Consider the following 114,996-nt stretch of genomic DNA (forward strand, 5'->3'; position numbering starts at 1 on the left):
GTCCCTTTGTTTTCCTTAATATTGAAGAAAAGGAATAACTTGTTTAACAAATGGAGTATAAAAAATTTTTAAAAGTGTTAAAACGATCTTTAACCCTTGGTGTATCAACATTTCCGGAGGGAGTCTCACCCTTCCCCCACGCCCCTTGCCATATAAGGTACTCGAAATCGTGTTTGGAAAGTCCAGTCCTATTTTGTTATGAGAACCCTATTACAATGGCAAGTTGACCGTATCTTCTGCTCCAAAAGCACTCTAATTCTGATCGAAGTTTCGAGAAACTAACGAACGTATGGTGGCTGGGAAAACAGTGAGACTCCTCGAAAATGCTACGCATTTCCTTCGTGCGGTGTCTTTTCGAAGAAGTATTTCAAAGTCCAGTGGGATGAACATGAGCGGTGAGATCCCGCAAGGCGAAGCCTGAGGAAGCTCACCACATGCCCACGGAAAGCGATCCGTTTTCCAAGCCACCATAATCGCAATCAAGAGTCTCGAAACTCCTTCACAATTAGGAGCTTTGGTGTGAAAATAGTTAAACAACTTTCCTTAGTCTGAAAAAGGAGTACAAATTTTTAATGGTAACTTTAACAACAGCATATAGAGGAATAGCGATTAGCATCCCTATAAATCCATATAATGACGCCGCAGTTATCAAAAGGAAAATAATGGTCAAAGGATGAACATCCAAACGATTTCCGAGCACCACCGGGGCAACCAGACTGCTTTCCATTTGCTGGACAATTGCCATGGTAATCAGTACATATACGACCATGGAAGGTTCTTGTGTCAGTGCAACGATAAGAGATGGCAGTATACCGATGATTGGACCAAAAAATGGAACTACAGCGGTAAGTGTTACAAATATGGACAGTACCAGAGCATAATCAAGACCGATGATTAAATAACCGATATACATCAATACTCCATCGACTACTGCCACTGTGATTTGACCAATAATATAGGCGGACAATGTCTGGCTGATATTTTTTAATATCTTTTGACCTTCCTGATCATGCTTTTCAGGGATGAGTCTTAACATAAATGGAATAAAGCGATGATCATCTTTCAAAAAATAAAACAATACGAAGGGAACTACGATAAGCACAGTGGCTGCACTGGTAATAGCGCTTAAGACTTCCGGCAAATTTTCACCTACAGTCTGAACCATGTCTCCCGAAAAGCTGGTAGCTTTTTGTCTGAGGCTGCTTATAGAAATCATCCCCATATCGTTTTCTTCAATCGCCTGTTCTGTTTTTTCTGCAGATTTCTTCAGATCTTCCGGTAACTTATTCGTGATATTGGAAATTTGTTGTTGCAGTGTCTCAGCCATAATTAAATAGGCAGTATAAATAAGACCAGCTATCCCTGCAAAAACAATTACCACCGCTAAGCTATTCGGCACATATTTATACTTGGAAAAGAATCTTACGAACGGCCGCAAAATGAAATAGAGAAATCCAGCGATCAATATCGGATAAAACACGCTCTCTATTACTACTTTGACTGGTTCAAAGAATCCAAGAACCTTCAAAAAGAAAATACTGATTAGAATTAATATTAAACCGGTTATATATTTGAAAAAGGGGTGTTTCGTCCACATTCATTTTCTCTCCTTACTGCTGGCACAATTTTTCATTTACCATCACTCATACCACTGATCGGTTGGTTTCTAACCTCAGTTAACTTTGTAGAAACAGGAATTACCGTTTATTATTCTTCAATATTACCCTTATTAATTAAAGTTTTTACGAAAAGGAAAACGAGCCGTGATGCATACAATTTTTGTTAACGGGGTATGGGGTAATATGTACAAATTCAAAGGAGGATGATGCTGATTATGGATAAAAAGCTCATTGGAGGCGTATTCACTCACGTGGGAGACGCAGAACGAGCAATCAGAGATTTACAGAATCATGGTTATAGCGGTAATGACATTTCTGTCTTTGCCCAGGATAAAAACAAGGTTAATGTGCTGGAAGATGAAACAGATACCACCGTTACATCCAATAAAGGCGGCAGGGGTAAAAACGCTGGTAAAGGTGCCGGAATCGGAGCAGCTTCGGGCGGTGTCCTGGGGGGCATTGCCGGTTTAATAACAGGTCTTGGTCTTCTGGCTATCCCAGGAATCGGTCAAATTGCAGCGGCTGGTCCGATTGCAGCAGCACTATCTGGCGCAGGCATCGGTGCCGGCGGCGGAGGAATCGTCGGAGCCATGGTAGGAGCTGGTATGCCGGAAGCAGAAGCAAAACAGTATGAACAATATTTAAAAGATGGAAAGACGATTGTACTGGTTGAAGCGGACGAAAAGAATGAAGAAAAAGTCTACCGTACCTTCCTGACAAACAAGACAGAAAATAAATCCATGTATCCTAACAATATAGTTAATAATGAAACAAGCCATAACAGAGACCCACTTGAAAATGTGGATTTGACACAAAGTGAAGACTCAGGTCCAGAAAGGAAAACCAGCTGGATTAATGAGAACTCGAATCAGACGACTGGAACCAGGAGCCGAAGCAGACGATAGACAATTTAAGTTGCATTAAAAGCAAATAGTCCAACCATATGGATGATCACACAATAGTAGAACACAAAAAGCCCAGAGGTAAACTCTGGGCTATCTTTATACTAGAATTACTTTCTTTTCTTTACTACTTTGAAAGGCAGCCTCAATAATTTTAATAACGGATAACCCTTCATATGCTGTAACAGGAAGACATTTTCCCTCCAAAACATTTTCAGCAAATTTTTCATAATAAGTTGTATAGGAGCCATTTAATGTTTCAATCAACTCTTGCTTTACTTCTTCCCCATCTACTGTATGAAGTTCTCCATAAAATTGTGGATCATCTGCTCCCCACGTATAATCGGTCGGCTTTTTGCCAGCTATAAGTGCAGATTCCTGTCCATCAAGGCCATATTTAATAAAGCTTCCTTTTGTTCCATGCACCTGAAAACGCGGTCCACTCTCTGGAACAATTGAGCCAGAATGTAAAATAACTCGTAGCTTATCGTATCCTAAAGTAATATGGAAATAATCATCCGTTTCCGCTTTTTCTCTTTGTGCAAATACATCGGCTGATACGAATTGTGGCCAGCCAAAAAGATGTAAGGCTTGATCTATAAGATGAGAGCCTAAATCATATAGTATGCCCGAGCCAGGGCCTGAGGCAATTTTAATTAGTTCCTCTGCCTCCCAAGTTTTAACAACCATCGGTTTCTCCAATATTACATGCTTTCCGGCCATTAAGCTTTGTTTTGCCATTTCAAAGTGCATACCGCTTGGTGTTGTAATAATGACTAAATCAGTCGTTTGATCTTCAAGAACCTCTTCTAAGCTACCTACTACAACTACATTTCCTAAATCCTTTTGAACCTCTTTCTTTTTAGAACTAACAACTTTCGTCAACTCATATTCCTTTAATACACTAAGAAATGGCGCATGGAATGTAGCACCTGAAAAGCCATATCCAACTAAGCCAACTTTGATTTTTCTCATTTGATTACCCCTCCACTTTCTTCTGTCACAATTCAGACACACCGAGACGCCCCGGACGGTTCTGGTGCTTCTTCAGAAATCATTAACCAAGGATGAACATATAAAAGAAATCACTTTAATACGTAACTTTATATTTTCAGAATTCTAAAAACATTTTAAGCACCATTCAGTATTTTCATATTTTTTCCTAACTATATTAATCTATCTCTTATTGAATCTTTTATCCGCTTATGTAACATGGATAACTCATAATTGATTGATCTTTTTTAAAAAAGCATCAATACGTTTTCTTCTTGTTCCTTCCGTAATTTTCCAGTATCCAAAAGTTATTGTCCTGTCTGCTAAAAGTGAGATGATCTCCATTACTTTTTTCATGAGTACATTTTTTTCGTGTAAGTAATATCAATCACTATCCTTATTCAATTCTCCAATCAAAGTTGAATCCCTTCCCATGTTAAAAAGCAGGAGCTCTTAGGTGAGCTTCCTGCTTAATCAACATAAAGTATTTCGACTTAATTATAGTTGAAGAAATACATCGCTCTTTTTCTCCAACCAGCTCACACACTCCACATGTGTCGTCTAAGTGCTACAAAGTCACATTAATTCCATTTAATATCTCAGGTTATCTAAGATGACATTAATCAAACAAATAACGGAGATATCCATACCCTTCTTCTTCCATCTTCTCCTTAGGTACGAATTTAAGTGCTGCTGAATTGATGCAGTACCGAAGACCGCCTTTATCTCTCGGACCATCTTCAAAAACATGCCCGAGATGGGAGTCCCCTTCCTGACTTCGCACCTCGGTCCTGATCATCCCGTGGGAAGTATCAGTGTTTTCTGCCACTTGCTGTTTTTCGATCGGTTTGGTAAAGCTTGGCCATCCGCAGCCGGCATCGTATTTATCCGTAGAACTAAATAATGGTTCCCCGGATACGATATCTACATAAATGCCCTCTTCCTCGTTATCGTTGTATTCATTACGGAACGGCGGTTCTGTGCCATTTTCCTGGGTGACAAAATACTGCATATCCGTCAGCTGATGCTTCAGTTCATCCTTGTCCTTTTTATAACCCCAGTTCTCTTTGATGAAATCAGCTCGGCCGGAACCTTTTTTATACAGGTTATAATGAAACGACTGTTTTTTATAGTAGTCCTGATGGGCTTCTTCAGCAGGGTAGAAAGGTTTAGCTGGCAGTATTTTGGTTACAATCGGATCTTTAAATTTGCCACTTTCCTCAAGAGTTCGCTTACTGCTTTCAGCTATTAGCTTCTGTTCTTCGTCATGGTAAAATATGGCAGTTGTGTAATGTTCCCCCCGGTCGTTGAACTGTCCTCCTGGATCGGTAGGGTCGATCTGCTGCCAAAATATTTCGACCAACCGCTCGTAAGAAAAAATTTCAGGATTGTATGTGATCTCTACCGCTTCCACGTGCCCTGTATCTTTCGTAAAAACATCTTCATAGGAAGGGTTCTCTGTATGGCCGCCCGTATATCCGGAAACCACCTTCTCTATACCCGGTCGTTCATCAAATGGCTCGACCATGCACCAGAAACAGCCGCCAGCAAAGGTAGCTTTTTTCAAATTCTGTTCAGACATATTTAAAACCTCCAAGAAGAAAGTGTGAATATAACACGTATTTCCCTTATTCTTTCGGTTTTAGGAAAAAAAATCAAGTCACATGCACAGCTCAAATATATAATTTGGGCTGTGATGTGCCTTGATTAGAACGAGATCCTTTATTAGAACGTAACGCACCGGATGATTCCTCGTGTCTCCTAGTGCTTTCCCGATTGCTGCTCACTCTTGACTCCATTCTATCCGGAGATCTTAGAGAACTTTCTGCCTGTGTTTCTGTTTCTCCATCAGGCTCGCGCATGATTTTCCATAGATTGATCAATGTTGGTATGTTTTTTACCATCGGTCCATATTGCTGGATCATCGGTGCAGCACTCTGTGCCACTTTCAGTACTTGCTGTGCGTTCCCAAGCATAGAAGCAAAATCAGTACCGCCCCCCTGAACGGCTCCAAAGCCTCCACGCGCTGCAGCACCTGCTCCTCTTTTAGCTAAAAGTTTGGATAGGAATCCTTGCTTTTGCGGCATTCCCCTAAACTGATTGCCCATTCCGAACTGATTACCATACGGCCCGATTTGAAAAGGCGATTGCCCGCCAAACCCTGGTGGTCTTCCTCCCATCGGAGGTCTTGCAGGTGGAAACATATCTATCCCTCCGTACTCATTGTCTCGTCATAGGATAGTATATGTGCACCTGCTGAGTTTGCATGGGCTTAAGCCCTTGTTACGTGATGTGGCAGCTCCCAATCGATCGGCGACTCGCCTATTTCCTCCAGGAAACGATTAGCTTTTGAAAATGGGCGACTGCCGAAAAATCCTCGATACGCCGATAATGGACTGGGATGTGGGGATTGAATCACATAGTGACGGCCGCGATCGACAAACGAAGCCTTCTTCTGCGCATGTTTTCCCCACAGCATGAATACTACTGGCTTTTCTCTTTCATTCAACGCCTCAATGACTTCATCGGTGAATGTTTCCCAGCCTGCTCCCTGATGGGAGTGTGCCTGATGTGCCCTGACAGTCAGCACATTATTCAATAATAATACCCCTTGCTCGGCCCACGGCTTTAAATAGCCATGATTAGGAATTTCAAACCCTACATCAGCTTCCAGTTCTTTATATATATTTTTTAAAGACGGCGGTATATCAATCCCCGGCTTAACTGAAAAACTGAAACCATGTGCTTGATCTGGCCCATGATATGGATCTTGTCCTAAAATGACTACTTTTGTATTTTGATAGGATGTTGTATGCAGAGCCTGATAAATCTCATGCATGTCCGGGTAAACGGTATGATGGTGGTATTCCTTTTTCAGAAACTCCCGTAGCTTCTGGTAGTATTTTTTTTCAAACTCCTGCTCCAGCAGTGGCGCCCAATCGTTATGTAATATCTTCATATCCCTCACCCTTCCTTTCACAACTCTATAAAAATAATAACAAAACCTATCAATTTAACAAAAAAATTCTCCAGGTAAATGCAACCTGGAGAATGGATAGGATTTCCCGCTTCATTCACTTTTATTCTGATACCAAATCTGCTGTAATGATCAAGCCTATAAAACCACTTAGAATTAAACCAAACAAAACACTGCTGAGCATGTTATCTTCCCCCTATTGAAAATATTCATGTAGCTACTTAAAGTATAAGGTGAATATCTTCATAACAAACGTAGGGAATGTGGCAATTCTTTGAATCTTGTTGGGACAAAGGGAAATAATTCAGCAAAGTATTTCCCGGGCAAGCGCAAAAACAGACGCCTTTCGCTATACGGAGATCCGTTAATTGACACTATATAGCGAAATTAGTTGATATTTGCAAGTAGTCTGTTGATTTTTGAAAATCAATTCGACAACTTTCCCGCTTCCGATCAAATCCGCATCCGGATGGCGCTTGATTTCGATTATTTCCTCCATGGGAAATATTTTATAACCCTCGAAAGTGATCTCAAATATATTATCCTCTGCATTGATCCGTTTTTCCTGGCCTTCCGTAATCATTTTCCATTCCATTGAAAATGGTGTAGACATGGCTAAACCTCCGCTCTTCTTTACTTTTATCCTATTTAATTACAAAGAGAATTACAAGCATCTTAGTGGTAGCGGCGATAATTTTTTTCAGGAAGTTCGAATAACCGTGCTTCAAAAGGAAAGGAAACTCCGTGTTTGGTGAGTATCTTTTTATTAGATTCAAACAGATAGCCGTATTTTTCCTGCTTATTTGAGGAAGCATCCAGCAGATGGATAATCGTCTGAAGCGCAATCGTCATTTCAATGATGTCAGCCTGATCCTTGACATCCAAATCTGGCAAGTGAAAAATATCAGTGTTTCCTAATTGTCTTAAATAAGATGTAGAAAGATAACATGGTAATATTTCGTCTTGAAATTGTCCCCATAGCCCATGTAACTCTTCCACCTGAGCTGTCGTTGGTGCATTAATAACTTTCATGTGAAACGCCCTCTCTGCTTCTAACATGTGCATTTAATAATATAACATGAGAGAAACATAGTTTTAAAAAGTAATTAATGGAATACAAACTGTACCGTTGAGCCTTCCGGACTTGGTGAAATATGGAGCTTCGCTTTAATTTCCTCTTTCAATTGGGGAACATGGGAAATGATCCCAAGCATACGGTTGCCGTCCTGCAAATCTTTCAGACAGCCGATCGCTTGCTCTAACGATAAATCATCAAGGGTGCCGAAGCCTTCATCGATGAACAGAGTATCCAGCTGCACGCCTCCTGCATGAGCCTGGACGACATCAGCCATTCCTAAGGCAAGGCTCAATGCTGCCTTGAATCCCTCACCACCTGAAAGTGTTCGGACCGAACGCTGCAGCCCTGTGTGATGATCCATAACTTCCAAATCAAGACCACTCTGGGCTCCACGTTTTGCGACCTGGTCACTTCTGATCAGCTGGTAGCGATGATCAGTCATTTGATCGAAGCGGATGTTTGCCTGCATAAGAATCTCATCTAAGAATGCAGAAAGAACGTACCGTTCAAAGGATAGACGCAAGTGATTTTCTCCTCTGGCTAAATCGGCAAGTTCACCAATATCATAATAATCGTTCAGCAATTGCTCCTGTTCCTTATATAACGACTCCACCGCTGTTTGAACGTCCTGAATCATTTTAAGATGCAGTTCGGCTTCGTTTTTACGCGAAGCGAGTACTTCTTTCACTTTCTCTTCCTGCTCGAGCTTTGCTTGTAATGATTCTATTTCAGGTTCTTCCTTGTCTTTCAAGTGTGCTTCCAGTTCCGCGGTCTGCTCTCCATTCGTGACCAGCTTCTGCTTGTACTGTTCCAGTTTATATTTTAATTTTTCCCAGTCTTCCTTAGGAAGCTTAACCGCCTGGTAGGCTTCTAAACTGGCAAAATCGTACTTGGTTAGCTGTTCCTCTAACTTCTCCTGCCATTTTGCGACCATCTGTCTGCTTTCTTCTGTATAATTGGTAAGCTCAGAAACTTCCACTTCCAGCTTTTGCAGTTGTTCTTTCTTCTTTTCAAACCGTTCTTTTACTTCTTCCCATTCTGCTACAGCCTGGTGATAATCCCGTTCCATACGGGCAATCGTTTCTTTCATTTGCCCTAAACCGTCCAGGGTGGTGTTCATTCCTTCACTCAACTTTTCGATCCATGTTTCTGTTTTCACGAAACTGTTCTCAAGCTGATTGTATTGTTCCCGCTCAGCTTCCAGTTCGCTTTGATAGGCTTCCAGCTGATTATCCAACCGCTTCGCTTTTTCATTTGCATCAGCTATTTCTTTCAGTTTGGCCTCTATTTCCGTTATTTTCTGTTGATACATAGCCATCGCTTCTGCCTGTTTTTGCTGTACTTTCTTAATCGTTTCCTCCTGAAGGTCAGGAACATGTTCAGCGACTTCTTCATGAACCGCTACGAGTAACTGTTTTTGTGATTGTCCTTCCGCCTTCAGTTGTATATTTTGCTCTTCCTCTTTCTTGACAGCTTCTTCAGCCTGCCGGTACTTTTCCTGTAACTGCTCGACAACCTCCAGGGATGAAGTTCCCTGGCTGGATGCCCCAGCCGGAGAAGGATGGTGTTCAGAACCGCACACCGGGCAGGGTTCTCCTGCTTCAAGGGAACTCGCTAACAGGAAAGCGTGCTGCTGATTCAATTCTTTTTGCTTTTCATCCAGCTGGTTCTTCATATGCTCGGCTTCCGAAACCTTTTTATCGTATTGCCGTCTGAAATCCCGGTACCTGTTTCGCATCTTCAAGATGTCTTCATTAACTTTGACTAATTTTTCGATTCTATTTTGAATGGTTTTTTGTTCCTGAAAATCCTGCTTCCACTGATAATAAGCTTTATTCCATTCACTTTCCCGCTTAAGCATCCCCTGGAGCTCTGTCCTTTCCCGTTTGTTCGCTTCAACTGCATGCTTCAGCTTTTGAATAGCTTGAGATTTTCCTTCCAGCTGCTTTCTGGCCTTTTCTTTCTCTTCGTGAAGGACTTTCAGTTTGTTAAGTTTCTCCAGCTCCTCTTTGTTTCGTTTGATATCTTCCTTTAACCGCTCCCGCTCTGGTTCTTTTTCTGATTCTTGTTCATATGTTTTCTGAAGTTTGACGAACTGTTCGCGGTTTTCAGCAAGATAAGTCTGTTTTTGTTCTAACTGTGCTTTCAAGCGTTCATAATCCTGCTGCCGGCTCTTCCATTGCTCCTCGACCGGTATCACTTCCATCGCATTTTCAGCTTGCGACAGTTTTTCTTTCACTTTTTCCATTTCCGGCTGTTGCTGCATCAATGCTTGTTTTTCTTCCTGGTATTTTTTCAACCTCGAAAAATCTTCCTGCAACTGCTTGGCCTGGTAAAAGGACTCCTGCGTCTTTTTTAACTTGACGTTTTGTTTTGTCAGCTGCTCCTCCACGTGCTGTAGGGAACTCTGCCCCTGTTTTTCTTTTTGTTCCAGCATTGTCAAGATCTCTTTCGGATCTTCTAACGTATCAACATCTTCATCTTCGTCCCAGGTAACTTTAGTTGTCTCTTGTTTGATCTTCCATTGATACTGGCTTATCTCTTCTTTTAATTGCCTGGAGTGCTGTTTAAGCTCCTCCGTGACTCTTTCATAAAAATGGGTATGGAAAATGCGTTGGAGTATTTCTTCCCGTTCTTTACTGTTCTCTGAAATAAGTTTTCGAAATTCTCCCTGTGGAATCATGATCATTTTACGAAATTGCTCATAATCGAGGCTGATCATCTCTTCCAGCGTTTCATTCACTTCTTTAATACGAGAAGCTGCTAATATTTCTTTTTCTCCATCAAGCAGATACAATTCTGCTTTTGCAGGATCCTCGGTAAACCCCTCACCTCTCGCTTTTTTCTTCGGCTGTTTCGGTGTTCGGATAACACGATAGGTTTTCCCTCTCAGTTCAAACACAAATTCAACACTTGTCTGTTCATCCGGTTCAGCAAAGTGACTGCGCAAGGTATCCTGATCCCGATCGCTGCCACTTGCTTTTCCGTATAATGCAAAGCACATAGCATCAAATATCGTCGTTTTTCCCGCTCCAGTCGGACCAGTTACTAAAAATATCGATTCTTCCCCGAGTCTGCTGAAATCGATATGCTGTCTCCCACGATAAGGTCCGAATGCGGTAACAGTTAATGTAATAGCTTTCATGTCATTTCACCCGCTCTTCAGTCATTAATTTATTGATGACTTGTTCAATATGCCGGCTCCTCTTTTCAGGGATAGCGTCCCCTTTCATTTCTTCATAAAAGGAAGCAAATAAATCCGTATGAGACATTTCCTGACGTTCTTTGATTTTTGTGAGATCCTGTAGCTTTTTTTGTGAGGAGAGCATATTCCGTTCGAGTCGTAATATATTTGGGTATTTCCTCCGTAACTTCCCCATCGGATCCACTAACTGACCGTCATCCAGCAATTTCACATGAAGATAATTTTCCGGATGAGCAGGCAAATCCTGATTCAAAAAGTCATCCAGGTAGCCTTCTACAACTTCAAGGTCCCGTCGTGGTTTTAGGGGCACTTGTCTGAAGGTGGTATCTTCACCGGTCAGGTCTACAATTGTGACACCCTTTCGGTGGTTCGCTTCAGAAAAAGAATACTTTAAGATGGACCCACTGTAACGAATATGTTCGGACCTTACCCGTTGTGGCTGATGCAAATGCCCTAATGCCACGTAGGAAAAATCCTCAAACAGTTCTGCATCGATATATGGACTCCCGCCTATCATCGATAACCTTTCTTCCGATTCTGTTTCCATTCCACCGGCTAAAAAGGAATGACCGACCCACACATGGCGCTCTGACATATCATGATTCGATTTTATATGTTCAATCATCCGTTCCGCAGCCTGGTGATGAGATTGGACGCGATCATCGTCAAAAAACTGTCTTACTTCCGCCGGTTCCAAATAAGGGACCAGATGAAAATGGACCGGCCCATGTTCGTCGTGCAACGTGACAGGTTGAAATTCACCTTTTAATTTTGTATCTAAATATAATTGCTGAGACCGGAATAACTGACTGCCGAACTCCAGTCTATCCGGACTATCATGGTTTCCTGAAATCGCTAATACCGGGATTTTTTTATCGATTACCAATCCCGTCAAAACATCATTCAACAATTCAACCGCTTCTCTTGGAGGGATCGAACGATCATATAAATCGCCTGCGATAATGATTGCATCCGGCTGCTCGTCATCTACTATCTTCATAAATTCTTGTAAAATATAGCGCTGGTCCTCCGTCATATGTACACTGTTGACAATTTTACCAAGATGCCAGTCTGCGGTATGTAATAGTTTCATAGAATACCCTCACTTTCATACTTGAATACACTGTTCATAGTATAAGCTTATTATACACGAACGTGGGTTCCGTTACGAACAACAGGGAAATGTTACCTGTTGGTAAAATGAAAAACCGCACAACCAGCCAGCTGCACGATTCCATTTTAACTATTCTTTTTCATCCACTTGATAAGACTCCCATAACCGATCAAAAACGCTAAGTGCTTCTGGGAATGGAGCATTCCATTCCAGATAGTCACTAACTTCATGATAAGATGTAGATTGCTTAGGAAAACTATGATCCTCAAACATCCAGTCTGCCAATTCTTTTTCGTGATCTTGCTGCTTGTTCCCTCTGAATCGCATCATATAATGGTAAAATGAACGCACCCAAAGCTCCCCCTTACTTCATACGAACTATTGTATAAGTTTTATCATGGTTTTTCGTTAAAATCAATGAATTAGTGATAAACCTCACTTCCAGACCTAAAGTATGCTGGTATTATATAGATGTGCAAGTGATGATCCTTTGTTTGTGCTTTGGCCTTGACTGTAAAAACAGTTGAGGTCTTTTTTTTTGAAAAATTACAGCCCTTTAGCTCCTGCATGCTTAGACTATATCGCTACATAAAAACCCGCTGTCACAGAGGACAGCGGGTTTATTGTCAGCTTCCATACTCATCATCTTCGAAATCCTGCTCCATAAATTCGCGGTGATGCTTTAATTTTTTGCGATACACGACACGAGAGAGAATGATACTCACTTCGTATAAGATAATCAGTGGAACGGCTGTCACCAGCTGTAAAATAAAATCAGGTGGTGAAATCATGGTACCTATGATGATCAATACAAAATACGCATACTTTCTGATTTTCACTAACATAACAGGGTTGATCACGCCCAGGCTTGTCAAGAACATTGTGATGATAGGTATTTCAAATAAAATAGCAAACGGGATGGTCACCCGGAACAAAAACTTGAAATAACGATCGACCGTGAAAATTTCATTGAACATTCCATCATTCAAGGATAACAAGAACGGAAGTATCAATTGGATAAAAATGACATAACCGAAAGTCAATCCAGCTAAAAATAACAAAAATATAGCCGGGATATAAGAAAGAGAAACCTTTGTCTCTTTCGGTGTCAAAGCCGGTTTTACAAATAGCCAGATTTGCAGGCTGAGAATTGGCAGTGTACCGATCAAAGCAACGATACTTGCCATGGAGAAATAAATCCAGATGATCTCCCCAGGGCTCGTTACATGTAAGTCGAATGCGAGATCACTGACAAAGAACTCATAAATATCTTTAATAAAAATGAATCCAGTAATAAAAAAGGCCACAAAGGAGACAAGGGTCCAAATGATCCGCTTTCTCAGTTCTGTTAAATGGTCTGTCAAATTCATTTCGACGTCTTCTATTTGTTTCTGTTTTTTCAACCTCAACACCTCCCGCTGCACCATTCCAGTTTAAAGCTCAAGCGTTATGTACTCATGCTCGTTTGACGTGCCGGCATAACCTGCATCTTGCAGGGGGCCGTCAAGCATATGCAAATGTAAAACTTCCTATCCCACAAGTAAAGAAGATGCAAGGTCGCCCCTTACACCTTCCTGGTATTCATTGTTATTTGTTATCATTTTTATCGTCCGACTTTTTATCATCATCCGACATCATATCATTGGTGGCTTTCTTGAACTCTTTTAAGGAACTGCCTACAGCTTTACCTATTTCAGGAAGCTTGGACGGGCCGAAGATGACTAAAGCAATGACTAGTATCAAAATCAAACCAGGAACGCCGATGTTACTGAACATAACTATCACCTCTAAGAGAGATTATTTATTCGATGATTGCTGATCATCCGTGAACGCTTGTTTTACTTCTTTGACATCACCGGCTACATCGCCTGTCATGTCTTTCGCTGACTTTTTAAATTCACTTAAAGTCTGGCCAGCAGCTTTACCTATTTCAGGAAGTTTTGATGGGCCGAAAATAACCAATGCAATGACTAAAATCAAAATCAACCCAGGTACACCGATACTTGTTAACATTCCTTTCACCATCCTTCCCAAAATAGATTACAAGATAGAAACGATTTATCATGGTCCCATTATAACGGTTCCGCACTTGAAATACTGTAGTTTTTTCACTGTTGTCATAAAATGTTCGATTGTTTAAGCGAATCTTGTCTCAAGCAACTACATTCTACCACGGATTACGGTCCATGTCCTTTAACTCTTAATTATTTTTACAATTTCTTGAGCTTTCTCATAGTCCTTTGGATCGTTCATATTAAAAAAGTGCCTCTCCAGTTCAACCGTATCGATGGATGGAAACTGGTCGACGAACACCGTATCCGTTTCGTTGAATAACGCCTTCATGCTTCTCTTGCCTTGATTTAAAAGCTCCCCGGCTTTCTTATAAACTTCGACTGAGTAAACGCCTGACATCGGGTGGAACTTTCCATTGAAAACGGGGATGGCAATATCATGGCCCACCACCTGTTGTTTTAAAACTTCATAGACAGCCGGAGAAAGGAAAGGAGTATCGCAGGCGGATAACAGATAATAATCAGAAGGAAGATAGTGGATCGCAGCATGCAGTCCCGCCATCGGCCCTTCTCCCTTAAATACATCAGGATAAGAAGGAATATCCACAAAAGCAAAGCGTTCCTTCTGATTAGTGATGATTGCCCTCTGATCTGTTACCATGCTAAGTTTCTCGTCCACCCATTGGATTGTCTTGAAGCCTCCTAGCTCAAGCAGCGCTTTATCGGTTCCCATCCTGCTTGACTGCCCGCCGGCTAATAAGACCCCACAATAGTCTGTCATTTGTTCACCCGATCATACGTACGGAAATAATAATTATACGGATTTTTCTCATCCTTGACACCTTTTTCTTCATGCGTCAATTCCCACTCATCTTCTTTATACTCTGGGAAGTAGGTATCTCCTTGAAAAGTTTCATCAATATAGGTCATATACATACGATCCGCTTGATCAAGAATCTGTTCAAACAATACACTACCGCCAATAACGAACCACTCAGTTTCAGGGTTTTCTTCATTCCACCTCAGTATTTCGCTCATATCATGAATGATTTTACACCCTGGCTGCTGATAGGACTCATCTTTTGTCAGTATGACATTCTCTCTTTTCGGTAATGGGCGATTGAAGGATTCATAGGTTTTTCTTCCCATTATAATGGTATGGCCGATTGTTTTTTCTTTAAAGAATTTCAAATCATTAGGTAAATGCCACGGGAGGTCATTGTCCTTCCCCATAACCCGATTCCTATCCATTGCAAATAGTAGTGATATCATTTCAGTGCTCCCTTCTAAACAGCAACAGGTGCTTTAATGCCTGGATGTGGGTCATAGCCCTCTATTTTCATGTCTTCCATTTCAATATCAAATATGGAGGACTTTTCTTGATTCAGTTTCAGTGCCGGGAAAGCTCTCGGCTCACGAGCCAATTGGGTCTTTACTTGTTCGGTATGGTTGGTGTAAATATGAGCGTCTCCCAGGGTATGGATGAATTCTCCAGGTTCAAGACCGCATTCATGAGCAATAAGATGGGTAAGAAGTGCATAACTGGCAATATTGAACGGAACACCGAGGAAGATATCACCGCTGCGCTGATACAACTGGCAGGAAAGTCTGCCCTCAGCTACGTAAAATTGAAACATGGTATGACACGGCGGCAGAGCCATGTTTGAAGGAACGTCTTCCGGATTCCATGCGGTTACGATATGCCTTCTTGAATCGGGATTAGTTCTAATGTTGTCTATTACTTCTTTGAGCTGGTCAATCGTTTCTCCCTGGGAAGTCTTCCATGCCCGCCATTGCTTTCCGTATACGGAGCCTAGATCTCCATATGCTTCTGCAAAATGATCATCCTCAAGAATTAATTGTTTGAAGCGGTCCATCTGCTCTTGATAAATAGCATGAAAGGCTTCATCCTGCTGACTGCGGATGCCAAAATCCGTCATATCCGGTCCATCATACTCATCGCTTTCCACCCATTTTTTGAACGCCCATTCGTTCCAAATATTATTATTGTGCTGTAAAAGGTAACGAATGTTGGTGTCCCCTTTGATGAACCAGAGCAATTCACTCGCAATCAAGCGGAAAGGCACACGCTTCGTCGTCAGTAACGGAAATCCCTCTGCCAAATCAAATCGAAGCTGCTTTCCAAAAGTGGAATATGTACCTGTGCCAGTCCGATCCCCTTTTTTCGTCCCATTCTCTAACACTTCCTGACACATTTCCAGATAAGCCTGTTCTCCCGTTGTCATATCCCGTCACTCCTCGTCGTTTTCTTTTCTCTATTCTAGCATGTGTGCCACTCCTGATAAAATTGATTTAAATAAGACTCCATTAATGCATGCCGTTCTAAAGCCTCCAGCTTTGCAGACTCGGTATTCATTTTATCCTTAAGTGTCAATAACTTATCATAAAAATGCTGAATAGAGGTTCTTCCTTGTTCTTCATCATAAATTAATTGACCTTTTGCACCACCAAATGCGAAAGTCCTCGCAATTCCTAAGGCACCAATCGCATCAAGACGATCCGCATCCTGCACAATTCTGCCCTCCAATGTCTCAGGAACTTTTCCTTTAGAAAAAGATACATCCTCTATGGCAATTTCGATTTCTGTAATCATTTCAACAGGCACCTTTAGTTCCTTAAGAAAATCGATCATCCTCTTTCTTGCCTGATTAGAGTCAGCGAATAACTTGGCATCTCCTATATCATGCAGCCAGCCTGCAGCTTCAGTCAGAAATAGGCGTGCCCCTTCCTTTTCAGCTATTTGCCTCGCTGTTTTAGCCACACGTTTCATATGAAAGTAATCATGGCCTGTTACATCATTTTCAAACCGTTCTTTTACATAGCTTTCGATTTTCTTTAATAATAAATTCTCATCCATAATTGCTGCTCCTCAAAAGTTGAATAAATCCATTTGTCTTGGATTAAGGTCTTCATATGTGATCCCAAGCATATCAATCAGCTGCTTAGCATTAGCAGCTGCATCGCCGCCGGAATTATTATTAAAAAAGATAGTAATATCCTTTGTTTGCTGCTCCAGTTTCTTAAGGTTTTCTACCCATTCTTCTAATTCTTTCTCGTTATAGCGATAAAGAAAGCGAACAGCACGCCAGTCTTTCCCTTCCCGGCCATTGCGGTTCCATCCATGCACATTCCTTCCATGAAAACGGATTAAGGTCTTATCAGGATGTGTCGGCTCCAGTATGGTAGGCACGGAATTCTCGCCAGCCTGAGGCTCATCGACGATTGTATGAATCCACTTTTCCTCTTTCATGAAGTCAAGCGTCTGCCTTTTATAGTGAGGATCGAACCAGGATTGGTTACGAAACTCTAAAGCCAAGGGCAGGTCCGGCAGCCAGTCTCGTATCGTTTTCAGTTTTTGGATATGTGCTTTTCGAACATCAAACCAAGGAGGAAACTGAAACAGAATAGCATTCAATTTCCCTGCATCTATGACAGGCTGAATGGATTCTCTGTATTCCTCCATCAACGCCTTCGCTTCCTGTAGCGTCAACTTCGAGCGGTCATGTCCTGTAAGCTTTTGATAGGCTTTTATGACAAACGAAAAGTTTTCAGGAGTCTGACTCAGCCATTTGCGATAATTTTTTTCCGGTTGAATGGCATAGAAAGCTGTATCTACTTCGACTACTGGGAAATGGGAGGCGTAAGCGGAAAGCTTGTCTCCTGCAGCTATACGATCATCATATAACAGATCGTGGTCCCCCCAGCCAGTGACTCCAATTTTTATAGTCATTATCTTTCACCTCGCACTATCCATGATTCCTTTGATTGTAGCAAAAATCTCCCCGCTTATCAGCTGGGAGATTCTTTTGTTACATAGTTATATTGAACGTTGTTGTTAATTTACCAAAAGAGGCTTATTCAACAAAAGGGCCGAAAAGTCGAAGACTTGATTTCAAGATATCAAGGGTTCTTTATCATAATCGAGTCAGGGGTGGCTGGGAAACTACTCGCTTTCCTGCGGGGGAACTGGCAAGCCTCCTCGGTCGTTCCTCTCCCTGTGGGGTCTTGCCTAGCCCCTTCTCCCGCGGGAGTCTCGCAGTTTCCCAACCACCCCATCCGAAAGATGAGAAAACGAACCCCTGTCAAATTGTAGTGCCCTTCTAAGTTGCTGAATTATATTTGAAGAAAGGCGAGGGCTTTTAGATTGCATTTCATGCTTAACTCACTCTATATTCGAAGGTTTGAGTACGGATGTTTCCGTTCTCTTATAAATGCAAGGAGGTCCGGAAAATTGCGAGACTCCAATGGGAGAACAGTACATGGTGAGATCCCGCAGGGCTTTAGCCCGAGGAAGCTCACCGTACGCCCATGGAAAGCGAGTGATTTCCCGGACCTCCACACCGTTACTACCGTAACGGAAACAATATATCTTGAAACTGAGCCTTCCATTTAAGGGAGCTTAAATGTAATCCATTTTAGAACAAACCTGTGATGGTCCCGTCCTCTTTCACATCCATATTAAGAGCAGCCGGTTTTTTCGGTAGTCCTGGCATTGTCATAATATCGCCAGTGAGAACAACGATAAAGCCAGCACCTGCTGATGCACGCAACTCTCTGATGTTGACTGTAAAATCCTTTGGCCTGCCAAGCAGACTCGGGTCATCTGATAACGAATATTGGGTTTTAGCCATACAAACAGGCAAGTTACCGAATCCGAGCTTTTCGTATTGGATCAGCTGTTTCTTGGCCTTTGGAGATAATTCTATATCTGCTGCTCCATACACCTTTTGAGCAATCTTGCGAATTTTAAGCTCTAAGTTGTCATCAAGTTCATAAACATACTGGAGGTTCGTTTGTTCTCTTTCACATACTTGAACGACTTTGTCAGCCAGATCCACACCGCCTTCTCCACCTTGAGCGAAAACATCAGCGATTGATACAAGTGCATTCCTGGACTCACACCAATGGTGGACAAAATTCACTTCTTCCTCAGTATCTGTCGGGAACTTGTTGATGGCAATGACATATGGCAGCCCGAAGCCTTCGACAGTTTCCATATGTTTTTTCAGATTTTCCATCCCTTTTTTCAAAGCATCCAAGTCTTCTTCCGCCAACTCATTTTTACCTTTACCTCCATGCATTTTCAGGGCACGGATTGTAGCTACAATGACAACAGCATCCGGCTCAAATTCGCCTGCACGTGTTTTGATATCAATGAATTTCTCCGCTCCTAAATCAGCACCGAAGCCAGCTTCTGTTACAACATAGTCACCCAGCTTTGCAGCGATTTTCGTCGCCACAACACTATTGCACCCATGAGCAATATTAGCGAAAGGACCACCATGGATGATGGCAGGTGTATTTTCCAATGTTTGCACCAGATTTGGTTTAATAGCATCTTTTAAAAGTAATGTCAGAGCACCTTCATACCCTAATTGTCCTACCGTTACAGGTTCTTTATCATACGTATAGCCGATCAGTATTTTTGCAAGACGCTGCTTCAGGTCAGCCATATTTTTGGCCAGGCACAGAACGGCCATGATTTCAGATGCGACGGTAATATTAAAACCATCTTCCCGCGGCATCCCCTGGACAGGACCCCCAAGACCGACGACTACATTTCTTAAAGCCCTGTCATTCAAGTCCATCACACGTTTCCATTCAACTCTTCTCGGGTCAATGTTAAGCTCATTCCCACGGTGAATGTGATTATCGATAAAAGCAGAAAGTGCATTATTGGCAGTTGTTATCGCATGGATATCTCCAGTGAAATGAAGGTTGATGTCCTGCATGGGGACGACCTGAGAATAACCTCCACCCGCAGCTCCACCTTTCAACCCCATTGTCGGACCTAAAGAAGGCTCCCTTAGAGCAATAATAGCCTTTTTATTAATTTTATTCAGTGCCTGTCCCAGTCCTACAGTTACAGTCGACTTCCCTTCTCCTGCCGGTGTAGGATTGATGGAAGTGGTCAAAATGACTTTTCCATCCGGGCGATCGGCCAGTTTATCCAGGAGTTTGTCTGAAAGTTTGGCTTTATAATGTCCATATGGTTCCCAATCATCTTTCGTAAGCGCTAACATTTTTGTTATTTCTTCAATCGGTTTCATTTCGGCTTGCTGCGCGATCTCTATATCCGTCTTCATGTAATAACCCCCTTTTATTATGTACAGTATTTATTTTACCCCAGAGATGACAATCTGTTGATACTCCAAGGAGAAGATTAAATTTTCTGACAAGGTGACTGACCGCTGGATATGAATATTTATCAATCATTTTCTATTCTTCCTTGACAATAAAGACACTCATAAGCTATATTAGAAACAAGCAAAACGATGAATAGGTATTAACTTAATATCAGGTTTATTTGTTTTGTAATTAACACGTGTTACGTGCAAGATTTTAGGAGGATTTTTATCATGCAAAACGGTACAGTAAAATGGTTTAACGCAGAAAAAGGTTATGGCTTTATCTCAGTAGAAGGTGGCGACGATGTATTCGTACACTTCTCTGCAATCAACGAAGAAGGCTTTAAATCTCTAGAAGAAGGTCAATCTGTTACTTTCGAAATCGTCGAAGGCGACCGTGGCCCTCAAGCTGCCAACGTAGAAAAAAACTAATTTAAACCAATATACCAAGCGGCAATCTCATGGATTGCCGCTTTTTCATTTGTGTAATTATATCTTCCTCCGTATAATAAAAAACATCATTCTATATTAATATATATCCTATATTAATATATATCCTTATGGATTTTCCCTTTTGTTAAGCGTAAACTTTTCAGAGACAACATGGCACATGAAGCAGCAATAATTAATCCGAAAGAAATTAAAGGATGAGGATAATGATTGAAGTTTATACAGATGGAGCAGCAGCAGGAGATCCTGGTCCAAGTGCAGCCGGGGTTTTTATTAAAAACGGCAAAGACCATCAGGAATTTTCCTTTACTTTAGGAGAAATGTCTAATCACGAAGCAGAATTCTGGGCAGTGATCAAAGCTTTGGAAGTCTGCCAGAAGCATTTTCCTGAAGAAATCTTATCATTTCGCAGTGACTCTAAAATTGTGGTAGACACCATCGAAAAAAATCATACAAAAAACTCTAATTTCATATCTTTGCTGGAAAAAATTAATCAACTGCAATCAGGGTTCCCTTATGTCTTTTTCAAATGGATTCCTGAAAAACAAAATGGAAAAGCGGATTCTCTTGCCCGGATGGTTCTAAAAAAATGACCCGCAGACTTACGATGATAAGTCTGCGGGTTTATTATGGCGGATTGCTTTCTGTTTTGACAGGCCTTTTGCTTCTAAAACTCTCCATGCTTTCTTTTTAGAGGTAACACCATCTCTGGAGATATGTTCGAGAACTCCCATATAAAAACTTCCATCAAATGCTTGCTGGAATTGCAACGTAGCCTTGAGAGCGATAATCACTTTCCATACAGGAGCATTCGTGGAATTCATGCCAAAATAAATGAAGCGAACATCTTCATCTGATAGTTTAAACCCTTTTGCCCATAAATCCTCTAGAAAATAGGCTAAAGTATATTGCTGTTTCATGCACCGCCACCCTCTGGTCTGAATTTATTCCGTTCCTGACTTACTTGCTGATAGTTGCCACTTCATTTTCTTCATAAGTAATCCAATCACTAAAACTTCCAACATACAGTTTGACGTTACTAAACCCTGCTTCCCATAAGCCGATAACGTTAGAGGAAGCGGTAACTCCTGAACCACAATAAACAATAATTTCCTGCTTACTTCCCAAATCCTTGAAATGTTTTCTTAATTCTTCTGCCGTTTTCCATAATCCATCTTCTTTGTAGACATCGATCCAATCGTATTGTAAAGCTCCTGGGATATGGCCTTTCTTTTTGTCGATAGGTTCTTCAAAGCCAGCATAACGTTCATAGCTGCGGGAATCGATAAGGGCAGTGTTCTCTTGGTCCTTTTTCATTCTGACATACGATTCTCCGCATGCCATTTCATGTCGCGGTTCGATTGTATGTTCCACGGCCTGTTTTAAGTTATCTGGTTTGTCATCTACTGGAAAACCGGCCTTTTTCCACGCATCAAGCCCACCATTCAATATAAATACCCGTTCATATCCACAAAATTTCAATAACCATAACATCCTGGCAGACATGACACTATTATTTTGGTCCTAAGCTATTACGATTGTGTCTTTATCAATTCCTGTAGCCGCAAGATTCTTTTGGAGTGAATTTATGTCGGGAAGTGGATGTCTGCCACCATGTTTTTTTATCTCTCCACTCAAATCTTTTTCTAAATCAAAATAAGCAGCTCCCGGTATGTGTTCCCGCTTATATTTTTTATACCCCTGTTCTGGATCACTTAACTCAAACCGGCAGTCCGCAAACACTACATTTTTCTCCTCTGACCATTCCTTCGCTTTTTCCACAGACATAATATTCGACATAGTCCCTCACCTTTCGACTTTTTTCTATTATAACAAAAATAAAACCAGGTGTCGGTCACCTGGCTGATAGAATGTGTTCATATTGTTTTTGTCTCTGTTCCATACTTGCCGTTGTCTTGTTTCTCCCCTTTAATTTACGAGCAGGAGAGGAGTTAATCTTATTCAGAATATATACGGCTAATCCACTGTAAACAGAAACAGTTAGTCCGATCATAACTATCATATGCAGAACCTTCTTTCTACAATTGATAATGATTTTCATTTCTAATTAGGATTATAGCAAACGATTCTGCTCTTGGCAATCGAGATTCATAATTATATGAATTATTGTCACAATTGATCAGCTGCGCTATATTGATGCAGGGCTTTTTCTTCTATTGGAATTCGAATTCGTAACAGTAACAAATGTAGGACCGGAAAAATGATCGCCGTCGCATAAGCCTGAAAAAGTAACGGGATAATGATGAACTCCATGAATACCACCCAGTAATTCGGGTGCTTAAAAAATCTGTAAGGTCCTTTTGCGATAATGTCATGGCCCGGGATGACGATCACCCTGGTATTCCAGTATTTCCCTAAGGATAAAATGCACCATACCCGGAATAACTGCAAAGCAGTAAAGATAGAAAATAATAAAATGAAGGGAATAGGTTTCCATCCATTAAAGTATAAAGATGATTCAACAGCCAAGCTTATGAAAAAGCACGCATGGACTAGGATAAACCACTTATAATGAGTTTCACCATATTCTTTTCCACCCCGTTCGAGCGCCCACTTTCGGTTAGCATTTGCAACCAGCAGCTCTACGAGTCGTTGTAAAATTACCGCTCCTAACAAGACCATAAAAACAATTGGCATCATACCCACTCCAAACTCATCAACTCGGAACTGAACCCCGGCCCAAGTGCTGCCATTAGTGACTTCGTTCCTGTAGAAGGAAAATCTTTCATGTATTCATACAACACATAACAGACAGTAACAGATGACATATTCCCATGGTCTCTCAACACTTGATAAGATGCCTGAAAAACCTCTTTATTCATCTGCAAGACTTCTTGATAGGATTCCAACACTTTTTTACCTCCAGGGTGGGCAACTATAAATGGAAGCTCATCAGTCTCCATATTGTATGACTGCATGAAATTATTAACATGACTTTTCCAGAAGTCTTTTACTAGATGAGGAATACTCTTATTAAAAATCACTTCAAACCCTGTGTCAGTGATTTCCCATCCCATCACATCAATTGAATCTTTTTTCGTTCTAGAGCTTGTACCCTTGATTAATGGGACAGTACCCTTCTGTTTTTCCATAAGAACAGAATCAGAACCAGTCACCAACGTGGCACTAACGCCATCACCAAATAGTGCTGTGCCCACAAAGTTACTTTTTCTGGAGTCGGTCTTTTGGAAAGTTAAACTACAAAATTCCAAGTTAATGACAAGGACATTCTTGGCGGGATACGCTTTCAGAAACTCATAGGCCCTTGCAAGACCACTTACCCCACCTGCACAACCCAGCCCGAACAAAGGCACCCGCTTAACGTCTTCCCGGAAATTCCTGGCATTCATCAACCTTGCTTCCATCGAAGGAGTAGCCAGCCCTGTAGTAGAGACAAATATAATCATATCAATTAAATCGGCATTAACCTTATCATTAAGAAACAAAGGATTGGATAGACAATCGTCTATTGCCGAGAGTGCATGGCGATAGGCCTCTTTGATATATATTTCATTTCTTGCCCGTAAACCATGTGTTTGCTTAAACCATTCTTCTTCTACCACAAATTGCCTTTTCTCTATTAAAGAGTGGTCAAATACAGGCAGTAGTCTTTGCTTTTCACGCTCAGACAACGGAAACAGATTTTCAACTAAGGCTTTGACTTTCTCTTGTTCCATCTCATATTGTGGTTTACTTTTTCCAACAGAGAGAATGTATGCCATAAGTTCTCCTTTTTAGGCTTATATTGTACAGTTCCGCTTGTTCTATGTATTAGGGAGCTGCTTTCATTAAAGAGTTTAGAAGAAAAATAAAGAAGACTGCCGTTAATTTTGGCAGTCTTCTTATTAATGTAGCGAATTTTTCAGCTATTAAAACCCATAGATCGTCATGCCGCCATCTACAAACAAAGTTTGTCCGGTCATGTAATCACTGGCTTCGGCAGCCAGGAATACAGCAGTCCCTGCCAGTTCCGACAGTTTACCTATTCGTTTAAGCGGGGTACGTGACAATATATCCTGGACATAGTTTTCATCCTGTAATAGCTTTTCAGTCAATGCAGTAGGGAAATACCAGGGACCAATTGCATTAACATTAATGTTATATTTTCCCCATTCCATCGCCAGGTTCTTAGTCATTTGTATCAGAGCGCTCTTGGTCATCGCATAGACAACACCCGTTCTAAGTGCGGTATGACCTCCGACGGAAGATATATTGATAATTTTCCCTTGCTGATTATCTTTCATATTTTCAGCAGCATATTGAGATAAGAAAAATGCACTCTTCATATTAGTTGAAACAATCTGATCCCACTCTGCCTCAGTCACTTCCATAGCTTCGCTGCGAATATTCATTCCTGCATTATTCACCCAAATATCTAATGGCCGTTCGGCAATAATACCATCCATCTGTTTTTTGATTAATTCATATTCGTTTACATCAGCTTGTATAGTAAAAGCCTTTCTTCCAAGCTCTTCAATGACGGCCTTTACTTCTTCCAATTGTTCTTTTGATCGCGCTATGAGGACAACATCCGCTCCAGCTTCAGCATAAGAAACTGCGATTGCTTTTCCAATTCCTTTGGTTGCCCCTGTTATAACCGCTAACTTATTCGTTAATTTAAAACTTGGTAGAAACATCTTTTTCCTCCTGAAGGTTATTTTTCATTATTATATCATTATTTGGTAAAGAACCCCTCATCCGCTAATTCTCTAGTGATCTTATAAGTAAAAAGTTCTAATTTTCTTCACATTATTCCAATATTATGTGATTGCTTGCCTTTTCGTTTTGTGATAGCACACTTAACACTTTTCACAAACTATACACATTTTTATTACTTACGATGATAAAAATCACAGGTAAACCCTTTTACTACAGTGTTTTCAGTTGTTATTGAACAATTTGTGAAACATGTGAATTTCAAGTCGAATTTACATTAATTTGCTGTAAGATAGTTAATAACAAAAGCAAAAAAAAACGAAAGGGGTGGGTATAAATGCCTAGCACAAATCTGAAACATCAAGTCGAGCAAGAGCACAGCTCGAGCGAACCTAATTTAAAAGGAACACTGATTTCCGTTTCAGTAGTAGGAGGATTTCTAGTTTTATCCTGGCTTGCCGTTTTCGGCCTGTTTTTAGCACGATAGTACTTTAACTTAGGAAAAGGGGGATTATGATGCACCTGCATAAATACGAAAAAATATGGATGGCATCCGGAGTGGGAACATTGCTTGTCTTTTTAATTGTTCTCGGTATCGGTGCTTTCTATCAGGGTACACAGCCGCCAAGCTGTATGGTTACATTAGATCCGCAGAATGTCCAGGCACATGAAGCGTTCAAAGAAGAAAATCTTGGACTTCAACAACTGGGAGAAAAAGAATATACATTGAATGTCCTTGCTTCTGCTTTCAACTATAATTTAGGTAAAGATGAAGATGGAAATAATGTCAAGACCATTCGAATACCAGCAGGATCTAAAGTAATGTTCCAGGCTACTACTGAAGATGTCATTCATGGTTTTCAGCTTGCCGGCACCAATGTCAATATGATGCTGGAACCAGGATATATTTCTACTCTGGAAACCACATTAGATAACCCGGGAACTTATACTCTTATTTGTAATGAATATTGTGGTACCGGTCACCATCTTATGACTGCGACCGTGGAGGTGTATGAAGAATGATTGCAGAAAAAACAGGGCTGAGCAAAGCTGATTCTAGATTAGTTATGTCATTTATGTGGGTCACTTTCATTTCTTTGCTGATCGGCGGTCTGATGGGACTGCTGCAAACATTGGTAAGAACTGGTAACTTCAATTTGCCGTTCGGTATCGGTTATTATCAAATTTTGACTGTCCACGGTGTCATATTAGGACTGGTCCTTACTACATTTTTCATCATTGGATTTCAGTTCGCTTTAATGGCTAAGACTGTTGGGATGACCAATAAACAACGAAAGTGGGCATGGGCATCCTTCTGGGTTATGCTCATAGGCACAATAGCAAGTGCTATCATGATTCTATTAGGTAAAGCAAGTGTACTATACACTTTCTACGCTCCTTTGAAAGCACACCCGATTTTTTACTTCGGCCTTACGTTTGTCGTAGTAGGATCGTGGATTGCCTGTTTTGTAAATTTCCACCAATTGTATCAATGGAAAAAGAAACATCAGGGTGAACATTCCCCTTTGTTAGCATTCATGGTTGTCATCAATATGCTAATGTGGTTTATATGCACACTCGGTGTGGCAGCTACTGTATTAATCCAATTTATTCCTTGGTCCTTAGGGTTAGTTGGGGAAATAAATATCCTGGTTAGTCGAACCTTATTCTGGTATTTCGGTCATCCACTAGTTTATTTCTGGCTGCTTCCTGCCTATATGGCATGGTATGCCATCCTGCCAAAAATTATCGGCGGCAAGATATTCAGCGATTCGCTGGCCCGCCTTGCGTTTATTCTATTTTTGATTTTCTCGATTCCAGTAGGTTTTCACCATCAGCTTTTGGAGCCGGGAATTGATCCTATGTGGAAATACATTCAAGTTGTACTTACATTCGCTGTTATCATACCGTCCTTGTTGACTGCATTTTCAATGTTCGCTACATTTGAAATCACGGGCAGACAAAAAGGGTATACAGGATTATTCGGCTGGTTCCGGCATCTTCCTTGGAAAGATGTTCGATTCTTCGCACCATTCATGGGGATGGTTGCATTTATTCCAGCAGGTGCAGGGGGCATTATCAACGCTTCCAATCAGATGAACCAGGTAGTTCATAATACCATCTGGGTGACTGGACATTTCCACCTCACACTTGCGACCACCGTCATTCTTACTTTCTTCGGAATTACGTACTGGCTTGTACCTGTACTTACGGGCAGGAAAATTGACAAAAAAATCAACACCCTTGGTATGACGCAAACGATTGTTTGGCTTGTCGGCATGTTCTTCATGTCAGGCTCAATGCATTTGGCAGGTCTGCTTGGAGCTCCGAGACGTTCTGCATTTTCCGACTACCAGGGCAGCGCACAGGCTGCAGAATGGATCGGATATCAATACGGTCAGGCGATTGGTGGTTCTATCCTATTCATTGGCATTCTGATCATGCTTTATAACTTCTTCTATATGACATTCAAGGCCCCAAAAGGCGTCGAAGAATTCCCAATTGCAGAAGCGCCTGATGGTTCAGAGCCGACCCCTTTGGTATTGGAGAATTGGAAGTTATGGATAGGGATTACTGTCGTATTGATTGCATTTGCTTATACTATTCCTTTCGTGGATATCATTCAGAATTCACCTCCAGGATCGCCACCTTTTGAATGGCCGATTGGAAACGGGTGATGATCGAAAAAAAGAGCATGGAATTGAGGATTCCATGCTCTTTTACTATTTTCCTTTCCAACTTTCCAATATTAGCAGAAATATTAAAACTGATATATCTTACTGTATTTCTTAGTCAAGTATTGTACTAAATAATCAGGATTAAGCTTCTCTCCTGTTACTTCATTCAAAATTTCAAGGGGCTTTTTCATACTCCCATATTGATGTATATTTTTCGTAAGCCACTCTTTAATCCCAGTAAAGTCTCCTGCTCGAATTACCTTATCAAAATCAATATCCTGTTCCATACGATTGTAGAATTGGGCGGCATACATATAACCTAATGCATAAGAGGGGAAGTAGCCGAAACTTCCACCTGCCCAATGTACGTCCTGCAGCACACCTTCCGCATCATTGCGTGGCCTTATTCCTACGTATTCCTCCATTTTATCATTCCAAAGTTCTGGAAGGTCCTTAACCTTTATGTCCCCCGCAATCAATGCTTTTTCCAGTTCATAACGGACCATAATGTGTAAAGGATACGTAAGTTCATCTGCTTCAATCCGTATATAGGAAGGTTTCACTTCATTGATAGCTTTATAAAAAGGATCCAACGGAAGGTCACTGAAACTGTCCGGTGCATAAGTTTTGAATAGCTTATAATGATTTTCCCAGAACGCTTCACTTCTGGCTATGAAATTTTCCCAGAAAAGCGATTGGGACTCATGAATTCCCATTGAGGTCCCATCAGCTAGGGGGGTAAATGCCAGTTCAGGGTTGATATTCTGTTCATATAGGGCGTGACCACCTTCGTGAATCGTTCCAAATACGGCGGTACGGAAATCTTTCTCATCGTATTTTGTGGTGACACGGACATCATTGATATTCAAGCCGATTGCAAATGGATGAACTGTTTCGTCCAGCCTGCCCGCTTCAAAATCATACCCCATGCGCGCAAGTATCTCGAGACTGAATTTCTCCTGATCAGCTTTTGGAAAATGCCCATGAAGCACAGAAGGATCCGGTTGAATTGGAGACTGCTGTATTGTGTCCAGTAAACCTGACAACGACTTCCTTACCTTAGGAAATACATCATCTAAAACAGCTACTGTTACACCAGGTTCATAGTTATCCAACAGAGCATCATAGATATGATTGTCATAACCCCAATAACCAGCAAACTTCTGATTGTAATCAACAAGTTTTTCGAGATAAGGTTCGAAACTTTCGAAGTCATCTTTTTCTTTCGCTTCCTCCCACACGGATTCTGCTTTGGATTGCAGCATGACATACTCTTTATATTCTTCTGCTGGAATTTTTGCACTCCGATTGTAACTCTCTTCTGATTTTTCCACTGCTTTTTTGATAATCTCATTCTCGGTGTTGTTCTTTAACTCATCAATGTAGCCCTTCATTTGATCGGAGGTAGTGATCTGGTGAACTTTCTGGGACACCATGCCAATTACTTCTGATCGATTACCGACTGCTTTTTTTGGTGCATTTGTCCTTAAGTCCCAAAACATCAGCCCAAGTGCTTCTTCATAGGAAGCTTTTTCTTTCAATAAGTTCAAAAAGTCCTGCTCCAACTCTTTACTCACAAATGTCTCCCCCTATTTCGGCCGCTTTCCAAAAAACTGATAATAATCGGTTTTGATGTATCCATTGAATAATTTCCGCTTTTTAGAAGCCCGCCGCCCATAAATTTGTTCAAATCCTGAATGGGAAGTAAGGATGTAGACACTCCAGGTCGGATGGTCTCTCATAATCGAGCCAAGATCTCTGTACATGGTCTCCACTTCTTCCCGCTCCCCGATTCGCTCTCCATAAGGAGGATTAGACACCAGGTACCCATTTTCCTGCTTGGGGCGCAAATCTTTTACCTGCATCTGTTTCCACTGGATCAGATCACCCAGCCCGGCTTCCATGGCGTTTGCTTTTGAGACTTCAATCATGCGATGGTCAATATCGTAACCAGTTATATCCAAAGGCTGGTCGTAGTTTGCATGATCCTCTGCTTCCTGAAAAGCATCATCCCATACTTTTTGAGGAATCCAATTCCAATCTTCTGATGCAAATTCTCTATTAAAGCCAGGAGCAATATTTTGACCGATAAACGCGGCTTCAATCGCAATGGTACCCGAGCCGCAGAAAGGATCGACGAATGGCTTATCAGGCGTCCAGTTGGTTAATTGCACGAGAGCGGCAGCTAAAGTCTCTTTTAAGGGCGCTTCTCCCTGTCCGGTTCGATAACCTCTTTTGTGCAACCCGGTACCAGAGGTATCAATTGTGAGTAATGCAGTATCTTTATGCAAGGCAATTTCCACACGGTAGAATGCCCCGTCTTCTTTCAGCCATGAAGCGATCCCATGACGCTGCTTCATCCGTTCAACGATCGCCTTCTTTACAATCGATTGGCAATCAGGAACGCTATATAATTTTGATTTCACTGACTTACCAATAACGGGGAACTCGCCATCTTCTGGTATGTAAGATTCCCATGGAAGGGCTTTGGTCTTTTCAAACAATTCATCAAAGGTGAAAGCTTTGAACTTTCCAACCTGAAGCTTGACGCGATCAGCTGTCCTAAGCCAAAGGTTGGCCCTGGGGATTGCTGATATATCCGCTTCAAAGGTAACTCTGCCATTCTCCACTTCTACATCTTCATATCCAAGATTTTTTACTTCCTGCGCAACGATGGATTCCAATCCCATTGCTGCGGTAGCGATCAAGGTTACTTTTTGCGGCATAAAACATTCATTCCTTTTCATGGATAATGATATCTAAACAAACTTTTCTTCTAAAAGTATAAAAAACCCTTTCTAACGCAATAACTGCATTTAGAAAGGGATCATTTCAAAGTCAGACCTTTGAATACTTTGTAAGCCATGTTCTGTACCATCGTACTGCCAGCGGTGGTCAACCTCGTACTCCGGTGGTAATCATCTATCTGCAAGCATAAATGCTTGCCTCTTATCAGGTTCATTTCCCTTCCAAGAGTGCCCCTACCTTCATTTGGGTTGCTCGCTCATGGGGTTTACCGCGTTCCATTCAAAGCATTTCTGCTTTGACTACGTCACTGTGGCACTTTCAAGGTTGGAATGCCATATCCATCAGGACTTAGGCATTTTCCCTGCCGTTAGCCAAAAGGCTACCCTGACTTATGGTTTCGTCAGGCATGAACACTACAGGCATCTCAGCCTGTGCGAGCATGGACTTTCCTCTGCATGTTAAACATACAGCGATTACCCAAGTATTCAAAACTGCTTTATAATTGTAACTAGTTGACTGATTACTGTCAATGGAATAACTATTATAGCATACAAGAAGACAGCCTGCACACTCCATTTTTTGGCAAATTAGGAGTCAGCGTATTTCTTCCCAAAAACAGCTTTTTCTAAATTGGAGAGGCGCTTTAGTACATCATAATTAACCTGATGATTGGGCGTCTGATTTTCACTTTGGACTGGACGACTTCTGGTAGTCTCTCTGGAAGGTGTCCGTTTCAGACGTTCATTTTCCTGTCTTAGCCGTTCTATCTCCTGGTTAAATACATCATAATCCTGAATGATCAGATCTAAAAACTCGTCTACTTCTTCCTGATTATAACCCCTCATGGATGTCTTAAAGTCTTTTTCTAAAATCTGTTTACCATCTAAATTCAATTTGTCATTGAACATCAGTATCACCTCTGTTTACGCACCTTACTCTTATTTTTCCAAAACTTCGAAGGAATGTCAATTTTTATTATGACTTATTGATTCCAATAATCAGGGTCTGCCATTTGTATCTGCTCGACCGTTTCCTGGAGATCAAAAGGAGTGATATATAATATTTTATACCCCTTTTCCTCTGCAGCTATAGCCCTTTTCCGTAAAAAGTCAGGACTTCCTGGTGTATCCTCGTCGTAAAGCATCAGGACACCATCCGAATGATCGATCAGAAACTGGTCCTTCGCTTTAAATTGATATGGCCCCTGGTATTCTTTTTCGTAGATAGGCTGATAAAAATCAGCAACCATCGTTAGTTCTTCATATTGGTGCTTCATATCGTCCGGCCATCGTGATTCTTGATTGATAAATGGTGGAAGTAAGCCAAGCTGAATGTCATAGGTTTCTTTTAAGTCCATCACTACTTCTCCGGCCCATAACTCTACTCCCATCTGGCCTGAAATCAACACCCATTCGAGTCCTTCTTCCACGAGTCCTGCCAGCTTATTTTTCAGGCTTTCTTTAATATAGAAAATTCTTTGATCGTCATTCTTATATATTCCCAATTCCATCGGCTTGTATCCTGTAACAACTATTGTTTTCATCACATACGGCTCCTTGAGCGATTTCTTTCTTCACTCAGTATATCTCAAACCTGCCTCCTCTTCCATATGTCGCTTTCCCAAGTTCCTGACAAGAAAACTCCAAGATTTATCCATTTTTGCTTTATAATCAATCAGTAACATATAAGCTCCATCATGTTCTGTTTCAAAAAGCTCTAAAAATCAAGTATTGAACTTTCATTAGAAAATATCAACGTTAAATATAGCATCCTTTCAGCACAAAAAAACGAGTATCCTAGAGAAGATACTCGTTTTAACTATTAATCACGCCACCATGGATGATGGCATCCTTTGCCCATGTGACAACTGCCAGGTCCAGGTCCCATTGGCCCATATGGCATTCCCTGTGGCATCATTCCGTCATCTTCTGCTCCTGCTACTTGAGGTCCCATTCCTTGTTGCGGCATGCCCATTGGCGGCATTGGTCCCGTTTGTGCTCCCATCACCTGCGGCCCCATTCCCATCGGTCCTATCATCTCCGGGCGTTGTTGCGGCATGAATATATCTTCTGAATCGAAGGTATTCATTACAGATTGTGTTTGTGGGAAGTGGTGGTAGTTTTTCGTCAAATGATGATTCATGACAGTGGTGTGAGTCGGATGGATAACGTCGACTTCATTCAGGAAATGATTGTTCTGTACACAATGTCTAGTGGGGCAGACTACTTGCTGCCTCGGTCCTGTTTGGCCAGGACCCATGCATTTTTTGTGATGCATCTTTTATTCCCCTTTCTGTAAGATTCATCTTTCATTATTAGGGTATGTGCCGGGCTCATAACATGTACTGAGGCAAACGACTATTTTAGGCAATAAAAAACACCCAGCTGGACTGGGTGCTTTTATGTATCGATTATTCTTCTGCAGCTAAATCACTTTGCGCAAAGGAAAACGGCAATAATTCTTCCATCGTCATGGTTTTCACATTCCCTGAAAGATTACTGGTATGGATTCTCATGTCGCTCGGAAAGAATTCACTCATTACCTGACGGCACGAACCGCATGGCGGGACCGGGCGGGCAGTGTCAGCAACTACAGCCATTTCCTGGAATTCAGTCTCCCCGTCAGCGATCGCCTTGAAGATGGCAACTCTTTCTGCACAACAGGTTACAGGATAAGCTGCATTTTCTATGTTGCATCCTTCGTATGTTTTTCCTGACTTAGTTACCAGCGCTGCTCCGACCTTGAACTTCGAATACGGGGTGTAAGCACGCTCACGAATTTCTTTTGCTTTTTCAAGTAGCTGTTGGTTTATCATCTGTTTATCCCTCCCCCTTATAGTGGGAAGATAATTATAAAATATATGAATATAATTGTAAAGCGTTTACAATCATCCAGCCTAAAATAAATTACTTCTAAAAAGTTACAGAAGCAATAAAATGTGGTATAACTATTTGTATAAGTTTTGTTAAAATAATTTAAAAGGGTGGATGACTATGGGGAAAATTTTACATTACCGCAAAATTGTCTGGATTTTTATCTTGCTTCTCCTCTTTACCGGGATTTTTACATATTTCCAACTCCCCAAAAGAGAGATTCCTGAAATTAATGTCAACCTTACTTCCCTGTCTACAGTTTATCCAGGGGCGACACCGGAGGAAGTGGAACGTACGATTACAACTCCTCTGGAGGAAGAAATATCAACCATTACAGGAATTGACGAAATCACCTCCGCATCAACAACCGGCTTCTCATCTGTGACCGCTTCTTTGTCAGATAATGCTAATGCAGATATAGTCAATTCCAAAATTCAACAGGCTGTAACAAATGTTTCAAGGAATTTTCCTGAGGAAGCAGATTCTCCTGAAATAGAAACTGATCTCATGATGTCTGCAGCCGCCTCCTATCATTTATTAGCTGAAAATCATGAGGATTTCTACTCGTTGCACGAAGAATTAAGCATCTGGCAAGAAGAACTTAAAGATATCCCTGGTATTGAAGAAGTAGAAATCAAAGGACTCCCAGACAGAGAGATTGAACTTTCTCTTGATAATGGAGCGCTCCAAGAAAATCAGCTATCCCCTTTTCAGGTAATAGAAGCTGTAAATTCAGAGTTAGCACCGAATGCAATTGGCACCACCATGAACGATGGGAAAATTTATCAGTTAGTAGTGGATAATATCTCTGAGATTGAAATGCTCGAAGAGATATCAATTGGTCAAAATAGTGAAGGACCCTTATATTTACGGGATGTAGGAGAAGTTGGGATGACGACCATTAATCCACAAGATCTTATCACCTTCAATGAAAAGCCGGCTCTTTCAGTCACCCTTCTTGCAGAGGAAGGAGTGAACATGTCGGCACTTCAAGAACAAATCAATGAAAAAGTTGAACAATTATCTTCGAGTCTACCTGAAGGAGTGGAGACAGAACAGTTCTACACGCAAAATACGATTATCGAAGAAGTTTTTACTAACCTGCTTGTGTCATTTGGAATTTCGCTATTCTCTGTTTTTTTCATAATGATTATCGGTTTGCCAATCTCCTCCGCTATACTGGTAGGTTTAGCCGTACCTTTATCGATCATTATCGGATTAATCCCACTCCCTTATACTGGGGTTGATTTAAATCAAATTTCAATTATCGGGATGATTATAGCCATAGGAATACTTGTAGATGATGCGATTGTAGTGAATGATAATATCCAACGGAGGTATCAGCTGGGCGATGGGCCTTTAGAAGGTACAATCAACGGCGTCAAAGAAGTAGGCATATCGATATTGACGTCTACTTTAATGATCATATTCAGCTTTCTTCCATTAACATTTTTGTCTGGAAGCAATGGAGATTTTATCCGTGCCCTGCCAATGGTGTTAATATTAACCATCCTGTCCTCTACGGTGATGGCATTCACATTAATTCCGACTGTCCAATACGCTCGTCATAAAAGCAAAAAAATTAAATCAAATAAGAAGATTGGCCTGCTTGGCGGTTTATTCAATCGTTTAGAGGCCTTATACGGGGACAGAGTACTGCCAAAGGTCACAAAACGGCCTTGGTTGACAGGAGCGATTGGACTCTTAGCATGTGTGCTATTAGCTATGCTGGTTATAAAAATTCCGTTTGAATTTTTCCCTAGCGCAGACCGCCCGGAAGTGACGGTATCCGTCACCTACCCACAAGGGACCCCCTTAGAAGAGACACAGGCTTCACTTGAAGAAATGGAATCTTACCTTTCCAGTGATGATACTGTCATTACAGAGACAGCAGTTTATGCAGGAAGCGGCCTGCCTAACCTGTTTAGTTCAGCTTTAAACAGGTCGGGAGAAAATACCGGACAAATACTTGTCCGTGTTGATCGTGATAAAACCAGTGCCACGGCCTTTATTAATAAATGGGAAAATGACCTGCGCAATCAATTTAACGAAGCAGAAATATTCATGGATACAATAGAATCAGGTCCTCCTGCCTCACCGCCGATTGAGTTGAAAGTACAGGAACCGGAATTAGATCAGCTCCTGGAGTTATCCAAGGATATACAAAACCGCTTTGACCAATTGGAAAGCACTGAGTTGACAACACTGGATGCTGCCAGTGAGCAACCGTTCCTCCGTTATCAGCTGGACCGTGATTTACTGGCTGAAAATGGTATTGGAACCGATCAGGTAACCTCCCTTTTGCAGATTGCCAATACCGGGATACCGCTTGGTGTATTCGATAATGGAAATGATCGTTTACCTATCCAGGTAAATGTGGATGACGGAGAAGAAAATGGGGTCAATTTGGAAGAACTGCAAATTGCCAGCCAGTCTCGTACCGGCTCTATGGATAATCGTGATGCTCCTCAACAGCCTGCTACATTTTCATTAGATGAAATTATCAGCCAGGAAGAATACACGCAGGTAGGTGCGATACCACATCTGGATGGAAAAAGGGCTTTTACTTTGGAAGCCTATCCGAAAAAAGGAGAAGAGTCGAACTTTGAACAGGAATCAAACGAACTTATTGAGGAATATCAGCAAGAGACATCTGGAGATTATCAGGTATTCCAAACGGGCGAATCGAATGCGCGAAGTGAATTCTTCGTGGAAGTGGCAAAATTATTTGTTATTGTACTTTTCCTGATTTACCTGACGCTTGCCATTCAATTCAATTCATTAAGTATGCCTTTCCTGATAACCAGCTCCGTATTTTTAGCTGGGACTGGAGCAATAATCGGTTTATTTGTCACCGGGCAGCCGTTAAGCTTCTTAGCCGTGTTAGGTATTGTCTCTTTATCAGGGATCGTTGTGAGAAACTCCGTCATACTGGTGGAATTTATTGAGCAGAATAAGAAGAAATACGAGTCAACTGTCGAGGCAGTCACACAGGCAGGCAAAGCAAGATTACGACCGATCATTTTGACATCTTTGACTTCTATCGCCGCTTTGACGCCAATCATTTTTTCAGGTGACGTCTTGTTCCGTCCGTTAGCAATTTCAATTGTTTCTGGATTGCTTTTTTCTACCCTGCTTACACTCTTGCTGTTACCGGCTTTTTACCTTATGCTTTATCGGGTCAGAAAGCGATAAAAAAATGTCCTTGTACTTTGGTGCAAGGACATTTTTCATTTTCTTCCTTAATTAATTATCAGATCAGAGGTGATAATAATTAAAAAGGAGGTTGATTGTATGGGACGCGGAAAAGGATTCAAAACAAAACGTCAGAACCATGAACATGAAAAGCCTAAAACAGCTAAACGCTTTGCTGAGTCTGGAGATCAAGTAAGAAAAATACCCGAAGGCACCTCTTATAAAGAATAGAAACAGGGACCAGTCATTGGTCCCCTTTCCCTTCATTCCAATCTTCAAGCAGCATGTCCATAACATAATGGACAGAGCGATTAAGCTCCTTATACCGTTTCTTTTTCACATCAATGTAGTAGCTATGTAAAATTAATAGCTCTACATTTTCATGGGTCGATTTCACCTGGTTGGGATGTACATTGACATGTTTATCCTTAACAAAATCTTCAGCGGCTGCCAGCCATTTATCATTTAACTGAAACATTGACTTCGTTTCTGTTTTGACTTTTTGAAAAAAATCATGATCATTCTTATCTACGGGTTCGGTTTCTTTCTCATACTTTATCCGCAATTCTTCTATCATGTCTTTCACTTGCTCCGTAAGTTCAACTAAATCTTTCATAAATGATTCACCCCTTCCCCTCTAGCCTACCATGCTCAGGAGAAACGGTACATGGAGACGATTAAATCAGTCTGGTCTTTCTGCCCGCAAGTGAAAATGACTGATCCATGTGTAAGTCTTTTTGATTCTTTTTCAGCTCTTTTATTTCTTCTCTCATCGTCAATATCTCTTCCTGTAAGCGATCAATTTCCTTCCTGTGAGCTACTGCCATTGTAAATACAACTTCATCAGCTTTTAAAGATATCTTCTGTTCCAGTCGCTGCATATCATCCATCATGTCTAGCAATGAATGTTCGAATTGTCTTCTGGATACCCCTTTTTGTTCTAACTTTGATGAAACTCTCATGCATAAAACCTCCTTTATGCTTTCTTGTACTATAAACATTCTAGCTAATTCTCCCCCTTCCTCTACAGATGACAAAACTAGAAGCTATCTTACAAAAATAGCAAAAGATAAAATTATAAAATTCGTGATTCGACAAAGAATATGACTAAGGAGGGATGTTTCCATGAGTAAAAAAGAACAGAAACGTACCGAGCAACAAAATAAAAAGAACAGTAATGAAGCCAGAAAACACACAGGCAATCCGAAATTAGATGGAGAAAACCACCCAGCAACATAAAGATGAGAGGCTGAGATTATTCAGCCCCTCCCCCCTGTTGAACTCATCCATTTGCTCAGCTGCATCAATGCCTGCTTTTTTACATAATATCGTCTGGGGGCGTCATCAGGTAAAGGTAAACGGATCTGCCACCACTTTTGCTTCAACCCCCTTAAGCGGAACCAATCTTCACGAATATTGTCTTGATGCTGGACGATAGAGTAAATCTGCTGTAAGGGTGGGGCTGACGCCATCGAATCATAAAAGAATTGTTCATAATCTTTTCTGCTTCCTGTCGGTTCAACATTTAACGCAAAATCATGGAAATCCGGATAATAATCAGGATGAAACAGCATCTCTGTCAACGTGTTGCCTATAGCGATCCGTTGATCCAGGTGAGTGAAACGATAAACAGGAAGGCCGTATAATCGTCCACTTCTTCCCGGCAGTAATACGACATTCAAACGAAATATAGATTCGAGCATGTACGGCCATTGGTGGAACACTTTATGCTGATACCAAGGTTGCTGGATGACTGGATTTTCAATCACATTTTGTTCATTTATAATGAGTGCTTTCACAAGCCTTGATTTATCTTTTGTTTCCCAAAAACGAATCCATTCGTTAATCATGAATTGGGATACGTGAAACTTATCAAGGTGATGGAATAAAGGTGTCTTCCTCTCCTTTGATAGTTGGTAAAGAAGAAGCTGAGGATAAACATCTGAAAAGATCAGCCAGTTCGCCCGCTCATAAGTAGAAAATAACATCCCCCGTTGTTTATCAGTCAATAGGGTTTTTAATGGGGATATAGCAAGATCCGTCATATTCCATCCGGCATTTCTCGATACCATACTAGCAAGGAATGCCCATCGGATCTCTCTATTTTTTAAATAAAAGTTTTGATAAGCTTTGGTTCGGGTAATATTATCCGAGTTATAACGTGCTGTTTTGTTTGTAACTTGCTGTATGATATCGCCCTTTATATCCGAACACATAAACAACATCCTTTTTTGTATATTATGTGTCTCTATCTCCGGGATATTTAGAGTAAAAAGATAATTTTTGTTCTCATTTTTACGTAAAATTTGGTATGATACTCTCATGGTGGGAGGTATCATGATGAATTATCCGAATGGGAAACGGGGCTCTGGTGCAAAAGCAGCCAATCCCCTAAAAAAGAAACCCGATTTCAGTAACAGGGGTATGACACTTGAGGAGGACATCAATGTAACCAATGAGTATTATTTATCGTCTAATACTGCGGTGATCCATAAAAAGCCGACCCCCGTCCAGATTGTTCGCGTCGATTACCCAAAGAGAAGCGCGGCAGTCATTAAAGAGGGCTATTTCAAGCAAGCATCTACTACAGACTATAATGGCATTTATCGAGGCAGCTATATAGATTTTGAAGCCAAGGAAACTAGAAATAAGACTTCTTTTCCCTTGAGCAATATACATCAACATCAAATCGATCATATGAAATCAGTGCATGAGCACGGGGGCATTTGCTTTATGATCATCCGATTCACACCACATGATGAAACCTACTTCTTATCTGCTGTGAAGCTTTTTTACTGGTGGGACGAACAGAAGCAAGGAGGAAGAAAGTCCATCCCTTATTCTTATATACAAAGGAATGGAAAGCTGATTCCTTTTCACTACCAGGCACGAGTAGATTACATCAAAGTTCTTGACAAGCTTTTTTTCTAGAAATGGAGGAAATGAGTTATGGCAAATGACAGCCAATCTCGTACAGCAAGACGAAATCAGCAAAGTAAAAAAGGTAACAAAAAACCGGTATTTAAAAAAGTGCTTCTTGCCCTTCTTATCACCGGTATTGTTCTCATGATAGTAACCGGAAGTCTATTCGCTTACTATGTTTCCAGTGCACCAGAATTGAATAAAGCGCAATTATCTGATCCTATTCCTTCTCGCGTATATGATATGAATGGTGAGCTATTTGCAGAATTAGGAAGTGAAAACAGAACTAAGATCAGTTATAGTGAACTGCCGGACGTTATGAGAGATGCGGTTCTGGCTACAGAAGATGCCCGCTTTTTTGAACACTCCGGGATCGATATCCGCAGAATCGGTGGAGCCGTGTTTAGCAACATTACATCCGGCTTTGGATCCCAGGGTGCGAGTACGATAACGCAGCAGGTAGTGAAACGCTCTTTCCTTAGCCCTGATAAAACGTTAGAGCGTAAAGTCCAGGAACAATGGCTGGCAATTAAATTGGAACAGCAATATTCCAAAGAAGAAATCTTCGAAATGTATATGAATAAAATTTATTATGACAGCGGTGCCTATGGGGTAGCCGAAGCGGCAGAGACTTACTACGGAATCACCGACCTTCAAGAGTTGACCCTGCCACAGGCTGCATTGCTTGCCGGTCTTCCTCAACGACCGGCTGCTTATAACCCTATTAAGAACCCAGAATATGCAAAAGAACGCCGTGACAGAGTATTAGACCTCATGGTTCATCATGAAAAAATTACAGAACAAGAGGCCGAAGAAGCAAAGAGTGTAGAAATTGAAGAAATGCTTAACCCTGCGGAAAAACGCACGAACAAGTATCAAGCATTCTTAGATCAGGTCCAAAGAGAAGTAGAAGCAAAACTCGACGGGGCTGATATTTACGAAGATGGCCTTCGTATTTATACCACTGTGGAGCCGAAGGCGCAGGAGAAAGTCGAAGAATTGTTAAGTAAAGACAGCCCGCTTCCATTCCCGGATGATGAGCTGCAAACAGCGACTACTGTCGTTGATACCCAGACAGGCGCAATACGAGCTATTGGTGGCAGCAGATCGGAAGAAGCCGGCGGGTATAATTACGCCATCCAGGGGGGCCGTCAAGCTGGTTCTACATTCAAACCTATCATGGCTTATGGTCCTGTGATAGAAAATAAAAAATGGTCAACGTATCACCAATATGATGACGATGGTCCGGTCGAATTCCCGAATGGTGATGTGATAAATAACTACAACGATAAATATTACGGCTGGGTTTCCATGCGTGAAGCACTCTATCGCTCGTTAAATAACCCTGCAATACAAACTATTGAAGAAGTTGGGTTAGATAATGCTAAGTCCTTTGCAGAAGGGCTGGGAATCGAGTTCAAGGATGATGATATTTACCATGCGGACGCTATTGGGGGCGCTAAGACTACTGCTACTCCAAAAGAACTCGCTGGCGCTTATGCAGCATTTGGAAATGAAGGTGTCTTCAATGAACCTTATGCAGTAGAAAAAGTTGTCCTGCCTGACGATGAGGAACTAGACTTGAAGCCGGAACCTAAAGCTGCAATGAGTAAATACACAGCCTATATGATCACAGATATGCTGAAAAGCGTCATGACCAATGATAGTGGTACAGGGCGAACTGCAAATATCTCTGGCCTGCCAGTAGCAGGTAAAACTGGAACGACAAATTCCTATGCAGAAGACGGGGGCGATGTCACTCCAGATGCCTGGTTCAATGGTTATACTACTAACTACTCAATATCTACCTGGACCGGTTATGGAGAAGGTAATGCCCGTGATATTGGAACCGGTAAAGATATTCCGAAACAGTTATTTAAGTCACTAATGACAACTCTTTCTGAAGGAAAAGACACGAAAGATTTCACAATGCCTGATACAGTTAAGAGAGTGGAAGTGGAGAAAGGTTCTAATCCAGCAAAACTCCCAAGTGATTATACACCGGATTCAGAAATCATCACGGAGTTATTCCATGTCGACAACATGCCATCTGAAACATCTGAGGAGTATGACCGCCTCGATCCTGTAAAAGATCTTAAGGCCAAATATAACAAAGATAAGCATGTCATAGATATGGCTTGGGATCACGACGATGATGTCTCATTTGAAGTTTCCGTATCTGTAGATGGGTCCGATGAACGTACTATCACGACTACCGATAAGAAGTCATTGGAAGTAACTCAGATCAATGAAGGTTCAACTTATAAGTTCACGATAAGAGCTGTCGGTGATGACAGTAAGAGTGAAGGAAAATCTGTAGAAGTCACTGTCCCTGGCGGTGATGCAGAACAAGAAGAAGACACAGACGAAGAAAACCAGGATGAAGAAGAAAACGAAAATGAAGATCAAGGCCAAGGAAACAACGGTAATAATGGCAACGGTCAAGGTAACGGTAATAATAATGGCAATGGAAGAGGAAATGGTAATGAGGATGGTGACACTGGTGACGGAGATTCTGGTGACAGTGACTCTGGTGACAGTGACACTGGTGACGGCGACTCCGGTGACGGTGACTCCGGTGACGGGGACTCCGGTGACGGTGACTCCGGTGACGGTGACTCCGGTGGCGGTGACTCCGGTGACGGGGACTCCGGTAACGGGGACTCCGGTGACGGCGACTCCGGTGACGGCGACTCTAATGAAGATAGTAACAGTAGTCTGTTGCCATAGAATTTCTTAAATAATTTACCCTATAGAAAAGCCAGTAGCTTGTTTGTTAAGCTACTGGCTTTTTGAATTTATCTTTTTCGCATACGTTTTTTTCCTTCTCGACATATCTCAAGTAATTTACATTCCTCGCAATTAGGCCGTTGTGCTTTACAGTGATACCTGCCAAAGAAAATCATACGATGGTGTGTTTCACTCCATCTTTCCTTAGGTATTTTTCGCATCAACGTCCTCTCTACCTCTAATACAGAGTCTTTCCACCTGCAAATACCCAACCGTTTTGATACTCTTTCTACGTGGGTATCTACAGCAATAGCTGGTTCTTCAAAGGCAACAGAAGCTACCACATTGGCTGTTTTTCTTCCCACACCCGCAAGACTTTCTAATTGTTCCTTGGTCCGTGGTACCTCTCCATCAAATTTATCAAGCAGCGTCTGTGAAAGCTTCCGGATGTTTTTCGCTTTATTCCTATATAGACCGATGGAACGAATATCTTGTTCCAATTCTTCCAAAGGTACTGCCAGGTAGTCCTCAGGGGTGCGATATTTTTTGAATAAGTCTTTTGTTACTTTATTTACTAGCGCATCCGTACATTGGGCAGAAAGTACGACGGCAATCAATAAATCAAATGGATTAGAATGATTCAACTCGCATTCAGCATGTGGGAACATTTCTTCGAAAACATCCAGGCAATACTCGATTTGTTTTTTATTGAGCAACTGTCCATCTCTCCCTCTATTCTTCCTCCAGCCAATTATAATATAAAGAAATATCTTTGTTTGAACTTTGGCTTACGGTTTCTCCCGACTTCTGTTGACCCCTGAATTGTTTACCGGCCTGTCGTGCTTGATCAACACTGCGGATCCCCTTCTTCTTCCATTCCCTAAGGATACGATCTATATATTTGAAGTTTAGTTTCCCCATCAAAACAGCTTCACGCAATGCTGCCTTTATTAAAGGAGGCGGCTGTTCATCCTGATCGAGCCATATATTAATCGTTTCTATTTCAAAAGGAGATAACAAACGGCCAAATTCCTGTTCGAACAATACAAATAAATTCTCCTGTGAAGCAGCATCTGTCGTGGATGGGACCTCTTCACCTGCGGTATATAGTTTTTCCCATAATGGTTCAAAAGAGTAATATTCATTCAGGATACCATCTTCGTTCCTTTTTTGTTCAATTACCAGAATATTTTTTTTGATCAAACTGCGAAGCAGACGAGAGCAATCCTGGTCTGTGCCAGTGAGATATTTTGAAATTTCCGCAGGAGTCGGAAAAGGATTGCCATCATAATAAAACCTCTGGATTTGGAGTACGGTTATCAATTCTGCATCCGTAAGACCTATCGATTGATAATTCATCAATAATTTTTTGGAGAGCGTCATTTGATCATTCAATATATCCTGATATTGCTGATAATTACTCATATTTTTCACACCTTAAATGTATAGATACTGGATGTCTTTTCTAGTAATAGAGCTAACTTGAGCTCCATGAAACAATAACTAAGCTGGTCACAATATAGACCATGCACGGAGTCCGTTAGCATGGTCTATGAATAAGATATTTGCGACTTACATTATGGGTATAGACGATTGAGCAGACGCGGGAATGGTATGGTTTCACGTACATGCTCGACACCTGCAATCCAGGCGACGGTACGCTCTAATCCTAACCCGAATCCAGAATGCGGTACACTGCCATACTGACGCAGCTGAAGATACCATTCATATGCTGGTCCGGTCAGCCCGTGTTCTTCATAACGTTGTTTCATCAGCTCCATATCATCGATGCGCTGAGATCCTCCTATTATCTCTCCATATCCTTCTGGAGCAATCAAGTCCGCGCATAACACGACATCTGGACGTTTTGGATCTGGTTTCATATAAAAGGCTTTGATTTCGGCCGGCCAGTTTGTAATGAAGACAGGCTTGTCGAAGCTCTCAGCAATTGCAGTTTCATGAGGGGCACCAAAATCATCTCCCCATTCCACATCATCAAACCCTTTTTCTTTCACTAACTGAATTGCCTCATCATAGGTAATACGCGGAAATGGTGCTTGAATGTTTTCAAGTTTTGATGTGTCTCTATCAAGTATGGACAACTCAATCTTACAGTTTTTCAAAACAGATTGAACGACATGAGAAACATACTGCTCTTGTACTTGTAGACTATCCTCATGATCCATGAACGCCATTTCCGGTTCAATCATCCAAAATTCAATCAGATGGCGCCTTGTTTTAGATTTTTCTGCACGAAAGGTGGGACCGAAACTGAATACTTTACCGAGTGCCATTGCTGCCGCTTCCATATACAATTGTCCTGATTGAGACAGATAGGCATCTTCATCAAAGTATTTCGTATGGAATAGTTCCGTAGTACCTTCTGCAGAAGCACCTGTAAGAATCGGAGGATCCACTTTGACATATCCCTGTTCATTAAAAAATTCATAAGTCGCCCGAATGATTTCATTACGAACCTTCATAACTGCATGTTGTTTTTTCGAACGCAGCCACAAATGACGGTGATCCATTAAGAATTCTGTTCCATGCTCTTTGGGGGTAATTGGATAATCCACCGCTTCATGAATCAGTTCAAAGTCCGTCACCTGCATTTCGAACCCAAGTGGCGAACGAGTATCTTCTACAATTTTTCCGGTCACATAGAGAGAAGATTCCTGGGTAAGACTTTTTGCTTCCTGAAACTTTTCCTCCCCTATTTCTGCTTTCACAACCACTCCCTGCATAAATCCTGTTCCATCTCTCAACTGCAGGAATGCAATTTTGCCACTGAAGCGCTTATTTGCAAGCCACGCTCCAATCGTCACTTCTTCCCCTACATGTTTGTACACTTCAGCTATCGTCGTTTTCACAATGTTCCCTCCAACTAACTTGATTAATGATTTTCTACGAATCGTTTAATTCGTTTAGCCGCTTCTTCCAACTGATCTAGTGAAATAGCATAAGAAAGGCGAATATTATCCGGAGAACCAAAGCCTGAGCCAGGTACTACTGCTACCTTCTCTTCTTCTAAGAGTGCTTCCACCCATGCATCCACCGATTCAAACCCGTTCTTCTCGCTTGCTTTTTTCACATTCGGAAATAGGTAGAATGCCCCTTTCGGTTTCACACATTCTATTCCTGGAATTTCCACCAGCCATTCATACAACTTCTCCAAACGTTCACGGAACGCTTCTTTCATTTTGTTTACTTCATGTTCGTCTGTCGTATAAGCAGCTAAAGCAGCGTACTGTGCAATTGAAGTAGGGTTGGAAGTGGAATGTGAGGCCATGCTGGTCATCGCTTTTATGATTTCCGGATCACCTGCTGCATAACCGATTCTCCAGCCTGTCATGGAATGTGATTTTGAAACACCGTTAATGACAATCGTTTGTTTGTACAAGTCATCTGATAAGGAAGCGATAGAGACATGCTCTTCCTCTGAATAGATCAGCTTTTCATAAATCTCATCCGATACAATCAAAAGATCGTGTTTTAAGCAAATGTCTCCTAGTTCCTGCAATTCCTCTTTAGAGTACATCATGCCAGTTGGATTACTTGGTGAATTGATGATGACAGCCTTTGTCTTAGGAGTAATAGCAGCTTCCAGCTGGTCTGGAGTAATTTTAAAGCCATTCTCTTCCTTTGCTTCGGCAAATACAGGCTTACCCTCTGCTAATTTCACTTGTTCAGGATAGCTCACCCAATAAGGAGTAGGCACAATCACTTCATCACCCGGGTTAAGGACGACCTGGAACAACGTAAACAACGCATGCTTTGCACCGGTGGTGACAACTATTTGTGTATCTTTATAGCTTAAGTTCTGGTCTTTTGAGAATTTCTCAATAATCGCCTGTTTAAGATCTGGTATCCCGCCAGAAGGCGTATATTTAGTCAACCCTTGTTTCATGGCATAGGATGCTGCATCCAATATATACTCCGGGGTGTTGAAATCAGGCTCTCCTGCTCCTAAGCCGATGACATCATGCCCATCTGCTTTCAATGCCTTCGCTTTTGCGGTAATTGCTAACGTGCTGGATGGTGTCAATGCTTGTACTCGGTTTGCTAATTTCATTTTCTCCACTCCTCTTAAGATCGTTTGAATGCAAATTGCTGATAACGTTCCCCTGACTTCGCGTCATAATGAGCAAGCACATAACGGCCCTGCTCATCTATGTAGGTCATTTCCCATATTGGTCTTTTTTCTTCCAGACCTAATTTGATACCCAGCCATTCACATGAACGGCAAGACTCCTGCCAACTTTGTTTCAGCTTCGCTGAATCAACAAGCACTTCTGATTGCAAATAAGTTTCCAATTGCTTTTTGTCTGTACTGATAAAAGCGTAGCCTTTTTCACCAGTTTCCTCTTTACCGGATACGATGTGAAAGACCTCGTTACCGTTATACCTTTCAACACCAGTGATGTCAATTAACTCTGTTTCATTCAGAGCTATTTGTCTGGAACTTTCGAACCCCTCTCGCTTTTGGTCCAAAATAGAGGAATAAAATGTATAAGCCGAAATGGCCAATACTATTCCAAGGATAAAGGTGGCCAGCAGCGTCCATTTCAGCCAATCAGGTACGGTAGATCGTGAAGACTGCTGTGTCTTGATCATCTTCATCCAACGCCAATCCAAACATTAAATTTTCTTCTTTCAACGTACGGTTCAATGTATCCACTATTTTGTATAGATCATCACTATGTTTTATTTTTACAGTTGACAACGTTTCAATTTTGTTCCCCATTTTAATTCCTCCAAAAAAATCAGTTCATCTCAATATTTACTACTCATAATACCATGTTTCTAACAGATAATAATATTGTAACGTCAAGTCATCACCTAATCATTATAACAGTTTGCCGATCAGAAATTGATGGTGAATTCAAGATAAAATAAAAAACCTAACCCACAACCATCCTGTGCCCGACTTCGGGCACAGTTTTTTTAATGTAATCTTTATGTCTTTAAGGAGAAGAGTAACAGAAAAACAAAGGCTCTCGCCAACAGATTGGCGATGAAGCCAGGTTTTTCTAGTCAGAGGGTACATGGTATTGATCTTTACCTATTTCAATGGTGGTCGTTCCAGTCTGCTGCAATCGGTAAACGTCCATCCAAAAACCGTTCATCCGTTCAATCAGCCCATCATTTACTGATGTCCCTTTTCTTGTAAATAAAACAGCAAGGTGAGGATCTGTCTTTTCCAGAAATTGTTCTGTAGGAGAGGTTCCTGTACCGTAGTTTCCAATTTTCAATATTTGAAAAGGTGGTAAACCTTTATTGGAAATGTGAACTTCTTCTTCCAGATCTCCTTTCGTAAAAAAGATGATTCCAGTTTCATGAAAGGAAAGGTGTAAGGCCATCTGTTCATTCTCTGTATATATGACCTGTAAGGACACACCGTCTAATCGGGTTCGATCGCCTTCTTTCCAACTGACCGTCGATACACCATCCGGTACATTGCAATTATCTGTTAGTGAACCTGTATAAAAAATTTCTTCCACATCATAATCAGTGACTACTTCCTTCAAATTACCACAATAATCACTGGTCTGCCCTGTGAGAACAATCCCTTTGATTTTTTTCACTTCCAGTTTTTCCAATTCTTCTTTAAGTAATTTAAAACTGGCAGTTTCACCGGTATTAAAAAGGTAATTTCGTCTGCGGTCGGATTGGAGCAGTGTAGCTTCCCCATCAGGGATATTGAAAAATGTAATCTCCGCCTGGCTTTGCTCTTTCGGTTTATACTGTGACTGTTCCGGCCCACTTGCACCAGCAAGAATGAACCATACCATCAGTAAAAGAAACAAAAATCTTTTCATCTGCATCCCTGCTATCTTTCAAAAGTTTAACACCTTTAGCATATGCAGAGGAAAAAATCATAACCATTCTGTCGCTTTTTGCATCAGTCTGGAAGTACTGTCAACTTCCAGTGGTACTTCTGGGATCGATTCGATAAAATATTTGCCATATCTGGCATTGATCAAACGCTGATCACAAACAAAAACGATACCTCTGTCTGTACTCGAGCGGATTAACCTGCCAAAACCTTGCTTGAATCGAATGACCGCATTTGGTAAAGACTGTTCCATAAAAGCATTTTTGCCGTCTTTTTTCATACGTTCAGCCCTTGCTTGATACACCGGATGATTAGGCGGCTGGAATGGAAGCCGTACAATCATAAGACAGGATAAATCATCTCCAGGGATATCAACACCCTCCCAAAAAGAACTGGTTCCTAACAGAATGGATTGATCAAACGCCTGGAAGTTCTTTTTTAAACGTTCCCTGCTCCCACTTGTTACACCTTGGGCGAATAACATGAATTCTTCCGGCATAATGATTTCTCGTAATAATTCGTACGTCTTTTTTAACATATCATAGGAAGTGAATAACACCAGCATCCTGCCTTCCGTTATTTGAGCCATGGAGTAAATGGCTTCACATGTCGCCGTAATAAAGTCATCCTGATTGCTTTTAATATCTGGAAAATCATTCGGCACCATCAACCGTACCTGCTCATGGAAAGGATAAGGGGAAGGTATTTTCTTTTGTACAGGATTAAGTTCCGTTATGCCAAGCCTGTCGGTAATATACCGGAAAGAATGCTTCATCGTAAGGGTGGCGCTAGTCAGGATGACACTCGCTTTTACATCGAACAAGGATTGTTTTAGACGGGAAGCGATATTTACAGGTTCGCTGTATAAATAAACAGCATTGTGAGCCCCCATGGCGTCAATTTCGAGCCATTTTACTTCCTCTTCATCCTCGTTTAATAAATAATGGTTCAGCTCATCCTTCATCTGTATCAGTTTCTGAATAAAAGCAGCCATTTCTACAAAGTCTGAATTACTGGAATCAGTCAATACATTTTCAGCTGCCAGATGATCCGTCAATGTGTCCATTCCTCGCCCCAAATGATTAACATCAGCCGCCAGCCTTGCCATCATCTCTTTGATGGCTGATAATTGCTTTGCCTTCACTTTCTTTTGTTGATAGGTGAATTGCATTCTGCCAACGTCACTATGGTCTTTGTTTTTTTTATTATTTGACCTGACCAGATGGAATAAAAAACGAAACAGAGCATCTACTTCTTCCTTTAAGTTTTTATAAAAAGGAATCTCTTCTGTTATTATTTCTTGCATTTTTTCGGACCAGGTAGAATTCTTAGTCGTATACAAGGCTTCTAATTGATTAAAGTAACTTTGCCATAATCCATAATCCATATGAAGTCCAAAATATTTACTTGCCGTTGTTTCCAAGTGATGGGCCTCGTCGATTATCAGGTGATCGAATTCAGGCATAAAAGCGTGTTCCAGAGTTAAATCCGTACATAACAAGGAGTGGTTCGAAATGATAATGTCTGCTTCTTCCGCCCGCCTTCTTGCTTTACGATAAAAGGAGTATTTATTGGTCTTTGACCAAGTCTCCTCCGCTTCCTCCTGGTCGGTCGAAATACGATTCCATAAGTATCTTCCACTAGAAGGCAGTTGGATTTCATCGATATCTCCTGTGGTCGTCTCTGTAAGCCAGACAAGTAGCATTGCTTTGGATAATACAATATCGTAATTGTCCCGGCTTCCTTCCCTCAACTCCTTACTGAACCTGAGAGTACTGATATAATGTTCTTTCCCTTTTAAAAGGGCTATCTCGAAGGTCTTTCCAAATAACAATTGAACCTGAGGTATTTCTTTTTCCAATAATTGGCGCTGTAATTGAGTTGTGTAGGTGCTGATCACTACTTTCTTTTTTTGAGATAAGGCATAATATATGGCAGGAATCAAATAGGCCAAAGATTTCCCCGTTCCCGTTTCCGCTTCAATCAAGGCATGTTCTTCCGATGTAAATGCATCATAAACGATTTCAGCCATCGTTTTCTGACCTTCTCGATACTCATAACCAGAGACAATGGATGACAGGCCATCTTTCGAATGAAAAAGATGATCCAAATAGTCACCAAAAGAAGAGGCTGCTTCAAATTCATCGGCTGTTTTATTGTCGACCCTTTTCACAGCCAATCCATGAATAATATCTATTTCATCGCTTTCTTCCTCGGAGTACAGCTTTCTGGAAATTTCATCGTTCAATAATTGGCGTAAATCACTTTTAAATCCACTTTCCATTTTTAAAAGCTGCTCTAAAGTGAGTAGTGGAAGCTCTGAAAACTTTTGAAATAACTGAGCTAATAAGTCCACTGTAACCTTTGTGTCAGATAAAGCACGGTGAGGATCTTCATGTTGTATGTTCAGTTGTTCTGCCAGCTGCCCAAGCTTGAACCCTGGAGACTGAGGCAGTAATATCCGGGCTAGCTCTACAGTATCTATCACTGGGTTATCTAATGCTTTCAGCCCACAATCAGCAAATTCTTTATTCAAAAAACCAAGATCGAACTGGATATTATGAGCCACAATATAGGCATCTGAGAACTTTTCATACATCTCCTCTGCTATTTCAGAAAAAAGAGGGGCATGTGCCACCTGTTCATTCGTTATACCAGTCAGGTTCGTTATGAAAGGCGGTATGTCCTGTTCAGGGTATACCAGGGAAGAAAATTCCTCCATTAGCTCTCCATCTTCCCATATAACCACACCTACTTCGATGATCCGGTCGTTTTTGGCTGGTGTATTTCCGGTTGTCTCTAAATCGACCACCACGAATTTAGCCATAAGCCACCCCTCCTTTCGCTTGTTTCAAACAATAATAAAGGATTCCGCTTTGTGATGAAGCGAGAATCCCCATGTTAAGCATATATGAACAGCCTGGCCTTCGTCAGTTGGTAACTGCTGTTAAAGGAGGCTCTTCCTCAATGACTCGCAATACTTGATTATCCTCATCCATTAAAGCTATCTTCGGCTTAAAATCAACTAACTCTTCTTCCGATAACATAGCATAAGCAACAATGATGATGATATCATCCGGCTGGACCAGTCGGGCAGCGGCCCCATTCAGACAGACGACCCCACTCCCTCTAGCACCTGCAATCACATAGGTTTCCAGTCGGGCGCCATTATTGTTATTTACAATTTGCACCTTTTCGTGTGGAAGGATACATACTTGGTCCATAATATCCTGATCTATTGTAATACTGCCGACATAATTCAAATTTGCTTCCGTGACACGGGCCCGGTGTATTTTAGCTTTCATCATGGTCTGAAACATTATGTTCTCCTCCTAAAGAGTCATCCTGTAATTACCGCCCCGCTGCTGTCGAATACCAGGTTGTCGATTAGCCTTGCTTTTTCAAATTGTACAGCTGCGGCTATTATCATTTGTCCTTTGGGACGATCGATATTTTCCAGCTCCGGGTAGGATAGTAATTCAACATAGTCTATTTTACCATGAGTATGTGTTTCAATAAATGTATTTACAGCAGTCTTAACATTTTCCAAATCCTGCTCGCCACTCCGAATCATTTCGCGCCCTTTTTGCAAGGCCGTAAAAATTATCGGCGCTTCCTTGCGTTCCTGGGCATTTAAATTAACATTCCGGCTGCTTTTCGCCAATCCATCCTGCTCTCTCACTGTGGCTACAGGTACAATTTCTACCGGGAAATTCAAATCATCGACCAGTGCTTTTACGACTGCCACCTGCTGGGCATCTTTCATACCGAAATAAGCCTTCGTGGGCTGGCATAAATGAAAAAGCTTGGCCACTACCGTAACAACACCGTCAAAATGACCTGGACGGCTTTTTCCACATAATACATCCGTTCTTTTATTGACGCTTAATTGGATTGCGGATTCAGTAGGGTACATACTTTGTTCTGTAGGAAAAAAAAGCAAATCCACTCCGAGTTTTTGTGCAACCGTCTGGTCACGGACTTCATCCCTTGGATAGCGATCCAAATCCTCTCCTTCACCGAATTGAAGCGGGTTGATAAAAATGCTCAGAATTACTATATCATTTTCTTCTTTCGCCTTTTTTATTAGCTGTTCATGCCCTTCATGCAAATAACCCATCGTTGGCACAAAGCCTATTTTCTTCCCTTGGGCTTTAAATTCACTAGCTTTCTTCTGTATTATATCTGGTGAGTCGATAATTTTCATTTTTCCTCACCATTAACAGACGGCAAATAGGATGGATCCATGGTGAACGTATGCGCTTCGGCCGGGAAATCATGAGCCTTAACCTCTTTAACATAATTTCCAAGCGCCTCTGCAAAGTGTTGGTTTGCATCACCATACGTTTGGACAAATTTAGGCAGCCTGTCCACTCCGTAGTTCAGGATGTCATGATATACCAGCACTTGACCGTCACAGCCAGCGCCAGCTCCTATACCGATGGTAGGAATGGAGAGCTGTTCACTTATCAATGCCGCCAGTTCCTTTGGTACACATTCCAGTACAAGTGCAGTGGCACCGCTTCTTTCTACAGCGAGGGCATCCTCCACCAATTGTGCTGCTGCTTCTTTTTGTTTTCCTTGTACTTTATAACCACCCAGCACATTGACGGATTGAGGGGTCAACCCCAGGTGACCAACTACAGGGATCCCGCCTTCTGTAAGTCGTTCGATTGTAGGTAACACGTTTCCGGCACCTTCCACCTTCAATGCCTGGGCCTGGGTATCCTGGTAGATCTTCATCGCATTCTTTAACGAATCTTCTAAGGAAATATGATAAGACATAAACGGCATATCAACTACGACATACGTGTTGCCAGCCCCACGCCTTACGGCTTTGCCATGATGAATCATATCATCCACCGTCACAGGAATGGTTGAATCATAACCGAGTACGACCATCCCTAAAGAATCCCCTACTAAAATCATGTCCACGCCTGCATTTTCTGCAAGTTTGGCAGAGGGATAATCATAAGCAGTTACCATCGCAATTTTTTCGTTACTATTCTTCATATCAAGCATTTGTTTACGGGTTAGCATTGTAGCCATCATCTCCCCAATGTATTTCGGCAGAGTAAAGTTTCTCCTGCTTGCCATCGTTTGTCCGAGTCAATAATGCACCATCACTTTCAATGCCGACCAATGTAGCCGGCCATGTTTTTCGCATCGTGGATATAGTAACTTCCTCTCCGATTTTATATCCATATTTTTCCCATTTTTCCTTAACGGCTTGGAAACCTTTATCGAGAAACTGCTCGTATGTATTTTCAAAGGTCTCGAGGATGAGCTGGATCAGCCAATTGATTTCCCACGATTTTTGGGACTCTATCTTCAATGAGGTGGCTTTGTGTCTGATATCTTCCGGGATACTCTGCTGATCATGATTAACATTTATCCCGATGCCGAGCACGATATATTGAATCTGATCCTGTTCCGCTTGCATTTCTGTTAATATTCCGGCTATTTTTTTATGATTAATCAATATATCATTCGGCCATTTAATTTGAGGGGTGAGCTTGGTTACAGAAGCGAACACCTCTGCCAGCACCACGGCCGTGAGCAAGGTTATTTGGGGAGCCTGAACTGGCGGCAATTCCGGTTTCAATAATAAACTCATCCAGATTCCCTGGTTTTTGCCGGAATGCCATGGTCTTGACATTCGCCCTTTCCCTTTTACTTGCTCGTCCGCGACTACTACTGTTCCATGGCCGTATCCTTCCTTGACTAACTGGTGAATGATTTCCTGTGTTGAACCTACTTGCTCATAATGAAAGATTTCCTTGCCTATCCGTATTGTATTTAATCCCCATCTTAACGTATTCTTGGTCACTTTATCGGGAAAAGCGACAATTCGATACCCTTTACGCGGGGCAGCTTCAATCTTGTAACCATCCTTCTCCAGTTCCTTCATATGTTTCCAGACAGCAGTTCTGGAAACATTCAATCGCTTGGAAAGCTCCTGCCCTGAAAGGTAAGCGTTTTTATTGCTTTCCAGAATTTTAATCAATCTTTGCCGGGTGGATTCCATGCCTGTACCCACTCCTTTATTTCATTATAATCGTTCGCAAGTTCCCTGGAAACTACCTTCTTCTCCAGGGAAGCAAGCAGTTCACCTATCCAAGGCCCCTTTGGAACGTGCGGAAACAGTTCCATTAGGTGAACGGCCTTAAATTCAATATCACTACGATCCGTAATCACTAAATTCTTTCTGATGTATGTTAATTTATTGGCAACTCCGCTGGATATAGCCGGGAAAAGGAGGCCGACAAGCCGGATAAAGCCCTTATCCAAATGAGGAGGCATGTTATAGACCAGCCATTCATCCAGACCATGAAGTTTATATTGCTCCAGAGCCTCTACATAAGCTTTTGCCTCATATTTAACCCGCCTGGAAAGCTTCCATTGTTTCACCCATTCATCCACGGTGAGTTCCGGGTGATGGAAAACAAAGAAGCTGATAAGTTCCGCAAAATCATCGAGAGGATAGGTGATTTCTTTTGCGTATTCAAATAGAAACGGGTGTTGCTGGAACACAGGGAAAAAACGATGGATGCCCGATTGTATACATGCTTCTACAGCCTGAATCAGATGTTCGCCTCGAAATAACTTTTCAAATTCCACAGCAATTCGCTCAACAGCTATCTCCTTTAACCAAATTCCCTGCTTATGGATAGCTGCAGAAGTGCCTTTCTCTATACGAAAGCCTAGTTGGCTGCTAAACCGGATAGCACGCATAATACGAAGCGGATCCTCTTGGAATCGTTCCAAAGGGTCGCCAACCGCCTTTATCTGTTTGTCTTCGATTGCTTTCACACCCTCAAAAGGATCGATAACCTTCCCATCTCTGTCCAATGCCAAGGCATTGATCGTAAAGTCTCTGCGGGCCAGGTCTTGCTCGATATCGGTAACAAATTCAACCTTATCCGGGTGGCGATGGTCTTCATATCCTGATTCAGAACGAAAAGTAGTTACTTCATAGGATTCCCCTTCGTATCTGATAATTACAGTTCCATGCTCAATCCCCACAGGGATCACTTTTTTAAATAGTGCCTGAATTTCCTGGGGAGTAGCAGAACTAGCTATATCAACATCACCAATACCCTTGCCGATTAAGGCGTCACGTACAGAACCGCCAACAAAGAAAGCTTGAAAGCCATGTTTCTCGATTCGCTCCAGGACGGGAAGTGCTTGTTGGAATGCTGGAATTTGATTGATTTTAACGTTCATTATTCAACACCTTATCATAAAGAGCCTCGTATTGTTTCAATATCTCTTGTGAATGGAACTCTTCTTTAACACGCTGTTCGCTTTGTTTAGAGAATTTCTCCCAGATGTCTTTATTTGCCAGGATTTCTATACTTTTTTTACTGATATCTTCGATGTCTCCGATATCAGTAATATAACCAGTTTCTCCATGTAAAATAACTTCTGGTATTCCACCTGCATTCGTTCCAATACAAGGTACTCCGCAAGCCATTGCTTCCAGCAGGACAAGGCCAAAGCTTTCTTTTTCTGAAAGCAGCAGTTTAAGGTCGGAAATGGAAAGGAGCTCCGACACGTTCTCTTGTTTTCCTAAAAATAGTACATGGTCCTGCAGACCGAGATCCTGAACTAATTGATACGTATTAGAGAACTCGGGACCATCTCCGACAAGCAACAGCTTTGAAGGTATTTCCGCTGCTATTTGATGAAAGGCATGAACGACATCTGCCACCCTTTTTACTTTCCTGAAATTTGAAATATGAATGATAACCTTTTCTTCCTGGTCAATATGATACTGTTCTTTGAGGTTTCGATCGGAGTGGCGAAAATATTCCCGTTCATCCACAAAGTTATATAGGACGTCCATTTCCCTCGTTATCGACAACATCTCTTTGGTCTGTTCCGCCAGACTTTCTGAAACAGTAGTCACCCGGTCTGACTGCTCAATCCCAAATTTAATAATATTTTTCATACTAGAATCTATTCCGAGAACGGTAATATCCGTACCGTGCAAGGTTGTTATTATTTTAACCTCATGATTTGCCATTTGTTTAGCAAGAATTGCACAAATAGCATGAGGCATCGCATAATGAACATGGAGGATATCAAGCTTTTCCCGGTTGATGACTTCAGCCATTTTGTTTGCAAGTGCCAGGTCATATGGAGGATGACTGAATACCGGATAATTGGTCACTTCTACTTCATGGTAAAAAATATTGGAGTAAATCCGGTTTAACCGAAACGGGACTTGAGAGGTGATGAAATGGATCTCGTGTCCTTCCTCTGCTAGTAATTTTCCTAATTCTGTCGCTATTACCCCAGAGCCCCCCACTGTGGGGTAACAGGTAATTCCTATCTTTTTCACACTATCACCCTTGCTTTTCTCTGTCTTTAATGATTTCCCGCCAATTCAAATCTCCCCGTTCCAGCGCTCTAATTAAAATTTCGGCACCGGCCAAATTTGTCGCAAGGGGAATTCTGTGTACATCACATAAACGCAACAGCGCACTTACATCAGGTTCATGAGGCTGGGCGGTTAATGGATCCCGAAAGAAAATAACCATATCCATGTCATTTTCAGCAATTTTAGCACCGATTTGCTGATCGCCTCCCAGTGGTCCTGACTGAAAACGAAAAACATTCAGCGATGTAGCTTCAGCTATCCGTTTTCCTGTGGTTCCGGTAGCAAATAGGTTATGATCCTTTAAAATATGTTTATAAGCGAATACAAATTGAAGGATTTCTGGTTTTTTCTCATCGTGCGCTATTAAGGCTATATTCATTAGTCTCTCCCCTAATCTAATAAATTTTCCAGACCGTAAGCTAACACATCCATTTCCATGACACGTTCAACAGAAAGCTTTACTCCTGTCATGAATGAATCACGATTGATAGAGTCATGCTTAATTGTCAAAGTTTCTCCCAAACCGCCAAACATAACCTCCTGATGGGCTACTAGGCCCGGGAGTCGCACACTATGGATTTTCAGTCCTTCACTATCAGCGCCACGGGCACCTTCCATCGTTTCTTTTTCATCCGGGTGTCCCTGCTGTTTGGCTTCTCGCTCTTCCTGGATCAATTCGGCCGTCTTGACTGCTGTACCGGAAGGAGCATCAAGTTTCTGATCATGATGGCGTTCAATGATTTCGACATCCGGGAAATGTTTGGCCGCCCATTTGGAAAATTGCATCATTAATACAGCACCAATCGCAAAATTAGGCGCAATAACAGCACCAAGCTGTTTTCGCTCAGCCATTTCTGTAAGTTCTTCCAGCTGATCTTTTGTAAAACCTGTCGTACCTACTACTGGACGTACCCCGTGTTCTAAAGATAACTTAGTATGTTTATAACCGTACTCAGGTGTGGTCAAATCAATAAAGACATCCGCCTCCACTTCATTCAAGCATACTTCCGGATCCTCATAAATTTTAGCTTCAAAGGCAGGGAGCCCTTCAATATCTTTGATCTGTGAGCCACCATACTTACGATCCACACAAGCAGCCAGTTGAAGATTATCCGAGCGATCTATCATTCTTAAAGCTGCAGAGCCCATTTTTCCTCTTGGTCCGGCCACAATCACTTTAATATTATTCATTTTCCTTACCCCTTTCAGATTTCCTTGTCCATCTATTTTTATCACGTGTTTCTATTTTCGTCATCGAACGATCAAACGCTTCGGAAAGGTCAATATTCAACGAATTAGCAAAGCTGCTTAATACGAAAAGGACATCTCCTAATTCCTCTTCTAAGGACTTTTCATCTTCGGAACTCTTCTTAGGTTTTTCCCCATAATGATGATTGACCTCTCTGGCCAGTTCTCCTACCTCTTCTGACATTCTAGCCATCATACTTAATGGAGAAAAATAACCTTCTTTAAATTGGGATATGTAGCGATCTACCCTTTCCTGCATTTGCCCGGTTGTAAACGAATCATTCATGATGATACCTCCCCACATTAATGTCTATCTTTAAATGTTAGCCAAAACTGAAGGCTTTGACAAATTATTTAATCGAATTACCTCCTTTATTGTCGCTTTGACGATATTTGATTATAATGGTAGACATGCACGCGACTGTGGAAAGGAGGATATAAAATTGATTTTAGGGTTAAAGTATAAAAACATTTTCTTCATTTTACTTGGATCTGCTATCTTCTCATTCGGACTTGTACACTTCAATATTCAGAACAACTTAGGAGAGGGCGGCTTTACAGGTATCACCCTCCTCTTGTTATTCTTATTTAATTGGGACCCTGGAATAATGAATATCGTACTGAATGTCCCGGTATTAATTGTTGGTTGGAGAATTCTTGGAAGGAATACTTTCTTTTATTCCTTGATTGGAATCTTTGCTGTTTCCGTCTTTATCTGGCTCTTTCAAATATATACCATTGATATTAATCTTCAATCAGATATGACACTGGCCGCACTTTTTGCAGGTGCATTCGTCGGGGTCGGTCTGGGAATCATTTTCAAATTCGGAGGAACAACAGGGGGAGTCGATATCATCGCCAGGCTGATACATAAATATTGGGGCTGGTCGATGGGGCGTGCGATGTTTGTTTTTGATACCGCCGTCATTTTCACATCTATTATCACCTATTTGAATATGATCCAGGGGATGTATACGTTAGTGGCTGTCTATATAGCAGCCAGGGTTATTGATTTGATTCAGGAAGGAGCCTATGCAGCAAGAGGCGCTACTATCATTTCTTCTAAAAGTGAAGCGATAGCTGCAAAAATATTGAAAGAAATGGACCGGGGAGTCACTGTACTGGAAGGTCGTGGATCATTTACCGGAGAACGTCGAGACGTGTTATATTGCGTTGTCGGAAAAAATGAAATTGTTCGCCTGAAGAATGTCATTGACGCTATTGATCCTCATGCTTTTGTAGCAGTTACATCCGTACATGATGTGTTAGGCGAAGGGTTTACATTGGATGAAAATAAGAAGCCAATTGAATATTAAGCGCAATATAAAGCTTATTCAATTAAAGGGCCGAATTGTGGAAGACTCAGTTTCAAGATAGTGAGGGTTCTTTACCATAATAGCGTCAGGGATGTCCGGGAAACTACTCGCTTTCCTGCGGGGGAACCGGCAAGCCTCCTCGGTCGTTTTCACTCCCTGTGGGGTCTTGCCTAGTCCCTTCTCCCGCGGGAGTCTCGCAGTTTCCCTGCCACCCCATCCGAAGGATGGGAGAAAAGAACCCCTGTTATATTGCAGATGTCTTCTACTTTTAATGGATAATTGAATAAAGACGCGGCTTTAAGCTCATATTTCAAGCATAGCTCACTCTTGGTTTGAAGAACGATATACCGATGTTTCCGTATCTCTCATAAACGCAAGGAGGTCCGGGAAATTGCGAGACTCCTGTGGGATGAACATGATCGGTGAGATCCCGGAAGGCGAAGCCTGAGGAAGCTCACCACATGCCCACGGAAAGCGAGTAATTTCCCGGACCTCCTAACCGTTACTATCGTAACGGAAACAATTTATCTCGAAACTGAGTCTTCAATTAAAGGGAGCTTTTCTGTAAAAGTTAGTGTGAGATCCAACATAAGAATAATCAAGAATAAAAAAATCAGGATGCCGGGATTTCTTGGCACCCTGATTTTTTACTTAATCTTCGTTCATCGCGAAAAACATTAAAAGGAAACGGATCAATTCTGCTAGAGCTACCAGTGCAGCCGCGACATATGTCAATGCAGCAGCATTCAAAACCTTCTTCGTTGGACGCTCTTCGTTGTTGGTGATGACTCCAGTTGAAACCATTTGCTCCATTGCTCTGTTGGAAGCATCAAATTCGACTGGCAACGTAATCAGCTGGAACAAAACAGCTGCAGCGAAGAAAATGATACCCAATAGCAACAGACCACTCATCCCCAATAATGCTCCCCCAATGATGAGGAAAATAGAAATGTTAGAACCAAAACTTGCAACAGGGACTAAAGCAGATCTTAAGCGGAGAAAAGCATAATCCTGTGAATCCTGTATAGCGTGACCGACTTCGTGTGCTGCTACAGCAGAAGCAGCCATCGAATGACCGTGAAAATTATCAGTAGACAAACGGACTACTTTTTTTCTAGGGTCATAATGGTCAGAGAGCATCCCTCTTGTTTCCTCTATTGAAACATTATATAATCCATTATCATCTAAAATCTTCCTTGCCACCTGTGCTCCTGTCATGGAAGATGACGTCGCAACCTTTGAATATTTTTTATACGTACTCTTCACTCGTGACTGTGCCCACAACGGTATAATCATCAAAATGGCCACATAAATCAAATATGATCCTAAGCCCATGTTCATTCCTCCATCAAAAATTGTATATCTCTATAGGTTAATATTAGTCAATTGACAGAAAAAGGTCAACTATTTGAATTGCGTTTATAAAGCCTTTCTTTAACCGCTTTTTTCTCGGCCTGATACTTCCGATAACCCACGTACAATAGTGTCAGTATGATACATCCGCCGACAATAATAATTGTCCATACCAGGGCATCAAGACTCATTCCTCCTCCTGGTTCTTTCTGCATCATTTCTATAGATAAGCTGAGTATGCGGTCAATTTCTTCAGCTTCATCAGCCTGGGATAATAGGTTGTAATGATGATTGAATTGTTGAAAGAAAGCTTCATCAAATGTGAGAGCAGCTGCAGGGAGAACACTTCCCCAAAACGATTTAATATCTTCTAATGAAGTGGTATTATCTATACCTATTTGATTATGATATTGTTCGATGTTTTCGAGTAGCTTTTCTTTTTCTTTCACAATTAAACGTGGTTCCTTATTAACTAATGCATCCAGCCATAATACCAGGCCTAAGTGTTCATAAAGCAGGGAATCGATATCTCTTTGCGCTCCCAAAGCATGTTTCTTTATCTCCTTAAACTCACTAAGATGATCGGGGTGATTTTCTTGCATATAGTTTTCCAATCTTTCTTCATTGTAGCGCAGTAAATTATGGGAAAGCGATAAATCGCCTTTTTTGACAGCTTCATAATACTCGTCCAAAAAGTGTGGAATCGTATTAGGGGCAGCAGCTTGAACGTGTATAGACAAAATCCCTATCAATAGTAGTAACAGCCCAACAGTCGATGATTTACGCAGCATTGTGCCCACCTCTTCTTCTAGGGTTCTCTAACCATTTTATGAGAAGAGGGACAAGATTAGACCTGCTTTACAAATAGGTTTTCTTCAGCCTTGGCCGCACAGCTAATACATAGGCTATACCGATACTTGCCATACTTAACCAAAATGTAAAATAACCAATAGGACTGATAAATTCCATCAACGGCCCATAGATTGGCATTTGTTCAAAAACATAATCAATAATGTCATTATGAACGGTCCACACAGCAGCGACAGCTAAATGTCTGATTTTCATTTGGTAATACGGAGCATATAACAGACCTTGGATAGCCATTGCCCCATGTGAAATAATCAACATATATCCCGTCCAGTGTAATGATCCTTCTACTATTAAGGTTAAAAAGTTCATGACCACTGCCCAAATTCCATATTTAAACAAGGTCACCATCGCAAGTGCACCGATATAAGGTGCTTGTTTTCCAAAATACATTATCAGCAGGAAAATCGTGAAGAACAGACTGGCTGTTGGGCTGTCAGGAACAAATAATAAAAATATCGGTTCTGTCTGCTCCAGTTGATAACCATACCAAATGTAGCCATATACGGAGCCAGCTAAATTAATTAAAAACAGGATAAAGATAAATGTCCGATTGGCTAATATGTTATAAAACAAGCAAGCCACCTCCGCCTTATGTAATCAAATTAACAAATATAAGAGAAGCCGCGCTAATGAATAGCGCGGCTTTCATCTTTTTTAATTAATGACCTTCTCCCCCGCTGTCTTCTCCGCCTTCGCCTTCACCAGCGTTAGCAATGAATTCAGCAAGCTGCTGTAATTCCTCATCAGAACCATTGAACATATCTGCAGGCATATTGCCGATACCATTGACAGCAATATCTTTGATTTCATCTACTGATTTCTCAGTTTCAATTAAAGATGGGTTACTGCCTTGTCCTTGTAACTGGTCCCCGTGACAGCTCAAGCAGTTTTGCTCATATATTGCGTAGCCAGGGTCTTCGGTATCAATTTCAGGACCTTCTCCCTCTTCTTGAACACCGTACTGTTCAGAGCGTTGTTCATAATCAACTTCTGATACAGATTCGTAAGTAAGCCAGAATGTTGCAATGAAACCCAGCAACATCAGCCCTGTAGCAATCGGTCGCTTTGTCGGATGGCGATCCGGGCCGTTATCCAAAAACGGAGCCAGCAACAATGCACCGAACGCCAAGCCAGGCATAACAATCGCACCTAGTACGATGTAATTACCACCGGCGAATTCATATTTCAGGAATTGATATAAGAATAAGAAATACCAGTCTGGTAACGGAATATATGATGCATTAGTCGGATCAGCCTGCTGTTCCAAAGGTGATGGATGTGCAGCAGTTACAATTAAAAATCCGATTAAGAAAACCGCTCCAACCAGCCACTCTTTTAATAAGAAATTGGGCCAGAAAGCTTCCGTACGACCCGGATATTCAGAATAATCTTTAGGTATGTTCGGTTTGCGTTCCGCCGGAATACGTGAGTCACCGACGAACTTCATGCCTTTACCCCTATGCACAGCGTTCCCTCCTTTTCACAAAAACTGTCATCTTATAGTGGTCCGGAAATACCTTGTTTACGTATCATAATGAAGTGCGCTGCCATTAAACCAAATAGTGCTGCAGGCAGGAAGAACACGTGAATAGCGAAGAAACGTGTCAATGTCTGGGCGCCTACGATTTGTGGGTCACCCGCAAGTAATGTACGCAAATCATCACCAATGAAAGGTGTTGCCGCAGCGATTTCCAAACCAACCTGAGTCGCAAAATAAGCTTTGTTGTCCCACGGCAGCAGGTAACCTGTGAAACCAAGACCAAGCATTACGAAGAATAACAATACTCCGACAATCCAGTTCAATTCACGAGGCTTCTTATAGGCACCCTGGAAAAACACCCGTAAAGTATGTAGGAACAACATTACGATAACCAAACTCGCACCCCAGTGGTGCATCCCACGGACGATTTGTCCATGTGCGACTTCTTTTTGCAAGTAATAAACAGACTCCCATGCATTTTCAATGTCTGGGACATAGTACATCGTCAAAAACATTCCGGATAAAACCTGGATGACTGTCACAAAAAATGTCAAACCGCCAAAGCAATATACAAATGCTGAAAAATGATGGGCAGGATTGACATGTTCAGGAACTTCATGGTCGGCAATATCACGCCACAACGGGGTGATGTCCATTCGCTCGTCGACCCAGTCATAAATCTTCTGCAACATGATTAAATCCCACTCCCTCTTGATATGGCTTGTCCAAGGTAAAGCATGCCTTCTTCCACTTTATGCTCATATACTGGTAGCGGAGCAGTTGGTGGAGTATTCGGTACGTTTACCCCATCTTTGGTGTAACGGCCGCCATGGCATGGACAATAGAATTCATTTGGAAACTGCTCTTGCGAGTTCCAGTCCACGGTGCAGCCCAAGTGTGTACAAATGGGAGAAAGGGCTACGATTTCGCCGTTCTCATCTTTGTATACCCAGGCATTTTTTTCAACCTCTGATTCATACCAGCCATCTTTCTGGTCTACTTTCCAGTTAAATCGCTGTGGTTCATTGGTTATTTCGCTCTCCTCCACAACAGCAGCAAAGTCACCTGCAGCTGACGGCTTCAATACTGGATCAATAGCAAAACGAACCATTGGAGCAAGCATTCCTGCCGCCATGAAACCGCCTACACCGGTTAACGTGTAGTTCAGGAACTGACGTCTGGATACTTGTTTTTTATCGCTCATATTTTTCCCCCCTCTATGCTGTAATCCATTATTCATGGATATTTTACACACAGTTTACTAGGACATTACCATGATAGCGCAAACTTATGTGCCGGTCAATAAATTATCGGTGAAACGAGAAAAATTTGTCATCACCAATAAGATCTTATCATTTCGGCAATTTGACTTACTTGCTCTTTAATGAAAGACTGTGCTTCTGAGCTTTGCAGGTTACCAGATTGTAACCCGGGCAGCCAGATGACCTCTCCATCGATATCCTTGCTCGCTTTACGCCAGTTGACATCAAATGTAAAAAGAAATACATGCTCGAATGGAAGTTCTGTAAATGCCTCAACCCAACGGTTAAGCCTGGCTGTCTCCCTATTAACTTCGCCAGATAAGTAATAATACTCCGGAAGTAATACTATCCTGCCTTTATATTCTTTTTCAATCTCGTTGACAAACATATTCAATAGTTCCTTTTGAAAAGCCTGTTTTTTCATCTGCTCGTCTTTTTGAGCCCCGAATGGTATTAAGGGTATAATCAGGGTGTCGATGTATTCTTTCGCCTCTACATATTGCGAAATATCATGATGGGTCCATTTCATCAATCATCACTATCCTTTCCAATCTTCCTACATTTTACTAAAAATCTGCAAAAATAAAAAACTGAATCGGGTACGATCCAGTTTTTTATTTCTCAGCAATTTCCGCTAATTCCTGCTTGACCTTTTTCAAAAGGGCCGAGACGCTGTGGAATGCATCTCTATCCCCATTATCAAGGGCTTCATCTATTTCACGCTCCAGCTGCTGCTTTTGGTGCTCCAAAAGACTGATGTCCAACAGCCTGCCTGCCAGCTTCTTATCTTTTGCAGTTAAATAATGATTGAGTGGTACGTATGGATTTTCTTCTAATACCGCTGCATACCGTGCTGATTGGTTTGCTTGATCGAAATTCAATTGTATATACAGAGGTTCCTCCTGGTTCAAGCGGATATCATGGAAAGACTTTTCGGCATCAGTCGTCATGACTTTATCTTTGTAGAATCGGAACGGTGGTGCTTTTACTCCCTGGGCACTAATAAGAATTCCTCTGGGACAAAACTCGACTTCATCGACAAAGTGGGCATGCTGCAGAATCGCTTCATGATTGATCAAGTAATTCAAGATCCATACGCTTTCTCTTTTCTTCAATTGATAATGATTTAAAAACCACCGGACAAAATCTTTTTTATCTTGAACGGATATAGGTGTTTCCATTTACACCCCTCCCACATCGTATTACGTGATATCCTCTTCACGATTCTCCAAACGATGAACGAAATCCTCTATGTCACTGTCAGTAGGTTCAATTTTCATATACTCTCGGAAAATACGGACGGCTTCTCCCATCCTCCCTTCTTCGACTAAGAAATAGCCATATTCTTTCAAAAAGACACTATCTTCTTTAAAGGAATTATATGCAACTTCATAATGATTTATAGCCTCGGAATATTGTTCTTCTATCTCATAAGCTTTGGCCAGCTCCCAGTGGTAGTTCGGGTCAGCTTCACCAAGATCAAGCAGATGCTCCAATAAATCAATGATCGCTTCATAGTCTTCATCTTTTTTGTAATTTTCTATTAAAAACAGGATGGCTTCTTTATATCCCGGATCTAAGCTGACTGCTTCTTTCATGGATTGATAGGCTTCTTCTTTCTTACCTTGTCGGTGGGCAAGCGTACCTGCAAGGTGATAGAGCTCTTTATTGAATTCGTCTTTCGCAAGGCCGCTTTGTGCCATTTGATAAGCTTCTTCCATCATACCCTCGCTCTCGTACGCCTGTGCCAGTAAAGGGTATACGGATTGGTAATAAGGGTCTCTTTCCACAAGATCTTCCCACACCTTTATGGCAATATCGGTACGGTTGGCCTGGAATGCTACAAAGCCATAACGGAATTTAATATCAGCATTTTCTTCTTCTACTTTTTGGAAGTGGGCCAGGGATTGTTCAAAGTCCCCTGTGGCTGCATAAGCCTCGGCAAGTCTTGCCGCCACCTCAATGTCTCCAATGATCGGCTCACGGCTGTATGCATTCTCATAAAACGGTATGCTCTTATTGTATTCCCCATTAGAAAAGGAGAGTTCTCCTAATGCGAAATCAATGACAGCTTCATTAGGTGCCGCCTGCTTGGCCGCCAGCAATTTTTGTTCAGCTACTTCAAAAAGCCCTTGGGATTGATAGAGATCGGCAAGCTGCATCAAAGACGGCAAATAATCTTCGTCTTCCGGGCCAAACTGATTCAAAAGTTCTATCGCTTCCTCATCTTCTTCCAAGTCGATATGAATTTCTGACAACATAATCTTCAATTCATTTTCTTTGGGGTATCGCTGACTCAACTCTTTAAGAATCATTTTCGCTTCTTCTAACATCCCCCACTGGATATACAACTCTGCGATTGTAAAACGTTCCTCTTCATCCGCTTCAGGCAAATAGGATTGTAATGTCTTTAATGCTTCATCTGTCCGGTTTGCTTCCATAAGCCGGACGGCTTGTTGTATTTCCTCCATATGGACATCCTTTCTCATCTATGCAAAATGCATCGGTATCGAAACCTTCCTGTGTTTCCCAATCATGTTATCATTCATGATCTCCTGATTCACTTGAACTACTTCTCCATTCATAATGGTAACGTCAGGAACAGACCCATGGTACCTGATTTCGGTTGGATCATCAATTACAGTGCATCCGTCATGTAAATGCAAATTGTAATCAGCCTGTCCACCTGGCATTAAATCACCCTTATATGGATATATTCCTGCCCTTCTAAGGTTATTGCTTGTCAAGGGGTGTTCCGTTATAGGATCTTTCAACGTAATCATATCACAATGTTCAACTGTTTTTTTCCATGCATCATATAATTTTTGTGAATCTTCCCCCTTCACCTTAATAAAAGGAGCAATAGGGATTCTTGTATAACTCTGCGCTTGTGCCAACCATTCCCAAGCGACATTTTCCATGTCTTTTTCTGTGTGTAACTCAACTAAGATAAAGGGCGCTTTTTGCATTCCGAAGAATCGAACCATAGCTGGAGTCAGTAGTCTAGGGGCAACGACAGGGGATATCATATAATCCATGGGTAATCCTGCAAGCATGTGAAGAAACGAATGATATTTTTGTTTGAATAGATGAGTAGTCGTGATTGGCAGCTGCACAAGTAATAAGGTACATCCACGGATAAGATAGTCCAAACTGAGTTTCTTCTTGTCAACAGATGAATATAATGGTGCAGAGTGATCGACCATGACATACCCTGGGGTAACGTGGTAGGCATCAACATTTAACTCAATCGGATGGGATGAAGAAAGGAACTTCCTGACGAAGCAATCATCCTCAACAAGCACTTCTTTATTAACCCAATTTTCTTTGTGCCAGGTCCGCTGATAAAAATAGTAAGCTCCCATACTTGTCCACCTCCGACAGGCTTTCTATAAGGTATGAGAGCTTGGGCTATTGTATGATTAGCTTCGTTATTTTTTCAAAGAATCTAAATCTTTGAAAAATCCAGGATAAGAAATGTCGATGCATTGGCCATTTGACAACACAGTTTCTCCTTTCGCTATCAGTGACGCTACTGCAATCATCATGCCGATGCGATGATCCATAAAGGAATCAACCTCAGCCCCTGTCAAAGAAGCTTTACCGTAAATAGTTAAACCATCCTCTTCTTCTTCTACCTCTGCACCAAAACTGCTAAGAACCTGTGCTACTGCCGCAATTCTATCAGTTTCTTTCACACGCAGTTCACCAGCATCTTTAATTTTTGTAACCCCACTTGCCTGAGTAGCCGCCAGCGCCAGGATTGGAAGTTCGTCTATTAAAGAAGGAATCATCTCCCCTTCAATCACTGCTCCTGTCAGCTCCTGGTATTTAATTTCCACATTACCGACCGCTTCTCCTCCTATTTGACGTGTTTCTTTTACAGTGATATCGGCTCCCATCATCTCCAGAGCTTTTATTAGTCCAGTTCTTGTAGGATTGATTCCTACATCTTCTACCAGAATAGAACTTCCTGGTATGATGGCAGCTGCCACCAGGAAAAAAGCTGCAGAGGATATATCCCCTGGAACAGCCAAGTCCGCAGGTTGTAATTGCTGGCCACCCTGAATGGTGATTTCTTTGTCCTGGATGGAAATCTCTCCCCCGAATTGTGGGAGCATTTGCTCTGTATGGTCCCTGGTTTTTACTTGTTCTATAATGGTTGTCTCTCCTTCAGCAACCATCCCAGCTAACAGTAACGCAGATTTAACCTGAGCACTTTTCACCGGCATTTCATAGGTAATACCTTGCAGGTTATTACCTGTAATCGCGAGGGGCAGTAAGCGACCCTTACTTCTTCCCTCAATGTTAGCCCCCATTTCCTTCAATGGACCTACCACTCGATCCATTGGTCTTTTTGATAAGGAAGGATCACCATAACAGGTAGTGAATAAAGGAAGGCCCGCCAGCAAACCTGTAACTAACCTTGCAGTGGTACCGGAGTTCCCAAAGTATACTGGTCGTTCCGCTTCTTTCAACGATTCCAGTCCATTACTCCTGATTGTCAGGTTTGACCCAGACTGGTCAATATCCACTCCTAATTCTCTAAAGACCTGAATAGTTCGCATACAGTCCTCACCTGATAAAAAATTCGAAATGTGGGAGGTTCCTTCTGCCAATGAAGAAAATATGACAGCACGGTGGGAAATGGATTTATCACCGGGCACTGATAGTTTACCGTCAATAGCATGTTCCATTGGTTTTAATGTAATTTCACTCATGGCTTGCCCTCCTACTGCTCTATAGTAACCTCGTAATCATGAGATTCAAGTAACCTTTTGCTTTCTTTCTGTTCTTCACTGCTTTGGAAACTAATCCGAAGCACACCTGTTATTCCTTCTCTGACTTCTAAAATTTCTATGTTTTTGATGGAAATATCATTATCTGCCAAGTGTTCAATGACATGAAGCAACGCCCCTGGCTGATCATGGATATCAACATAGATATCATAAAAAGATGGAATTGCTCCCTTTTTCTTTGCAGGCAAACCATCACGATAATGTTTAGCTTCCAGGAGATAATTTTCTGTAGCTGTCCCATCACTGGTTGATAAAAGAGTTCTCACTTGCTCCATTTCTGTGATCCAGTCATCAAGCATGGAAATCAAGACCGCTTTGTTCTGAAGGAAAATATCTCTCCATAACACGGGGTTACTGGAGGCGATTCTTGTAATATCACGAAACCCGCCGGCTGCCAAATCTTCTAAAAAAGGATGAGTTTTTTGCCAGTTACGTGCCTGATGGACGAGAGAAGAAGCGATCAAATGAGGAAAGTGAGAAATGACCGCCGTCATCTCGTCGTGTTCTTCCGTTGTAAAAACTAAGAACCTTGCTTTAGCAGGCGACAGCACTTCCTTAATCCTGGCGACATCTTGTTCATCTGCCTTCGATGAAGGAGTAAGTACATAGATAGCATTTTCAAACAGGTGCCCTTTTGCTGCCTGCAGCCCTTGTTTATGTGACCCCGCCATCGGGTGTCCACCGATAAAGGTCACAGCAGGGTTTGTTATTTTTTCAGCCTGATTCATTATTTTGCCTTTTACCGATGAAACATCGGTGACCAATAAATTCTTTTCCAATTGTATTTCATTTAATTGAGCCATATATCCTAGTGTCATTGGAATGGGGGTAGCAATAATTAGTATATCCGCCTTTTGAACGCCTGAGATGAAATCATCACATATTTCATCAACGGCACCTTTTTCAAGTGCTAATCGGCACGTTTCATCATGGGCATCCATGCCAAGCACATGAAAATGCCGGCGGGACCGGATACTCATGGCAAGGGAACCGCCAATTAACCCAAGTCCCGCAATCATTACCGTTTCTTTCACTTTTGCGCACCTGTCTTCTTAGAAGAAAGAAAATGACTGATTTCATCCTGGATTTGTTCCATGATTTCCTTGCTTCCAATAGTAAGACGGATGCTATTAGGTATGCCAAGTGCTTCACCAGAACGGACAATAAATCCTTTACTTAATAAATGCTCAAATATGGCATCCCCACTTACAGGCAGATTGATAAGAAGGAAATTGGCCTGGGAATCAAAATAACCTAGTTCATGCTCATCACAAAACTTCATCATCGTTTCACGATTGCTCTTATTGCGTGCAACCGATTCGTTTAAGAATTTATGATCATCCAAGGCTATCATGGCAGCAGCTTGTGCAATAGTGGAAGTATTGAAAGGTTCGCGAGCTGGATCCAGCTGATGAATGACAGCTGTTTGGGCGACACCATACCCGATCCTTAACCCTGCCAACCCGTATGCTTTTGAAAAAGTCCGCAATACAATTAGATTAGGGTGATTCGCTACACCGGAGATAGCATCGTAATAGTCAGAAGCGTCCATGTATTCGTAATAAGCTTCATCCACTACCACCAATACATCGTCAGGACACCGTTCTAAAAAGCTTTCCATATCCGGTTGTGAAATATGAGAACCTGTTGGATTGTTCGGCGTGCACAGCCATACCACTCGCGTATGCTCATCGATTTCGTTAATCATCCGATCTAAATCATGATAGCCATCGACAACTGGCACTTCCCGTATTTCAGCACCTTCAATTAATGCGTTATGCTTATACTGCGGAAAGGTTGGGGTGGCCATAACTGTATTAGTCCCTTGCTCCAGATAAGTTCTGCAAATAATTTGGACAATTTCATCCGATCCATTTCCAAATATTAGTTGAGCAGGATCTACATTCAACTTCTCACCCAGCTTTTTCCGCAATTCAGCGGCATAACCATCTGGATATTTTTCTAAACCGGCAACCAGATCAGGAAGCTCTTTTTTAACCTGTGGAGAAAAGCCAAAGGGATTTTCATTCGATGCTAATTTGACAATTTCCTTTAGACCATATTCCTTTTTCACTTCTTCAATTTGTTTCCCAGGTTTATAAGGTTTCATGGTTTTTAAAATTTCTTTTGCTTTCATGACAATTCTCCTTTCGGCTTTTGCAAATCAGGTCGTAACTTACGGGCATTATAATGATAAATATGTTCTACCTGATCCTGCTGCAGCTCGGTTTCTGCCGTGACCATCACTCGAACACATTTGGGAAGTGCATCAGGGACTTTTATTTCCTGCATACACATAACAGGCACATAAGTCCATCCCTCTATCTTCCGAAGTGATTTTGCCGGAAATGCCGCGTTCAAATCAGCTGTCGCTGAAAATAAAACCGAAACGACATTTTTAGCTTCCACTTTATTTTTATCTATCAGGTCCATCATCATTTCATACGCTCGTTCAACGATTTCTTCTCGATCATTAGTCTGTACTGTGGTTGCTCCTCTGATCCCCCTGATCAACAGCTCATCACCTCTTCTTTAAAACGATTTAATAATTCAGTCAGTTCTGTTTCTTTTATTTCCCTCATGACTGGCTTTCCCAGTTCCTCTAATAACACCATATTCACCTTACCCGATGTTGATTTTTTATCTTTTTTCATACGGTCTACTAATGAACTGGTATCTAAGTGAGTTAAAACATCTAACGGATATCCTTGTTTACCAAGCCATCCATATAAGTTTGCTATAGGCATGGCTGCCTCCAACTTTTCCTGGCTGACATACATGGCAAACAATAAACCGATCGCTACTGCTTCCCCATGTGTCACATGTCCATAACCCGCTTCCGATTCTATTGCATGCCCGAGTGTATGACCCAGGTTCAGATATTTTCGGATTCCAGTCTCTTTTTCATCTTGTTCGACAACGGAAGCTTTGATCGCTATTCCTTTTAATAGGTGCTCTTCCAGTACCTCTGCTATTGCCTCACTGCCTAGTGATCTAGAAGTTACATCTTGAAATAAATCCGGATCATCCAGACACCCGTGTTTAATAATTTCTGCATAGCCTGAACGTAATTCATGATAAGGTAAGGTCTGCAATGTCTCGACATCATATAAAACCTGAACCGGGCTATGGAAACATCCAATCAAGTTCTTTCCAAGTGGGTGATTGATAGCAACCTTGCCGCCGACACTGCTGTCATGGGCAAGTACTGTGGTGGGCATTTGAATATAGTCAATACCTCGCATATAAGTAGCAGCAACAAACCCAGCTAAGTCGCCAACAACTCCACCTCCCAGAGCTATGATTAATGATTTTCGATCAAGACCGTTTTCTATACATGCAGTCAATAATTCTTCATAGTGGCTCATCGACTTGGCTTGTTCACCTGCAGGAAAAATGACTGTATCTACAGGCATTCCCGACAAAGAATGCTTCACATCTTCCAAGTATAGTGGCGCTACCTGACTGTCAGTAATAATCATAACGTGAGAATAGTTTTCTTCGATAAGACTGCCGACTGTATGGCGAAGCCCTTTACCAATCTGTACCTTATAGGAGTGGTTACTCGCGTGTATGGATAATTCCTTCATGCTAAAATCTCCTTACCTCTTCCCGGTATGCGTCAACCGCCTGTTTCATTCTAGGAAAATAATCCCCAGGGAACTGTTCCATCATCGCGCGAGCCAATTCAAAGGCCACTACATGTTCCATAACCACCCCTGCTGCTGGTACGGCACAGGAGTCGGACCTTTCAATGCTGGCAGCAAAAGGCTCTTTCGTATCGATATCGACACTTTGCAGGGGTTTATATAGAGTAGGAATTGGCTTCATCACACCCTTTATTACCAGTGGCATGCCCGTTGTCATTCCACCTTCGAAACCGCCTAGACGGTTTGTCTTACGGTAATAACCACGTGACTCTTCCCACGCAATTTCATCATGTACCTTACTGCCATTTCTCCTGGCTGCCTCAAAACCGATTCCGAACTCTACACCTTTGAAGGCATTGATACTTACGACACTTCCAGCAATACGGCTATCCAGTTTGCGGTCATACTGAACATAGGAACCGACTCCAGGAGGCATACCTTCCACATACACCTCTACAACTCCACCAATCGAGTCTCCTTCTTTTTTCGCCTGATCGATCGCATCCATCATCTCTTTTTCCGCTTTCTTATCCAGGGTTCTTACAGGAGAAGCTTCTGCGATATCAACCCGCTCTTCCAATGTCATAGATTCATCAAAGCTGCTCACTATTCCTGCTATTTCTCTGACATAGGCTCCAACCTTAATGCCAAGTTCATTTAGCAAAACTTTAGCCACAGCTCCTGCAGCCACCCGGGCAGCTGTTTCCCTGGCTGAAGAACGTTCCAGAACGTTGCGTAAGTCTCTATGCCCGTATTTCATGCCACCATTAAGGTCGGCGTGCCCCGGGCGCGGGCGTGAAATTGTCCGGCGAACTTCTTCATCATCAGGGATGGGATTTTCACCCATGATATTTCTCCAATGTTTGAAATCATCATTATTGATGACGAGTGAAATCGGGGAACCCAAGGTGTAGCCATGGCGTACCCCCGCTGTAATTTCTACTAAATCTTTTTCTATTTGCATACGACGTCCACGACCGTAGCCTCCCTGGCGCCGCAACAAGGATTCATTTATTTGGTCATTTAAAAGTGGTAAATGGGATGGTATTCCTTCAATAATGGTAGTTAGTTGTTTTCCGTGTGATTCTCCAGCAGTCAAATAGCGCATGGACGTCCCTCCATAGTATAAATTTTATGTTCTACTATATCATATCTTAGCAAACTTGTGTGCAATAAATTTTTTAATAGGTTAAAACATAAAAGCGATAAAGCGAGCAGGTATTGGCCAAGACATAATTAATCGGGTTTTATACCAGGCTCTCTGTAGGAAAATCCCAAGTATTTAAAAAATCCTTTTCCCATCCGTCAGAAATAAAAAAAGCTTGCAGAGAAATCGATTTCTCTGCAAGCGGCTCGTTCTTCCCAAAGAACGTTTTTAAATTGGTTTAGTAAACCCAGTTATTATCATTTTTATCATAAGTCAGGACTTGTTCTTCATCAAAGAAAAGGGAAATTTCACGTTCAGCACTTTCCGGTGAATCAGATCCATGAATGACGTTTTTCCCTACAGTTACGCCAAAGTCTCCGCGAATAGTTCCAGGTATAGCATCTTGAGGATTTGTTTTACCCATCATCTGACGAGCTGCAGCGATTACATTTTCCCCTTCCCATACCATTGCAAATACAGGACCTGAAGTAATAAAGCCAACCAATTCACCAAAGAAAGGCTTTTCCTTGTGCTCCCCGTAATGCTCTTCCGCAAGTTCGGAAGGAATGTTCATCAACTTTGCTCCAGCAAGCTTGAAACCTTTGTTTTCGAATCGGGAAACAATTTCTCCAATTAAATTACGTTGTACACCATCAGGTTTAACCATTAGAAAAGTTTTTTCCATCCTTAACACCTCATCATTATGTATTTGTGTAAGCGCTTAAAAACGTCACCGAAGAAAATTTTAACAGATTCCAACGGTGGTGGCAATCTGTTAAGACTTTCTTTTACCAATATATTTTGCGATCCCGCGTAATGTTTGTTTCGCTCGACCTGCCGGCAGCACATCAAGTGCTTGATAAGCTTTTTGCAAATAACGGTCACTGAGCTCCAGCGAACGATCCAGGGCGTCCCCTGCCTTAATCTTAGTTATGATAGGAGCGATGTCTTCAGGAGTCAGTTTTTCCGTATCTTCCTGGAATAGCAGGTGCAGCTCTGAGGCTATCCCTTCATCTTCCATTGCATAGAGTACTGGCAGGGTAATATTTCCTTGTAATAAGTCACTTCCGGCAGGTTTGCCCAATTCTTCTTCCGAAGCAGTGAAGTCCAATACATCATCGATGATTTGATAAGACATACCCACAAAGTAGCCATAACGATAGAGAGCCCGCTCATATTGGCGCGAGGCCTCCGAAGCGATGGCTCCAAGCTGGCAACTGGCCGCGATTAAGAGGGCGGTCTTCCGTTTGATGCGAAGCAGATAGTCTCTTATATTCTGATCCAGTCGGTATTTATCTTTCACCTGTTCAATCTCCCCAAGACACAACTCTACCATTGTCTTTGCGAGTACTCGATGGGCATGTGGGTCTTCCAGAGCGGATAAGGACTCTAATGAACGTGCAAATATGTAATCTCCCGTATACATGGCTATTCTGTTATCCCATTTCGCTTTGATCGTCGGCTCCCCTCTTCTCAACTGGGCATTGTCAACAACGTCATCATGGACAAGCGAGGCCATGTGAATAAGTTCCAAAGATACGGCCACTGCCTCCATACGATCTAAGCGATAATTTCCGAACATTCCTCCCAATAAAACAAAAACAGGACGGATCCGTTTCCCTCCTGCGGCTAATAACTGGGTAGAAGCTTCACGTAATACAGGGTGCTGGGCTTGTATCGTGTTATTGATAGACTCTTCGATTTTCGCTAAATCTTGTTTTAAAAAAGAATAGATCATAGCTAACTTCATGGTGCCCACCCTTGTGTTATGATAATTTTTCTCCCATATGCATTGCTGCAACTCCACCGGTAAAAGATTTAACTTTTATATTACTTAACCCGGCTTCCTCAAACATCTGTTTCAATTCCTCTTTCCCAGGAAAATCTCTTGCAGATTCGTGAAGCCAGCTATATTCCCGATAGCTTCGAGCAAACAATTTACCGAATACAGGCATGATGTACTTGAAATAAAAATAATAAGCTTGCCTGAAACCAGGCATTGTCGGCTGGGATGTTTCCAGACAAATCACTTTACCCCCTGGTTTGACGACCCTTGCCATCTCCTTTAAAACTTGAAGATAATCCGGCACATTACGCAGCCCGAAGCCGATTGTCACATAGTCAAAACTATTATCTTCAAATGGTAGATCCATCGCATTACCGTGTTCAAATTCGATTTGACTCATACCATACTCCAATTTCTTTTTAATTCCGACTGATAACATATTATGACTGAAATCAAGTCCGATCACTTTCCCATCTTTACCTACTTTATCAGCCAGGGCCACTGTCCAATCCCCTGTGCCACAACAGACATCCAGGGCTTTTTCCCCTTTCTTGACGTCCATTTTATTCATGACATCTTTACGCCAGGCCTTATGCCGCTGAAAGGATATGACTGAGTTCATCACATCGTAGCGTTGATAGATTTTTTCAAATACATGATGCACGCGTTCTTCTTTGGTCTGTGGCATGCTTTATCCCTCTTCTGCGAATTGTTTCGTGTAATTATGGTCGTCCAAGGTTGAATGAACGTATGATTTTAACTGGTTAAAATGTAAAGGAAGCTGTGAAATAGTCATTTCCAGCCGTGAAATATTCTTTTGAATGATATTTTCTACCGTGTTCATCATTTGATTATAGCTAGTATTTGTCCTTGGACTTTTCAACAATAGATCAAATAGCGGAGAGAATCCGTTCTTTTGAATATTTTTCTTCTCATTCAACAGCTTTTTAGTAAGGAGCCATTCACCAGCTACATCATTAATGGTGGTCCGTTGAACATAGGATGCGACACGCTGAATCAACAAGGATTCAATATCTCTCAAACCGTTCATGAATTCCTGGAACGATCCTACATCTTTGTAGTACAGTTCCATTTTTTGCTCATTGATATCTTTAATGGCAGAAGCCAGCGTATGGATCATTGGAATATCGTCTAACTGAGATAGTAAATAATAATACATCCCACTATAATAATCTCCGGCCAACACTGTCAGCTGACGGCTGCGGACCGTCTCCTGTTCTTCGTCTTCATCCGTTAAAGTGACAAGGTCATGGGTATCCAACGCTACTTGAACGAGCATGGTTGTTATGATGTATTGCTCTTTTTTAACTTCAGGTAATGTCGTATCATCCATAATGGAAGATAAAAGCATAAGCTTGTCCTCATCAATTACCGGTTCAGGAATGAATTTCGATAAAAAAGGATGGCGAACTTTAGCAATTATTTTTTGTTTTAGCGTTTGGATTTCATGTTCAACATTGCTCACCTGGATCACCTGAGTCCTTTCTGAAAGGCGTTTACAACACAAGTATTATAGCATAATTCGTTGTAGAATGCCTCCGTTATGTATGAAACAACTAAGTAAACATAACCATTAATCCGCTTCGTTCGTCACTTCTCCATGACTGGTCTGGATTAATGCTTTTCCTCTAATTTTAACAGCTGAAGTATGCTCGGTGAATTGAGCAATCATCACTTCATTTTTATCGAGTTTCTCCGAGTGATGAAATCTGGTGTCGGTGCCCCTGGTCAATCCTATTACATTGACCCCGTCCTCTAAAGCTTTGATTACAAAGAAATCGTTTCCTTTCAAATCCACTTCAAACCACTCCCCTTATTCTGTAAATTTAATATCGCTTACATTGGATAGAATGTCAATTTTTCCGTTTCCTACAGTCTTTATTCTGGCTAGGAAATCACAATTGATACCATGAAAAAAAGGGTGCGCAAATGGCACCCTTTTTTCCACTTGCCCTATGTAGGAAATTACTTAACAGCATCCTTAAGGGCTTTACCTGGTTTAAACGCAGGGACTTTGCTGGCAGAAATTTCAATTTCTTCACCAGTTTGAGGATTGCGGCCTTTACGGGCAGCACGCTCACGTACTTCAAAGTTCCCGAAACCAATCAATTGTACTTTGTCACCATCTTTAAGTGAATCCATGATTGATTCAAATACGGAATCAACTGCTTTTGTAGCATCCTTTTTAGAAAGATCAGCTTTTTCAGAAACAGTGTTGATTAGATCTGTCTTGTTCATGATATTCACCTCCTCTCGGGCGATAATCCATTCTCAGGGCTCTCCATAATGGATGCACTGGAACATTTAATTTGAACAAGCTGTCATCATTGATTTGATGACATGCCTTATATTAAACGAGATTTCAGTGAAATTCAATAGAGAGTTGCACCAAAACCGCTTAATACCGCAATTTCTACCGGTTAAGCACCCTTGCGGTACATGAAGCGTACCATATTCATTTTCAGGATGCAAGAAACGTGCAGGCCTTGGTATGACAGCGTTTATGCGTTTTTCAACAAAGGCTCTCTACGATATTACGACACCCTGCTTTCAATCTCCTGCTAATTCGAAAATTTTTTTTCAAAAACACTGAAAAACTAAGGCTTGCCGCCGCGTACATATGGCGAAAGCCTTAGTATATTATACGTCAACCATATAGTCTGTTAAACGTGGTTATTGATTTTTCATAAGAGATTCATTCAAAAACAGGGCCAAAAAGACGAAGACTTAATTTCGAGAAATCAAAGGTTCTTTATCATAATAGAGTCAGGGCTGGCTGGGAAACTACTCGCTTTCCGAGGAAGCTCACCGTACGCCCATGGAAAGCGAGTGATTTCCCGGACCTCCAGAGGCACTCATCCGTAACGGAAACAACATATCTTGAAATTTATTCTTCAACAAAAATCAGCTTAGATGTAAACCTCCACTGATATTAATTAAAAGCATCCAATAAAAAAACGGCCCTCTCAAGAGCCGTTATAGTATAATTGCAATCATTCCGCCTTGACCTTCGTTAATGATTCTTTCAAGCGTTTCTTTTAATTTATAGCGGGCATTCTCCGGCATGAGTGATAATTTAGCCTGAATTCCTTCTCGTACGATTGAACTGAGTGAACGACCGAAGATGTCAGAATTCCATATTGATAATGGATCCTCTTCAAAGTCCTGCATTAAATAGCGGACAAGTTCCTCACTTTGCTTCTCTGTTCCGATTATCGGTGAAAATTCCGAATGGACATCAACTTTAACCATATGGATGGAAGGAGCGACCGCCTTCAAACGTACGCCGAACCTGGAACCCTGTCTGATTATTTCTGGTTCTTCCAATGCCATGTCATGGAGCGTTGGAGCAGCAATTCCATACCCAGTTTGCTTTACCATGTTAAGTGCTTCTGCCACTTGATCATACTCTCTCTTTGCATGTGAGAAGTCCTGCATAATTTGTAACAGATGATCTTTCCCCCGGATTTCTTCCCCGACAATCTCTTTAAGTACTACATCGTATAAATGATCCGGGGCCTGGAGGTCGATTTCAGCTACACCTTCCCCTAATTCCATACCAGAAAGGTTTGCTCTTGAAATATATTCATAATCATCGAAATGACCAACTACCCGACTGACATCCCGCAGACGTTTGATATCCTGTACTGTTTCTTCAATGGCAGATTGGAAGTTGTTCCTTAGCCAATGCCCCTCTTCCAATACCATTACCCAGCTCGGCAGGTTGACGTTTACTTCCAGGACAGGGAATTCATATAACGCCTCTCTCAACACATTGTTTACATCGTCTTCCCGCATGGCTTCCACGGATAAAGCAATGACAGGGATATCATATTTCTCACTCAGTTCCTCCCGTAGTAATTCTGTATCCTTGTGATAAGGCTGCACAGAGTTGACTACCATGATGAAAGGCTTACCAACCTCTTTCATTTCCTCCACAATTCTTTCTTCCGCTTCGACATATTCACTGCGTTCAATTTCCCCGATGGTGCCATCGGTCGTTACTACTACTCCGATCGTCGAATGATCCTGAATGACTTTTCTTGTACCAATTTCTGCAGCCTCGTGGAACGGAATAGCCTCTTCATACCAAGGGGTGTTAATCATTCGGGGCCCGTTTTCATCTTCATATCCTACCGCCCCTTTAACTGCATAACCTACACAATCTACCAGCCTGATATTGACGTCCAGACCTTCATCCACAGCAACAGAAACAGCCTGGTTCGGGACAAACTTAGGTTCGGTAGTCATGATCGTTTTCCCGGCAGCACTTTGTGGCAGCTCATCCATTGCCCGTTCACGATCAGATTCATCTGCCATTTGCGGCAGAACCACCAGTTCCATGAATTTCTTGATGAATGTGGATTTACCTGTACGGACCGCCCCGACAACACCCAGATAAATATCTCCATTCGTCCGTTTGGAAATATCTTTGAAAATATCGACTTTTTCCAAAAGATCCCCTCCTGATCTGCCTCGACTCATAAAACTTATACGAGCTATGACATTATGATTCTATGTTGTTGTCCTAATAGAATATGACTGTTTTTTTCACCTTTTTCTACAACAAAAAAAGCATAAGGAACCGGCCAGTTGATCTGTCCAGTCTCTTATGCTTATGATATATTTATTTCCTCTATGCCTCCGACATAAAAACCGGCTCACCATCTTCTATCGTATACGGGGGAGAATATACCGGCACAAATGGTGAATGATCCACCAATAAAAATCTGATATCATCTCCTGGCTGATAATCATGATCTTTATTTTGAATATAATTATATAAATCTTTTCGGTAGTCCACCACTAACTCTCCGCCTCCTGTAATATAGACGGGTAATGGCTCCTGAGAGTAGGGACTGGTGACCGTCAACGGCGCATCCAGACCGAGCTTTTCATAATCCAAATCAAATATCCCCTTGGAAACTTGAGATTTATAAGGAGGATATTGGTTGTTTTGCTCATAACGATTGAGCTGTGACCTGATCGAACGAAGCTCCTCGGTAATACGCAAATCTATCAATTTGACGGTAGGATTGTCCTCCGGGTCCACTAAAACATACTGGTAGACACCCCCATTTTCAAAGGCATTACCTGGTGTCTCAGAAATAAGACTCTTTTCTTTTAATTTATTAAAATCGATAACATACTTCTGGAAGATCGGTGTGTCTTGTTCTTTCGTTTTAATCGGTAATAGCCCTTGTTCTTGTTCATTATAGGAATCGATCGCTCTTTGAACATTCTCAAGCTGTACCTCATTAGGAACGTTATTTTTGGAAAGACGGTCATTGGGATATAAACAACCTGTCAAAAGGAATAATGTCAATAAAGCTACAACGATACCTTTGATTTTCATAAATTAGCCTCCCTTGCCAGCTACTAACCGGTTGGTCCGCTGAAAACGATGTAAAAGATAATCAACCCGGATAAAATCATAAATATGTAGGCTAGAACCGCCACAACCCCCGCCAGAATCCCTTTTAATTTGTACCGGCTCAGCATAATGAGCCCAATGGCCAGAAACATAAAAATGATGCCAGCAAAAGATATATACATATTCAACATGGAAGTAGACATTTATATTCCCCCAATCGTCTAACTCTGTATTCACCTCAGGTATTATACCATAGTGGTTGTCCGATTCCCCAATGAATGCATAAGAAATGAGACTGCAGCAAGATCTTATTGGAAAATTTCTATCTGTTTAGACAGGTATTTTTCCACCCGCCTATTTTCCAACAATGAGCCTGTTGCAGCCCCTTGACTAAATAATCCCCACGGCAGCTCAAATAGAATGGTTGCTGCGAGTTATCTTATGCAGTTGATGGGATGCCCGTATAATCACATGCCCAACCACCGTTTATTTTTTAAACAGTTGGTTCAAACTGTTCATATCAAGCGGCATATTTTGGTTAATGATCGCCTTAACGATTTTGTCTTCCTTTTCTTTAGAAACTGGTTTATTAGCCATCCTTGATAATTGTCTCACTAATTGACGGATTGTCTTTTCATCTGAAAAATCAGCGTTTTTTACTGAATCGGCTACTTTGAATATTTCATCAGGCGATACATTTGATTTCTTTTGAATTTGATCAAAAAGATTCCTTTGAAAATCACTCACTCAATGTCCCTCCTCGTGCATAACATTCAACATATCATATGCATCAGAGGGTGTATTGTGAGGGATTAACAAGATGTTTATGGCTGTTCGCCTAATAAATTACTCAAGTCTTCCATTTCATGTCGTCTGCCCCTGGTCATCAGTTGGTCGACGACATCTTTTGGTTTTGCATCTTCAAAAAGTATACGATAAAGGCCATTCGTAATCGGCATCTCTACCTGCTGCTCTTCAGCAAATTGGTAGGCGGCTTTGGTCGTTCGTACTCCTTCCACGACCATTCCCATCTTATCAAGCACCTCTTCTAAATCATTCCCCTTGCCCAATAAGTTGCCCGCTCGCCAGTTCCTGCTGTGAGGGCTGGTACAGGTGACAATCAAATCACCAACTCCTGATAAACCAGCAAACGTCAATGGATTGGCGCCCATTGCCACTCCGAGCCTCGTGATTTCCGCAAGACCCCTGGTAATCAGAGCTGCCTTGGCATTATCGCCATACCCTAGACCATCCGATATCCCGGCACCAAGGGCTATGATGTTTTTCAGAGCCCCGCCCAGCTCCACGCCTACCAAATCAGGAGAGGTATAGACACGGAACCTTTCGTTGATGAATAGATCCTGGACGGCTTCGGCTTTTTCCAGATTTTCTGAAGAGACGGTCACCGTTGTCGGCTGACGCCGGCTAACCTCTTCCGCATGACTCGGCCCGGAAAGGACAACAATTGCCTCGTACAGCTTATCAGGCATTTCCTCTGCTATCACTTCCGAAACCCGCTTATAAGTAGAAGGCTCAATGCCTTTTGATGCATGCGTAATCGTCACTGGGTGATCGATTACCTCTGCTAATTGCTGGCACACTTCCCGCATTGCTTTGGTGGGTACTACCAGTACGATATGAGATGCACCATAGACCGCTTCAGCCAAGTCATGATGAGCTTTAATAGACGAAGGGATGGTAACCCCTTCTAGATATTTCGGGTTAGAATGTGTGCGGTTCATCTCTTCTGCCTGCTCTTTTCGATGTGTCCACAAACTGACATCATGCTTATTATCTGCAAGTACAAGAGCTAAAGCTGTGCCCCAGCTTCCGGCACCAATTACTGCTACTTTTTCCATCGTCCTTCCGCCCCTTTCTTTAATTACGTCTTCTGGCAAATATTTTAATAGGCGTACCTTCGAATCCAAAGGCTTCCCTGATGCGGTTTTCTAAAAAACGTTCATAGGAAAAATGCATCAATTCCGGATCATTGACAAAAACGACAAAGCTTGGCGGCTTTACAGAAACCTGGGCCGCATAAAACACTTTCAATCTTTGGCCCTTTACGGTTGGGGCAGGGTTCATAGCCAATGCATCCATAATCACTTCATTTAAAATATTGGTCTGAACTCGTTTGGCATGATTTTCACTAGCCTTCAGCACTTGAGGCAGCAGTGTATGCATGCGTTTTTTCGTTTTTGCAGATAAAAACACGATAGGGGCATAATCAAGGTACTGAAAGTGTGCCCGCACTTTTTGTTCAAACTCTTTCATGGCTTTTTCGTTTGTTTCGACAGTATCCCACTTGTTCACGACAATGACGACTGCTTTCCCTGCTTCATGCGCATAGCCGGCAATCTTTTTATCCTGTTCGATAATCCCCTCTTCAGCATCGATCAATGTCAAAACAACATCAGAACGTTCTATTGCTTTCAGTGCGCGGAGGATGCTGTACTTTTCTGTGGTTTCGTAAATTTTTCCTTTTTTCCGCATTCCTGCTGTATCAATGATTACAAAGTCTCTTCCTTCTTTTTCAAAAGGAGTATCAATAGCATCCCTGGTAGTTCCAGCTATATCGCTGACAATCACTCGTTCCTGACCAAGCAAAGCATTGACTAAGGAAGACTTACCTACATTCGGCCTTCCTATCAAGCTGAAACGAATCGTATCATCATCTTCTGACTCTACAACTTTTTCAGGGAAATGGTCTACAACTGCATCCAGCATATCTCCCAAACCAAGTCCGTGAGTACCTGATATTGGATAAGGTTCACCAAAACCAAGAGAATAGAACTCATAAATATTTTCTCTCATCTCCGGGTTGTCAACTTTGTTTACCGCAAGTACTACCGGTTTGTTGGACTTGTAAAGTATTTTTGCGACTTCCTCGTCCGCTCCCGTAATACCATCCCGGCCATTGACCATAAAAATGATGACATCTGCCTCATCAATGGCCACCTGAGCCTGCTCCCTCATTTGTACCAGCAATGGCTCATCACCAATTTCTATCCCACCGGTATCAATGATGTTGAAAGTAGTGTTCAGCCATTCTCCTTGAGCGTAAATACGATCTCTTGTAACTCCTGGAATATCTTCTACGATGGATATTCTTTCACCAACAAGGCGGTTGAATATCGTTGATTTACCTACATTCGGTCTGCCTACGATGGCTACGACTGATTTTCTCATGAAAGGTAACATCCTTTCTGCCTGACATTATATCTTTATTTTTTGAACTCAAAGCAGTTTATCAGCATGCGTGATATGCAATATACGACATTAAAAAAAGGAGGGAACTTCAAGAGATGATTGCCGGCGCATGATCATCCTGCCGGTGTCACCCTTCTCTTAGAGTCAACCCCCCTGACTGACTATCCACTTTATTTTGCAGGAAAAGTCTCCTTTTCCATACTTTGTACGTAACTATTCTAGCAAACAAGTTGTCAAGAGACAATCTTTTTCAATGTTTTACGATGACATACAAATCTTTACATAATGCATGGGCAATGCCATCGATAATGGCTTCCAGATTAGCAGCTACCATTTCTAATTCTTCCTGGGTCTCACAGTAAAATATCGGCATGCCGCCCCCAACCCTATCTCTTGAATGGTCCGTCGTGACAGCAGCTAAAATAGACTTTTCGATATTCATTAGTTTTTACCCTCCATTTCCGGTCGGGTTTCTGATGGCATACGGATGGCATTCTCTAAGACTGGCACAGCTCCAATCGCTTTGATGGCACGGTCAATATCCTGATCCTGCGGTAATATGAAGACACCGATTCTTCCATCGTCTAAATCCCTTTTGATCAATGGGACAAGTGCAGGCGTACCGGAGTCCCTGAACACTCCTAAGGTAACTGATACATCATGAAGAATAGCTTGTCTCTGGCCAAGATTGGCGATGGTTGAACGAACATTGAAATTCTTTGGTTCCAATACAAAGCCCATGCCATATTTTAAAACCTCTTCCTGTCTGTCCGGAAGTCCGATATTCATGATATAAATATTATCTACATATAAGCCTGCTCCATCAAAATGCGGCTTTACATATTTGATATTTACAATGTCCTTTAAAGTAGAACCGGTCATTAATTTTTTCGAAATTAAGTATAATACCACCGCTGTAGCGGCTGCAGCCCAAATATTCACAGCTAAATAAACCAAAGTGGTCAGTAATGAAGTAATAATAACCAGATAATTTCGACCTTCAAAAGCTACGGCTATGCCTTCGATATACGTCTTGCCTCGAGGTACCAGTTCAAATTCATCCAATCCATTCATCGTATTTCTTTCCATGTTACGCACTTCACGGAATTGAGAGGCAGCCAGTGTGAGAAAAGTAACCGCCGTAAATTCCTTTTCCATAATCGAAGGCACAGCAAATGTGCCCAGGGAAGCCGCAATGAACCCTAAGGAAATATGAATCACCTTACCATGCAGGTAGGTGGGATATTGGCGATAATCCGTCCGTAACATGAGGAGTCTCATCCCCGTACCTACAATGATTCCGAATAAAATAGGATAAGTATATTCATTCATTGCCCAAAACGCTCCGTTCTCCATTTTATTTTATATGCCGCTTTCATAACCTTTTGTTTAAGATGCTGCAAGGCAAGCAGCACAAGCGAGAGAAATACCCCTTTTATCAAGAACAACAGATCACTAATATGGCCTATAGAATGCATCAGCCCATAAGAAGTCAGGATATAGCCACTCAATAAATTGCCGGTGGAGGCAACAAAAACGTACATCATCATACGCTGCCACGGATGTCTGGTCATTACTGATAGCAGCATCAGGAAAAGAATCATCACAATTGTCTGGGCAGGAAATATCAACCATACAGGATTTATAAAAAGAAATAAATGGATACCAGCAAGCATGATACCGAATGTCACCAGATAACTCATCTGCCATAAATTGGCCTTAATTTTAAAGAGAAACAAAATTGCGCTTGCCCATATAAACACTAATGCCAAGGAGAGATTTGTTTCTGCCAGGGACAGATAACGTTCGGAAAGCATGAGAAAAATCAGCAGTCCAGTGGCAAACCTTGTACGCCAATAATCATCCTCATAAAAAAAGACCACAGCTATCCACACCATCCAGCTGAACCAATAAAATAATGCTGTTTCCACTTGTCCTACTCCCTTTCTTTTTAACATTATGGATGGAAGCATAAATATTTAAACCTCATAGATTAAATTTGCCCGGGAATAATAACGAGCGAGGAGGGATAGCAATGGGAAAAGATCGTCAAGAATCAAAGCTAAAAAAAGAAAGAAGAGTAGAATCAGACCGTGATGTCAAAAAAGCAAAAAAAGGTACTACTTCTGTTGAATCGAAATGAAAAAGCTGCCTCTAAAGTTACTACTTTAGAGGCAGCTTTTTAATGGCTGCGTTGGGCCATCCATTCTTTTGTTTTACCTGTCAGAATATAAGCTTTTCCAGCTAGCGCATGCGGTTTATCCGCATGAAGCAGCATCATCGTCACTTTCAGTTCATGATGGATAGATTCAATGCGTTCTATCAGTGCTTCCTGCCCCGAAGTGACTAATACCTTCAACAACCCTCCGGCCATTCCGAACATTTCAGCTCCTAAGATAAGTGCCTTTGCTCCATCAAGCCCATGCCTGATTCCTCCGGAAGCAAAAATGTGAGACCCAGGATAAGTACACTGAACTTCCAGGAGAGAGACCGGGGTAGGTATTCCCCAGTTTTCAAAGACATGTAAGGGGTTCTCTCTTCTCTGGTTTTCCACTTTAGAAAAGTTAGTGCCGCCGCGCCCTGCCACATCAATATACCGGACACCTGCTTCTTTCAATAAAGCAGCAGATTCCATAGACATACCATAGCCAACCTCTTTGACAATAACGGGTACTGGGAGTCGAGCAGCAATCTTCTCTATGTTATTCAACCGTGCCGAAAAGTTTCTATCCCCTTCTGGCATGATCAGCTCCTGCAGTGTGTTTAGATGGATCTGTAAGGCATCTGCTTCTAACATATCGACCGCCTGATTTGCGTGCTCAAGGCTAGCTTCGCTGCCTAAATTAGCGAAGATAACACCCTTTGGATTAGATTTACGAACAACTTCGTAACTTCTTTTTTCTTCCGGGTTTTTCAAGGCGGACATTTGGGAACCAACAGCCATCGCAATTCCTGTTTCGGCAGCAACCTCAGCTAACTGCCGATTGATATCTTCTGTTTTCTTTCCACCGCCACCCGTCATAGCATTGACAAAAAGAGGCGAACTTAATGAAAGTTCGCCTACTTCTATATCTAATCTCAGGTCATCCCACGATAAACCGGAAATGCTCTGATGAACGATTTCAATATCATCAAAGTGGTTTTGTGGTTCTCTGGAATGACTTAGTGCATGACGTATATGGTCGATTTTACGTTTTTCTCTCGACATATCTTTTCACCAATCAGTTTTTATATTTGTCTAGTTTATCTCCAATCATGTCACCCAATTGAAAACCAGAGTGGTCGTCTTCTTTTTCATACTGCTTCAGTTCCTGACGATCTTCCTCACGTTCCAATTCCTTGATACTCAACGACAGGCGCTTGGCATTCTCATCAACATCAAGGACCTTGACCTTCACCTGCTGACCAACTTCCAGTTCTTCATCAGGTGTACCAATATGGCGGGTTGCGATTTGAGAAATATGAACAAGGCCTTCCACCCCTGGGAATACTTCCACAAAGGCACCGAAGTTGACCAGGCGCTTAACTGTTCCTTCAAGCACTGCACCACGTTCTACACGCTGTTCCAAGTCGTGCCAAGGTCCAGGCTGTGTTTCTTTGTAAGATAAGGAGATACGTTCATTATCTCTATCCACCGAAAGAACCTTCACTTTGATTTGCTGGCCTTCTTCTACGACATCAGAAGCCTTTTCCACGTGTTCATGGGAAAGCTGGGAAATATGGACCAGTCCATCAATTCCGCCAAGGTTTACGAATGCACCAAAATCCGTGATTCGTTGCACGGTACCATCTACCACTTGTCCTTCTTCTAAAGAGTTCAGCACTTCCTGCTTCTTGCTGGATTCCTCTTCTTCAACGACTGCACGGTGGGACAGGATTACGCGATTTTGCTCACGATCAAGTTCTACCACTTTTAGTGTCAAAGGTTTTCCTTTATATTCATCAAAGTTTTCTACATAGTATGTTTCAACTAAGGAAGCGGGAATGAATCCGCGCAGGCCGACATCTACTACAAGTCCACCTTTAACGATATCTTTGACTTCTGCTTCAAAGATTTCTCCGCTTTCATATTTCGCTTCCAATTCTTCCCACGCCTTATCAGCATCTACTGCACGTTTGGAAAGAACGATTTCGTCGTCTTCTACTTTTTTGACTTGAAGCTTGATTTCATCGCCTTCACTGACGACATCAGCAGCCTTTTCTACATGAAGGCTGGAAAGTTCACTGATTGGAACAATCCCTTCCACTTTATAGCCAACATCGACAAGAACCTGTTTTTCTTCAACTTTAACTACTTTTCCTGTCACGATGTCACCAGTAGAAAATTCCTGCATTCCTGTTACTTCTTGATTCATTTCATCCATACCAAGCTACCTCCTTCAAAATCCGACACTACTTCACTTCAGAATGTCCTTTTGTCTAACTTCTAATATTTATAAGAATTTGTCAAGTAATTAACCATGTATTTTTGGGTTTTTTGCTAATTTTTCGATTTCTTTCATAATCATATCTGTCGTCTCTCTGGCTGAAGCTTTATTTTCCCGGTAGCTTGACATGTCTATCGGCTTTCCATAAACGACCCACAGACGTTTGAATGGCTTATAAGGACCGATAATCGCACAAGGTACAATCCACGCTTCTGAACGGAGTGCAAAAAACCCTGCGCCTGCCAATCCTTGACCGATCTCTCCGTTTTTACTTCTCGTCCCTTCTGGAAAAAGACCTAATGTTTCATTCTGCTCCAAAATCTTAAGACCGCCTCTTAAGGCGTTGCGATCTTTCATTCCTCTTTTAACCGGAAAAGCATGTACTTTTCTAAGAATCTTCCCAAAAAATTTATTTTTGAAAAGTTCTTCTTTAGCCATAAAATGAATATTACGTCCACTGGTAATTCCCACAACAGGTGGATCCAGGTTAGAAATATGATTAGAGCAAATGATAACCGGACCTTCTTTAGGAATATTTTTTTTGCCCACTACCTTAATACGATAAAGCGGATATAAAAGGACCGTAAATAAAAGTTTCCCCACCTTATAGAGATTCATAACCTATACTCCTCACTCTTTATTTTTGACAACTTCGATGATTCGCCCCACCACTTCATCTATGTTTAATGAAGTGGTGTTGATTTCAACTGCATCATCCGCTTTTACTAATGGTGCCACCTCACGTTGCGAGTCAATCTCATCGCGTCGTCTTATTTCTTCTTTTAATTCTTCTAAATCAGAAGAAAAACCTTTTTCAATATTTTCTTTATGTCTTCTCTCTGCCCGTTCTTCTACAGAAGCTATCATAAAAATCTTCACTTCAGCATCCGGAATTACATGGGTGCCAATGTCCCTGCCGTCCATTACCACACCGCGCTTTGCTGCCAGCTGCTGCTGCCTCTCGACCATTTCTTCCCGTACCTTTCTATGTTTAGCAACAATCGAAACTTGATTCGTGACTTCTTGTGTACGAATCGACTGGGTAACATCTTCTCCATTTACATAAACGTGTTGCCCATCATTCTCCATTTGCAACAGTATCTCACACTCCTGAAGCAATTTGTGAATGTCTTCTTGTTCTTCCAGGTTCAAACCTTTTTTTAGTGCGTACCATGTCAGAGCTCGGTACATCGCTCCGGTATCAATATAAACATAACCCAGTTGATGAGCAACTCTTTTGGCTACCGTACTTTTTCCAGCGGCAGCTGGTCCATCGATCGCTATTGCCAGTTGTTTCTCCAAAACTTTCACCACTTTCCTGCCATAATGCTTTCTGTTTAATAGTACATCTGTTTTGTTTGATTTTTTGCTTTCTGACGCAACGCTAACCTTTCCTGAAATACAAGAAAAAACGCCTTTCCCAAAATAAGAAAGCGCGCTTTTTTCAAATTCTTTCACATGTGTTATTAGGTTTGTATCCCTACGCGTCTTTTACCTATTATTCAATTCGTACTTCAAAATCATAACATAACGTCTGCTTATAAATCCATTACCTATACCCGCTTCTATGGGAACATTTTTTGCCCGGTCAAGAGTTCAGGTATATGTCCATAAATTTGTCAACGTACCCTCTTCCCTTTCATATATAGCTGTCGTTCAAAACAGTATTGTATGATTGTCTGCCTGCTGCCTTCAGTAATATTATGGAACTCCACGGAAGCTGACTCACGTTCCATGCCTTTACCTTTGAAAACCCGTACAACTTCAGCTTTCGCATCTATATAGTGTACATCCCCTGCTTTCATATGGAAAACAAACAATATTTCCACCAAGTTTCCTGGTGCGCATTCATGTCTTTCCGGTAATACTATTGCCGCCCCTCCGCCACTGATATCGGTGGTAATAGATGTAAAAGAATCTTTACCCCGGCTTTTAATAGCAACGTCTACAGCGGTTTCGATGCGGACATACTTCCTTCTTTGTATCCGTTTGAATTTGTTTTCATCCGGCAGATGAAAAATTAATACTGGTATTTTGAATTTTTTCTTTGCAATCATGGATGTCTCAAACATATAAACGCTTTGGTCTTTTCCTACAAAACGAAGATTGAATGGTGTACCTTCGTGAATAAAAACTGTCTTTCCTGATTTTTCACCACTTGGCAAAGATAAAAATAAATAACTTCCTTTTATATCAACCACTTTGCTTTTATATAATTCATGAGAAGTATGATCTGTATGTAACAATTCAAGTGTAACAGGCGTCCCTATATCCACTATACCACCACTTCTTTCCGACTAGGAATTTTGACTGGTTCTATTATCTCAAAAAAATAAAAAAAGAGAAAGATGGTAAGCCCATCTTTCTCTTTATACAGCCCTGGAGAACTTAATTTCAGTAGCTTTTAGACGTTCCACTTTTTCTTCGGTACCATCCTCTGCATTAATGAAGATTCGGTAGGTATTATCACCCAGTGTGCCGAGAAATTCGTAGGTCAATACTTCTTCTGCCAAATCATTCTCTATAATGGCCATATGCTGTTCCTGAATTTTTACGTCGGGATTAACACTGGACCTGGCTTCTTCTTCAGAGATACCTGTTTCAGGTATGTCGCGTTGGCGATGATTCATAAAATAATCCTTTGCAGACATCCCTAACATGTCTCCATTATCCAATGCGACTTTCACCTGGATAGCATCAGGATAGATTCTTACACCATCCTGACTTGCTACAAAAGAATATACTCCTTCTTTTTCATATTGACTACTTTGAACCAGCTCCCTATCCGGGAAATCAAAGGATTGAAGATAATCATTAGCCTTCAATGCCCCTTCATGAAGACTGATTTTTGTATCCTTCACCGGGCGCTCTACCATTACCGTCAAAGGATGTCCTCCTTTTACTGACATATCAATATAACCGTTTTTATCTCCATCTTGATAAGAAGCCATCCAAGTCTGTACATCCGCCCCATCGCCTGTTTTGGTCATATTAATTTTTTGTTTGTCTTTAATATTAAATATTTTCCTGGCTGTTTCCTTTGCTTCTTGTTCACTGATTTCCTTGCCATCTAAACCTTTGAACTCATGATTTTCATCGGCTATCCCGATTATATTGCTGCCATTGTTCTCTTCCCCAAAACCAGCAACACTTTTTTCTACGGTTTCAAAACCATCGATGATGGTATTATCCCCCTGAGCATCATTGGTTGCTAAAGCAAGCTGCACGTCCATCCAGCGCAGGTTCTCCTCCAGTACCGTATGCTGGACCTTTCTTAGTTCATCCTTAATGGTACCGCTTTGCTTATAAAGGTCTTCCAGCATGGTTACTTCTTCATCAGATAACGGTTCATCACTCAAATTTCGGATAGCAGTTTTATAACTGAAATCACCGATATCATGAAGAAACTCTTCTGTTTTATTGAACGGAAGCAAGGTCAATGGAAGCTGTCCGACATCCGCCTGGGCTTCTGAAGTCAATCGCCATATTTGAGCAAGTTCTGGAGAAAGTCTTTTTTGGGAATTCATGGCGAGTACATTACCGATCTTGTCATGTAATAGATCGGTATGATAGGTCAAATCATGAAAAGCTCGCTGATACGTATTTTCTGCCTGTATCAGGATTGCATTTTTATCCTGATGTTCCTTGTAACCCCACACCCCTGTTCCAACTACAACAATAGCCAGTAAAGAAATCAATATCCATCTTTTCATACGTCTCACCACCTATTTCGCAAAAATGTGTTTTCCTATCTTTTTAATTTGTGGTCTGCTCCAAATCCAGCCTGAAGTTGCCGTGTCAGGGTTAAAATAATAAATGGCTTCGCCAGAAGGATCCCAGCCATTAATGGCATCCATAACGGCTCTTTTTGCTGTTTCATTCGGAGTCAGCCAAATTTGTCCATCTGCCACTGCAGTAAAAGCCCTCGGTTCAAAGATTACACCCGCGACTGTATTAGGGAAGGTAGTACTGTTTACACGATTTAAAATAACTGCGGCCACTGCTACTTGCCCCACATAAGGCTCGCCCCTGGCCTCTCCATATACCGCATTAGCCATTAACTGGATATCATTTTGAGAATAACCATTCGGGATGTTTACAGCAGTATTACTCGGTTCTTCCGCTTGTTGTTGACCACCTTGTTGCTGTCCTCCCTGCTTCTGCTTTTTAGAGTCTTTTACTTGTTGCTCTTTTGGGACGCCGCCATAATAAGAGAACTCCTTACCTTGTCTAATTTGTTCCTTAACAAAACCTTCATCGTATTGACTGGCATTCACCAATTTCTGCTTGGTTGACTGGCCGGCCAGCCCATCGATTTCCATACCGAACTCATATTGAAAGTTTCTTAACGCCCAGTAGGTCCCCCAGCCAAAGACACCATCGATTTTCCCATTGTAAAAACCTAAGTATTGCAGTCTGGCTTGCAATTCGATAACATCATCACCAACCGCTCCTTGCTGGATCACTTGATTCGAAAAAGCATCCGCCTGTTCAGTTGGGTAGGAAACTACGATGACGCCTGCCATCAATACCGATAAAGCTGTATAAAAAATCGAACGCTTTATGCTCATTTCTCGTTCTCGCCTCCTGGATACTATAGTCACTAATGCTAATGATAGCTTTTGAAACTCCAGAAGTTTTATACATAAAATTGACGACGATACTATCTTCTTACAAATATGTCTTAAAACAATAAGAAGCTTATTCCACAAAAGGGAGGTTTAATGGAAGGTCAAGGCTGAGATTTAATAAGAAAAAAATAAAAACCATGTCATTATAGACATGGTGGATATTGAACTTATTCAGCTTTCGAGTGAAGGTTAGCAGAGTGGTGATTGGCCAATCGGATTTTACGTATTCCGATAACCCATAGACCAGCCATAAAAGGGATCATAAGATAAAGCCAGGCGTTAGAAGTGGTGGTAAGAATCATATCATATAAACCGTGTAAAGCAACGGGAATGAATAGTGCTAAAGTTAAACACATTTTTGTTCGAGTGGTATTGAACTTAGCTTTTCCAATATAATAGCCCATCAGAATTCCAAACAAGGCATGAGAGGATACTGGAAAGATCGCTCTCCCCCATGCATACTGGGTACCATTTGCAAGAAGATAAATGATGTTCTCAACTGTTGCGAAACCCAGACTTATCGCGACACCATAAATGATGCCGTCATAATGGTGATCAAATTCTCTATGTTGATAAACAGCGAATAAAAATATAAACCATTTAACAAACTCTTCAAGCAACCCCGCTAATAAAAATGAGTGGACGTAGGGCGATTGTAATAATCCTTCGATATTAAAAGCATATTGTATAAACATGGTTGGAAATACAAGCAGTGCTCCAAGTATGAAAGTGCGGATGATCAAAGGGAGCGGCTCTAATTCTATTCGTTTATTAAAATAGATGAACGTCATGATAGCTGCAACCGGGGCGAGCGCTAACGTTAAAAGAGATACCATTGTCTGCTCCTCACTTTCCATCCAGGTAATTTAATCGTATCATGGAAAGGAAGGAAACGGAACAATAGAAAAAGAAGGTGATAAGTAATGAAACGTATAATGATCCTCCATACTGGCGGAACTATATCTATGAAAGAAAACAAGGTTACAGGCGAAGTTAATACCGAGGGCAGACACCCTTTACAGGAAATTAATGACATGCTCAAAGACGAGGCAGAAATTGAAGATGAGGTGCTTTTCTATATACCATCCCCTCATATGACACCTTCTCATATGCTCCAATTAGGGAGAAGAATCCATGAAGTACTTGCGTCAGGGAAATTTGATGGGGTTGTCATCACTCATGGTACAGACACACTTGAAGAGACTGCCTATTTTTTAGACCTTTTCTTACAAACGAGAAAACCTATAGTTATGACTGGCGCTATGCGATCCAGTAACGAAATTGGATCTGATGGGTTATATAACCTGCTGAGTGCTATTCGTGTAGCGACGTGTGACGAGGCCCAGGATAAAGGTGTACTGGTGGTGATGAATGATGAAATTCATACAGCAAAAAACGTAACAAAAACCTCGACAAGCAATGTAGCTACATTCCAAAGCCCCCAGTATGGGCCAATAGGAATTACTACAAAAAAAGATGTGTTTTTTCATCATAAATTAACCAGGCATGATTCCTATCCAATTCAAAAAATTGATAAAAACGTGGCGTTGGTAAAGGCCTATGCCGGCATGGACGGTTCTATCTTCGATGCGCTTAGGAACACAGAGGTTGATGGACTTGTCATCGAGGCACTTGGACAAGGAAACTTGCCACCAGCAACGGTAGCTTCTATAAAAAAATTGTTGGAATTGAATATTCCGATTGTACTTGTTTCCCGTTGCTATCAGGGAATAGTCCAGGATACCTACGGTTATGAAGGCGGTGGACGAAAATTACGAGAAGCTGGAATCATTTTTGCAAATGGACTGACGGGACCTAAAGCAAGAATTAAACTGATGGTGGCGTTGGAAATGACTAACAATCCGACAGAGCTGGCACCGATGTTCGATTATTAGAAAAGATAATAGTCTAACCCTTAATAAACGAGCTCAGAGTTTACACTCTGAGCTTGTAACAATTCATATAGATAATTATTTTTTTGCAGCTATTGCATTTGCAATGTGTGCACCATGATGGCGACCGTTTTCGATAAAGATTTCATTATTATTATAGCCGGCAGCAATCACACCTGCGATATAAATCCCCGGTACATTGGTTTCCATGGTTGCTTCATCGAATGACGGCCTGCCTGTTTTTTCATCCATATCCACGCCCATTTTGGTAAGAAAACTATGGTCCGGACGATAGCCAGTCATCGCAAAGACAAAATCGTTAGGAATTTGCTCTTCCTTATCATTACATGTGAAGACAACGTAGTTTTCGCTAATCTTTTTTACTTCTGCGCAAAACCTCATATCAACGATACCTTTGTTGACCAATGCTTCAAATTCCGGAAGTATCCAAGGCTTAATACTTTTTGAGTAATCTTCCCCACGATAGAGTACTGTCACGTGTGCCCCTGCCTTCACTAATTCCAGTGCAGCATCTACAGCGGAATTTTTCCCGCCAATAACTACTACATTCTTTTTAAAATAAGGATGAGCTTCTTTGAAATAATGCTTCACCTTATCCAGTTCTTCACCTTCGATATTCATCATATTAGGTTGATCATAATAGCCTGTGGCTATGATGATATCCTTAGCCTGATAAATATCAGTTTCCCCACTGTTTTTCTTCGTATGAACTGTGAAAGTTGTTTCTTCTTTTACCACTTGGGTCACCCGCTCATAGGCGTTCACCCGTAATTCCTTACGCTCAGCTACTGCTCTATAGTAAGCTAAAGCCTGATTCCTGACAGGCTTCTGTCGTTCAGTTATGAAAGGCACTCCTCCAATCTCCAGTTTTTCACTGGAACTGAAAAAAGTCTGGTGGGTGGGATAATTATAGATGGAATTGACAACATTCCCTTTTTCTATCAAAAGTGGTTCAATCCCTCGTTCCTGCAGCTCTATGGCAGCACTCATTCCACATGGTCCTGCCCCGACAATAATTACATCTTCCTGTTGCACTCATGCTCACTCCTTAACAAAAAGAAACCCGAAGAGATCTATCCAAACTCTCCAGTCCTTTCATCTTCAAGCTTTCACTCGTTATATAGTATATTAAACACGCTTTATCAAAATAAAATATCTCCTACCATACTACATGATAGGAGATATCAAGCTTATAATCAACTTAAACCCATCCACGGAAACGAGAGGCTTCTGCCATTTTACGCACGCCTACCATATAGGCGGCGAGACGCATATCCACCCTTCTAGTCTGGGCAGTGTTATAAACGTTATTAAAACCTTTGATCATCACTTTATAGAGTTTCTCTTCTACTTCTTCTTCTGTCCAATAATAACCTTGATTATTCTGTACCCATTCAAAATAAGAAACCGTGACACCACCGGCTGAAGCCAGCACATCAGGCACTAACAGAATACCCCGGTCTGACAGAATCTTAGTTGCTTCCAAAGTTGTCGGGCCGTTAGCAGCTTCTACAACAATCGGTGTTTTGATGTTATAAGCATTGTCTTCTGTAATCTGGTTTTCAATTGCTGCCGGTACAAGAATATCACCTTCCAGTTCCAACAGCTCCTGGTTCGTAATCGTATTTTTAAATAAATTGGTTACCGTTCCAAAACTGTCACGGCGATCCAATAAGTAGTCAATATCCAGCCCATCCGGATCATGAAGAGCCCCATAAGCATCGGATATACCGATCACTTTTGCTCCTTTATCATGCATGAATTTCGCCAGAAAACTTCCAGCATTACCGAACCCTTGAACAATTACACGGGCCCCTTTCAATTGGATGCCTTTCTTCTTACAAGCTTCTTCAATACAAATGGTTACACCTTTAGCCGTAGCGGATTCCCTGCCGTGGGAACCTCCCAGCACAATAGGTTTACCTGTTATGAAACCAGGATTATTGAATTCATCAATTCGGCTATATTCGTCCATCATCCATGCCATGATTTGTGAGTTAGTGAAAACATCAGGAGCCGGAATATCCTTTGTCGGTCCTACTATTTGACTGATGGAACGTACATATCCTCTACTTACCCCTTCCAACTCACGGAACGACATTTCACGTGGATCACAGACGATACCGCCTTTCCCTCCGCCATATGGGAGATCAACAATACCAGCTTTCAGACTCATCCAGATAGAAAGTGCTTTTACTTCCTTTTCACTGACATTCGGGTGGAAGCGGACTCCACCTTTTGTCGGTCCTACGGCATCATTGTGCTGCGCTCTGTATCCCGTAAAAATCTTGATGGACCCATCGTCCATCCTCACAGGAATTCTAACGGTCATCATTCGCACAGGTTCTTTCATCAGCTCATACACTTCCCCTGGATAACCCAGTTTATCCAGTGCTTTCTTGACTACAGACTGTGTCGACTTTAAAACATCCAACTTATCGTTTACAGAATCTGCTGGCTTATCGGCTACCATCAGTTTACCTCCTATATGTCCATTCACTATCATTATCAACTATGCTTTCAGTGATTAGTATACACTTTCAAAACGAATATGCAAGCAACAAAATCGTATTAAAAAACTGCTTTATTATAGTAATGAAAACGTTTACGACTCATGCTATCATTTTGATGTGGAAAGCTCAACAAATCGCTCGACCATCTCTTCATAACTCCAGCCGATTTTATTGGCAGAATCCGGAAAGAGACTTGTCGGTGTCATTCCAGGCAGCGTATTAACTTCCAGAATTATAGCTTCATGTTCATTCGTTACAATGAAGTCTACCCGGGAGTAAACGTCACATCCCAATAATTGATGAGCCAGTACCGAGTGCTTTTGTAGTTTTTCAGTCATCTCTTCTGGCAATTGCGCAGGCACTATATGTTCACTTCCACCTGGTTTATATTTGGAATCAAAATCATAATAATCGCTTTTAGGAATGATTTCAATGACAGGTAACGCTTTTTCTTCCCCTTGTTTTCCTACGACAGGTACTGTAACTTCTCTGCCTGCTATATAGTCTTCCACAAGGATCGTATCATCTGATTCGCCCGCTTTTTTGACACCTTCTTCAATCTCAGTAATATCTTTAACGATCGTCAACCCTAATGTAGACCCTTCCTGGTTCGGTTTAATAACGAAAGGAGGCTTGAAATCTTGCTTAATCGCTTCTTCAATGGCCCGCAGATTATCGTTTTCTACCCGGTATGTTTTGCTTCTTGCAGTCGCTATGCCATATTGACTGAATATTTGCTTCGATTTTGCTTTATCCATGGCAAGTGCTGAGGCAAGTACACCTGAGCCCACATACGGGATGCCAAGCATATCAAGTAACCCTTGTATCTTTCCATCTTCACCAAAGCGGCCGTGTAGACCGATGAAGACAAGATCTACATCCAATTCAAGGATTTCATTCAATCTATCAGGGTGGAAATCGATATCCACTACCTCATGTCCATTTTTTTTCAATGCATTTATGATTCCTTTTCCAGTCGATAAGGATACTTCTCTTTCTCCGGAAGTACCACCATATAAAACAGCTATCTTCAATGCATACACTCCCTCAACTTATACCTTCTTAACATACTTATTCCCTACAATAGTAACATGTTCACTAAAAACCTTCTATCTAATCTTAATAAATTGTCTCTGTAAAAGATTGTAGTTGATTTTTCTTTATGGGCATATTCAATTAAAGGGCCGAAAAGTCGAAGACTTGATTTCGAGATATCATGGATTCTTTGCCATAAAAGAATTAGGGGTGGCAGGGAACTACTCGCTTTCCTGCGGGGGAACTGGCAAGCCTCCTCGGTCGTTACACTCCCTGTGGGGTCTTGCCTAGTCCCTTCTCCCGCGGGAGTCTCGCAGTTTCCCAACCACCCCATCCGAAGGATGGGAGAAAAGAACCCCTGTTATATTGCAGATGTCTTCTACTTTTAATGGATAATTGAATAAAGACGCGGTTTTAAGCTCACATTTCATGCATAGCTCACTCTTGGTTTGAAGAACGATATACCGATGTTTCCGTATCTCTCATAAACGCAAGGAGGTCCGGGAAATTGCGAGACTCCAGTGGGATGGACATGAGCGGTGAGATCCCGCAAGGCGAAGCCTGAGGAAGCTCACCCCATGCCCACGGAAAGCGAGTAATTTCCCGGACCTCCTAACCGTTACTATCGTAACGGAAACAATTTATCTCGAAACTGAGTCTTCAATTAAAGGGAGCTTATCTGGAACATCCACATTGAGATTCAGCAAAGCCAATAAATTAAAAAAACTTATATCTTAAGGACTTATTTATGGAATGAGAGAACTAACCTTCTATAAACACAAAAAAATGAACGGTACTGTTATCCGTTCATTTATTGTAGGAATGTGGCTTTATGAAATAATCAAAGACCTGCTTCGCTGCATCATTTTCCATCACGATTTTTCCATATTCTTTAAGCCTGTGGGAAGTCACAATGCTTGGTGTTCCGAATTCTGACATTAAAGCTATAACCTGTTCCCTGTTTAAGTCTTCTATGTCTTCTTCTTCTAATTTCATATAATAATAATCACCGTAATGGATAATACTTCCCCCTTCAACACCAAGATTGTATAATCGGCGGGAGACTTGTATGATATCTTCAAATTCTATGAATGAAAAGATTAATTCCTTACTCTCATCCAAAGTTACTTTCATTTCGATATAGTCTTCATCCTCATCCTGGTAGTCACGTTCTGTCTGGGTAACTACGATGAACATCCCTTGCGCTTGAAGAAGATAGACCTGTACAAGCAAAGTACCATCCAGTTCAAAACCAAGTTCATCACTTGCTTCATACATCATATCACTGAATAATTGATGCACGCGGGGTAAATCATGCCATAAATCTTCCTTAGTCAACCCTCTCTCAATCAAATCATCGAAGGTAAGGAATATTTTAAACTTGTCGTTTGACATTCGTTCCAAACGCATTCCATCGCCCCCTGAAAGCTATCGGTTTATCTTTATCTTATGCTATTATTCAACTTTTGGTGCTCTTTTATCCCGGTATTACTCATCTTTGGTCATCCAACCATTTTAGCCACTCTTCCCTGGTGGTACCGACTAAGAATCGGTCTGCTTTGGCTTTTTCATCAGGTTCCAATTGATCAAAAGCATAACCCCCAAGGCCAATCCGCATTTTAGGATAATTTTTTTGGATAGTTTCCGCCAACATAATAGTAGCTGGTACATTTTTCTTTAACGTGGTTGATAAAAAGACATATGCAGCATCCACTTCCTTTAATATTGGATGTATATCTCCTTCTGCTATGCTTTGCCCAAGGTAAATGACCTCATAACCCTTTCGTTTCAAAAACAGAGCGAATATCAAAAGTCCAAGTTCATGCTTTTCGTTCGGTCCGCATACTAATACGGCCTTTGGCAGATAAGGTGCTGCTGGTATCGATAATAATAACATACCAATTCTTGATCTAAGAAAACTGCTGGCAAAGTGTTCATGAGCACTCGTTATTTTGTTCTCTTCCCAAAGCGCTCCTACCTTGATTAAAAGGGGCGATATGATTTCAATAGCTACCTTTTCAGGAGTATATAAACTAAATGCGTAATCAAGGTGTTGCTGAGCTGCCTTTTCATCAAAAGACAGTAAAGCTTCCAATAATTCTGCAGATTTTTTTTCGGGTTCATTATCCTGACCAGTTTCTGGCTCGTTTAAAGTTTCCCCTTGATTATTTTCATAAAGTGAAACCGCCTGCGATATAGTAAAACCATGATTGACTTTAGCAATCAACCATTTCAGTATCCGTACATGATGGTCTGTATAGAGTCGATGACCGGCATTATTTCGTACAGGCCGGATGATTTGATACCGCCGTTCCCATGCTCGTAATGTACCAGGCTGGATCCCTAACATATTTGAAACAGCTTTAATGTTGTATTTTCCCTTTTCCGTTGCCATGTGCCTACCCCCACTGTTTTGTTTGTATTAATTATATCCAACAGTAGTGGGCTGTGCAAAGAATGTATATCAACTATATAAGTTTTGCATAAAATCAATCTGAGATCGTTAAGATATGACATTCTGCTCTTGTTCCTAACCGAAAAGGAATCAATCGTGTTCCGTACCCTTCACTGATAAAAACAGGAATACCATTTACAGATTTCATGCAGCCGCGTTCACTTAATCCTAAGCCCATAAAACGTATCTGACCACCATGAGTATGGCCACTTAGGACGAGGTCGACTTGCTCTTGTTGCTCCTGGGGTAATTCTTCAAACATCGACGGATCATGAATTACCATTATTTTGCATCTGCCAGTTGCACCTTCAAATGCAAATCCGCTTTTTCCCTCATGATGCAAGTAAGGATCAATACCAAGTATGTTGAAGGTATCTCCAGCTTCTGATTCAAATTGTACAGCACTATTACCGAGTATATGAACGCTTTCATCCAGTAGCATCGCATCCAGGTCATGATAATCCCCTTCATAGTCATTGTTACCCCAAATAAAATAAAGCGGGGCATTCAATTGCTTCAGCCGGGTGATGTTTTCCCGAACATTTTCCAGTGGGACACCGCGTTCCATCAAATCTCCTCCAATTATAACCATATCTATAGAAGAAATAGCGTGGATGGTTTGGTTATCGATGATCCGGCGGTGAATATCGGAGATGAAAAAGATACGAACTCCATCAAAAGAAGAAGGGAAATTTCGTATAGGGAGTACCCGTTCGTCAATGAAATCTGTGTTAGCTTTGCGATACATATGAAAAACGAGTAATGCAGCTACTGTAATTAACAGTATTAGGATATATACAAATGTCATGCTTACTTCCACGCTCCTGCTAAATCGACTAGTAAATTATTGGCTAAATGGATGTTACCATCATACCAGCCAAGGAATTTTTCTTCCATTATCACCTTTTTTTTCATGAAAAAACCCCTTCCCGACCAACATATGTCAGAAAGAGGAGAAAAAGAAGGGTTAAACTTCTTTTATATCAAGCACCCGAAACCCTGTTTTTTCAAGCTTTTCAGTAAATTTGTCAATATTGTCATTGGGATCCACTTTTAAAACAATTCGACGGGCCAGTTTGTCCGTTTCATCAAATGTAGCTAAAGAAATAACATTTTCATGATATTGTTTCAATATATCTCCCAGCCGCTCAATTCTGCCGGCTGATTCTTCAGATGTGAATGCAATCCTAATTCCTTTTCTTTTCACACCAAAAGCACTTTCGAACTGCTCCAGTACATCAGCCCGAGTCACCAGTCCTAAGAACTTCTTACTTGAATCGACAACTGCAATTACAGGAAAGCCAGCAAAAACAGGCAATGTCCTTTCAAACACTTCGTCTTCTTTAATATATAAATTTCTCATTTCAACTAAGTCGCCAGCTAACGTTTTCTCCAGGTAACTATCTCTTGTTTGATCGCTTTCAAAGAATCCTTTATAAATCGTTTCCTTAGATAACATTCCCACAAAAGTGGTTTCATCAAGAACCGGAACGGCCTGTATATCATGTTTTTCCAGTAGGGCTATGACAGACTTCAAGCTGTCATGTTTTTGTGCACACTTACATTCATGGGGGGGCTTCATGATACTTTTGACAAACATTCTCATCACTCCAACATTTAATAATGACTACTTTAATTATAATTCGACTAAGGAGGACAAATTTCCTTCTTTAATTAGGGTATAGGACGACCTTTCGTGTACATACAATTGCAATAGTCTCCGTTAAGGAAGGTGATGATGATGTACACCCAGCAGAAATGCTACCGACCTTTCCATAGTCCGATGGATCCCTGCCCTCCAAGGGAAATCAAATGTTATTCTACCCCGCCACATTTATACATGCCCTACCAGCCACCGGGATTACAACAGTTCGACCCCCGGGTTGCATTAAGAAAAGGGACATTATGGCCAGCCCTATTTGATCCTTATCCGAAAAAGAAGCCCTACAGAGAGGAGGGGAAATAATGGCGACCATCCCTCCTGAATATTACCACCAGATGGAGGCAATTCAGGCCGTGGACTTTGTATTAGTGGAATTAACCTTATATTTAGATACCCATCCAAATGATCAGGATGCGATCGAACAATTCAATGCCTGCGCCCGGGAAAGTCGCAGGCTGAAAAAGAATTTTGAACAGCAGTTCGGTCCGTTGATGCAGTATGGAAAAAGCTATTCCGGTGTACCATGGCAATGGAAAGATAGCCCCTGGCCATGGCAAGTATAAAAAAGAATTTTAAGCGGAGGTGATTCTTTGTCATGTGGTATTACGAGAAAAAGCTACAATACCCAGTCAAGGTCAGCAACTGTAATCCTCGTCTAGCCAAGTATTTGATCGAGCAGTATGGGGGTGCCGATGGGGAATTGGCCGCTGCTTTACGTTACCTGAACCAGCGTTATTCCATCCCTGACAAGGTTATTGGGTTATTGACAGATATAGGGACAGAAGAGTTCGCTCATTTAGAAATGATTGCAACAATGGTCTATAAATTAACGAAAGACGCAACACCTGAACAGATGAAAGAAGCTGGATTAGGAGCTCATTACGCCAATCATGATAATGCTTTATTCTATCAGAATGCTGCTGGTGATCCATGGACAGCAACTTATATTCAGGCAAAAGGCGACCCGATAGCAGATCTATATGAAGACATCGCGGCAGAAGAAAAAGCCCGCGCTACTTACCAGTGGATCATCAATATGTCAGATGATCCTGATTTGAATGATGGTCTCGCATTTTTAAGAGAACGGGAAATTGTCCACTCCCTGCGTTTCCGGGAAGCCGTAGAGATTCTTAAAGAAGAACGGGATAAAAAACAATTCTTCTAAGCAAAAAGCCTACCCAAAAAAGGTAGGCTTTTATGTTTTTATTCCTATAAAAGTTAACTCATTCGGTAGCGGATATATAGCGCCAATAATAAATCGATAACGAAATGAGCGGTGATTGTCGTTAATAGGTTTCCTGTGATTTCATACATATAGCCGATAAAGAAACTGACGAATAATACGGAAATAAGCAGTACAAACTTTTTTAAATAACGGATGTGCATCACAGCAAATAATGTACTCGCAATTATATAGCCGAATTGTGCATGAAGCACCCCGCGGAACAACAACTCTTCACTGATGGCAACCAATAATGTGATGCCAATAATACCTCTTAGTGAGCGGCCTTTAAACACCTTGACATTAATACCGCCATCATCATAATACTTTTCAGGAACAAATTTCATTAAAATTAAATCAATGGAAACTACAATGACTCCTGGTACTATTCCATAGACAAAAACTTCGAACGGGGAAAAAGTAAGTTGATTTCTCCATCCCTCCCAGAAGCTGGAAAAAAGGAGCCAGCTGCCTATCACACTTAAGGCAAGAATGATTGCTTGTGTCAACACAAGGTGTAATGTGATTTCCCTGTTTGACATCGTTTTTATAAGGTCTGACTGGCTTGGTCTCTTCATGCTTGTCCCCCTGCGAGAAATATCTTGTACAGCCTCTCTTCCCAACTCTCCTGTTCCGTATTCCTTTCACTCTCACCAAATGAAAAGTCATGCAGTTGAAACCCACATTGATCACAACATGGAACAACAGGCGGCTTTACTGTATCTTGAAAAGCCTGGTATAACTTTTCTCTTCTGCAATTTCGGTGATGAACCCATGTCAACAATTCAGAGAATCTGGCCATTTTATAGTGGTACCTATTTTCAATCCGCTCTTTCAACAACTCATAGAATTCTTTCCATTTCTTTTCATTGAATACTACTTTCTTATTATCAAGCAGTCCATTTCGATAAAAATGATACTTAAAAAAACGCCATTGGTTCTCGGACAACTCCAATTGATCTTGGACCATTTCATCTGACGGAAGCAAAGCATTGGCCTGGTAGAGGCAGAGCAAATAATGCAGGACAGCCTTCAAGTGTGCAGGTTCTGGAAGCTCGCTTTGTATCAGCTTTTTTGGCAGGTAATCATCAGACGGAGAATAGTACACGATACTGATACTGTGATTACCATCGCGTCCTGCTCTCCCTACCTCCTGGATAAATGACTCTGTTTGGGTGGGGAGATGGAAATGGATGACATATCTAATATTTTTCTTATTAATCCCCATTCCAAACGCGTTTGTACAACAAATGATATCCAGCTGATCATTCATGAACTGCTGTTGAATTAACAAACGATCCGCTTGTTCCATACCTCCGTGATAATATGCGATCCTTTTTTCAGGCATTTTTGAAGAAAGTTCTATGGATGCCCGTTCTGCCCAATTTCTACTTGAAAAATAAATCATAGCAGGCGCATCTTGATGATGTAGTGCTTTGGAGATCTTCCTTAATTTTTCATCAGGATTTTCTACATGTTCCACAACAAAACTTATATTTTCTTTGTCCATCGGGTAAATGTGCTGCTTCATTCTTTTTAGCCCTAATTGCTTAATGATATCCCCCTGGACTTCCGGGGTTGCTGTACCGCTTAAAGCCAAAACGGGGGGATGGTTTAACTCAGCAATCACTGTTGATAATTTTAAATAATCCGTTCGAAACTCGTGACCCCATTGGGAAATGCAGTGTGCTTCATCTACGACGAAAAATGAAACTTTCAACATCTTCAAACGACGAATTACCGTTTCATTTTGAAGCATTTCAGGTGATAAATAGATAAGTTTGTATCGACTAAGCTGATCGAACACCTGCTGCTTCTGACTGACTGATAAAAAACTGTTAATGGCTGTCACTTGTTTATAGCCGTTGGCCTTTAGTTCTTTTACTTGATCAATCATCAATGAGACTAATGGCGAGACTACAATAGTAATCCCTTCTGTAATCATCGCAGGAAGTTGGTAACAGACAGATTTCCCTGAACCAGTCGGCAGAATACCGAGCGTATCTTCACCTGCCATTACGTCTCTTATAATTTCTTTTTGTCCTTGCTTGAAAGTATCGAAGCCAAAATACATTTTCAACTTATTTTCCAATAATCTGTCGTTCATAATGTTTCCCCGCTTTGGCTGTGCTGTCTATTTGCTTGCACTAATCTTATTTGGAAATAATCAAAATTCCCTTGAAGTGCATCATAAATTTCCCTGAGCTTATTTGTATTAAGCGTTTGTAGAGTATTATTAATTTCAGTTACCTCTTTATCGCTGATAAAATAATACATAGGAAAATCCGGCATTACCAATGCCATCTCTACAACATGATCATGTATCGTACTCATTTTCAAGCCACGGATGCGAACAATTGATTCCAAATCCAGCCCTTGTTTGATAAGTTTATAGGTTTTTTGTGCTGAGTTTGTAATCAAGCCACCTGTGTCATCTACAGTTTTTACAAATAAAGCCAGTGTAGGCCATTGTTCCGGTTTCGCTTCTGCCATTTGGTAGAAACGATGCAAGCTATGCTGCAGGAGAAGATGTACATCATGGACAGACAAATCAAATTTATCTGCCAGTTGTTGTTTACTTAAACCGATACGGCCTGCACCTGTGATACGGTAACTGAACACCTCTGCCTCCTCCTGAGGAGCGGCATTCAACAAAGTATGGAGTTCCTTATACATATCAATCGTGTGGCTTTCAAGATTCGTCTTGTTACGTTTATAGTTACTCTTCACCCAATTCAAGATATCTGGACGCTCAGAAACTGGCAGGAAGGATTGATGTCCAGCTTTCATATTCGTGATAGTCTGGATATATAAAAATAGACGCTCTTCAAAAACAGAAATATGCTCTTGTATATGTATACCAGCAAAATAAAGCGGTTCCCACTTTTGTTCCAACCGTTTCAGTTCTTCATGACCATAACTAGTAATTTCCGGCCGGTCATTTTTGATAGTTATTTTATGGGATTGTCTCAAACCTTCAACGAAGGAAATTAATTCAGTTCGATCTAACGTTTTATAGATAGCAAAAAATCCAGTCAGTTGATAAGCATGAGCATCTTGCAGTGTCTGAGAGGACCGCTTGCCCGCAAGCAGGTTATAAATCCCCGCCAGTGACCTCTCGCCCTTCAAGTTATTAATACAGCGAAGTAAAATGTATTCAAACACGTAGATTCTCCTTTATGTTTGCTCCTTTTTCAACTTACTACATATGCTTGAGTATGAATAGTTATAAAAGTCACACCAAACCGCATAGCTGCAAGGGTTTCGGGCATTTTTTATGGTTGAAAAAAGTATGGGATAGCAGTACAATAAATTTAAGGCGAATGTTCTCAGAGAGAAAATAATCTTCACTTGTATAATTTATTTTTAGGGATCTGTATTATTAGGAGGGAATGTGTTATGGCTAAATACACAATTGTTGACAAAGAAACCTGTATTGCGTGCGGTGCTTGTGGTGCTGCAGCTCCAGATATTTACGATTATGATGATGAAGGAATCGCGTATGTAGTACTGGATGATAACGAAGGTATCGTTGAAATTCCAGAAGTGCTGGAAGAAGACATGGAAGATGCTTTTGAAGGCTGCCCAACCGACTCCATTAAAGTAGCGGATGAACCATTTGAAGGCGACCCTGTTAAATTTGAATAATTAGCACCAAAGCCCCTGGCCGAGGGGGCTTTTTTTATTTACTCCCCTGTCTTTACTCCTATCCCCCATTTTATTTTAACACGGAACTCTCGCATTGCAGCAATTCACCTTAATTTATTCCCCTGCCTGGATCCCCCAATCCAGCAGGCAGCTTAAACTGTATATTTTGTCTGCTTTTTAGTTTGTATCCATAAGAAGAGGGTTCACTGCTACAGGGGTTTCCAAAGGGTTGGAGAGATCATACCTATCAATACTCCTGAATGGGAGACCTTGCAATTGTACATGTTCATAACCAAATGAGGCAGCCGTAGCCAACACAGCTTCAATCATCGTTATGGATTGTTGGTCCGGTTCCAATTTATTTGAGGTGGTTATAGTAACGGAAAGCAGTTCCTCACTGGCTTCTTCCCCTTTTAACGAAACACCTGCCGGTATTGGGGAATCGATGTACTCTCCTCCCTCATTATCGATCATCGTTTGAAATGCCTCTTCGATTGTGGCGTTTTCATCTATCTTTATAGGAACTAAAAACTTTGATTCCGTTGCCGGATAGTTATAAAGTTTATAACTCACTTTCACAGAGGAGGCGATTGTCAAGGACTCAACCGTTCCAAAGTTACCCATTTCAAAAGGACGTCCATCCTTATATTTAAGGTTCACTTGCGATACTTGGCTATTTTGAAAGGTCTGCTCGATACTATTATGAAGCATAACATCAGAGCTTGAACCTCCAGCCATTTGAAAATCCTCCGGAAAAATTATATCTGCTTCCGTTCCCTTCCTGTTTATTTCTGTTCCTTGTAATGGAAAACCGGCCACGCCAAGTTCTTCTGCTTGTTCAGCCACTAAAGTGGTAGTAGTGGTATAATTCAATTGTCCATCCTTTGTTGTAATGGCAAATGGGATGATCTGCTCCCCATTCATTCCTGCGGCAACCGCAATTATAAATGGGTTTTCCTTAAATTTTTCAAACACCAAATAACTTTGCAGTTCGCTGCCATCCATGTCTCGCTCTGTTACTTCCATTTCAGATGGGATCTGGGAGAGCTCCGCTGACTGCTCATCATGCAGGGTTTCTGAGTTATCTTCACCGCCCTCATTGGATTCTGTCGCTATATCCATCGAGTCTTCGCCAGACTGGTCTATTAAAATGGGCGGGAGGATGAGGGCTGTTAGAAAGAGCACCGCAACCAGAGCAAAGATTGGCATGATAACCAGTTTTCTTTTTTTGGGCTCTTCTTCCATCATTTGAAGGGAAATTTTGTTATAAAGCTCATCTTTATCCTGGTGGTCCTGGATAAAAGGGAATTTTTCTAAATCCTTTTCCAGTTCCTTACGCCTGTCGTTTTTATTTTGCTTCATAATTATCTCCCTCCTTTCGTTGATCTGCCATCAAATCCTGCAATACTTTCATGCCCCGATGCTGGGTTGTTTTCACTTTACTGATGGACCACCCTAAAATATCAGCGGTTTCCTGGATTGACATTAATTGTATGAATCTCAAAATAATGACACTTCTCTGATCCACTGTCAGCTTATCCAAGTGTTCATAAAGAATTTGTATTTGCTCATTTTTTTCAGCTATCTCCTCTGGTAAAGGCTGTTGATCTTTTATTTGTTCGCCTTTTTTCTCCCAGTCGAAAAATTCCAGCAGGCGTTTTCTCTTTCTTTCCTGCTTACGAAAGAAATCGATCGTGACATGTCTGGCAATAGAAAACAACCAAGTTTTTTCACTGCTGTCCCCTTTAAACTTATCGTAAGATTTTAAGACTTTTATATAAACCTCTTGAACGAGGTCTTCCGTTTGCTCCCGATTCTTCACCATATAAAAAATAAACTGAAATATATCCTGATGATATTTTTCATAAAGAGATTCAAATATCGATCTCACAGTGGAGAGACCTCCTGTTCACTAAATTAGTCGCATTATGTATTAAAAAGTTACATCCCCCTTAATAATAGTCATAATATAGAAAAAATACCAACCTTTATTGGCTGGTATTTCAAGCTGGTATCCATTGGTTATAATAACGTTGAAACAGACGACTGAATACAGGATAAAGCGTGGTGATGAACACTGCATTGCCTGCAGCATGGTAAAGATCAAATGGCAGGCCGGCCAGATAATATCCCCAAAATGATCCTGCAAAGCTATACATGGTTACAGACAATACCAGACCATAAAATATGCCACTCAACGCTCCGAAAGCAGCCAATAATAGCAGCGGAATAGCTGACCAATATCTGCCGATCAATCCGCTAACCAAACCAATGACAGCCCAGGCAGCTACTTGCCATATCGTCCAGATCCCCATCCCTAACATGACATTGGACAGGAAGGTGACCAAAACTGCCAGCACAACTGCTGCTAGTGGCCCCAGCCAAAATCCCGCAATAATGATGATAGCAGTAACCGGCTGAACGTTTGGTAAAAAAGCGAATACATACCTGCCAACTACCGCGAGGGACGCCAGCAATGCTATTAATGTTATTTTATAGGTGTTCATCCTTATCAGTCCCATGCATGGAAATCAAAAGTGAAAGAGTCATTTTCTTCTACTTTGTATTCTTTTGCTCCCACAGACGCATCCTCTCCATTGATCGTAAAGAACCAGGCTTTCTGTTCCCCTTCTTTTGCCTCTATCCCTTCAATCTTGGTTACGAAGCCATCTTTTTCCTCTACTTCTTCGAAATTATCTTTTAAAACTTCCATTAAACTTGTACCTTCCTCAACTTCCAACTCTTTTTCTGCCACCATTTCTTCACCTTCCCCTTGGGAAATAGTGACCTTCACAGGTACCTGTTCCTGCTGTTCTTGTTGAGCCTGACTTGACTCCTCTGATCCGGATTGACATCCTGTCAATACTGCCGCTGCCATTAATACAGCAACAATAAATTGCTTCATGTTTAGCATGATCTATCATCCTTTCACGCAGTTTGTTTGTTTCATTGCTTTTGGGTGTGAAATTCAGATAGACAACCGCCTTTTCCCCACATTAAAAGCCCATTCTTCAACAGAATGGGCTTGGACTACCAGTATTCAAATAGGTCCCGACTTAATGGGTTTATTCCACCGGTTGTCTCAAACAGCTCAATCCCCGAAGCTTTGAAACGACGAATCAAGGCAGGTCTACTGGCTTGTGCTTTCCCTACTACGGACCCTTCCCATACATTACGGTACAGTGGTCTGTCCGGTTCGTGGCACTTACAGTTGCGAGGACAGCTTTGGACTTTCACCAAATTCCCTTTTCAACTACTCAAAAGTACCTTGATTCACTTATTCAATTCTATTTTTATATTACCATAAGCTAGGGGAAAGTAAATAGTTGTTTCACAGGTAACAAGATTTTATTACAAATCTTGTAGATCTTCGCTAAGATCAGGCAAGTGAAAAGAAAATGTCGTACCCGAACCTTCTTTACTGTGCACAGCAATAGTTCCCTGGTGTGCTTCAATAATATGTTTAGCGATAGAGAGCCCAAGGCCTGTACCTGTCTTTCCCTTTTTCCTTTTCCTCGATTTGTCTGCCTTATAGAAACGCTCGAATACAAATGGCAAATCTTCTTCAGGAATCCCAGTGCCAGAATCCTGTACAGCCGAATGGATTCCTTCATTCGTCATTTCCAGATGAATATCAACATTTCCACCCGTATTGGTATGGCGAATCGCATTATCGATTAAATTCGTATACACTTGCTCGATACGATCCGGGTCAAAATATTTGGTGCCCATCGCTTCTGGAGCATGGAGTCTTAAGTTGACATCTTTCTCCTGGGCAAGCCCTTGGAATTTACGTACAATCTTTTCTGCGAACGGACGTATTTCTACCTCTTCCTTATTCAAAGTGATATGGCCGGCTTCCATTCTTGCCAGATCCAGCAGTTCGTTAACCAGTCTGCTCATCCGCTGGGATTCTTCATAGATGATTTGGGCAAGTTCGTTTTTCTCCTCCTTGCTTTCAGCTATATCATCTACAATTGCTTCGCTATACCCTTGCATCATCGAGATTGGGGTGCGTAACTCATGGGAAACATTTGCAATGAAATCCTGTCTCAGTTTATCCAGGCGTCGTTCTTCAGTCATATCCCTTAATACCGCAACAGCTCCGCGGACAGAAGATTTATCATATAATGGCGTCATGATAATAACCCAGTTTCTCCCTTGGGCATCTGTTTCTGTCATTACTTCCGTCTCCGTCTCAATCACTTGGTTGAATATCTCTTTCAACCTTTCCGGCAAATGCATAGGCTCATCTTTATAAGCAATATCAGTCCCACCTTCTTCATAAGCCCAGGCTTGCAGGTATTGTTCAGCGGGAGGATTGGTAATCAGGATCTCCCCTTGGCGATTTATAGTGATAACCCCATCAGCCATAGAGCTTAGAATCCCTGACAACTGCTCTTTTTCCTGATTCAATGCATTAATATGAAATTTTAACTGGCGCCCCATCCGATTAAATGCCATTGCGAGCTCCCCAATTTCATCATGGGTAAGAATGGGTACTTTCGTGTTGAATTCCCCTTTAGCAAGTTCTAATGCACCTTCTCGCATCTTGATTAGCGGTGCTGTGATCCGTGTCGATAAGAAGAAAGCGAATATCGTAGTCAAAATGATTGCTATTCCGGCACCCAGAAAAATGATTTTAGTCGTCTGCATTGTCGTCTCTTCTACTGAGTCGAGAGACTGGTAGACAAAGACACCTGAACCTTCTGCATTTAACGATGTACCTACTACCATGACCCCATTTTGAAAGTTATCAATATCCGCTATTTTTTTCACTTGATCTGACCCTGTCAATACGGAAGAAAGCTCCTCATCCGATTCAATCCATTGGCGGTCGATTTGAGGCAGAGTCCCTTCTGCCGAGGAACTCCACATGTCGTCCTCATTAAAAAAGATCACGACACGGCTTGAAGGGTCTTTCACTCTGGTAGAGGTGTCTAAAATTAAATCCCTTTCGCCATATTCATCAACAATTTCGGAAACCTTTTCTGCCGTCTGTAATAACTCTCTTTCAGCTTCTAAAATGTGAAAGTTCTCAAAAAACTCCAGGAGTAATACGGTCAAAAGAAATAATACAAAAGAAACTAATAATAATATAGTGAACCATAGTTTACCTACGACACTGCGCCAAAACATCAGTCACCACTTACCTCGAATTTATATCCCACACCCCAGACAGTTACAATCATTTTTGCGGCATCTTTGGAAACCTTGCTTAACTTTTCCCTCAGTCGTTTTACATGTGTATCCACTGTTCTTAGATCACCGAAAAATTCATACTGCCAGACTTCCTTCAATAAATGCTCCCGTTCAAAGACCTTATCAGGAGCTTTGGCAAGGAAATGTAATAATTCATATTCTTTCGGGGTCAATGTTACCTCTTTTCCATCAGCGGTCACCCGGTGTGCGTCATTATCAATTGTCAGATGAGGAAACACCAATACATTATTTGCCGAAGTCTCTGTTTGAAGAAACTTCGTAGACGAAGACCGACGCAGGATCGCTTTAACCCGAAGCACTACTTCTCTCGGGCTGAATGGTTTTACAATATAGTCGTCTGCTCCTACTTCAAACCCTTGAACACGATTGCTTTCTTCTCCTTTTGCTGTAAGCATCAGCACGGGCGTAGCTTTTTTTTCACGTAAATCCTTACAAACTTCAATTCCATCTTTTCCAGGCATCATAATATCCAATAATATCACGTCGTAATCGTTATTCAGTGACTTAGTAAGTGCTTCATCTCCATCTTCTGCTTCTTCAACCTCAAAGTTTTCTCTTTCTAGATACATACGAATCAGCCGTCTGATTCTTTCTTCATCATCTACTACTAATACCCTTGCTTCTTTTTCCATAGCGATGCCCCCTCTAAAAGTCCCTATATATCATTCAATTCTATTACCTTTGTTTCTTTTCCTCTTAGCATAACAAAAAATGATTATGTAAACGATAGACCATCAGAGAACTGCTGGCCTCTAATGGTCTATCATTGGTCTTTTCTTCTGCAAGTATCTTACAAATCAATCCCTAAATATTTAAGCGTAGGAGTGTAATCCAGCGATAATAAGGTTGACAGCAATCAAGTTGAACATGATGATAGCAAATCCTCCTACGGCAAGCCAGGCTGATTTAGTACCGTGCCAGCCTCTTGATAAGCGCAGATGAAGGAAAAATGCATAGAACAACCAGGTAATCAGTGCCCATACCTCTTTCGGATCCCATCCCCAGAATCGATTCCAGGCTTCTTGTGCCCAAATCATGGCAAATATTAAAGCACCTAATGTGAATATTGGAAATCCGATCGAAACTGCACGATAAGAAACTTCATCAATTAAATCCGGGTTGAATTTTTTCAGCTTCGGCTGGATGACTGCAGCTACTCGCTTCCTCAAAATCAAACGTGCAGCCCCATAAAGAACTAGTCCGCTCAAAAGAGACCAAATCAATGTGTTAAATTTTCTTGCTGCGCTTTCTCCCCTCATCCATTCCGGGGCATCAAATAGTGGCTGCATGGCTCCCGCCGTTTGTAACTCTCCGGCATTTGGGCCAGCAATTGCAGGTAAGTGATATTCTACCGCTGTAATCTGACCTTCTATAGGTGCCTGAAACTGGGCCTGGTAATCCATGGCACCGAAAGTAGTAGTGACAATGATAAAACCCAAAGTAGAGAAAATGGAGTAAATTACAAATTCAAGCCAGAATGTATGCTTAGACTTTTTTGTCTGATCGATTTGCCGGATTAAAAATATCAAGCCTGCCACAAAACTGATAGCTAAGATAGCCTCTCCAATTGCGGCTGTGGTTACATGAATATACAGCCAGTGGGATTTCAAGGAAGGAACCAAGGGCGATATCTCCCTCGGAAACATGCTTGCATAGGCAATGATAAGTAATGCAACTGGCAGTGCAAATAAACCAATAACATCCAATCGATAGATAAAGTAAATGATGATAAACGCCATGACAAGCATCATGCCGAAAAATGTCGTAAATTCAAACAAGTTACTCACCGGGGCATGTTTGCTGGCTGCCCAACGAGTGAAGAAATAACCGAGCTGGGTGATAAACCCGGCAATAGTCAAGGAAATCCCAATAGTACTTGCTTTTCCTCTGCCACTATTTTTTTTATCACGAATCGTCCCGCCAAAAAAGAAGGTAGCGATCATGTAAAAGAAAAATGAAGCATATAATAGATTACTGCTGATTGATACCAGATTTCCCATTTAATTATCCTCCTATCCCCTTTTTCTTGAAAAGGGTCAACCTTTTAATTGCTGCTGATCCTCCGGTATGTCGATTCCTGTCTGATCAATAGACTTTTCGATGTCTTTCTTCAGTCCATACCAATTCTTATTCGTATGGCCGGCAATCCAGACGCCGTCCTCCCTAGGCTGCAGCCATATCCTTCGGTGGTTCCAGTACATTCCCT

At 41.5% G+C, this 114,996-nt stretch carries 126 protein-coding genes, 1 other RNA gene and 1 riboswitch (1 of these 128 only partly in view); of the genes, 17 read left to right on the forward strand and 110 right to left on the reverse strand.

All coding sequences use genetic code 11. From position 1 onward, the window contains the following. Positions 1–529: 529 nt before the first annotated feature. Positions 530–1,597: an AI-2E family transporter gene (locus ACGTNI_RS03785; protein WP_085508624.1), complete on the reverse strand. Its 1,068-nt coding sequence runs from the start codon at positions 1,595–1,597 to the stop codon at positions 530–532. A gap of 237 nt (positions 1,598–1,834) precedes the next feature. On the opposite strand from ACGTNI_RS03785, the gene ACGTNI_RS03790 reads away from it, so the two are divergent. Further along, positions 1,835–2,524, forward strand: a complete 690-nt coding sequence (locus ACGTNI_RS03790) for a low temperature-induced protein (RefSeq protein ID WP_394460170.1) — start codon at positions 1,835–1,837, stop codon at positions 2,522–2,524. A 96-nt stretch (positions 2,525–2,620) separates the two neighbouring features. Here the strand turns inward: ACGTNI_RS03790 and ACGTNI_RS03795 are convergent, their stop codons facing one another. From ACGTNI_RS03795 to ACGTNI_RS03880, 18 genes are all read right to left on the reverse strand, one after another. After that, the gene (locus ACGTNI_RS03795; protein ID WP_394460172.1) at positions 2,621–3,496 is read right to left on the reverse strand and encodes a Gfo/Idh/MocA family oxidoreductase; all 876 of its coding nucleotides are present in this window, start codon (positions 3,494–3,496) and stop codon (positions 2,621–2,623) included. A 637-nt stretch (positions 3,497–4,133) separates the two neighbouring features. Beyond that, positions 4,134–5,096 (reverse strand): peptide-methionine (R)-S-oxide reductase MsrB, encoded by a 963-nt coding sequence (gene msrB / locus ACGTNI_RS03800; protein WP_394460174.1) that lies wholly within the window; start codon positions 5,094–5,096, stop codon positions 4,134–4,136. A 91-nt stretch (positions 5,097–5,187) separates the two neighbouring features. Continuing rightward, on the reverse strand, positions 5,188–5,718 hold the full coding sequence (gene vrrA, locus ACGTNI_RS03805; protein ID WP_394460176.1) for a VrrA/YqfQ family protein: 531 nt from the start codon (positions 5,716–5,718) through the stop codon (positions 5,188–5,190). A 68-nt stretch (positions 5,719–5,786) separates the two neighbouring features. Next, positions 5,787–6,473, reverse strand: coding sequence for a uracil-DNA glycosylase (locus ACGTNI_RS03810; RefSeq protein WP_394460178.1), 687 nt, complete (start codon positions 6,471–6,473; stop codon positions 5,787–5,789). A gap of 382 nt (positions 6,474–6,855) precedes the next feature. Next, complete coding sequence (locus ACGTNI_RS03815) at positions 6,856–7,104, reverse strand: DUF2584 family protein (protein ID WP_085508629.1); 249 nt, start codon at positions 7,102–7,104, stop codon at positions 6,856–6,858. Positions 7,105–7,166: 62 nt separating this feature from the next. After that, complete coding sequence (locus tag ACGTNI_RS03820) at positions 7,167–7,523, reverse strand: DUF5365 family protein (RefSeq protein ID WP_085508630.1); 357 nt, start codon at positions 7,521–7,523, stop codon at positions 7,167–7,169. Between the two features lie 74 nt (positions 7,524–7,597). Then, complete coding sequence (locus ACGTNI_RS03825) at positions 7,598–10,714, reverse strand: AAA family ATPase (RefSeq protein ID WP_394460181.1); 3,117 nt, start codon at positions 10,712–10,714, stop codon at positions 7,598–7,600. A gap of 1 nt (position 10,715) precedes the next feature. Further along, positions 10,716–11,867: an exonuclease SbcCD subunit D gene (locus ACGTNI_RS03830; protein WP_085508632.1), complete on the reverse strand. Its 1,152-nt coding sequence runs from the start codon at positions 11,865–11,867 to the stop codon at positions 10,716–10,718. A 150-nt stretch (positions 11,868–12,017) separates the two neighbouring features. Then, positions 12,018–12,239 (reverse strand): YozE family protein, encoded by a 222-nt coding sequence (locus tag ACGTNI_RS03835; protein WP_085508633.1) that lies wholly within the window; start codon positions 12,237–12,239, stop codon positions 12,018–12,020. Between the two features lie 275 nt (positions 12,240–12,514). After that, positions 12,515–13,315: a twin-arginine translocase subunit TatC gene (gene tatC / locus ACGTNI_RS03840; RefSeq protein WP_085508634.1), complete on the reverse strand. Its 801-nt coding sequence runs from the start codon at positions 13,313–13,315 to the stop codon at positions 12,515–12,517. Between the two features lie 160 nt (positions 13,316–13,475). Then, positions 13,476–13,664: a twin-arginine translocase TatA/TatE family subunit gene (locus tag ACGTNI_RS03845; RefSeq protein WP_085508635.1), complete on the reverse strand. Its 189-nt coding sequence runs from the start codon at positions 13,662–13,664 to the stop codon at positions 13,476–13,478. Between the two features lie 21 nt (positions 13,665–13,685). Beyond that, complete coding sequence (locus tag ACGTNI_RS03850; RefSeq protein ID WP_085508636.1) at positions 13,686–13,901, reverse strand: twin-arginine translocase TatA/TatE family subunit; 216 nt, start codon at positions 13,899–13,901, stop codon at positions 13,686–13,688. 180 nt (positions 13,902–14,081) lie between these two features. Beyond that, a complete protein-coding gene (gene mobA / locus ACGTNI_RS03855; protein WP_085508637.1) occupies positions 14,082–14,681 on the reverse strand; it encodes a molybdenum cofactor guanylyltransferase in 600 nt (199 codons plus the stop codon). Beyond that, positions 14,678–15,172, reverse strand: a complete 495-nt coding sequence (locus ACGTNI_RS03860; RefSeq protein ID WP_085508638.1) for a dihydrofolate reductase — start codon at positions 15,170–15,172, stop codon at positions 14,678–14,680. Before ACGTNI_RS03860 ends, mobA begins: the two co-directional genes overlap by 4 nt. A gap of 14 nt (positions 15,173–15,186) precedes the next feature. Next, positions 15,187–16,146, reverse strand: a complete 960-nt coding sequence (locus tag ACGTNI_RS03865) for a thymidylate synthase (RefSeq protein WP_394460185.1) — start codon at positions 16,144–16,146, stop codon at positions 15,187–15,189. A 35-nt stretch (positions 16,147–16,181) separates the two neighbouring features. Next, positions 16,182–16,778, reverse strand: a complete 597-nt coding sequence (locus tag ACGTNI_RS03870) for an HD domain-containing protein (RefSeq protein ID WP_085508640.1) — start codon at positions 16,776–16,778, stop codon at positions 16,182–16,184. A gap of 12 nt (positions 16,779–16,790) precedes the next feature. Beyond that, positions 16,791–17,651, reverse strand: coding sequence for a DUF72 domain-containing protein (locus ACGTNI_RS03875; RefSeq protein WP_394460187.1), 861 nt, complete (start codon positions 17,649–17,651; stop codon positions 16,791–16,793). A gap of 685 nt (positions 17,652–18,336) precedes the next feature. Continuing rightward, complete coding sequence (locus ACGTNI_RS03880; RefSeq protein ID WP_394460189.1) at positions 18,337–20,007, reverse strand: formate--tetrahydrofolate ligase; 1,671 nt, start codon at positions 20,005–20,007, stop codon at positions 18,337–18,339. 273 nt (positions 20,008–20,280) lie between these two features. Here ACGTNI_RS03880 and ACGTNI_RS03885 point away from each other — a divergent pair, with 273 nt between their 5' ends. Together ACGTNI_RS03885 and ACGTNI_RS03890 are read left to right on the forward strand one after the other, a co-directional pair. Further along, the gene (locus ACGTNI_RS03885) at positions 20,281–20,481 is read left to right on the forward strand and encodes a cold-shock protein (RefSeq protein WP_062446268.1); all 201 of its coding nucleotides are present in this window, start codon (positions 20,281–20,283) and stop codon (positions 20,479–20,481) included. Positions 20,482–20,705: 224 nt separating this feature from the next. Beyond that, positions 20,706–21,092 (forward strand): ribonuclease HI family protein, encoded by a 387-nt coding sequence (locus ACGTNI_RS03890; protein WP_085508643.1) that lies wholly within the window; start codon positions 20,706–20,708, stop codon positions 21,090–21,092. 9 nt (positions 21,093–21,101) lie between these two features. Here ACGTNI_RS03890 and ACGTNI_RS03895 read toward each other — a convergent pair whose 3' ends face one another. From ACGTNI_RS03895 to ACGTNI_RS03925, 7 genes are all read right to left on the reverse strand, one after another. Then, positions 21,102–21,419, reverse strand: coding sequence for a DUF6123 family protein (locus ACGTNI_RS03895; RefSeq protein ID WP_085508644.1), 318 nt, complete (start codon positions 21,417–21,419; stop codon positions 21,102–21,104). 40 nt (positions 21,420–21,459) lie between these two features. Then, positions 21,460–21,981, reverse strand: a complete 522-nt coding sequence (locus tag ACGTNI_RS03900) for a sulfurtransferase (protein ID WP_394460192.1) — start codon at positions 21,979–21,981, stop codon at positions 21,460–21,462. 42 nt (positions 21,982–22,023) lie between these two features. Then, complete coding sequence (locus tag ACGTNI_RS03905; RefSeq protein ID WP_394460194.1) at positions 22,024–22,299, reverse strand: sulfurtransferase; 276 nt, start codon at positions 22,297–22,299, stop codon at positions 22,024–22,026. Positions 22,300–22,354: 55 nt separating this feature from the next. After that, on the reverse strand, positions 22,355–22,522 hold the full coding sequence (locus tag ACGTNI_RS03910; RefSeq protein ID WP_394460196.1) for a hypothetical protein: 168 nt from the start codon (positions 22,520–22,522) through the stop codon (positions 22,355–22,357). 107 nt (positions 22,523–22,629) lie between these two features. Next, positions 22,630–23,157 carry an isoprenylcysteine carboxyl methyltransferase family protein gene (locus ACGTNI_RS03915; protein ID WP_085508646.1) on the reverse strand — a complete coding sequence of 176 codons (528 nt, stop codon included), beginning with the start codon at positions 23,155–23,157 and terminating at the stop codon, positions 22,630–22,632. Beyond that, positions 23,157–24,242 carry a type III polyketide synthase gene (locus tag ACGTNI_RS03920; RefSeq protein WP_085508647.1) on the reverse strand — a complete coding sequence of 362 codons (1,086 nt, stop codon included), beginning with the start codon at positions 24,240–24,242 and terminating at the stop codon, positions 23,157–23,159. The genes ACGTNI_RS03915 and ACGTNI_RS03920 overlap by 1 nt, the downstream gene beginning before the upstream one ends. 147 nt (positions 24,243–24,389) lie before the next feature. Beyond that, a complete protein-coding gene (locus ACGTNI_RS03925; protein WP_085508648.1) occupies positions 24,390–25,157 on the reverse strand; it encodes an SDR family NAD(P)-dependent oxidoreductase in 768 nt (255 codons plus the stop codon). Between the two features lie 356 nt (positions 25,158–25,513). On the opposite strand from ACGTNI_RS03925, the gene ACGTNI_RS03930 reads away from it, so the two are divergent. Genes ACGTNI_RS03930 through ACGTNI_RS03940 form a run of 3 tightly spaced genes read left to right on the forward strand, consistent with a single transcriptional unit; the run spans position 25,514 to position 27,854 of the window. Next, on the forward strand, positions 25,514–25,663 hold the full coding sequence (locus tag ACGTNI_RS03930; RefSeq protein ID WP_139823837.1) for a cytochrome c oxidase subunit 2A: 150 nt from the start codon (positions 25,514–25,516) through the stop codon (positions 25,661–25,663). 29 nt (positions 25,664–25,692) lie between these two features. Continuing rightward, a complete protein-coding gene (locus tag ACGTNI_RS03935) occupies positions 25,693–26,199 on the forward strand; it encodes a cytochrome c oxidase subunit II (RefSeq protein ID WP_085508649.1) in 507 nt (168 codons plus the stop codon). Further along, positions 26,196–27,854 carry a b(o/a)3-type cytochrome-c oxidase subunit 1 gene (locus ACGTNI_RS03940; protein ID WP_139823838.1) on the forward strand — a complete coding sequence of 553 codons (1,659 nt, stop codon included), beginning with the start codon at positions 26,196–26,198 and terminating at the stop codon, positions 27,852–27,854. The genes ACGTNI_RS03935 and ACGTNI_RS03940 overlap by 4 nt, the downstream gene beginning before the upstream one ends. An 83-nt stretch (positions 27,855–27,937) precedes the next feature. Here ACGTNI_RS03940 and ACGTNI_RS03945 read toward each other — a convergent pair whose 3' ends face one another. From ACGTNI_RS03945 to cdd, 7 genes are all read right to left on the reverse strand, one after another. Next, on the reverse strand, positions 27,938–29,431 hold the full coding sequence (locus tag ACGTNI_RS03945) for a carboxypeptidase M32 (RefSeq protein ID WP_394460200.1): 1,494 nt from the start codon (positions 29,429–29,431) through the stop codon (positions 27,938–27,940). 12 nt (positions 29,432–29,443) lie between these two features. Beyond that, entirely contained in the window at positions 29,444–30,580 is a 1,137-nt protein-coding gene (locus tag ACGTNI_RS03950) for a THUMP domain-containing class I SAM-dependent RNA methyltransferase (RefSeq protein ID WP_394460202.1), read from the reverse strand. A gap of 127 nt (positions 30,581–30,707) precedes the next feature. Beyond that, positions 30,708–31,087, reverse strand: an RNA gene (gene rnpB / locus ACGTNI_RS03955) — RNase P RNA component class B. A gap of 102 nt (positions 31,088–31,189) precedes the next feature. Beyond that, the gene (gpsB, locus tag ACGTNI_RS03960) at positions 31,190–31,510 is read right to left on the reverse strand and encodes a cell division regulator GpsB (protein WP_085508652.1); all 321 of its coding nucleotides are present in this window, start codon (positions 31,508–31,510) and stop codon (positions 31,190–31,192) included. 74 nt (positions 31,511–31,584) lie between these two features. Continuing rightward, complete coding sequence (locus tag ACGTNI_RS03965) at positions 31,585–32,145, reverse strand: SLOG family protein (RefSeq protein WP_085508653.1); 561 nt, start codon at positions 32,143–32,145, stop codon at positions 31,585–31,587. A 278-nt stretch (positions 32,146–32,423) separates the two neighbouring features. Then, on the reverse strand, positions 32,424–32,879 hold the full coding sequence (locus ACGTNI_RS03970; RefSeq protein WP_085508654.1) for a CotD family spore coat protein: 456 nt from the start codon (positions 32,877–32,879) through the stop codon (positions 32,424–32,426). Between the two features lie 133 nt (positions 32,880–33,012). Next, positions 33,013–33,417 (reverse strand): cytidine deaminase, encoded by a 405-nt coding sequence (gene cdd, locus ACGTNI_RS03975; RefSeq protein WP_085508655.1) that lies wholly within the window; start codon positions 33,415–33,417, stop codon positions 33,013–33,015. Positions 33,418–33,595: 178 nt separating this feature from the next. Here cdd and ACGTNI_RS03980 point away from each other — a divergent pair, with 178 nt between their 5' ends. Both ACGTNI_RS03980 and ACGTNI_RS03985 read left to right on the forward strand, forming a co-directional pair. After that, complete coding sequence (locus tag ACGTNI_RS03980) at positions 33,596–36,670, forward strand: efflux RND transporter permease subunit (RefSeq protein ID WP_394460205.1); 3,075 nt, start codon at positions 33,596–33,598, stop codon at positions 36,668–36,670. Between the two features lie 99 nt (positions 36,671–36,769). Then, positions 36,770–36,901: a hypothetical protein gene (locus ACGTNI_RS03985; protein WP_254901832.1), complete on the forward strand. Its 132-nt coding sequence runs from the start codon at positions 36,770–36,772 to the stop codon at positions 36,899–36,901. A 13-nt stretch (positions 36,902–36,914) separates the two neighbouring features. Here ACGTNI_RS03985 and ACGTNI_RS03990 read toward each other — a convergent pair whose 3' ends face one another. From ACGTNI_RS03990 to ACGTNI_RS04000, 3 genes are all read right to left on the reverse strand, one after another. Then, positions 36,915–37,286 (reverse strand): DUF1798 family protein, encoded by a 372-nt coding sequence (locus ACGTNI_RS03990; RefSeq protein WP_085508657.1) that lies wholly within the window; start codon positions 37,284–37,286, stop codon positions 36,915–36,917. 61 nt (positions 37,287–37,347) lie between these two features. Beyond that, the gene (locus ACGTNI_RS03995) at positions 37,348–37,632 is read right to left on the reverse strand and encodes a hypothetical protein (RefSeq protein ID WP_394460208.1); all 285 of its coding nucleotides are present in this window, start codon (positions 37,630–37,632) and stop codon (positions 37,348–37,350) included. Between the two features lie 297 nt (positions 37,633–37,929). Next, positions 37,930–38,886 (reverse strand): DUF2515 family protein, encoded by a 957-nt coding sequence (locus ACGTNI_RS04000; protein WP_394460210.1) that lies wholly within the window; start codon positions 38,884–38,886, stop codon positions 37,930–37,932. 124 nt (positions 38,887–39,010) lie between these two features. Here ACGTNI_RS04000 and recU point away from each other — a divergent pair, with 124 nt between their 5' ends. Both recU and ACGTNI_RS04010 read left to right on the forward strand, forming a co-directional pair. Beyond that, a complete protein-coding gene (gene recU / locus ACGTNI_RS04005; RefSeq protein ID WP_085508660.1) occupies positions 39,011–39,601 on the forward strand; it encodes a Holliday junction resolvase RecU in 591 nt (196 codons plus the stop codon). 18 nt (positions 39,602–39,619) lie between these two features. Beyond that, complete coding sequence (locus ACGTNI_RS04010; RefSeq protein ID WP_394460213.1) at positions 39,620–42,322, forward strand: transglycosylase domain-containing protein; 2,703 nt, start codon at positions 39,620–39,622, stop codon at positions 42,320–42,322. Positions 42,323–42,390: 68 nt separating this feature from the next. On the opposite strand, the gene nth is transcribed toward ACGTNI_RS04010, so the two are convergent. From nth to ACGTNI_RS04095, 17 genes are all read right to left on the reverse strand, one after another. Next, complete coding sequence (gene nth / locus ACGTNI_RS04015) at positions 42,391–43,038, reverse strand: endonuclease III (protein WP_394460215.1); 648 nt, start codon at positions 43,036–43,038, stop codon at positions 42,391–42,393. A gap of 16 nt (positions 43,039–43,054) precedes the next feature. Beyond that, positions 43,055–43,747 (reverse strand): DnaD domain-containing protein, encoded by a 693-nt coding sequence (locus ACGTNI_RS04020; RefSeq protein WP_394460217.1) that lies wholly within the window; start codon positions 43,745–43,747, stop codon positions 43,055–43,057. Positions 43,748–43,899: 152 nt separating this feature from the next. Beyond that, positions 43,900–45,192, reverse strand: a complete 1,293-nt coding sequence (asnS, locus tag ACGTNI_RS04025) for an asparagine--tRNA ligase (RefSeq protein ID WP_394460219.1) — start codon at positions 45,190–45,192, stop codon at positions 43,900–43,902. Positions 45,193–45,215: 23 nt separating this feature from the next. Next, positions 45,216–46,394, reverse strand: coding sequence for a pyridoxal phosphate-dependent aminotransferase (locus ACGTNI_RS04030; protein ID WP_394460222.1), 1,179 nt, complete (start codon positions 46,392–46,394; stop codon positions 45,216–45,218). 14 nt (positions 46,395–46,408) lie between these two features. Beyond that, the gene (locus tag ACGTNI_RS04035) at positions 46,409–46,942 is read right to left on the reverse strand and encodes a cell wall elongation regulator TseB-like domain-containing protein (RefSeq protein WP_394460224.1); all 534 of its coding nucleotides are present in this window, start codon (positions 46,940–46,942) and stop codon (positions 46,409–46,411) included. Next, on the reverse strand, positions 46,896–47,066 hold the full coding sequence (locus tag ACGTNI_RS04040; RefSeq protein WP_085508667.1) for a YpmA family protein: 171 nt from the start codon (positions 47,064–47,066) through the stop codon (positions 46,896–46,898). Before ACGTNI_RS04040 ends, ACGTNI_RS04035 begins: the two co-directional genes overlap by 47 nt. A gap of 286 nt (positions 47,067–47,352) precedes the next feature. Beyond that, positions 47,353–48,141 carry a ComEC/Rec2 family competence protein gene (locus ACGTNI_RS04045; protein WP_394460226.1) on the reverse strand — a complete coding sequence of 263 codons (789 nt, stop codon included), beginning with the start codon at positions 48,139–48,141 and terminating at the stop codon, positions 47,353–47,355. Positions 48,142–48,198: 57 nt separating this feature from the next. Continuing rightward, positions 48,199–50,985: an ATP-dependent DNA helicase DinG gene (dinG, locus tag ACGTNI_RS04050; protein ID WP_394460228.1), complete on the reverse strand. Its 2,787-nt coding sequence runs from the start codon at positions 50,983–50,985 to the stop codon at positions 48,199–48,201. Between the two features lie 103 nt (positions 50,986–51,088). Continuing rightward, complete coding sequence (gene panD, locus ACGTNI_RS04055) at positions 51,089–51,478, reverse strand: aspartate 1-decarboxylase (protein ID WP_394460230.1); 390 nt, start codon at positions 51,476–51,478, stop codon at positions 51,089–51,091. Positions 51,479–51,498: 20 nt separating this feature from the next. After that, complete coding sequence (panC, locus tag ACGTNI_RS04060; protein WP_394460233.1) at positions 51,499–52,365, reverse strand: pantoate--beta-alanine ligase; 867 nt, start codon at positions 52,363–52,365, stop codon at positions 51,499–51,501. Next, a complete protein-coding gene (gene panB, locus ACGTNI_RS04065) occupies positions 52,362–53,198 on the reverse strand; it encodes a 3-methyl-2-oxobutanoate hydroxymethyltransferase (RefSeq protein WP_394460236.1) in 837 nt (278 codons plus the stop codon). The genes panC and panB overlap by 4 nt, the downstream gene beginning before the upstream one ends. Then, positions 53,185–54,186: a biotin--[acetyl-CoA-carboxylase] ligase gene (locus tag ACGTNI_RS04070; RefSeq protein ID WP_394460238.1), complete on the reverse strand. Its 1,002-nt coding sequence runs from the start codon at positions 54,184–54,186 to the stop codon at positions 53,185–53,187. The genes panB and ACGTNI_RS04070 overlap by 14 nt, the downstream gene beginning before the upstream one ends. Continuing rightward, a complete protein-coding gene (locus ACGTNI_RS04075) occupies positions 54,162–55,385 on the reverse strand; it encodes a CCA tRNA nucleotidyltransferase (protein WP_085508674.1) in 1,224 nt (407 codons plus the stop codon). The genes ACGTNI_RS04070 and ACGTNI_RS04075 overlap by 25 nt, the downstream gene beginning before the upstream one ends. Next, positions 55,375–56,505, reverse strand: a complete 1,131-nt coding sequence (bshA, locus tag ACGTNI_RS04080; RefSeq protein ID WP_394460240.1) for an N-acetyl-alpha-D-glucosaminyl L-malate synthase BshA — start codon at positions 56,503–56,505, stop codon at positions 55,375–55,377. Before bshA ends, ACGTNI_RS04075 begins: the two co-directional genes overlap by 11 nt. A 4-nt stretch (positions 56,506–56,509) precedes the next feature. Beyond that, entirely contained in the window at positions 56,510–56,923 is a 414-nt protein-coding gene (gene mgsA / locus ACGTNI_RS04085) for a methylglyoxal synthase (protein ID WP_085508676.1), read from the reverse strand. 11 nt (positions 56,924–56,934) lie between these two features. Continuing rightward, positions 56,935–57,735, reverse strand: coding sequence for a 4-hydroxy-tetrahydrodipicolinate reductase (gene dapB, locus ACGTNI_RS04090; RefSeq protein ID WP_085508677.1), 801 nt, complete (start codon positions 57,733–57,735; stop codon positions 56,935–56,937). After that, positions 57,728–58,078, reverse strand: coding sequence for a nucleotide pyrophosphohydrolase (locus ACGTNI_RS04095; protein WP_394460243.1), 351 nt, complete (start codon positions 58,076–58,078; stop codon positions 57,728–57,730). Before ACGTNI_RS04095 ends, dapB begins: the two co-directional genes overlap by 8 nt. 160 nt (positions 58,079–58,238) lie before the next feature. Here ACGTNI_RS04095 and ACGTNI_RS04100 point away from each other — a divergent pair, with 160 nt between their 5' ends. After that, a complete protein-coding gene (locus ACGTNI_RS04100; RefSeq protein ID WP_394460402.1) occupies positions 58,239–59,108 on the forward strand; it encodes a YitT family protein in 870 nt (289 codons plus the stop codon). A gap of 651 nt (positions 59,109–59,759) precedes the next feature. On the opposite strand, the gene ACGTNI_RS04105 is transcribed toward ACGTNI_RS04100, so the two are convergent. The 31 genes from ACGTNI_RS04105 to ACGTNI_RS04255 all read right to left on the reverse strand — a co-directional run bounded on the left by ACGTNI_RS04105 (position 59,760) and on the right by ACGTNI_RS04255 (position 85,991). Then, positions 59,760–60,443 carry a zinc metallopeptidase gene (locus tag ACGTNI_RS04105; RefSeq protein ID WP_085508681.1) on the reverse strand — a complete coding sequence of 228 codons (684 nt, stop codon included), beginning with the start codon at positions 60,441–60,443 and terminating at the stop codon, positions 59,760–59,762. Positions 60,444–60,508: 65 nt separating this feature from the next. After that, a complete protein-coding gene (locus ACGTNI_RS04110; protein WP_394460247.1) occupies positions 60,509–61,252 on the reverse strand; it encodes a sporulation protein YpjB in 744 nt (247 codons plus the stop codon). A 67-nt stretch (positions 61,253–61,319) separates the two neighbouring features. Continuing rightward, on the reverse strand, positions 61,320–61,904 hold the full coding sequence (lhaT, locus tag ACGTNI_RS04115; RefSeq protein ID WP_394460249.1) for a lipoprotein heptaprenylglyceryl N-acetyltransferase LhaT: 585 nt from the start codon (positions 61,902–61,904) through the stop codon (positions 61,320–61,322). Positions 61,905–61,989: 85 nt separating this feature from the next. Beyond that, complete coding sequence (locus ACGTNI_RS04120) at positions 61,990–62,796, reverse strand: menaquinol-cytochrome c reductase cytochrome b/c subunit (RefSeq protein ID WP_085508684.1); 807 nt, start codon at positions 62,794–62,796, stop codon at positions 61,990–61,992. A gap of 32 nt (positions 62,797–62,828) precedes the next feature. Continuing rightward, the gene (qcrB, locus tag ACGTNI_RS04125; RefSeq protein ID WP_085508685.1) at positions 62,829–63,503 is read right to left on the reverse strand and encodes a menaquinol-cytochrome c reductase cytochrome b subunit; all 675 of its coding nucleotides are present in this window, start codon (positions 63,501–63,503) and stop codon (positions 62,829–62,831) included. A 2-nt stretch (positions 63,504–63,505) separates the two neighbouring features. Then, complete coding sequence (locus ACGTNI_RS04130) at positions 63,506–64,015, reverse strand: QcrA and Rieske domain-containing protein (RefSeq protein WP_085508686.1); 510 nt, start codon at positions 64,013–64,015, stop codon at positions 63,506–63,508. 131 nt (positions 64,016–64,146) lie between these two features. Further along, on the reverse strand, positions 64,147–64,602 hold the full coding sequence (locus ACGTNI_RS04135; protein WP_085508687.1) for a YpiF family protein: 456 nt from the start codon (positions 64,600–64,602) through the stop codon (positions 64,147–64,149). An 85-nt stretch (positions 64,603–64,687) separates the two neighbouring features. Then, complete coding sequence (locus ACGTNI_RS04140; protein WP_085508688.1) at positions 64,688–65,254, reverse strand: ReoY family proteolytic degradation factor; 567 nt, start codon at positions 65,252–65,254, stop codon at positions 64,688–64,690. A 21-nt stretch (positions 65,255–65,275) separates the two neighbouring features. Next, the gene (locus ACGTNI_RS04145; protein ID WP_394460253.1) at positions 65,276–66,544 is read right to left on the reverse strand and encodes a tetratricopeptide repeat protein; all 1,269 of its coding nucleotides are present in this window, start codon (positions 66,542–66,544) and stop codon (positions 65,276–65,278) included. Between the two features lie 18 nt (positions 66,545–66,562). Next, positions 66,563–67,438, reverse strand: coding sequence for a hypothetical protein (locus ACGTNI_RS04150; protein ID WP_085508689.1), 876 nt, complete (start codon positions 67,436–67,438; stop codon positions 66,563–66,565). Between the two features lie 66 nt (positions 67,439–67,504). Further along, complete coding sequence (aroA, locus tag ACGTNI_RS04155) at positions 67,505–68,794, reverse strand: 3-phosphoshikimate 1-carboxyvinyltransferase (RefSeq protein WP_085508690.1); 1,290 nt, start codon at positions 68,792–68,794, stop codon at positions 67,505–67,507. 11 nt (positions 68,795–68,805) lie between these two features. Further along, positions 68,806–69,906: a prephenate dehydrogenase gene (locus ACGTNI_RS04160; RefSeq protein ID WP_394460256.1), complete on the reverse strand. Its 1,101-nt coding sequence runs from the start codon at positions 69,904–69,906 to the stop codon at positions 68,806–68,808. After that, positions 69,903–71,009, reverse strand: a complete 1,107-nt coding sequence (hisC, locus tag ACGTNI_RS04165) for a histidinol-phosphate transaminase (RefSeq protein ID WP_394460258.1) — start codon at positions 71,007–71,009, stop codon at positions 69,903–69,905. The genes ACGTNI_RS04160 and hisC overlap by 4 nt, the downstream gene beginning before the upstream one ends. Beyond that, positions 71,006–71,386 carry a chorismate mutase gene (gene aroH, locus ACGTNI_RS04170; protein ID WP_085508692.1) on the reverse strand — a complete coding sequence of 127 codons (381 nt, stop codon included), beginning with the start codon at positions 71,384–71,386 and terminating at the stop codon, positions 71,006–71,008. Before aroH ends, hisC begins: the two co-directional genes overlap by 4 nt. Further along, positions 71,383–72,462 carry a 3-dehydroquinate synthase gene (aroB, locus tag ACGTNI_RS04175; RefSeq protein WP_085508693.1) on the reverse strand — a complete coding sequence of 360 codons (1,080 nt, stop codon included), beginning with the start codon at positions 72,460–72,462 and terminating at the stop codon, positions 71,383–71,385. The genes aroH and aroB overlap by 4 nt, the downstream gene beginning before the upstream one ends. Position 72,463: 1 nt before the next feature. Then, a complete protein-coding gene (gene aroC, locus ACGTNI_RS04180) occupies positions 72,464–73,630 on the reverse strand; it encodes a chorismate synthase (protein WP_085508694.1) in 1,167 nt (388 codons plus the stop codon). A 277-nt stretch (positions 73,631–73,907) separates the two neighbouring features. Next, positions 73,908–74,354, reverse strand: coding sequence for a nucleoside-diphosphate kinase (ndk, locus tag ACGTNI_RS04185; RefSeq protein ID WP_085508695.1), 447 nt, complete (start codon positions 74,352–74,354; stop codon positions 73,908–73,910). Positions 74,355–74,444: 90 nt separating this feature from the next. Next, positions 74,445–75,419 carry a heptaprenyl diphosphate synthase component II gene (hepT, locus tag ACGTNI_RS04190; RefSeq protein WP_394460261.1) on the reverse strand — a complete coding sequence of 325 codons (975 nt, stop codon included), beginning with the start codon at positions 75,417–75,419 and terminating at the stop codon, positions 74,445–74,447. A 16-nt stretch (positions 75,420–75,435) separates the two neighbouring features. Next, positions 75,436–76,143, reverse strand: coding sequence for a demethylmenaquinone methyltransferase (locus tag ACGTNI_RS04195; RefSeq protein WP_085508697.1), 708 nt, complete (start codon positions 76,141–76,143; stop codon positions 75,436–75,438). 3 nt (positions 76,144–76,146) lie between these two features. Continuing rightward, on the reverse strand, positions 76,147–76,941 hold the full coding sequence (locus tag ACGTNI_RS04200; protein ID WP_254901834.1) for a heptaprenyl diphosphate synthase component 1: 795 nt from the start codon (positions 76,939–76,941) through the stop codon (positions 76,147–76,149). 108 nt (positions 76,942–77,049) lie between these two features. Next, on the reverse strand, positions 77,050–77,274 hold the full coding sequence (mtrB, locus tag ACGTNI_RS04205; RefSeq protein ID WP_371872035.1) for a trp RNA-binding attenuation protein MtrB: 225 nt from the start codon (positions 77,272–77,274) through the stop codon (positions 77,050–77,052). 167 nt (positions 77,275–77,441) lie between these two features. Beyond that, on the reverse strand, positions 77,442–77,714 hold the full coding sequence (gene hbs, locus ACGTNI_RS04210) for a non-specific DNA-binding protein Hbs (RefSeq protein ID WP_037985717.1): 273 nt from the start codon (positions 77,712–77,714) through the stop codon (positions 77,442–77,444). Between the two features lie 738 nt (positions 77,715–78,452). After that, a complete protein-coding gene (gene spoIVA, locus ACGTNI_RS04215) occupies positions 78,453–79,931 on the reverse strand; it encodes a stage IV sporulation protein A (protein ID WP_085508699.1) in 1,479 nt (492 codons plus the stop codon). A gap of 181 nt (positions 79,932–80,112) precedes the next feature. Continuing rightward, positions 80,113–80,832, reverse strand: a complete 720-nt coding sequence (locus ACGTNI_RS04220) for a YphF family lipoprotein (RefSeq protein WP_394460265.1) — start codon at positions 80,830–80,832, stop codon at positions 80,113–80,115. Between the two features lie 23 nt (positions 80,833–80,855). Beyond that, entirely contained in the window at positions 80,856–81,053 is a 198-nt protein-coding gene (locus tag ACGTNI_RS04225) for a DUF2768 domain-containing protein (protein WP_394460267.1), read from the reverse strand. Positions 81,054–81,336: 283 nt separating this feature from the next. Then, on the reverse strand, positions 81,337–81,597 hold the full coding sequence (locus ACGTNI_RS04230; RefSeq protein WP_062446391.1) for a stage VI sporulation protein F: 261 nt from the start codon (positions 81,595–81,597) through the stop codon (positions 81,337–81,339). A gap of 77 nt (positions 81,598–81,674) precedes the next feature. Further along, positions 81,675–82,709, reverse strand: a complete 1,035-nt coding sequence (locus ACGTNI_RS04235; RefSeq protein ID WP_085508702.1) for an NAD(P)H-dependent glycerol-3-phosphate dehydrogenase — start codon at positions 82,707–82,709, stop codon at positions 81,675–81,677. A 19-nt stretch (positions 82,710–82,728) separates the two neighbouring features. Then, positions 82,729–84,039 (reverse strand): ribosome biogenesis GTPase Der, encoded by a 1,311-nt coding sequence (der, locus tag ACGTNI_RS04240; RefSeq protein ID WP_394460271.1) that lies wholly within the window; start codon positions 84,037–84,039, stop codon positions 82,729–82,731. Positions 84,040–84,310: 271 nt separating this feature from the next. Next, a complete protein-coding gene (locus ACGTNI_RS04245; RefSeq protein WP_394460273.1) occupies positions 84,311–84,502 on the reverse strand; it encodes a capping complex subunit for YIEGIA in 192 nt (63 codons plus the stop codon). Next, positions 84,502–85,392, reverse strand: coding sequence for a YIEGIA family protein (locus tag ACGTNI_RS04250; RefSeq protein ID WP_394460275.1), 891 nt, complete (start codon positions 85,390–85,392; stop codon positions 84,502–84,504). The genes ACGTNI_RS04245 and ACGTNI_RS04250 overlap by 1 nt, the downstream gene beginning before the upstream one ends. After that, entirely contained in the window at positions 85,389–85,991 is a 603-nt protein-coding gene (locus ACGTNI_RS04255) for a YphA family membrane protein (protein ID WP_394460277.1), read from the reverse strand. Before ACGTNI_RS04255 ends, ACGTNI_RS04250 begins: the two co-directional genes overlap by 4 nt. Positions 85,992–86,095: 104 nt before the next feature. Between ACGTNI_RS04255 and ACGTNI_RS04260 the strand changes: the two genes are divergently transcribed. Next, positions 86,096–86,203, forward strand: a complete 108-nt coding sequence (locus ACGTNI_RS04260; RefSeq protein ID WP_085508707.1) for a YpzI family protein — start codon at positions 86,096–86,098, stop codon at positions 86,201–86,203. Between the two features lie 39 nt (positions 86,204–86,242). Here the strand turns inward: ACGTNI_RS04260 and fni are convergent, their stop codons facing one another. The 8 genes from fni to prsW all read right to left on the reverse strand — a co-directional run bounded on the left by fni (position 86,243) and on the right by prsW (position 93,954). Continuing rightward, complete coding sequence (gene fni, locus ACGTNI_RS04265) at positions 86,243–87,268, reverse strand: type 2 isopentenyl-diphosphate Delta-isomerase (protein ID WP_394460280.1); 1,026 nt, start codon at positions 87,266–87,268, stop codon at positions 86,243–86,245. A 13-nt stretch (positions 87,269–87,281) separates the two neighbouring features. Continuing rightward, positions 87,282–88,424 carry a 30S ribosomal protein S1 gene (rpsA, locus tag ACGTNI_RS04270; protein ID WP_394460282.1) on the reverse strand — a complete coding sequence of 381 codons (1,143 nt, stop codon included), beginning with the start codon at positions 88,422–88,424 and terminating at the stop codon, positions 87,282–87,284. A gap of 90 nt (positions 88,425–88,514) precedes the next feature. Then, the gene (locus ACGTNI_RS04275) at positions 88,515–89,105 is read right to left on the reverse strand and encodes a lysophospholipid acyltransferase family protein (protein ID WP_085508710.1); all 591 of its coding nucleotides are present in this window, start codon (positions 89,103–89,105) and stop codon (positions 88,515–88,517) included. A gap of 12 nt (positions 89,106–89,117) precedes the next feature. After that, complete coding sequence (gene cmk, locus ACGTNI_RS04280) at positions 89,118–89,789, reverse strand: (d)CMP kinase (protein ID WP_085508711.1); 672 nt, start codon at positions 89,787–89,789, stop codon at positions 89,118–89,120. A gap of 317 nt (positions 89,790–90,106) precedes the next feature. Next, complete coding sequence (locus ACGTNI_RS04285; RefSeq protein ID WP_085508712.1) at positions 90,107–90,763, reverse strand: flagellar brake protein; 657 nt, start codon at positions 90,761–90,763, stop codon at positions 90,107–90,109. A gap of 93 nt (positions 90,764–90,856) precedes the next feature. Then, positions 90,857–92,200, reverse strand: coding sequence for a germination protein YpeB (ypeB, locus tag ACGTNI_RS04290; RefSeq protein WP_394460285.1), 1,344 nt, complete (start codon positions 92,198–92,200; stop codon positions 90,857–90,859). A gap of 12 nt (positions 92,201–92,212) precedes the next feature. After that, positions 92,213–93,013, reverse strand: coding sequence for a spore cortex-lytic enzyme (gene sleB / locus ACGTNI_RS04295; RefSeq protein WP_394460404.1), 801 nt, complete (start codon positions 93,011–93,013; stop codon positions 92,213–92,215). Between the two features lie 272 nt (positions 93,014–93,285). Then, on the reverse strand, positions 93,286–93,954 hold the full coding sequence (gene prsW, locus ACGTNI_RS04300) for a glutamic-type intramembrane protease PrsW (RefSeq protein ID WP_394460287.1): 669 nt from the start codon (positions 93,952–93,954) through the stop codon (positions 93,286–93,288). An 87-nt stretch (positions 93,955–94,041) separates the two neighbouring features. On the opposite strand from prsW, the gene ACGTNI_RS04305 reads away from it, so the two are divergent. Beyond that, positions 94,042–95,013: an asparaginase gene (locus tag ACGTNI_RS04305; protein ID WP_085508717.1), complete on the forward strand. Its 972-nt coding sequence runs from the start codon at positions 94,042–94,044 to the stop codon at positions 95,011–95,013. A gap of 75 nt (positions 95,014–95,088) precedes the next feature. Here ACGTNI_RS04305 and ACGTNI_RS04310 read toward each other — a convergent pair whose 3' ends face one another. From ACGTNI_RS04310 to ACGTNI_RS04340, 7 genes are all read right to left on the reverse strand, one after another. After that, the gene (locus tag ACGTNI_RS04310; protein ID WP_085508718.1) at positions 95,089–96,066 is read right to left on the reverse strand and encodes a YpdA family putative bacillithiol disulfide reductase; all 978 of its coding nucleotides are present in this window, start codon (positions 96,064–96,066) and stop codon (positions 95,089–95,091) included. A 166-nt stretch (positions 96,067–96,232) separates the two neighbouring features. Next, positions 96,233–97,504, reverse strand: a complete 1,272-nt coding sequence (locus ACGTNI_RS04315; protein WP_085508719.1) for a Glu/Leu/Phe/Val family dehydrogenase — start codon at positions 97,502–97,504, stop codon at positions 96,233–96,235. Between the two features lie 147 nt (positions 97,505–97,651). Further along, positions 97,652–98,578 (reverse strand): D-alanine--D-alanine ligase, encoded by a 927-nt coding sequence (locus tag ACGTNI_RS04320; protein ID WP_085508720.1) that lies wholly within the window; start codon positions 98,576–98,578, stop codon positions 97,652–97,654. Positions 98,579–99,386: 808 nt separating this feature from the next. After that, on the reverse strand, positions 99,387–99,989 hold the full coding sequence (locus ACGTNI_RS04325; RefSeq protein ID WP_085508721.1) for a genetic competence negative regulator: 603 nt from the start codon (positions 99,987–99,989) through the stop codon (positions 99,387–99,389). Positions 99,990–100,071: 82 nt separating this feature from the next. Then, entirely contained in the window at positions 100,072–100,974 is a 903-nt protein-coding gene (locus tag ACGTNI_RS04330) for a MerR family transcriptional regulator (protein ID WP_085508722.1), read from the reverse strand. A 94-nt stretch (positions 100,975–101,068) separates the two neighbouring features. Next, positions 101,069–101,842, reverse strand: coding sequence for a metallophosphoesterase (locus tag ACGTNI_RS04335; protein ID WP_394460291.1), 774 nt, complete (start codon positions 101,840–101,842; stop codon positions 101,069–101,071). 159 nt (positions 101,843–102,001) lie between these two features. Next, positions 102,002–102,634 (reverse strand): CBS domain-containing protein, encoded by a 633-nt coding sequence (locus ACGTNI_RS04340; protein WP_085508724.1) that lies wholly within the window; start codon positions 102,632–102,634, stop codon positions 102,002–102,004. Positions 102,635–102,775: 141 nt separating this feature from the next. Here ACGTNI_RS04340 and ACGTNI_RS04345 point away from each other — a divergent pair, with 141 nt between their 5' ends. The 3 genes from ACGTNI_RS04345 to ACGTNI_RS04355 are packed head-to-tail and all read left to right on the forward strand — an operon-like array spanning position 102,776 to position 103,862. Next, complete coding sequence (locus ACGTNI_RS04345) at positions 102,776–103,000, forward strand: spore coat associated protein CotJA (RefSeq protein WP_085509235.1); 225 nt, start codon at positions 102,776–102,778, stop codon at positions 102,998–103,000. Further along, positions 103,000–103,260: a spore coat protein CotJB gene (locus tag ACGTNI_RS04350; protein ID WP_062446436.1), complete on the forward strand. Its 261-nt coding sequence runs from the start codon at positions 103,000–103,002 to the stop codon at positions 103,258–103,260. Before ACGTNI_RS04345 ends, ACGTNI_RS04350 begins: the two co-directional genes overlap by 1 nt. Before the next feature lie 32 nt (positions 103,261–103,292). After that, positions 103,293–103,862 carry a manganese catalase family protein gene (locus ACGTNI_RS04355; RefSeq protein WP_062446438.1) on the forward strand — a complete coding sequence of 190 codons (570 nt, stop codon included), beginning with the start codon at positions 103,293–103,295 and terminating at the stop codon, positions 103,860–103,862. A gap of 53 nt (positions 103,863–103,915) precedes the next feature. Here ACGTNI_RS04355 and ACGTNI_RS04360 read toward each other — a convergent pair whose 3' ends face one another. Genes ACGTNI_RS04360 through ACGTNI_RS04370 form a run of 3 tightly spaced genes read right to left on the reverse strand, consistent with a single transcriptional unit; the run spans position 103,916 to position 107,084 of the window. Beyond that, the gene (locus ACGTNI_RS04360; RefSeq protein WP_085508725.1) at positions 103,916–104,497 is read right to left on the reverse strand and encodes a CPBP family intramembrane glutamic endopeptidase; all 582 of its coding nucleotides are present in this window, start codon (positions 104,495–104,497) and stop codon (positions 103,916–103,918) included. Further along, entirely contained in the window at positions 104,494–106,026 is a 1,533-nt protein-coding gene (locus ACGTNI_RS04365; RefSeq protein ID WP_394460294.1) for a RecQ family ATP-dependent DNA helicase, read from the reverse strand. Before ACGTNI_RS04365 ends, ACGTNI_RS04360 begins: the two co-directional genes overlap by 4 nt. Further along, positions 106,023–107,084, reverse strand: a complete 1,062-nt coding sequence (locus ACGTNI_RS04370; RefSeq protein ID WP_085508727.1) for a YpbB family protein — start codon at positions 107,082–107,084, stop codon at positions 106,023–106,025. The genes ACGTNI_RS04365 and ACGTNI_RS04370 overlap by 4 nt, the downstream gene beginning before the upstream one ends. Positions 107,085–107,318: 234 nt before the next feature. Here ACGTNI_RS04370 and ACGTNI_RS04375 point away from each other — a divergent pair, with 234 nt between their 5' ends. Then, a complete protein-coding gene (locus tag ACGTNI_RS04375; protein ID WP_028783072.1) occupies positions 107,319–107,567 on the forward strand; it encodes a ferredoxin in 249 nt (82 codons plus the stop codon). A gap of 177 nt (positions 107,568–107,744) precedes the next feature. On the opposite strand, the gene ACGTNI_RS04380 is transcribed toward ACGTNI_RS04375, so the two are convergent. From ACGTNI_RS04380 to resB, 8 genes are all read right to left on the reverse strand, one after another. Next, entirely contained in the window at positions 107,745–108,929 is a 1,185-nt protein-coding gene (locus ACGTNI_RS04380; RefSeq protein WP_394460297.1) for an RsiX family anti-sigma factor, read from the reverse strand. Beyond that, entirely contained in the window at positions 108,916–109,458 is a 543-nt protein-coding gene (gene sigX / locus ACGTNI_RS04385) for an RNA polymerase sigma factor SigX (RefSeq protein WP_085508729.1), read from the reverse strand. The genes ACGTNI_RS04380 and sigX overlap by 14 nt, the downstream gene beginning before the upstream one ends. Before the next feature lie 112 nt (positions 109,459–109,570). After that, entirely contained in the window at positions 109,571–110,074 is a 504-nt protein-coding gene (locus ACGTNI_RS04390) for an ECF transporter S component (protein WP_085508730.1), read from the reverse strand. A gap of 5 nt (positions 110,075–110,079) precedes the next feature. After that, positions 110,080–110,481 (reverse strand): DUF4430 domain-containing protein, encoded by a 402-nt coding sequence (locus tag ACGTNI_RS04395; RefSeq protein ID WP_085508731.1) that lies wholly within the window; start codon positions 110,479–110,481, stop codon positions 110,080–110,082. Between the two features lie 192 nt (positions 110,482–110,673). Next, a riboswitch (cobalamin riboswitch) is annotated at positions 110,674–110,853 on the reverse strand. A 65-nt stretch (positions 110,854–110,918) separates the two neighbouring features. Continuing rightward, a complete protein-coding gene (locus ACGTNI_RS04400) occupies positions 110,919–112,706 on the reverse strand; it encodes an ATP-binding protein (RefSeq protein WP_085508732.1) in 1,788 nt (595 codons plus the stop codon). Then, positions 112,706–113,422, reverse strand: coding sequence for a response regulator transcription factor (locus ACGTNI_RS04405; protein WP_085508733.1), 717 nt, complete (start codon positions 113,420–113,422; stop codon positions 112,706–112,708). The genes ACGTNI_RS04400 and ACGTNI_RS04405 overlap by 1 nt, the downstream gene beginning before the upstream one ends. Positions 113,423–113,602: 180 nt before the next feature. Continuing rightward, positions 113,603–114,790, reverse strand: a complete 1,188-nt coding sequence (ccsB, locus tag ACGTNI_RS04410; RefSeq protein WP_085508734.1) for a c-type cytochrome biogenesis protein CcsB — start codon at positions 114,788–114,790, stop codon at positions 113,603–113,605. 36 nt (positions 114,791–114,826) lie between these two features. Next, a protein-coding gene (resB, locus tag ACGTNI_RS04415) for a cytochrome c biogenesis protein ResB (RefSeq protein WP_085508735.1) crosses the window boundary here: on the reverse strand, positions 114,827–114,996 show its end. The gene runs 1,456 nt beyond the window's last position; 170 of the gene's 1,626 nt are visible here — the last part of the coding sequence; the start codon falls outside the window, past its right edge; its stop codon occupies positions 114,827–114,829.

The organism is Thalassobacillus sp. B23F22_16, assembly GCF_043496955.1.
In the GTDB taxonomy this organism is placed as follows: Bacteria; Bacillota; Bacilli; order Bacillales; family Halobacillaceae; genus Thalassobacillus; species Thalassobacillus devorans_A.

Excerpts from the sequence above, each read along its gene's own strand:
- ACGTNI_RS03785 (WP_085508624.1), bottom strand. The coding sequence starts at position 1,597 with ATGTGGACGAAACACCCCTTTTTCAAATATATAACCGGTTTAATATTA.
- ACGTNI_RS03790 (WP_394460170.1), top strand. The coding sequence starts at position 1,835 with ATGGATAAAAAGCTCATTGGAGGCGTATTCACTCACGTGGGAGACGCA.
- ACGTNI_RS03795 (WP_394460172.1), bottom strand. The coding sequence starts at position 3,496 with ATGAGAAAAATCAAAGTTGGCTTAGTTGGATATGGCTTTTCAGGTGCT.
- msrB (WP_394460174.1), bottom strand. The coding sequence starts at position 5,096 with ATGTCTGAACAGAATTTGAAAAAAGCTACCTTTGCTGGCGGCTGTTTC.
- vrrA (WP_394460176.1), bottom strand. The coding sequence starts at position 5,718 with ATGTTTCCACCTGCAAGACCTCCGATGGGAGGAAGACCACCAGGGTTT.
- ACGTNI_RS03810 (WP_394460178.1), bottom strand. The coding sequence starts at position 6,473 with ATGAAGATATTACATAACGATTGGGCGCCACTGCTGGAGCAGGAGTTT.
- ACGTNI_RS03815 (WP_085508629.1), bottom strand. The coding sequence starts at position 7,104 with ATGTCTACACCATTTTCAATGGAATGGAAAATGATTACGGAAGGCCAG.
- ACGTNI_RS03820 (WP_085508630.1), bottom strand. The coding sequence starts at position 7,523 with ATGAAAGTTATTAATGCACCAACGACAGCTCAGGTGGAAGAGTTACAT.
- ACGTNI_RS03825 (WP_394460181.1), bottom strand. The coding sequence starts at position 10,714 with ATGAAAGCTATTACATTAACTGTTACCGCATTCGGACCTTATCGTGGG.
- ACGTNI_RS03830 (WP_085508632.1), bottom strand. The coding sequence starts at position 11,867 with ATGAAACTATTACATACCGCAGACTGGCATCTTGGTAAAATTGTCAAC.
- tatC (WP_085508634.1), bottom strand. The coding sequence starts at position 13,315 with ATGGTGCAGCGGGAGGTGTTGAGGTTGAAAAAACAGAAACAAATAGAA.
- ACGTNI_RS03845 (WP_085508635.1), bottom strand. The coding sequence starts at position 13,664 with ATGTTCAGTAACATCGGCGTTCCTGGTTTGATTTTGATACTAGTCATT.
- ACGTNI_RS03850 (WP_085508636.1), bottom strand. The coding sequence starts at position 13,901 with ATGTTAACAAGTATCGGTGTACCTGGGTTGATTTTGATTTTAGTCATT.
- mobA (WP_085508637.1), bottom strand. The coding sequence starts at position 14,681 with ATGACAGACTATTGTGGGGTCTTATTAGCCGGCGGGCAGTCAAGCAGG.
- ACGTNI_RS03860 (WP_085508638.1), bottom strand. The coding sequence starts at position 15,172 with ATGATATCACTACTATTTGCAATGGATAGGAATCGGGTTATGGGGAAG.
- ACGTNI_RS03865 (WP_394460185.1), bottom strand. The coding sequence starts at position 16,146 with ATGACAACGGGAGAACAGGCTTATCTGGAAATGTGTCAGGAAGTGTTA.
- ACGTNI_RS03870 (WP_085508640.1), bottom strand. The coding sequence starts at position 16,778 with ATGGATGAGAATTTATTATTAAAGAAAATCGAAAGCTATGTAAAAGAA.
- ACGTNI_RS03875 (WP_394460187.1), bottom strand. The coding sequence starts at position 17,651 with ATGACTATAAAAATTGGAGTCACTGGCTGGGGGGACCACGATCTGTTA.
- ACGTNI_RS03880 (WP_394460189.1), bottom strand. The coding sequence starts at position 20,007 with ATGAAGACGGATATAGAGATCGCGCAGCAAGCCGAAATGAAACCGATT.
- ACGTNI_RS03885 (WP_062446268.1), top strand. The coding sequence starts at position 20,281 with ATGCAAAACGGTACAGTAAAATGGTTTAACGCAGAAAAAGGTTATGGC.
- ACGTNI_RS03890 (WP_085508643.1), top strand. The coding sequence starts at position 20,706 with ATGATTGAAGTTTATACAGATGGAGCAGCAGCAGGAGATCCTGGTCCA.
- ACGTNI_RS03895 (WP_085508644.1), bottom strand. The coding sequence starts at position 21,419 with ATGAAACAGCAATATACTTTAGCCTATTTTCTAGAGGATTTATGGGCA.
- ACGTNI_RS03905 (WP_394460194.1), bottom strand. The coding sequence starts at position 22,299 with ATGTCGAATATTATGTCTGTGGAAAAAGCGAAGGAATGGTCAGAGGAG.
- ACGTNI_RS03910 (WP_394460196.1), bottom strand. The coding sequence starts at position 22,522 with ATGATAGTTATGATCGGACTAACTGTTTCTGTTTACAGTGGATTAGCC.
- ACGTNI_RS03915 (WP_085508646.1), bottom strand. The coding sequence starts at position 23,157 with ATGCCAATTGTTTTTATGGTCTTGTTAGGAGCGGTAATTTTACAACGA.
- ACGTNI_RS03920 (WP_085508647.1), bottom strand. The coding sequence starts at position 24,242 with ATGGCATACATTCTCTCTGTTGGAAAAAGTAAACCACAATATGAGATG.
- ACGTNI_RS03925 (WP_085508648.1), bottom strand. The coding sequence starts at position 25,157 with ATGTTTCTACCAAGTTTTAAATTAACGAATAAGTTAGCGGTTATAACA.
- ACGTNI_RS03930 (WP_139823837.1), top strand. The coding sequence starts at position 25,514 with ATGCCTAGCACAAATCTGAAACATCAAGTCGAGCAAGAGCACAGCTCG.
- ACGTNI_RS03935 (WP_085508649.1), top strand. The coding sequence starts at position 25,693 with ATGCACCTGCATAAATACGAAAAAATATGGATGGCATCCGGAGTGGGA.
- ACGTNI_RS03940 (WP_139823838.1), top strand. The coding sequence starts at position 26,196 with ATGATTGCAGAAAAAACAGGGCTGAGCAAAGCTGATTCTAGATTAGTT.
- ACGTNI_RS03950 (WP_394460202.1), bottom strand. The coding sequence starts at position 30,580 with ATGCCGCAAAAAGTAACCTTGATCGCTACCGCAGCAATGGGATTGGAA.
- gpsB (WP_085508652.1), bottom strand. The coding sequence starts at position 31,510 with ATGTTCAATGACAAATTGAATTTAGATGGTAAACAGATTTTAGAAAAA.
- ACGTNI_RS03965 (WP_085508653.1), bottom strand. The coding sequence starts at position 32,145 with ATGAAAACAATAGTTGTTACAGGATACAAGCCGATGGAATTGGGAATA.
- ACGTNI_RS03970 (WP_085508654.1), bottom strand. The coding sequence starts at position 32,879 with ATGCATCACAAAAAATGCATGGGTCCTGGCCAAACAGGACCGAGGCAG.
- cdd (WP_085508655.1), bottom strand. The coding sequence starts at position 33,417 with ATGATAAACCAACAGCTACTTGAAAAAGCAAAAGAAATTCGTGAGCGT.
- ACGTNI_RS03980 (WP_394460205.1), top strand. The coding sequence starts at position 33,596 with ATGGGGAAAATTTTACATTACCGCAAAATTGTCTGGATTTTTATCTTG.
- ACGTNI_RS03985 (WP_254901832.1), top strand. The coding sequence starts at position 36,770 with ATGGGACGCGGAAAAGGATTCAAAACAAAACGTCAGAACCATGAACAT.
- ACGTNI_RS03990 (WP_085508657.1), bottom strand. The coding sequence starts at position 37,286 with ATGAAAGATTTAGTTGAACTTACGGAGCAAGTGAAAGACATGATAGAA.
- ACGTNI_RS03995 (WP_394460208.1), bottom strand. The coding sequence starts at position 37,632 with ATGAGAGTTTCATCAAAGTTAGAACAAAAAGGGGTATCCAGAAGACAA.
- ACGTNI_RS04000 (WP_394460210.1), bottom strand. The coding sequence starts at position 38,886 with ATGTGTTCGGATATAAAGGGCGATATCATACAGCAAGTTACAAACAAA.
- recU (WP_085508660.1), top strand. The coding sequence starts at position 39,011 with ATGAATTATCCGAATGGGAAACGGGGCTCTGGTGCAAAAGCAGCCAAT.
- ACGTNI_RS04010 (WP_394460213.1), top strand. The coding sequence starts at position 39,620 with ATGGCAAATGACAGCCAATCTCGTACAGCAAGACGAAATCAGCAAAGT.
- ACGTNI_RS04020 (WP_394460217.1), bottom strand. The coding sequence starts at position 43,747 with ATGAGTAATTATCAGCAATATCAGGATATATTGAATGATCAAATGACG.
- ACGTNI_RS04030 (WP_394460222.1), bottom strand. The coding sequence starts at position 46,394 with ATGAAATTAGCAAACCGAGTACAAGCATTGACACCATCCAGCACGTTA.
- ACGTNI_RS04035 (WP_394460224.1), bottom strand. The coding sequence starts at position 46,942 with ATGAAGATGATCAAGACACAGCAGTCTTCACGATCTACCGTACCTGAT.
- ACGTNI_RS04040 (WP_085508667.1), bottom strand. The coding sequence starts at position 47,066 with ATGGGGAACAAAATTGAAACGTTGTCAACTGTAAAAATAAAACATAGT.
- ACGTNI_RS04045 (WP_394460226.1), bottom strand. The coding sequence starts at position 48,141 with ATGAAAAGATTTTTGTTTCTTTTACTGATGGTATGGTTCATTCTTGCT.
- dinG (WP_394460228.1), bottom strand. The coding sequence starts at position 50,985 with ATGGCTAAATTCGTGGTGGTCGATTTAGAGACAACCGGAAATACACCA.
- panD (WP_394460230.1), bottom strand. The coding sequence starts at position 51,478 with ATGTTTCAGACCATGATGAAAGCTAAAATACACCGGGCCCGTGTCACG.
- panC (WP_394460233.1), bottom strand. The coding sequence starts at position 52,365 with ATGAAAATTATCGACTCACCAGATATAATACAGAAGAAAGCTAGTGAA.
- panB (WP_394460236.1), bottom strand. The coding sequence starts at position 53,198 with ATGCTAACCCGTAAACAAATGCTTGATATGAAGAATAGTAACGAAAAA.
- ACGTNI_RS04070 (WP_394460238.1), bottom strand. The coding sequence starts at position 54,186 with ATGGAATCCACCCGGCAAAGATTGATTAAAATTCTGGAAAGCAATAAA.
- ACGTNI_RS04075 (WP_085508674.1), bottom strand. The coding sequence starts at position 55,385 with ATGAACGTTAAAATCAATCAAATTCCAGCATTCCAACAAGCACTTCCC.
- mgsA (WP_085508676.1), bottom strand. The coding sequence starts at position 56,923 with ATGAATATAGCCTTAATAGCGCACGATGAGAAAAAACCAGAAATCCTT.
- dapB (WP_085508677.1), bottom strand. The coding sequence starts at position 57,735 with ATGAATAATATTAAAGTGATTGTGGCCGGACCAAGAGGAAAAATGGGC.
- ACGTNI_RS04095 (WP_394460243.1), bottom strand. The coding sequence starts at position 58,078 with ATGAATGATTCGTTTACAACCGGGCAAATGCAGGAAAGGGTAGATCGC.
- ACGTNI_RS04105 (WP_085508681.1), bottom strand. The coding sequence starts at position 60,443 with ATGGGCTTAGGATCATATTTGATTTATGTGGCCATTTTGATGATTATA.
- ACGTNI_RS04110 (WP_394460247.1), bottom strand. The coding sequence starts at position 61,252 with ATGCTGCGTAAATCATCGACTGTTGGGCTGTTACTACTATTGATAGGG.
- qcrB (WP_085508685.1), bottom strand. The coding sequence starts at position 63,503 with ATGTTGCAGAAGATTTATGACTGGGTCGACGAGCGAATGGACATCACC.
- ACGTNI_RS04130 (WP_085508686.1), bottom strand. The coding sequence starts at position 64,015 with ATGAGCGATAAAAAACAAGTATCCAGACGTCAGTTCCTGAACTACACG.
- ACGTNI_RS04135 (WP_085508687.1), bottom strand. The coding sequence starts at position 64,602 with ATGAAATGGACCCATCATGATATTTCGCAATATGTAGAGGCGAAAGAA.
- ACGTNI_RS04140 (WP_085508688.1), bottom strand. The coding sequence starts at position 65,254 with ATGGAAACACCTATATCCGTTCAAGATAAAAAAGATTTTGTCCGGTGG.
- ACGTNI_RS04145 (WP_394460253.1), bottom strand. The coding sequence starts at position 66,544 with ATGGAGGAAATACAACAAGCCGTCCGGCTTATGGAAGCAAACCGGACA.
- ACGTNI_RS04150 (WP_085508689.1), bottom strand. The coding sequence starts at position 67,438 with ATGGGAGCTTACTATTTTTATCAGCGGACCTGGCACAAAGAAAATTGG.
- aroA (WP_085508690.1), bottom strand. The coding sequence starts at position 68,794 with ATGAGTGAAATTACATTAAAACCAATGGAACATGCTATTGACGGTAAA.
- hisC (WP_394460258.1), bottom strand. The coding sequence starts at position 71,009 with ATGAAAGCAAAAGAAATTTTAAAAACCATGAAACCTTATAAACCTGGG.
- aroB (WP_085508693.1), bottom strand. The coding sequence starts at position 72,462 with ATGAAGGAATTATCCATACACGCGAGTAACCACTCCTATAAGGTACAG.
- aroC (WP_085508694.1), bottom strand. The coding sequence starts at position 73,630 with ATGCGCTATTTGACTGCTGGAGAATCACACGGAAAACAACTAACTACC.
- ndk (WP_085508695.1), bottom strand. The coding sequence starts at position 74,354 with ATGGAAAAAACTTTTCTAATGGTTAAACCTGATGGTGTACAACGTAAT.
- hepT (WP_394460261.1), bottom strand. The coding sequence starts at position 75,419 with ATGAAGTTAGCTATGATCTATTCTTTTTTAAAACAAGATTTAGCGAAA.
- ACGTNI_RS04195 (WP_085508697.1), bottom strand. The coding sequence starts at position 76,143 with ATGCCACAGACCAAAGAAGAACGCGTGCATCATGTATTTGAAAAAATC.
- hbs (WP_037985717.1), bottom strand. The coding sequence starts at position 77,714 with ATGAACAAGACAGATCTAATCAACACTGTTTCTGAAAAAGCTGATCTT.
- ACGTNI_RS04220 (WP_394460265.1), bottom strand. The coding sequence starts at position 80,832 with ATGAAAATCAAAGGTATCGTTGTAGCTTTATTGACATTATTCCTTTTG.
- ACGTNI_RS04225 (WP_394460267.1), bottom strand. The coding sequence starts at position 81,053 with ATGTCTACTTCCATGTTGAATATGTATATATCTTTTGCTGGCATCATT.
- ACGTNI_RS04235 (WP_085508702.1), bottom strand. The coding sequence starts at position 82,709 with ATGGAAAAAGTAGCAGTAATTGGTGCCGGAAGCTGGGGCACAGCTTTA.
- der (WP_394460271.1), bottom strand. The coding sequence starts at position 84,039 with ATGAGAAAATCAGTCGTAGCCATCGTAGGCAGACCGAATGTAGGTAAA.
- ACGTNI_RS04245 (WP_394460273.1), bottom strand. The coding sequence starts at position 84,502 with ATGAATATCGAAAAGTCTATTTTAGCTGCTGTCACGACGGACCATTCA.
- ACGTNI_RS04250 (WP_394460275.1), bottom strand. The coding sequence starts at position 85,392 with ATGAATGAATATACTTATCCTATTTTATTCGGAATCATTGTAGGTACG.
- ACGTNI_RS04260 (WP_085508707.1), top strand. The coding sequence starts at position 86,096 with ATGGGAAAAGATCGTCAAGAATCAAAGCTAAAAAAAGAAAGAAGAGTA.
- fni (WP_394460280.1), bottom strand. The coding sequence starts at position 87,268 with ATGTCGAGAGAAAAACGTAAAATCGACCATATACGTCATGCACTAAGT.
- rpsA (WP_394460282.1), bottom strand. The coding sequence starts at position 88,424 with ATGGATGAAATGAATCAAGAAGTAACAGGAATGCAGGAATTTTCTACT.
- ACGTNI_RS04275 (WP_085508710.1), bottom strand. The coding sequence starts at position 89,105 with ATGAATCTCTATAAGGTGGGGAAACTTTTATTTACGGTCCTTTTATAT.
- ypeB (WP_394460285.1), bottom strand. The coding sequence starts at position 92,200 with ATGAAAAGATGGATATTGATTTCTTTACTGGCTATTGTTGTAGTTGGA.
- sleB (WP_394460404.1), bottom strand. The coding sequence starts at position 93,013 with ATGGCAGGCGTCATCGTAGTTTCCTACCCAACTGAACAGGCGGATGCT.
- prsW (WP_394460287.1), bottom strand. The coding sequence starts at position 93,954 with ATGGTATCTCTTTTAACGTTAGCGCTCGCCCCGGTTGCAGCTATCATG.
- ACGTNI_RS04305 (WP_085508717.1), top strand. The coding sequence starts at position 94,042 with ATGAAACGTATAATGATCCTCCATACTGGCGGAACTATATCTATGAAA.
- ACGTNI_RS04315 (WP_085508719.1), bottom strand. The coding sequence starts at position 97,504 with ATGGTAGCCGATAAGCCAGCAGATTCTGTAAACGATAAGTTGGATGTT.
- ACGTNI_RS04325 (WP_085508721.1), bottom strand. The coding sequence starts at position 99,989 with ATGCGTTTGGAACGAATGTCAAACGACAAGTTTAAAATATTCCTTACC.
- ACGTNI_RS04330 (WP_085508722.1), bottom strand. The coding sequence starts at position 100,974 with ATGGCAACGGAAAAGGGAAAATACAACATTAAAGCTGTTTCAAATATG.
- ACGTNI_RS04335 (WP_394460291.1), bottom strand. The coding sequence starts at position 101,842 with ATGACATTTGTATATATCCTAATACTGTTAATTACAGTAGCTGCATTA.
- ACGTNI_RS04340 (WP_085508724.1), bottom strand. The coding sequence starts at position 102,634 with ATGTTTGTCAAAAGTATCATGAAGCCCCCCCATGAATGTAAGTGTGCA.
- ACGTNI_RS04345 (WP_085509235.1), top strand. The coding sequence starts at position 102,776 with ATGTACACCCAGCAGAAATGCTACCGACCTTTCCATAGTCCGATGGAT.
- ACGTNI_RS04350 (WP_062446436.1), top strand. The coding sequence starts at position 103,000 with ATGGCGACCATCCCTCCTGAATATTACCACCAGATGGAGGCAATTCAG.
- ACGTNI_RS04355 (WP_062446438.1), top strand. The coding sequence starts at position 103,293 with ATGTGGTATTACGAGAAAAAGCTACAATACCCAGTCAAGGTCAGCAAC.
- ACGTNI_RS04360 (WP_085508725.1), bottom strand. The coding sequence starts at position 104,497 with ATGAAGAGACCAAGCCAGTCAGACCTTATAAAAACGATGTCAAACAGG.
- ACGTNI_RS04365 (WP_394460294.1), bottom strand. The coding sequence starts at position 106,026 with ATGAACGACAGATTATTGGAAAATAAGTTGAAAATGTATTTTGGCTTC.
- ACGTNI_RS04375 (WP_028783072.1), top strand. The coding sequence starts at position 107,319 with ATGGCTAAATACACAATTGTTGACAAAGAAACCTGTATTGCGTGCGGT.
- ACGTNI_RS04380 (WP_394460297.1), bottom strand. The coding sequence starts at position 108,929 with ATGAAGCAAAATAAAAACGACAGGCGTAAGGAACTGGAAAAGGATTTA.
- ACGTNI_RS04390 (WP_085508730.1), bottom strand. The coding sequence starts at position 110,074 with ATGAACACCTATAAAATAACATTAATAGCATTGCTGGCGTCCCTCGCG.
- ACGTNI_RS04395 (WP_085508731.1), bottom strand. The coding sequence starts at position 110,481 with ATGCTAAACATGAAGCAATTTATTGTTGCTGTATTAATGGCAGCGGCA.
- ACGTNI_RS04400 (WP_085508732.1), bottom strand. The coding sequence starts at position 112,706 with ATGTTTTGGCGCAGTGTCGTAGGTAAACTATGGTTCACTATATTATTA.
- ACGTNI_RS04405 (WP_085508733.1), bottom strand. The coding sequence starts at position 113,422 with ATGGAAAAAGAAGCAAGGGTATTAGTAGTAGATGATGAAGAAAGAATC.
- ccsB (WP_085508734.1), bottom strand. The coding sequence starts at position 114,790 with ATGGGAAATCTGGTATCAATCAGCAGTAATCTATTATATGCTTCATTT.